The following is a 115,343-nucleotide window of genomic DNA, read 5'->3' as shown; positions in this document are numbered from 1 at the left end:
GTACAGTGATAGTGCTTACCCATGAATGGAGGATCGCGTAAGCATTGAGGCTGGCATCGTCGCAAGTCTGAATTCGGGCCAAGCCGCGCCGATCGATTTTTGATTTCTTGCGTCATCGCACGACATTGCCGCGAAGCCATCCAGAACGGCGATCCGTCGACCTTAAGCGCCCAGGATGTAGGCTTCTGGACGCGACTACCGCAAGTGGAATTTCGGACCTTTGCCAAATCGCCAGACCGTCCAATTGAGCCTGACGATCGATGGCGCAGCTTCGGGGATTTCCCTGGAAGCCCTGCTGCAGCCATCTGCGACCAGGCTAGCGCTCGTCTTTTTCTTGCGCTCGTCCCGCTTGCGCCCTATGCCGATTGCTGGATGTTTCTATGTGCCGATCTGGGACGGAACACGAGATGGCCCAAGAGATAAAATCGCTCGCTATTGCAACGGCTCCTTTCGCCGAGAAACCGCGCCATGCGGGACGGTTTCGGCGCTTGCTGGCGCCACTGTCCTCGCTTCCCTCCGTGGCAATCGACAAGATCGAATGGTTCGGCGTAACCGCGCAGAAGATCGCAAACACATTGCGCTTCGAACATTTTTGGCGCGAGAAGATTGCAAAAGATCATCGCGTGACGATCGTACCGACGTTCAACAAGACGACCGGAAAGCACCCCATCTGGAACGTCGCGCTGAACTGGATCAACACGAACTCCGCGTCAGGGACGATTCTTGAACTCGGCACCAACAATGGTGGGTCGCTGAAGTATTTCGTCGATCACCTGCCACAGGCATTTCGCCTGGCCGGTTTTGATTGCTTCGAGGGCCTGCCGGAATCCTGGGACGGACTGCCGGCCGGATCGATCAAGGGCTTTGGTGGCCCCGTTGAATTGTGGGCTGACGAACCCGACAAGCGCCGCGAGATCGTCGCCAACCTCGAACGCGGGATCACCTTCCCGCCGCCCCCACAACCGAACGTCGAGATCGAGTCCGGCCTGTTCAGCGAGTCGGTGACGCGCTATCTGATGAAGAACGGATGGCCTCGCGATTTGCGGCTCATCCACTTCGATGCGGACCTGTACATCTCCACGCGACCAATCCTGGATACGATCTGCGGAACGCTCAAATACCGATATCTGATCTTGTTCGACGAGTTCTACTCCGTGAACCACGAGTTCAAGGCCTGGTCCGAATTTGTCGATCTCTACAAACTGTCGGACTGGCGCGTGCTCGCGGCCAGCGAGGACGGTTCCCAGTTATTGATCGAAATGAATACGCAAGCCCCTCTCGGATGAGCGCCCCCGATCGAGGAGCACACCCATGAGTTGATCGGCAAATTAAGTTAATCCTTGATTGCGTTTTGCCATTCCGTATACACATGGAAACCTACATTTACGAATCTTTAACCAAACTTTGCTAAATGTTAACGGTTTCGAATCCAGGGGCCGATTGATGCTCGCGGACGTGGTGCAGAATTTCGAGCTATACACACACACCGATTCGGTGAAGTACGTTGTTGCAGCCGTGGGGCTCTGCGGCTTCGTAGGGCTGTACTATATCGGCGAATACCTTTTCAGCGAGCGACGGCCCGAGCCGGATTTGTCGGCCGAATAGGTCGGCTCCAACCCGCGCAGCCGCGAATTTGTCACGGCCGCTCGAAGGCCGCCTCTCTAGTATGAGCCCCAATGGGCCTCCGCCGACATTGACCTGGCCAGAAGCGCCCCACCGTCCACGACTTCACGTTGGCGTAGACCTCCGGCAGCGTCGCGATGCTCTCTCGGCGCGATCCGAAGGCACGAATCATCTACTCTGATACGGTCGTGAACCTTAGGCGGTCCGTCTGCGACAGATGGGCTACGCGCAGCGGATACTCACGAGCCTGAGATTTCCAACGGCCGCGTTCGAGTTGAAGGCAGATCGCACAGCACCGCTGACCAGGCGACCTTTTCAAGAGTGCTAGCCTCCGCGACCTGGTTGCTCGTCGTTTCAGTTTATCGCGCGTGACGTTCGATAGGCTTTGCTTGCGTGTGTATTTTCCATGGACAAGGCGCACGCTTCCAAAGTCATGCAGGGTTGCGACGGTTATCCACAGACGTGCCGTCTCATTGCAGAGGAGAGGCAGTTCAGCGCTCGGAGCAGCCGCTGTCGTGCGGGATCGTGCCGCGCACCACGCTCCTGTGAACATGCGTTCAAATCGAAGGCGCTGCTGTCCGTATCAATTCGCGACGCCCAATCCTAACTTGAAAAATGGGGCCCTCCGGCCCCGGAATGATTCTGCCAGCACATGCGGGCGACAGACCGAAGGCAACGAGGGTGAAACAGCATTTGGATTCGACGGTGGATCTCGGACGCCAGCTCAGCGCTGTGATCACAGCCTTCATGCTCCCCATCACCACCAGCGGGACGGCAATTGCGCTTTCCTTCCTCATCATCTTCACGCTGCTATCGACCTCACGGGCCGATTGGCGGTCCACATTGCAACATCCCTCCGCGACCCTTCCCCTTGCACTGTTCGGAGTCGTCGCCATCAGCATGCTGTGGTCACCAACCCCTTTTGGGCCGGGCGGAGCGTCGCACTACACAAAGCTTCTCCTGATTCCCGTGCTGATGGCAGGCAATTTCAATAGCCGGCAAGCGATGCACATCGCCTGCGGCTTCGCGGTAGCGTGCACACTGCTGCTGGCTTTGTCACTTGCGTCGCTGTCATGGCCGTCAGGTCCGTGGGGATGGTTTAAGGCGACTGGCATTCCAGTGAAGGACAATGCCGTCCAGAGCACCTGCTTCTCTCTGTGCTCGTTTGGGCTGGCAGTTTGCTCGGTCCGGCTTTCTCACGCGAACAAGAAGCCGGAGGGGATCTGCACAAGCCTCCTGGCGATCCTGTTGTTCGCCGACGTTTTCGTCATACCGCTCTCAAAGACCGGCATGCTGATCGCCGGCGCGCTCGCCGTGCGCCTTCTGGCGTTCATTGATGGTTGGCGGCACCGTTTCGCGATTGCCATTCCGCTATGCCTTGTCGCGAGCCTGGCGGTCACGTTTTCCGACCAGGCGCAGCGCCGGGTCGCGGAGATCGAGACGGATCTGCATGCCATGAATGTCAGCCAGGGTAGCACCCAGGCGTCATCGACAACTCCCGAGTCCAAACAGGCAAAGACGGCCCCAGCCGAAAAGCCCACCATGTCGACCGCGAGCCGTCTCGACTTCTGGGAGAAGGCGATTGAATTCGTGAAGCAAGCGCCGATCATCGGCCATGGCGCCGGGAGCACCAAATCGCTATACGCTTCCCTGGAGGCGGACAGACCCTCTCCCTACGGACAGGCCGTTCCTGACCCCCACAATCAGTTTCTCGCGATCGCCATCCAGGCGGGTCTCTTGGGCGGAGCAGTCCTGGTCGTCATGTGGACCGTGCACCTCGGTTTCTTCATGGGCCAATCCATTCCTCATCTTTTCGGACAGGCCATCGTGCTTCAAAACGTTCTGGGATCGCTGTTCAATAGTCAGCTCTCCCAGGTCACGCAGGGCGTATTGTATTGCCTGGCCGTGGGGCTTCTCGGCTCGCTGCTTCGACAGGAGCAGTCGGTGCGGCAAGGACCCGGTCGCAGCATGCCTGCTCCGGCCCTGGAGTGTCTGTCAAATGAATAGACCCGCCGTCTTCTTCGACCGTGATGGCGTCCTCAACGAGGACATCGGCTATCTCTTTGAAACAACGAAGTTCAGATGGCTGCCGGGCGCGCGGGAAGCGGTCAAGACGGTCAACGACGCCGGATATCTGGCGTTCGTTGTCACGAACCAGTCAGGCGTCGCGCGAGGCCTGTACGCGGAAGCTGATGTGCGGGCTCTTCACGCGTGGATGGCAGAGCAGCTGGCCTTGACCGGCGCCCACATCGATGCGTTCGAATATTGTCCGCATCACCCCGAGGCCATCGTCGAGCCCTATCGCACCTCGTGCACCTGCAGAAAGCCAGGGCCCGGAATGATCACGAACATCATGAGACGCTTCGAGGTTGATCCTGTCCGGAGCTTTCTCGTTGGAGACAAGCCCACTGACGTCGAAGCGGCGACCGGAGCCGGGATACGCGGCTACCTGTTCGAAGGTCCGGATCTCCAGCAATTCGTCAAAAGTCTTTTGTCCCGCGACGGATGAGGAAGCGACTGGCGCAGCCTCGTACGGTCAGACCCCGTAATAGCTGCGATACCATTTGACGAACTTGCCGATCCCCTCCTCGGCGCTGGTGGCCGGCCGGAAATCGACGTCTCGCATCAGATCATCGACGTCGGCGTATGTCGCCGGGACGTCGCCGGGCTGCATGGGAAGCATTTCCTTCGCTGCAACACGGCCCAGCTCCTTCTCGAGCAGAGCAACGACGTCCATCAGTTGCTCGGGCCTGTTGTTCCCGATGTTGTAGATCTTCCAGGGCGCAGCGCTGCACGAGGGATCCGGAGCATCCGTCGGAGCCCACTGCCCGGAAACGGGCGGACGGTCAATCAGCCGGACGATGGCTTCCACGACGTCGTCGACGTAGGTGAAGTCACGCGACATCTGCCCGTGATTGAACAGCTTGATGGGCCTGCCCTCCACGATCGCCTTTGCGAAAATGAACATCGCCATGTCGGGCCGTCCCCACGGCCCATACACCGTGAAGAACCGCAGGCCGGTGGTCGGCAGCGAGAACAGATGGCTGTACGAATGTGCCATCAACTCGTTCGCCTTCTTGGACGCGGCGTAGAGGCTGATCGGGTGATCGACATTGTCGTGCACCGAGAACGGCAGCTTCTGGTTCGAGCCGTACACGGAGGACGACGAAGCGTAGAGAAGGTGCCGACATTGCGTATGCCGACAGCCCTCCAGGATGTTCATGAAGCCTTGCAGGTTCGCGTCGACATAGGCATGCGGATTCTCCAGGGAGTATCGCACGCCGGCCTGAGCCGCCAAATGCACGACATGGGAAAAGCGGGATTCGGCAAAGAATGGAGCCATCGCGTTGCGATCGGCGAGATCCATCCTGACGAAGCGGAAGGATGGAAGCTTCTCGAGCACGCGAAGCCGCGCCTCCTTCAGCGTGGGATCATAATAGTCATTGACGATATCGAGACCAACGACCTCCCGACCGGCCGACGCAAGCCGCTGCGCGACATGAAAACCTATGAAGCCGGCGGCGCCGGTCACCAGAATCTTTTGATTAGTCATTGCGCCTGTTACCTGCTCAGGACCTAAAGTCGCCAAAGTTCGATCTCGGCCGGCTTGCTCGCCCGATCCAGCCGGGACTTGACGTCCAGGACGAGGCCCTGCCCTTCCTTCAACAGCGTCTGCAAGAACGGCCAGCCCAGATTGATGAAATTGTCATGCGCGACGGCGAGTACGACGGCGTCGGCCGGCTGCTGCTCGTCGTGGTCTGAGAGCGCAATTCCATACTCGTGGAGGGCCTCGGCGCGATCCGCCCAGGGGTCGCTGACCTGAACCTTGATGCCGAACGATTCCAGCTCGCGGACGATATCGATGACCTTGGAGTTGCGAAGGTCCGGCACGTTCTCCTTGAACGTGACGCCGAGCACCGTGACGACCCCGCCGCGCGATCCTCGCTTCAGAAGGCGCCGGACGCACTCGCGCGCAATCCGTGCGCCCATGTCGTCATTGATTCGCCGTCCTGCAAGGATGACTTGGGGATGGTACTTCGCGATCTCGGCGCGATAGGTCAGATAATAGGGATCGACCCCGATGCAGTGTCCTCCGACCAGTCCAGGCTGAAACGGGAGGAAATTCCACTTGGTACGCGCGGCCGCCAGCACGTCGCCGGTATCAAGATCAAGCGCGTGAAAAATCTGCGAGAGCTCGTTCATGAAGGCGATGTTGAGATCGCGTTGCGTGTTCTCGATCACCTTGGCGGCTTCGGCGACCTTGATCGACGGCGCCTCGTAGATGCCGGCCGTGACGACCGCACCATAGACGTCCGCAACGATCCTGAGCGATCCGGCGTCTTGCGCCGACACCACCTTCTGGATGGTTTCGAAGCGATGCGCCTTGTCTCCGGGATTGATCCGCTCAGGCGAATATCCGACGTGGAAGTCAACGCCCGCCTTGAGTCCGGAGGCACGCTCGAGCACCGGCACGCATTCCTCTTCGGTCGCGCCGGGATACACCGTCGACTCGTATACGACGATGTCTCCCTTCTTCAAGGCGGCACCGACGGACCTCGATGCGCTGAGCAGCGCGCGAAGGTCGGGCTTGTTGGCGTCGTCAATCGGCGTTGGAACCGTGACGATGAAGAAGTCGGCCGCGGCCAGATCTGCCGGCTGGTCCGAGTACGCAATCCGCGCCGCATCCAGATCAGCCGCCTCGATCTCGCGCGTACGGTCCTGGCCTCGACGCAACTCGGCGATCCGCTCCGCGCTGATGTCGAATCCGGTGACCCGATATCCGGCCCGACCAAACGCCACCGCCACTGGAAGCCCGACATAGCCAAGGCCGATGACGCCAATGTTTCGGATAGTTGGCAAACCTGTCCGCTCCCGCCAGAACTGCGCTGCAGCGTCTCGTTAGCTAGGAAGCACCTCTGTTGCAATCCCCTATCTTTCGGCGACGGGACTTGCCCAAGCCGCTAGCGCTTGAGGCCGCCTGCCTTTAGAGCTAGCTATGGTGTCGCAAACCGCGGTCTGGAAGTCAGCTCGTCATGTCCAAAAAAGCCCTCATCTTCGGAATATCCGGACAGGACGGCTCGTTATTGGCCGCGCATCTGCTCAAGCTCGGCTACGCGATCCACGGGACATCCCGCGACAAGGAGCTCGGCATCTTCGCGAACCTGCAGCGGCTGGGGATCCGCGACCGGGTGACGCTGCACTCGGTGGATCCCGCAGACTTCGGCAGCGTCCTGAGCGTCATTTCCGACACGACTCCCGACGAGATCTACAATCTCGCAAGTCAGTCTTCCGTCGGCCTGTCATTTGACCAACCGGTCCAGACGCTCGAATCCACCATCTTCAGTGCTCACAACATCGTCGATTCCGTCCATCGGCTGAAACTGAGCTCTCGCGTCTACAATGCCTGCTCGAGCGAATGCTTCGGCAATACCGACCTGCCCGCCGATGAATCCACCCCGTTCGGTCCACGAAGCCCTTATGGCGTCGGAAAGGCGGCGGCATTTTGGACAGTGGCAAATTACAGAGACGCACACGGGATGTTTGCGTGCTCCGGGCTATTGTTCAACCATGACTCGCCGTTGCGGCCGCAGCGCTTTGTCACCCGAAAGATCGTGGCGGGCGCCGCCGATATCGCCGAAAAGAAGACGGATAGTCTGCGAATTGGGAATTTGCACATCTCTCGGGACTTCGGCTGGGCGCCGGAATATGTCGAAGCCATGGCGATGATGCTCGAGGCCGACGCGCCCGAGGATTTCGTGATCGCGACAGGACAAACCAACACGCTCGAGAGCTACGTTCGCGAGGCGTTCAGCTATTTCGGACTCGATTGGGAAAAGCACATCGACTTCGACCAAAGCCTGCTTCGCCCGATCGACCTCAAGTGCAATTCGGCTAACCCCGCCAAGGCGAAACGGATTCTCGGCTGGGAAGCGAAGATCTTCATGAAGGACGTCGTCAGGCTGCTGGCGGACGGCGAGCTCGAATATCGCCGCGCAGCGAAGGCAAGGGCATAGCGCTCCGCCGCTGCTGGCTTGCCTGCCTTAGCGAGATTGCAGAAACGCCCGTGCGGTGCGCCTCAACTCCTCGTCGACGCCGAAGGGCGGCTGCCAGTCGAGCGTTTTGCGGGCCTTGCGACTGTCGACGCAAAGCGAGAGGCAGAGCCGCTGCGCCAACGCCCGTTGTCCTGCCAATGCGGCCACGCCCTCCAACAGAGCCACGGGAACGGGCAGCAGGCGCGCCTTGGTGTCGAGCGCCGCTGCCAGCCTTCTCAGGAGCTCAGGCGTCGACAAGTCCTCGCCATCGCTGGCCATGAAGACCTCTCCGGCCGCTGCCGGGTGCCGCAGGCAGGTGCAGATCAGATCGACCAGGTTGCCGACGCCGATCAGGCTGCGGCGGTTGTCGATGCCGCCAAGCGGCAGCGGAACTCCGCGCCGCGACCAACGCATCATCGATAGAAAATTCGCACGCACACCCGGCCCATAGACCAGGGGCGGCCGCAGGATGGCGACCTGCATCCCGCTCACGCGACTGAGCTCGAGCAGGCCCTGTTCGGCTTCGAGCTTCGAGACTCCGTACGGGTCTTGCGGACGCGGCGCTGCGGTTTCGACGAAGGGTGCGTCAGCGGCGGTGAATTCGCCGCACACCTTGACCGAACTCAGAAACACGAAGCGGCGAACACCGGCAGCAGCTGCCTTCCGTGCAAGAGACAACGTCCCGTCCACATTGACGCGGCGATAGGCGTCGAGCGCATCTGCGCTGCTCTCGCGCATGACATGCACCCGCGCCCCCAGATGCGCAACGGTGTCACATCCCGCGACCGCAGATGTCCAATCGAAGGGGCCTTCGAGATCGACATTTTCGGCAATTTCGATCCCGGCCGGCAGGTCTGCGCGATTGCGATGGACGGCCGCGCGAAGAGCAATTCCGTCGGCGGCAAGTCGGCGGACCAGATGCCCGCCGACGAACCCCGAAGCGCCGACGACAAGAACCTTCATTGCGCCAGAAGCTCTGAATAGATCGCAAGAGTCTGGGCGACGACGATCTCCTGAGAGAATTCCGCCTGGACCAGCTTTCGGCCCTGCGCGCCCATGAGCTTTCGTTGCTCCGGGTTTGCCAGCAACTGCGCGATCGCGTCGGCGAGCCGGCCGACGTCGCCGGCCGGGACGAGCATGCCGTTGGTGCCATCGGTCACGATCTCCCGGCAGCCCGGCACATCATAGGTGACGATGGGACATTCGCCGGCGGCGGCCTCGATCAGGGTCTTGGGTATTCCCTCCCCGTACGTCGTCGGAAGACAGACGATCGCCGCCTCACGGATGATCTCCGGGATATTGTCGCGATGTCCCCACCACTCGACGAGACCATCCTCGTGGTACTGCCTGAGCACGGCTTCGGGAATGGAGTGCGGATTTTCAGGGTCGGGCGCGCCGGCAAGGACGAACCGTGCAGCGACGTTCTTGTCCCGCAGCCGCGCAGCGGCGCGCACGAAATCCTCGACACCCTTCTCCTTGATCATCCGCGAGGCCAGGAGCACGATAGGCGGAGAGCTTTCTCGGCGCACTTGCGAGAACTGCGCGAGATCGACCCCCGATCCCTTGACGAGGCGTATCTTGACCGGCGCGACGCCGATCTCATCGGCCAAGACGCGCGCATCATCCCGGTTCTGGACGATCGTCAACGCCTGCCGCTGGCTCAGCGCGAACCTTAGCAGCGGCGCGATCACGCGGCGGAGCGTCTGCGCATAGACCGCCTTGGACGCGAATACGAACCCCAGCCCCGCGACGTTGTTGACGATTGCAGCCACGCCCGCGAGCCGTGCCGCGATCGAACCGTACAGGACGGGCTTCATCGCCACGTGATGAACGAGGCTCGGACGATGGCTTCGGTAAAGCTTCACCAGTTCAGCGATGCTCGCCAGCTCATGCAGCGGATTTCGGCCGGAGCGCCGCATGCGCTCCAGGCCGATCGGCGTGAAGCCTTCGCGAGTGATGGCATCGGCCTTTTCGCCGAGCCGCGTCGCCACCAGCACCTCATATCCGGCAGCCAGCGCCGCGCGGGCGATCGGCAGGCGGTGGGAGACGAAGTACCAGTCCTCTGTCACGACGAACAGCAACCGCTTCCGGGCGGGAACGGCGGAGGCCTCCCTCACGCCGGCCTCATGATCACGCGGATCTCGCAAACCATGAAGTCCTCATCCGCGAACGGCCGAAACTGCGGCGCCATCCGACCGCGAGGCAGCGGCAGGTCCGGCCATCGCTGCTCCGAGAGCGCCTCGACGCTGAAGCCGGCTGCCTTCATCAGGTCGATCATTTCCCGCGGGCGGATGCGATTGGTGTAGAAGCCCGAGGTCCGGAAAGCCTGGGTCTCCCAGACCTTATCTCCAAAGCGCAGATTGTTCAGGCCGCCTCCGAGGTGGTCGCGGAAATCGATGCTGTGAACGCCGATCCCGCCCGGAGCCACAATCCGGCGCAATTCCTTCATGAGGGCCGGAAATTCATCGCGGTAGATGTGCTCGAGCACGACCTGCGACCAGATGAAATCGACCGACTGGTCCGGGATGGTCTTGAGCGAGCTCGTGCCTTCCGTCAGGTAGATGACGTCGAACTCCGCCATCGCATCCTGCAGGGTCGCCGACTTCAGCGGCGCAACGGCTCGCCCGCGCGAGGCAAGCAGCGCGAGAAGCTCGCGGCATCCGGAGATGTCGGTTTCTGCAAACGGCCCCGCATCCGCAAGCCAGGCCTTTTCAGCACCGAAGGCGCGCGCGACGAAGCCCGACAGCACGGAATCCCCCGGTCCAAGTTCGAGGGAACGAAACTTCGCAGGAAGTTGCCCGTGCTCCACGGCGGACTGGAAATGGCTCTCGAAGGCGGAGATCGCGCGCTCCGGCACCATCATCTCGCCGTGGCGGAAGAGTCCGAGGCGTTTCCAGAGCGCGTAAGGGACAGGCAGGCGCGCAAGCCCGAGCTTGATGCCCAGCTTGGCCCACCACGGCACGTAGGAACTCAGACCCATCGCCGTGCCCGCTCAAGCCACAGGTCGAACATCAGCACGGTCCAGAGCTGACCGCCGCGATTGACCCGGCCGATCTGATGTTGCTGCCAGTTGTCGCCGATGGCCTTGCGATCGAAGAACTCGTCGCTCCCTGACGACAGCCAATCGGATGTCCAGCCCTTCAGCGGGCCACGCAACCAGCTGTCGATCGGAATGCCAAAGCCCATCTTGGGACGTTCGAACAGCTCACGCGGCACGTAACGCTCCAGCAAGCGCCGCAGGATGTATTTCCCGGAATGGTTCCTGAACTTCAGCGAGATGGGAATCTCCCAGGCGAACTCGACCAGGCGGTGATCCAGCAGCGGCACGCGCGCCTCGAGCCCGACGCGCATGCTTGCCCGATCGACCTTGGTCAGGATGTCGTCCACGAGATACGTCGACATGTCCCAGGCCATTTGCTCCGCGGTGGCGGGAACGTCGGGCGCCAGCGCCAGCGGCGCGGGTCTCGCAAGCGCGACACCGTCAGACGAGAGCAACACGGTTTCCGGGTTGGCCCATTGCGACACCAGCCTGCTCTGCAGCTCGTACAGGGTCGAGGATGCAAGCACGGATGCGACCTTGTGGATCTTCTGCCCCGGCAGCGCGGGCTGCAGGTGGGGCGGCAGGACGTAGCTCAGCGCACGAAACGCGGCATCCCAGCTCGCAGGCGATGCCGAGGACAATCCGGATGCAGCCATGCGGCGCAATGCATGGGGGATTCTGGTCAGACGTTTCCAGTAATCGGAGACGAACAGATAACGGTTGTAGCCGCCGAACAATTCGTCGCCACCATCACCGGACAGCGCAACCGTCACCTGCTGCCGCGCGAGTTTCGAGACGAGATAGGTCGGTATCTGCGAGATATCCGCGAAGGGCTCGTCATAGATGTCGGGGAGCGAGGGAATGACGGCCATCGCATCGGCATCCGAGACGTAGAGCTCGGTGTGGTCGGTCTGAAGGTGCTTTGCGACCTCGGCGGCGTGCTTGGCTTCGTTGTAGCCCGGATCGTCAAAGCCGATCGAGAACGTCTTGGTGGCCGCTCCGCCCACGGCCTGCATGATGGCCGTGACCGAGCTGGAATCGATACCGCCGGACAGGAACGCCCCGAGCGGCACATCGGAGATCATGTGCTCGCCGACGATGCTGCGCAGGCGCTGGTCAAGCTCTTCCAGCACCTCCTCTTCGTTAGCCCGCGGCCTCGACATGCCGCGCGCGACGACCTCCGGGATCGACCAATAGGCTCTCGGCTCGCTCGCATGACCGTCGCGAAACCTGAGGCTGGTCGCGGCGGGCAGCTTGTACACGCCCTCGAAAATGCTGAAAGGCGCCGGAACGTAGCCGAGACGCAGGAATTCGGACAAAGCTGGCAGTGAAATCGGAGGAAGCTCGCCACGCTGCACCACGATCGGGCGCAGCTCCGAGGCGAAGACGAGCGTTCCGTTCACAACGCTATAGTACAGCGGCTTGATGCCGAGCCGATCGCGCGCGAGCACGAGGGTGCGTTCGCGCCCGTCCCAGACGGCCAATGCAAACATGCCGGCACAGCGCGAGATCGTCTCGTCGATACCCCAATGCTCGAAGCCTGCAACGACGACCTCGGTATCGGAGTGACCATTGAAGTGATGGCCCTTGGCCTCGAGCTCGCGGCGCAGGTCGCGGTAATTGTAGATTTCGCCGTTGTAGGTCAGCGCATAGCGGCCGGATGCGGAAATCATCGGCTGCGAGCCGGCGGACGACAGATCGATGATTGAAAGCCGGCGATGCCCAAGCCCGGCGCAGCCGTCCTCGCTGATCCAGTGGCCGTCACCGTCCGGGCCGCGATGCGCAAGCGCATCCGTCATCCGGCCCAGGATCTGGCGATCGATCCGACCTGCCTTGCTGCTCGCAATTCCGATGATGCCACACATTATCGCGCTTCGGGCTTCTGGCGTGGAGTGACCGACGTGAGAATGGACGCGAACTTCGCAGCGATGGCCGACCAGGACAACTCGCTCATGGCGTGGGCCTTCGCAGCCACCCCGCAACGCAGCCGCAAAGCCTCGTCTTCGACGAGCCGGCTGAGTGCGACAGCAAGCGCAGCCGGCGTCGAATCCGCCGCGACCAGACCGGTCTGCTCGTGCAGGACCTGCTCGGCAAGCCCGCCGACCGGGGTCACGACGGCGGGAATTCCGGCCACGCCCGACGTCGCGAGCACGGCGGACTGGCTTGCTCCGCGATATGGCGCAACGACAATATCGACCCCCTCGAAGACCCCGCCGACATCCTCTTCGGGGATCCATCGGTTATCAACGAAGACGTCCTCGAGCCCCGCGATCTGCGCCCGATACGGCTCGATATCTCCCGGGCCGATGATGCGAAGCCCGACGTCCTTGCCCTCGCGCTTCATGATCTTGTAGGCGTCAAGAAGGATATCCAGCCCCTTGTAGGGCAACAGGCGTCCGAAAAAGAGCAATTGGATCCTGCGCCCGGTTCGCGTGGGGGCCTGGTTTCTCGTCTCGGCATAGGGGAAGACCCCCAGCGGGGCGATCCACACCCGTTCGGCAGGGAAGCTGTTGTTCGTCGTAACCGATTTCTGCGTATACTCGGTCAGCGCAACGATGCCGTCGCTTGCGGCGATTTCGGTGTCCAGCATCCATTTGCGGATGGCGATGTCGTCGCCGGCGTGCGGCTTTGGATCATGCAGGACGAACACGTAGGCGACGTCCCGGGGTTTGCGCCACAAGGTCGGAACGTTCCACAGATGGCTCATGGTGCAGACCACCACGGAGATGTCGTGCTCGCGCACATAGCGCCAGAACCGATGTCGAACGATCGGCACACGCAGCAAGGCGAGGATCGCCGACGAAACGTTCGTGTAGGTGTCGACGTGATAACCTGGCAGCCCAAGCGCGTCGAAATCGGCAATGATGTCCCCTTGCCGTGATAGCGACAGATGCAGCTCCAGCTCGGGATGTTTCTTGAGTTCGCGCACCAGTTCGTAGGTGTACCTTACCCCCCCGCCCCGTCGTCCCCAATGCCAGATCAGCACCTTGCGGGATATTGCGGCCGACGACTTCGGTTCCATCAAGCCGGTTTGTGCTGACGATGCCTCAATCACAGTAACATCATACCGCCATACAGCGGGCCCTGAAAGACCGACATTAGCAATATCCCTACAGATGGTTGTGGTGCCAGCCCCTTGACCCGCGGGGCCGGCATCCCCGCGGACCTCAATATTCGACCCTAGGCCTCGTGTCGATGAGGAGATTGAAGCCCAACGGCGAAGGGTAGGTCGACTGGAGCGTCCTCAGAAAACAGTCAGATTAGCCTCTTATTTAGATCTGAGCTTCCACCAAGCTCGGCGAGCCCCCGTCAGGAGGCCAACAAGAATGCTTGGCACATTGTGCTTCCGCAAGACTCGGCCGAATTCCAGCATCGTGACGTCAAGATTCGTTGCCGAAACGCCGGATTGTCGCATCACTGTCATTTCTATCGCGATGTGGTTGGCAGGATAGCGGTCGAGAAGACGCAGAATCAGGTCATGATCAGCTGCAATTCGAAAGCTCGAGTCATAGAGTCCGGCCACCCGGTACTGTTCTGCCGAGACCACCAAGGAGGGGTGCGGAAGGAAGGCCGAGATATACAATGGCCACTTTCGGAACCGATAGCTCTGCCGAACTCGACTTCCATCGGCATTCAATCGGATCAGATCAGCGTAATTGAGCGCATCGGGTGCGAGTAGCGGTACGATCTTCTCCAACACGTTGTTCGACGCGTAGAAGTCGTCGGAATTCAACAAATGTATCCAATGTCCCCGGGACATCGCGATGCCCTTGTTCATCGCATCGTAGATGCCGCGGTCAGGCTCCGAAATCCATCGGATGCTGCTGCCATATTCCTTGAGGATCTCGATCGTGCCATCGGTCGAACCGCCATCGACAATGATATGTTCGAGATCGCGAAAGGTCTGTCGAAGTACGCTCTCCAGCGTGTCCCTCACAGTGGCGGCGCTGTTATAGGTCGCGGTCACAATCGACAGGAACGGAACTTGCGCCTCATCGTGCGAAGCCGCCTCATCCAGCCCGCTTGATATCATGTTCCTGTCAACCCGCACTCAATTGGCCTGTGTCGTTCGCTGACAAGCTGGTTGAGCACACTGCGAATTCTTTTCAAACTCTGGGTGCAAAGTTCCCTTCAGCTTTCGGGATCTTTGCTCGGTTATGGAGTTCGCGGCTGCCGCAGAGGCGAGGATGAGGATGACAGAATAGTACCCCCACCACTGCGGGACATACGTACCGTTTGCGACTGAGGAGGCCCCGTAAGATAGCAAGCAAAGCCAGATCGTGATCGCATGCGGGTCGGACCTAGAAAAGGAGCGCACAAATAGCCGCGCTGCAAGCCACACGAAGAACGTGCAGCAAAGAATGAAGCCTAATATCCCGGTGTCGATCAACAAGTTCAGGATGGTGGTATGAGGCGACGGATATCCGCTTCGGACATATCCTGCGACACCGGAACCATAGCCAAACAGCAAGTTCAGTATAGTCACTATCTTCGCCGGAAGAAGGCTGGCAAGCGGTGCAATATGCAGGGTAGCGTTCTGGTCCGGCGCGTACAATGAGTTCGCCAATGGATTCTGCCCCATTGTCGGCAGAGAAGCGAGAGCAGACTGTATCAAGCCAGTTCGGTCACTAACGTCGAAAAATCTTCCCTTGATGCTCAGCGTGGCGGCGTTCGTATCTCCGAACATCGTGCGGACGGCTGCCGGAAAGGACTCGAAATAAAAGCCCACGTAAAAGGCCGCGGCAGTGGATGGCAAGATCAGAAGCGCGCTCCGCCGCGTCGTAGCCTTAAGGAAAAGAGTTAGGATGATTCCGATCATCACAACTCGGGCTGTTCGGCTGCCAGTAATCACGACCAGCCACGGCGCCATCTGCAGATAGAACCAACCAACCCGTGTTCTGATGATACTGCCTCCCCAACGCATCCACAGCAGCACCAACGGCAAAACCGCGACAAAAAACATCCCGAGATTGACCGGCCCCGGCATCGTCGACTTGTAGCGATCATAATACGCCAGACCAAAGAGGGTGTCGGTGCCCTCCTCGAAAGGGAGACTTAACAGAAGCGGAAGCGCAAACACCGCGATCACACTCTGCCCGATAGCCCCCCACGCGAGCCCCTCAACCAAACTCTCGACCGTCTCCCACCGTGACTTGCTGGCACAACTGACGCTTACAATCATGACCGCGAGGGCCGAGAAGAAGATCAGAAATGATATTCCCACCTTCAATTGCCAGACGATCTGGTAAACGAGGAAATTGACGATTACCGACATCCCGCACACGGCAATGTAACCCGCGAAAATGCGAGCAAAATTCGATGAACGCTCCTTTGGATGGAACGTTGCCCAGTGCAAAACAACGGCAGCTGCGCTCAGGATGACCAGAAAGTGCGCGTTATCCCGCACGAACGGGATCGTAGGAACTTCCGGCAAAATCCCCACGGTCGAGCCCAATCCGAGCAGCCAGAAGCGATCCTTCCGGACCAGGAAAAACGAAAGCGCAGGAATTACGAACGCCGCAAAAAAGGCCAGCCTGATCCAAAGCGGGACCGAATTGTCGAGCACTTCTCCCGACGCCGATTTGACGACGAAAGCGGATCGGATCGCCGCCCAAGCCACGCTGACACAAAACAGCCAAATGGTGAGGGACAACTTCTCGGCGAGACTTGCGGATACGGCGCGCCGCGAGGCGGCGAAGACTGTCGAAGCGAAGGATCCTGGCATCGCAGCGACTACCCATTCCCGGGGCTCGCTTCTAAGATCTCGCCCCGTCATGCTCTCATTCGCCGAATCTCGCATTGCGAAGTGGCCCCACAATTGGCGTTTGCTGCCATTTCAGGTAAACATAGCAAGACCAAAGCAGCGGCGACAGATCCTCGGTTCCAGCCTGATGCCGGTCCGCGAAACGCCTTATCGCGCCGACATCCAAGACATTTTGGGCCGCAGATAGGTCTAATAACTCGTCCCGCATCCGTCCATACCTCATCCACTTGCGGATTGGCAACAAAAAGCCCTGCTTCCGGCGCCCCAGGACTTCATGAGGAAGCAAGTCACCAAAAGCCTCGCGCAGCAGATGCTTGCGGCGCCCATTTGCTATCAGGTAGCTCGCGGGCAAATTTAGGACGAATTCGACCAAGCCAGAATCTAGATATGGGAGGCGCACCTCAAGGCTGTGCTGCATGCTCGCAAGATCGACTTTCTTGAGCATGTCAGCGGGCAGATTGAATTCGATGTCGGTCAGCAGAAGGTCGCGCAGAGACCTGATAGGACGCTCGGGGATCGGGAGGTTCTCACCTCCGCGCTCAGACACGCCAAGTTCGTCGAGTTGCGCTGAACTGGCATAAGAACGCCACGAAAGATACTCTTCAGTGGCGGAACATCGAAGGTGTTTGTGAAACAGCGCAGCACCGCGGAGCAGTGGATTTCCGATTGCAACAGGATTGCTAACCGCGGGGACTCGCGTGAGCACCGTCTTGAGCCAAGACGGCATGCGCGCGCTCCACTGCATGGCGGAGTATGTTCCGTAGCCAGCGAAGATTTCATCCGCGCCGTCGCCGCCGAGAACGACCTTTTCTCGAACGTGCGAACAGACGAAAGCTGTCGGAATCAGCGATGCATCAGCATACGGCTCACCAAGCAACGCAAGGGTCTGGTCCGTAAAATCTGCGAGCGCCTCTTCCGTCACATTGATGATTTGATGGTCAAGGTTTGGATGGCGCTCCGCGACTAGGCGCGCGTAACCAGATTCGTCGAATTCGGGATCGTTTGGAAATGCGACGGAATAGGCCTTCACAGTCTTCGCGCCGGTCTGGCTCGCGAGGCCCGCAACCACCGATGAATCCAGCCCACCGCTCAGAAAAGTTGATACCGGAACGTCAGAGGCCAAGATTCGATCTTCAACAGCCTTAGTCAGCCGCTTCCTTAGCTCGAGCTTTGCACTCTCAAAGGACATCTGTGATTTCGACTGCAGCCTCATCAAGCGCGCCGGAAGATCGTAGTATCGACCCGTCCGAGCCTCCCAACCGTTCGCGTCAAATTCAAGCCAGCAACCTGGCTCAAGTTGGCGCGCGCCCGAGAACGGAGCGATTGGCGCGGGCAAGTATGAAAAGCGGAAGTAAAGCGGCAACGCCGAACCGTCGACCTGGAAGCGCTCAGGGCCAGCGAGCGCTTCCATTGCTCGAAATTCTGACCCGAACGCAAAGAGTGAGGCATCCTGGAAATACTGAAGTGGCTTTTCACCGAACTTGTCGCGCGCCAGAACAAGCTTTCGCGCTTGCGCATCCCAGATGGCAAACGCGAACATCCCCTCAAGGTGCTCGAGGCACGAGATGCCATCCAGAGCGAACGCCTTGAGCACGACTTCGGTGTCGGAGTCTGTGGAGAACGATACGCCTCGCCTCTGCAGTGCGGCCCGAACGTCGCGATAGTTGTAGATCTCTCCATTGTAGATCATGGACAGGGTGCCACTTCGCATCGGCTGGTTCGAGCGTGAATCAAGGTCGATGATGCTCAGCCTGCGATGCCCGAGGAAGACCCCGTCGTGAATTTCTATCCCCTCGGCATCTGGGCCACGATGCGTCAGCCCACGAAGCGCCTCTCGCGCCGTTGCCTCATCAACCTCGGCGCCATCGCGCCATATTCCGCCGAGCAAACCGCACATGCGTCAATTCCCCAACAGTTCACGGTACAGAGCGTGATACCGGGCACGGTTCGCAGCAATCGAATATTCATCCTGTGCGCGCAGCCTTGCCTTCTCTCCCATGACCGACCGAACACTTCGATCATCAATCAGCAATGCCAATTTCCTCGCCATCTCGTCCGCGTCGCGCGCAACGACGAAACCTGTCTCACCATTGCGATGGCATTCGCTGACGCCGGGAGCATCGACGACGACGCTCGGTACCCCAAGAGCCATTGCCTCGAGAACGGAGTTGCTCATACCCTCCATTCTGGAAGCGTGCACGAAGATGTCACTATTGACCATACGACAAATAATATCTGTCACGTGCCCGATTAGGTGCACCTTGCCGGCTACCCCAAGCTGTTCGGCGCGTTCGATCAGATTTTGGCGTTCGGGTCCGTCACCCGCGATCACAAACTCCAGATTTGGCCACCGTTGAAGCAGCTTCTTAAATACATCGAGCAGGAATGCGTGCTCCTTGTCCTTAATAAGCCGGGCAGACGAAATGAGTCTCAGGAGATCGTCAGAACGCCGCCTCTCACATCCCTTTGTCATTTCGCGCAAATGTTCCAAATCGATGCCATTTTCGATAGCGACGACCTTGCGTTTTCCGGCGAGCGGCTTCAGCGAGTCCGCCGACGCGATGGATACACCTGCGATGATTTCGAACGGCCAGTAAAGCCATTTGAAGGCCGGATGCGACCCTGCACGCGATTTCGTTCCCCGATGGATGTATACGAAATGGATGTTGCGCATGAGGCACGCCGATAACCAGCAGGCTACCGCTGCCTGCAATCCATGAACAATACAAATCCGGTGACGTCCGGACACCATCAGGTACAACATGCGCAACTGCAACACCGGCGCGAGCACAGCAAGAAGCAGGAGTTCAACAGCCAGGTTAGGAAACACCGACGCACGCAATCCAAGCACCGTTTTCAGGTGCAGCCCGCTGATGCGCGAGAAGTATGCGGTGCAGGCCGGATTGTCATACAGCGAGTAGAACGTGTTTTTGTAAATCGAACCCGTTTCGGCAGCAAATAGCTGCGCGAGCTGCCGTTCACCGCCGCTCACACCGTAAGTTCGCAACACGTGCGCCACCGAGATTGTCATGTGTTTGACGGTGTCCCTGCAGCCAGTTTCGAAAACGTCTTAACCGCTCCCCGTGCCGTCATCCATCTTGCGCAAAAAGGTTGTTCTCGCACGCAGCGGAGAAGGCCGTTCGTTGGGGTTCGCAAGAGTTGAACTGTCAAGCACGGCTCCCCGCAACCTCGCGAAAAAGCTCGACATAGCGCTCTCCACACTTCAGCAAATCAAAATTCCGTCGAGCGAATGCGCCGGCATTACTCCTCATGTGACCATCCTCGAGCCGATCGAGAATGTAAGCGATTCCACGCGCCAAGCCCCCACTATCACCGGTTGGCGCCAGATATCCGTGGCTCTCATGTTCGACCGCGTCCGGAATGCCGCCTGCCGCAAACCCTGCGACAGGCGTCCCACATGCAATGGCCTCCAGGACAACATTGGGCAGATTGTCTTCGAGAAATGGCGCTACCAGCACGTCGGCAGCTGAATAAACGTTGGCCAAAGTATCCTGATCATCGATCCTCCCCAAATGGCAGACCGGAAATCGTGAGATCTGCGCCGATCGATTTGCCTCGTCGCTGCCGAACGTGACGAGAGTCAATTGATGATCACTCGATGCGGCGAGCTTCTCCAGTGCGATGTGAAGTTGAGCATAGCCCTTTCGAGGGTCCGTGGTTGCGCCAAGTGCACCAAAGACAACGAAATGTCCACCTGCCGGCAGATTGAGCCGAGCCCGCGCCGCCAATCGGTCGCGGGGATAGAACACTGTAAGGTCCGCTCCGGTTGGAATGTGTTCGATGCGCATTCCCCCGAACAGGTGAGAGCGCCGCGCCAAATCGGCGATCCATCGGCTCGGCGCAACGACCGTCAGATCCAGATCGCGATACCCATCCTCTCGCAATCTGATCCCGGAGCGGGACAGATCGCTGTCTGACTTGCCACCAAGTTGCGGACAAGCACCGCATGCCCGTTCAAACCCCGTGCAAGTGCCGGGATAATGGCACCCGCCACTGAACGGCCAGATATCTGAGAGCCGCCAAACCATCGGCTTGTTCACGGCTTGAAGCTGACGTGCGTTCAGAAATCCACCCGCAATCCAATGAAGGCACACCACGTCGGCACGCGACAACAAACGGGAGTCCAGCCGGCCATAACTGAAGCGCATTGGCGAAAACGGCGCACCGATCCGATTTGGGTATTGCCGCAGACTGCTCGCGTTGAAATAGGCCACGACGTCGCTGACAAAATCCCCCGCACCCGGCCAATGTGCCGGCACAATCGAGGGATCATTGAGGTGCTTCCGGCCGCAGTGGAAGATTGATTCAACTCCCGCCTTCCGAAGATTGCTGTGAAGGCGAAACGCGGCCTTGTTCGCTCCGCCTTCGCTGTCGGACTGGGCCAGGTGCACGACGCAGAGCCGATCGACCGCCATGTCAGGCGCGCGCGACCGCGATGAGAGATTGTGCCTTTCGTAGCCGGGTCACAATCCTTGAAGCGAGATAACGCAGGTAAGACACGGTGTTCGGCTTGTCACCGTCGAATGTCCGCGTCTCGGTTCTAACGTCTCTGAATCCATGCGCAGTCAGAGCGGCGGCAAGGGTCGATTCAGACCAGCTCCGCACATGCTGCCACCGATGGAAGATCGTGTTCGAAACCGGACAATAGACCATATTGTCTTCGAGATTTTCTTCGTTGGGCGTTGTAATGATAAGAGCACCCCCCATCTTCAGAAGTGCGTGCACATGATCAAGGGTCTTCGCGAGCCAGTGATCATCGAGATGTTCCACCACTTCTATCAGGAAGATGGCATCAAACCTTCTACCCTCCGCCAAGAGTTCGTCAATCGTGGCAAATCCCAGGAAATTCTTCCGGCCGTTGAGAGCAACCGCAGACCCGATGGTGTCACGCGCGATATCAGCTCCCTGCACCACAAATCCGGCATCGAGCAGATGCGGCAACAAGTGACCCGGACCACAGCCATAGTCGAGCACAGTTGCTCCATCAGGCAGTTGGCGCTTCGCATACGCGATAAGACTCTTGCCCTTCTGATGACTAAAATAGTTCTCGCTGAACTGCGAATGAAACGCCCAGAAACGAGACAGCGTGGTCTCGTCCCAAACCAGAGTTGTCGGTGGAGGTAGAGAGACCATATCGTGCACACTAGCTCCGTGAGGTTAAACGGCGCCGCTCTGAGGGGCTAAATAGTCAATCTCCTCAGATCGCTCAGCCCAGCGCGCGAATTCGTCAAGATCGCGGTTGCGTCGGATATCTGCATCGCTCGTGACGACAGGCACCAGATTCTGAAACAGCGGGTCGCGAATATCCGGCCCGATCTCCGTCTTGAAGCTCTTATAGACCCAAGGACGCCTGACGAACAGCGCGTGAGCGTGGACTCGCGCAAGGTGAACCTTCGCAGGATCGAGCCGCGGCACGCTTTCAAGCCTGCCGAGTGCATCCAGATAGCTCTCGCGAGATGAATGATCCTCAGTGAAACCGAAGCCCGAATAGCGCCCTGTTCCCGCGGTCATGACCGGCACGCCAAAACAAGGCAGCTCGTATCCGATGCTGCCACGGACTGTAATCCCGACATCCGCCATTCGGAACAATGAAAGTGTACTGAAGCGCGTATCGGCCGGAAGCAACTTCACGTGAGACGGCAGCTCGCCAACACTCTCGCGGATGATGCGCAGCTCTCCATATTCACCCGAGGCTCCCGAGAGTTTTCGCTTCCATATGTTGGCAGGGTGCAACTTGATGAGCCAGTTGATCCGAGGATTGGCAGCCGCAGCCTTCACGGTCTGAGCAAACCAGTCGCCATAATTCTCGAAGATGTCTTTGCCGTAGAACAGATTCGCGTCCCACAGCACATGGGAGAACAGCACCGCCACGGGCTTATGATCAAGGCCCAGATCTTGCCGGATTTCGGCACTCGCTACGTCGACCGTACCCGGCTGGTTGCGTGCCTGTACCTTCCACACGCCCCCATAGCGCTTCCTGAATTCGTCGTCGAGTTCCGCCTCCTGCTCAGCGCCCCACGGCTCCTTCAGGAGCCGCTCAAGGGTCTCTCGCGTGACCGAGTTTGGATGGATGCGACGGGTTTCCCGCGTGAGCTTCTTATGAACCAGCGCATCTTCGCGTGAAGGCTGAGTAAAGTGAATCGTCGGAATGCCCCTGTTGATCGCGACGTCAACGAACGGCCCCAGCGTATGGTAATTTGGCTCATTGACGAGGATCAGCGAGGGCTTGAGTTCGGCCAAACATTTCTCGGCAGCGTGCACAAATCCAACGGATTCCTTCAGCTGCTCGATGATGGCGTCGCGAATTTCAGGCTTCCGCGGATCTGGCGCACCATCGAAACCACGCCGCGATACCGACGAGAGCAACTGCGGTCCTATCCATGCGTCCCTGTACCGCCATTCCATGACCGCTTGGAAATCCATCGACTTGTCGCTGCGGCGTTGGGCCTCCGCAATCGCTGCTGCCCGCGCGCCCTTGATGTTGACCAAATTCTCAAACGCAAGAAAATCGACGACACCGAAAGCTTCATACAGGCGTTTCGCATGAGTGTAGATGTTGGACGTGAGAACCTTGACGCGCCAGCCCCTTCTGCGAAGCCCCAGCGCCTGCATGCACTCCAATTTTGCCGTGTAGGTGTTGTTCGTCATGCTTAGGATCAACACCGTTGGCCCGCCGGGCTGAGGTGCTGGCAGTTCACGCGTAAAGGCCATATTGACAAACGTACGTTCGACCTCGCCACGTAGCCGCCGATGGTCCGCAGCGCTCGCCATCCGTTCCCTAAGATCGGCGAGCCCTCCGGCAAATGGACTACGGCGTAGATATCGCACGATTGCATTCATCGAGCGTAGCCCGTCCGCAACAGATGATCAGCGAGCCGAAGCTCTTCTGGCGTGTCGATATCGAGAGAGGACAACTCGTCCATTTCGTAGCCGACGACGGACTCTCCATAGAGCAATCCTGCGTCAAGCACTGAACTACGGACGATCAGCACGGCTGGCCCGTTCCGAGCATAGAGACGCTCCTTCTCTTGCCGCGTAGTCCTTCCGATGCCTCCACCGAAATAGGGGGATAGTAGCCCATCCTTCTCCCGCATCTGTCCTTCGGGAACGAAGCGATGCGGCACGTTCACCACGCTCACCAGCGTATGCGCCTGGGTCTCGCGGAATTTTGCGACGCTCTCGCGCACATGGTGCGCACGGCGAAACGGCGATGTAGGCTGCAACAGCACAATAGCCTCGATCGCCTCTCCCGCCCGACGCATTTCGATAAGACAATGCTGCATAACACCAAGCATCAATGCGGCGTCTCCCGCGAGGTCCGCAGGCCTGAGAAAAGGCACGTCGAGCCCTAGCGCCCGCCCCGCCTCGGCGATCTCGCTGTCATCCGTCGAGAGTACCACGCGATCAATGAGGCCCGAGTGCAGCGCGGCCTCTGCAGTCCAATCCAGCAAGGAGCGCCCCCCGCAGAGCGCAAGATTCTTGCGAGGAATGCCCTTTGAACCACCACGGGCGGGTATGAGGGCCACAAGGCTCATTCGGCATCAGCCTCGCCGTTGCCAAGCCGTTTCACGCTCAATACGTGATGCATTTCTGGATTTCCACCTTCTCGACAGCCAGAACGCTGGCGATCCTGGGGCCAGCCGTTCCATCACCGTAGATAGGATTCATCGCGTACCGGCCGTGCTCAAGCTGCTTCGCGATGGCATTTGAGATCTTCTTCTTGTCATAACCGACTTCGATGACGTTATCGCCTCGGTCACGCATGTTCTGGCGGGAGCCGATGTTCACGACCGGGGTACCGATGTAGGCTCCCTCTCTTATCCCACTGCTCGAATTTCCGATGAGACAGGCTGTCGAGTGCATGAGGTTGACGTAAACGTCGATGGGCAGGTTCTTGAAGAAGTGCATACGATCGTCGAGCTTCCGCTCGCGCCACTTTCGGATGCCGCGCGAGATATCGTCCGAGCCTGCGTCTGCATTTGGCCACAGCACGACCGCCGCGAGGCCCTGCTCGCGTACCGCCTCCAAAGTCATCGTGATCTGCGCCTCGCCGTCACCATATTCCGTCGTGACAGGATGCTGGGAAACGAGTGCAAACGGCTCGTTGATCGAGAAGCGCTGCCCGACACCATCATCAAACAGATGATCGAAAATATTCTCGATCGGATTTTTCAGAATGTCGGCTACCAGGTCGATGCGCGGACAGCCAACCATGTGGACGTGTTCCGGTCGCTCGCCAAGCTTGACAATGCGCTCCCGTGCCCCCTCGCTCGCTGGAAAGTGGATATGCGCGAATTTCGTCACTGCATGACGGATGCTTTCGTCAATGGTGCCACTCACCTCGCCACCCATGGTGTGAGCCACGGGTATGTTCATGTATGCAGCGGCCAGCGTCGTCGCCATCGTCTCGAAGCGGTCCCCGACGGTTAGTACCACATCGGGAGCGAGTTGTTCGAACAAGGTTGGCAGTTCCAGCAGACCGAGCCCCGTAGACTTGGCCATAGTCGAAGGCGTCTCCCCTTCGATCAGCATGGTCACACGGGCATGCGGGGTAAAACCATCCTTCTCGATCAAATTGACGACGGAACCATAGCGATCGAGCACAGCAGATGCAGCCACGATCAATTGCAACTCGAGAGCTGGATGCAGCTTGATGGCACGCATCGCCGATTTGATTGAACTATAGTTCGCGCGGGAGCCGACAACTACGCAGATCTTCTTCTTGCTCACGCAAAATCCTCCTCGCCGAACTTGTGATCCCGCGGCAGGGACCGCGCTAAGCGCCGGCCAATAAACTCCCGGTACCGGGCGGCGGAAATTCCGTCTCCTGGCTTCTTGAACGCGAAGTGCTGTTGCTGAAGTTCGGTCCCCTCGGCGAGGTCCGCGGCGGCGACAATACTCTTCTCGAAGATCCGCTTCATCTCCAGCACAGAAGACAGATCATCCTTCTCCACCGGAGCCACCATCATGCGCCCTGCGAATTTTAGTTCGTCGCAGAGAAGCCCGAACTGATCCGGGTCCATGCTGTGCTTGGCATCGCTTCCATACATCAGCTTCGAGAAGGTGAAGTGCTTCTCGACCACGGTGGCTCCGAGTGCGACGGCGGCGATCGCAGCGGCATAGCCGAGCGTGTGATCCGAAAATCCGACAGGAACGTCATAGCGTTCGCGCATTTTCAGCATGACATTAAGGCCGACCTGCTCTGGTGGACACGGGTAGACCGACGTGCATTGAAGCAAGGTCAGCGCGCAGGACGAACGAAGTGCCGCAACCGCGGCGTCCAATTCGTGCCAGTTGCTCATACCGGATGAGAGCAATACCGGCTTCCTCGTCCGCGCAATATATTCCATCAAAGGCAAATTACTCACTTCACCAGAAGGAATTTTGTACGCACTGACACCGACGCGCTCCAGCAAGTCAACTGCTTCGAGAGAAAACGGTGAAGACAGGAAATCGACTTTTCGTTTCTTGGCCAGCTCCGCAAGACGTCCCCATTGATCAACGGAGAAACCCGTTCGCCTGAAATATTCCGCGCGCGGCTCGGCCGAAAAATACGACGGCGAAGGCGCATCCAGCAGTGTCTCGGCTTCGGCAATGTGGGTCTGAAACTTGACCGCATCCGCGCCGCAGTCGGCCGCCACTTCCAGCAGTCGACACGCATTTCCGAACGATCCATCGTGAACGGATCCGATCTCTGCGATCACATACGGTATTTGACGGCCGGCAGTCATGGCGCGAGCTTTCGAAACAAAAGACGAACACTGAAGCGGCCTCGGCATACCGAACTATTAGGCCACAATCAAGCGAGGCAAGGCGTTGAACCCGATTGAACTGCTCTTCTGGCCGGGGTGGAAGAGACTGTTCCCCGTGGGTTCGGAGATATTGCGGCCACCGGCTTAGCGTCCCAAAAGCCTGTAGGACAAACCGTAAAGCTTAGTCGTCGCGCGGTAGGCTCCAAGCGACCAGAGGGCCCTGACAACTCTTGGCTGATGGAGGCCGAACTCCCCTCGCAGAGCGCCATGAACACGCCGGCGACGTTCCGAATCGAGCGCGAGAACGCCGAGCGAGGACGCCTCCAACGACCGGGCAGCGTTGGCGCGGATTGCCACGCCAACCTCACGTTCGCGCAGCTCGCTCCAGCGAGGTCCGGGCTCAGGAAGTGCGGCTTCGTAGAAAACCTCTGCCCCCCCGAACTGTTCGAAGAACGCCCGCTCTCCGCTCCCGACCGTCAGGTTGTGAATGGCCATCAGGCGAACATTGTCGGCCAGGCCGGCGGCCATCATCGAAATGGCTGGCCACCCTTTGGGACCGTCCACTAGAAAACCAACCCGCGCTCCGCGCAGCCTATCCGACCAACGGCCGAACTCCTCGTAGGCACTGCCTTTGACAAGCTCGATTGGCAAATGCGCGAGACGCTGCCGACACGCCGCCGCGCGCACCGAATCTTGCTCCAGGTCGATCGAGACAAGCCTGCGACCATTTCGCCCGGCCCAGTCACCCAGAATTTCCGTCGAGTAACCATCCTGACGGCCGGATTCCACAACGACCGAAACGTCCTCGGTCATGCAGCGCGCCAGGAAGAATGCCATTTCGCAGGGAAAAATGGCACCTTCGACCCATCGATCTACATATCCTTCGAGCACAAGTGCTGCCGCAACCTCTGCAGCGGCTTGGAGAGCTCCCATATCGTGTTTCGCCATGAGTTTGGCCTCGTTCAAATGTTCTGAATCTTTGCTTGAGATCGGTTCTGCAAAACCCGCAGCAAATCGATGATGCGCTCTCGTTCGACAATAACTGCTGCAACGCAAGCCGCGACGCACAGAGCGATTCTCATCATCAGTGTAGGAGCCATGTATGCATTGAACAGCCAGCTCAGGATGATGGCAGCGCTGCCGCAGACGACCCGACTATCATCAAAGCCTTCAAGTCCCTGGAACGAACTCGATTTCCAGTAGATATAGGCTCGGAACAAAATCGCTTCAGCTAGAAGAACAATGACGACTCCCGCGAGTCCTCCGTTCCAGCCAACCCCTCCCACCTTACCGACGGCAAATGGCAAGGCGGCTAAGCAACAAATCGAAATCAGCGAACTTGCATTGGTGAGGCTTCTCGCCCCACCATTTGCATAGACGGTCGCATTTTGCGTTCTGCCTGAAACGTGAAGCAGCAGAAGCAATGCGAACCAGGGTACGAGTTGCGCTGCAGGGGTCAACCGGTCATGCGTCAGAATGGCAACGAACTCTTCGCCGAAACAGGAGAACGTCACGCCGAAAAGGGCAATCAGAACATGAATTGGCATCCACACCCGTTTGGTCAACGAAAATTGCCGCTGCCGATCCCGCGCCTCAGCCAGCGACGTCGACCAGACATTAACCGCAACGGCATTGGTGCCGGCGAGCAATGTCCCATAGTAGAGCCGAGCATGGCTAAGATAGCCGACCGCAGAGATATTGAGATTTGCAGCCACCACCGAATTCTCTCCGATGCTGCGTAATCCACCGGTGAGGCCCGCGGCAAGCGATGTAGGACTGTGGGATCGAAGAACCGACAACCATCGACGGCTGGGTACGTGCCATGGTTCGCCACCGAGCGCAGCCAGGGCGACCGCAACAGAACACCCTTGCCCAAAAACGGCCCCAACAAATAACGATGAGACCCCTAGGTGAAAGCCAAAGAGCGAGATCAAGGTGCCGGCAAAAGAGCCAACTGCCTGCAGAGCGATCTGGGCTGCAACCGCATTGCCCCGGCCAGCAACGGCAAAAACATTGGTCGAGAGGATCGTCGCAGACTTAAGCGGAACGAGGAGAGCCGTCAGAACAAGAGTTGCGCGCGGGGCCTCTTCGGCAACAGACATAATCTTTTGCAGCCACGGCCAAGCGGCCACGAACAAGACGGCGAGCCCCGAGCTAATCAGGAGAGAGACTAAAAAGAAACTCGAGAGCATCCGTCGGCGTTCGGGTATCGAAGCAACAGAATAGTTTGCCGGAAGGGCAAGAGAACCACCTGCATCGCCAAAAGCGCTAGCTAGTGCGGCCCACGACATCATCAGCGCAAAATAGCCGAAATCAGCCGCAGTCAACACCACGGTGGTTAACGGCAAAATGGCGACAGACACGAGGGCCTGAAAGACCGTCGCGCTTACAAAGAGTAGAACGCGCCCCGCGAAACGGCCGCGAAGCGCTGCCAGCCAACTCACGCGGGCGAACTCCCGTTGCCCTTGACCGACGTGCCGACACAGACAAAGGACATCTGCATCCCCGTCTGGACGAAGGGTTCAAACCGAAGGTGCGGATGAGCTTCGCAGAATTCGCGCCAGGCCAATCGTTCACCACGATCAGGGGCGGCCCAGAAACAATTCCAATCGTCGAACACGATGATCGTGCCAACCTGCAGGAAATCAATGATGAACGAAAGGATGGGGACGGTCGATGCGTAAAGATCGCAATCGATATAGACGACAGCGGCTTTGGCCGGAAGAAGCTCACGAGCCAGATCTGACGTCAGACTGGCGTCGTAGAACCCCTTCACCGTCCGCAATCGATCCGCTGGCATGCCATGACGTCGACATATCCGCTTGAAGTCGTCCTCACCCGTCTTCAACTTGCCCTGTTCCCAAGCGTCCTGACGATCGATTTCCGATATCGCCGGCAATCCTTCGAACGAGTCGAAGGCCACATACCGCCAGTCGAACAGATGATGAAAGCTGTCATACGCCAGCCTCATGGTGTTTGCGCCGAAGCAGCCAAACTCCATGTAGTAACCTTTGATCGGCCGGTTGACGTTCGCGAACCGAGCCATGCAAAGGAACAGATATCTACGCTCGCTGGCGATGTGGCGCAAGTAGTGGAAGCGGACCCATCGCGCGCGACTTGAGAAGAGCGGTCCCTGCAGGACTGCGAATATTCGCCGCGCGAGCCGCTTAGTGCCGTTCGGCAGCCCCTCATAGGTCGGCAGCAAAGAAGCACGTAAGCGATCCTGCCAGTTCATTGTCTCACGTACCCTTGCCAGCGCCTATCTATGACTGAGAATTCGATCCAAATCAGACGTCCATGCATCCAGCAAGGGAAGTTCGGCAGCCCCAACCAGTTCGCATTCGACCAGGGCCTGATAACAACGACGCACATCCTGGCTGATATGATCGGGCCCGCCTTTAATCGGCAGGTCCTCGAGCATCAGTCGAATGCGATGGTTGTTCAGATAGCCCGGAATCTCGTCCTCGAAGTCCTTCATCAGATCATGTTCATTGCGATCCTGCCAAACAGTCGGCCCATGGAAGAGGATGTGCCAACCGCTTGCCCATGCGATGCGCTGAGCAATTAGGCTGCGCCAGATATCCGTCACCCGGAAGTTGCAATAGGATGGAAGATACATGAGTGGAAAGGCACTTGGCCACCAGCTCGTATTTTGGCTGTTGAACGGAACCCACGCGCCGGGCCCGAATGCGACGATCCGATCGGTCCTGAAGTTGTGAGGCAACGGCAGCACCAGCCGGTAAAGCGCGTCGACGTCGGGGTCTCCGTCGGCAAGCCCCTGCTGAATCGGACAATCTACCTCCGCAGACTCTAACGTCGCGAAGTCCGGAATAGGTTTCAGAACGTGATCCAGAGGCAGCCCACGCGGCCAGATATTTCCGTCGGAAAAGAACCGATAGGCATTGACCCATCCATGTCCCGACAGAACCGGAGCGGTCAGTCTGCGGCTCCGGCGCTCGAAGAACTGCGGCCGCGCGAAATTGTCATCATCCGTCTCGATGACGACCTGCGCACCGTTTGCGATCGCAGCCAAGTAGCCAATGTTCTTACGCGCGTAGTTCTTCACCGGCGCAAGATTTGCGTATGCAAAGCCCGAATGCGCCTGATCCGCAATCCCAAGGAAGCGGCATCCTTCAATCGAGAAGTCCGCTGGACTTTTGGTGTCGCCAACGACGAAAAAGTCGAAGCCAGAACGAAGAGCATCCGCCGCAATAGTCTTCATGACATTATTGGGAGGATTGATTGAAGTAATAATAATCGCTTGATTCATTTGGCTCGGACCGCGTAATTTGATACTCCTGCGCCAGCTACCTGGGAGCGCAGTTGGTATTTGGGCCTCCTCGCAAACAATTCCGGCATTATCAAGCAAAAAATGACCTTCGGACGAGGGATTATCGCTGCGACGCCAGCCTTTGCCGGGGAGCTATAACTTGCAGCGACGCAGGCGGATTGTTCTTTGTACCAAAGGGGTTCCGGACGAACGCGAGGGTGCTAGCCTCGTTATCATCTACAACTTCCTAAAGGGACTCCGCGCTCAATCATTCGACATTCTTCATCTCATCCTGCTCGATGAAGGTCAGAAGGATCAGGAGGCTTTCGAGGCATATCGCGAGTCTGCCTCAACAGATCACTTTGAGGTCCTCGCGGCGACCACCCGCCAGCTTGTCGTTCAGGGTCCGAGGGAACATCGGATCGATCTGTCGTCTGTCGCGAAGCTGATCGAACAGGGGCGAGAATTTGCCGCCGACCTGTTCATTGCGTTCGACATCTTGCCCGCGTGGCTTGGAGTCGAGATACCCGCCACACGAAAGCTTGCCTGGCTGGGCGACCTCAATTTCCAGACGACCTATTATCACGGTCTCTACGGCCTCCAGGAACGCCCATGGCGAATTTTCGCCTTTGCGAAATACTGGTTGGCCGCACGGAATTGGAAACACGTCTATGCACGTGTCTTGTTATCATACGATGAAGTCATCGTGTCGGCAGCGTCGTCTGAAGAACAGCTGAGCCGCCTGGGACTCAGCAATCATCAATATTGCCCCTACCCCTGGCCTGTGATCGACACTCCTGTCCCGTACTGCGCAAAGCCGGATACCCCCACTTTCATGTTCTTCGGAAATCTCGTGGGTCTCGGTTCGCGCTCGGCGCTGCATTTTATGGTCACGCAGGTCTATAGCCCGCTGGTCAAGCTCTGGGGACCTGCGGGCTTCAAGATTCTACTGGCCGGGCGGGGAAACCTGCCCGAATGGTTTGCCGAGGCGATCAAGGACAAGCCAGAATTTGTTCGCGTCGGCTTTGTCGAGAACCTTCCATCTACTCTGGCCGAATGTCACGCAGCACTCGTGCCCATCGACGTTCCGGTCGGCAACAGGACGCGCATCCTGTATGCACTCAGCCACTCGACGCTCGTCATCGCCCATGAAAATGTGGCCCTCGGAAATGTGGCGCTTGTTGACGGTCAAACCTGCGCACTTGCCGCTTCCAGCGGGGAGTTCGTGGCGCGGATGAAGCGAGCGGTCGACGACCCCCTTTGGGCGCGGCGAGTCGGGGAAGCCGGCTACCGGGTTTACAAAGATCTCTTTAGCCCCGAGAAAGCGACGGCAAAGTTCATTGCGCGGACCAACACATTGCTCGAGGCCGCGCCACTGGCCTAATTACCGCCTCCCTTTTGGGCAGCAACCTCACGGCCGCCATCGTCAGGGCTAAACCCGCGCGGAACGTGTCCAGCCGCACGGCTGTCCAGAAACCACCGATAGGTAGATTCCAATCCTTGACGTAGCGACATCTTCGATCGCCAGCCGAGCTGTGTAAGCCGCTCGGTGCTCAGCAGCCGTCGGGGCGCCCCTTCCGGCTTCGATGCGTCGAAGGTAATGCGTCCGCTGAACCCGGCAACGGCAGCAACCAGGGTCGCGAGTTCGCGGATCGAAACGTCGAGACCGCTGCCGATATTGATGATGTCGCCTGACGAGTAATTCTTGAGAAGAAAAACGAGCGCGTCGGCACACTCCTCGACATGAACAAATTCACGGCGCGCAGAGCCGCCACCCCAGACTACGACCTCGTCAAGCTTGCTGCTGACCGCATCGTCGAAGCGGCGGATAAACGCCGGAATGACGTGCGAGTTCTCGTTGTCGAAGTAGTCGCCCGGTCCGTAGAGATTTCCTGGGACCGCCGCAATGAAATCGAGGCCATATTGCTCGCGATATGCGGCGCATTGCATCATGCCGGCGATCTTTGCGACCCCGTACCACACGTTGGTCGGCTCTAGAGGCCCAGTCATCAAAGCTTCTTCGCGAATAGGCTGCTCAGCCAAGCGTGGGTACACGCAGGAAGAGCTGACGAACAACAGCTTCTTGACGCCACGAGCCGCGGCCGCCCGAATCACGTTGTCCTGGATAGCCAGGTTGTCGGACAGGAAGCTTGCGGGATACCTGCTGTTCGCCAGCACTCCGCCTACTCGGGCGGCAGCCAGCACAACAACCTCCGGCTGCATCTTGTCGAACCAGCTCTTCACGGCAGCCTGGTCACAGAGGTCCAGTTCTTCGCGCGCGACGGTTAGGATTTCGCAACCTTCGCTCGCGAGTCTACGCACGACCGCCGAGCCCAACATACCGCGATGGCCTGCCACCCAGATGCGGCGTCCCGCTAGATCAAACCTCGAATCCGGCATCGCAGCACTCGTAATCGGCCAAAAACTTGGCGCATGAAGATTGTTCCCCGGACGCTTATAGCCGCGCATCAACCTAGGGGCAACCGCCGCTTTTCCTCGGCTTCTTGCGGCCCTGAATTGGGAAATGCACTTCTCCTCGCAGAGACATTCTGCGAGGACCTCTTAAGAACGATCGTTAGCTCGTGCAGAGTCCAGCGGCCATGCAATGCCTATGCGTGCCGGGACGTTATCGCGGCACGAAACCCGGCAGGCAATCGGTACTCGGCCTGCAGGCTTACGCCTTAGAGCAGTATGAAATCGTGTAAGTGAGCCGCAGGATTGAGATGCTCGTGATCCTGCGGCAAAAGAGAACCATCTGCAGGATCCTGAGACGCGCTACTGCCGCTGCCACCGGCCGCGAGCGACTGATTGCTCGCAGTCGCCGACTGAACCGCGTCGGATGAAGCAGACGGCGAAGCCAACGAGGTAGCAGCTCCCGCAGTGGTACTCGAGATTTCGCTTGTGAGGCCTGTCGCCACGTTCTGCATCAAGATCGTCGGCCCGCTGCCGGCATGCAAGTCCAACAGTCCCGCGACCTTCCAATTGTGATCGGGGGTTCCGAGGTCCTTCCAATCAAACGCAAGCCCCTGATCGTTCACAAACCACTCGACCAGCCGGCCACTGGTCTCGTTCTGCCAAAGCAGGTCGACACGGCCATCGGCATTGAAATCGGCTGTTGCAACAACATCCCAGCCCGCTCCCATTGTCCCAAATTTTTGCCAGCCTACCGCAAAGCCATTCTTACAGAACCATTCAAGACCCTCGCCGGTATTGGTGTTCTGCCAGAGAATATCCGTTGTTCCATCCTGATTGAGGTCGACCGTTGACGCCACCTTCCAATCGGAAGTCATGACGCCGAACTTCATCCAGGACGTTGCGTAGCCGTTCTGAAGGAACCACTCAATTCCCTGGCCCGTAGCCTTGTTTCGCCAGAGCATGTCATCCGTTCGATCGCCATTGAAATCGCCGGAGGATATGAGCTGCCAGTCCGAGCCCATGACGCCGAAGTTGAATGTTGTGGTGATCTGCCCTGCCGAAAGAAGGCTCTCGCTGGCCTGGCCGGTCGATTGATTCTGCCAGAGAATATCGATGTTGCCGTCATGGTTGTAGTCCCCATGACCAATCACAACCCACCCTTGGCCAAGCGTGGTGAACTGGGCCCAGCTCGTCACCGTGCCATTGGACAGATAGGCGATCTTTCCGGTTCCGGTTGATGGCTGGAGCCAGAGAATGTCGTCGTGGCCGTCGCTGTTGAAATCTTGCTCGATGGTGGCAACCCAGCCCGCTCCCGCCGGCTGCAGATTGTCCATCAACGTGGTGCCGTCGACCGTGCCATTTCCGAATTGAAAATTCTCCACGCCAGTCACCGTGTCGGTGCCATCTGGTGAGCCGGAGCGCTGGTCAACAATGGTAAAGGTCTGCGTCGTCGAGTTGTAAGTGATGGCGTAGCTGGCTTCGCTGCCCGAATACACCGCCGTATCCGTCCCCGCGCCGCCAATGATCGTGTCGTTACCGCCGCCGCCGGTGATCGTATCGTTGCCCGAGCCGCCGTTCAGCGTGTTGGCGATCGCGTTGCCGACGATCGTGTCGTTGCCGGAGCCGCCAATGGCATTGTCGATGTAGGAGTGCGCGTCGTTGTTGTAGAGGTATGCGTTGTAGAGATTGCCTGCCGCATAGTGGCCGTTGCCGAGATAGGCAACTTGCGCGGATGAGAACAGCGACGACGCACCGGCATTGAGGTTGATGCTCAGGTTCGTCGTATAGTTCGACAGATCGTAGGTATCTACGCCGCCGCCGTCCCAGACCGTCTCGTAGATGCGGTTGGCCGAACCGCCGGCGCCACCATTGTCCGCCGGCTGGCCGACACCGTTGATGAACTCCTGGCCCGTGGTCGGGCTCCATGTGTAGACGGTGTTGCTGCTCTGCGTCGTGTAGTTCGCGCCGTACATTGTTTGCAGCGCGAGGATATCGTTGGCCATGTAGGTCTGCGGATACCCGTAGGCTTCATTCGTGTAGCCGGTCAGCGGACCGCCGACATAGCTGCGATAGCTCATGACGGTGTATTCGCTGTCGTCATGCGCGGTCGGCACCGCGACGTTGGCGGGGCCGCCCGTTTCCTGGCTGTGCTTGAGGCCGAGAGCGTGGCCGAGCTCGTGCAGCGCGGTCGTGAAGTAGTAGTTGCCGAGCCTTGCCTGCGTGTAGTCGTAGGCGGTCCCGAACCAGATGTCGCCGCCGGACGCGTAGTTGCCCGGGTAATAGGCGTAGGAGGTCGGATTGGCCGCCGGCGACTGCGCGATCATGATGTCGGCACCGTTGGTCCCAGCGTACTGGATGCTGGCGTTGGTGTAGCTGAGGATCAACCCGATCGCGTAGTTGATCGCCGCCTGCATCTGGCTGGGCGCGGAAGCAAAGCCGGAGGTGGTCGGTTCGCTGTCGCCGCCGCTGTAGGGGTTGGCATAGTCGCTGGACGAGTCGGGAAAGCTGTAGGTGATCGTGCCGGACCATTTGTAGCCCGACAGCATGCCGTCGATGTCGGCGTTGTTGGTCGCACTAACGTTAGCAGCGTTGGCCAAGGGCGTCTCCGGAGCAACACGGCGCGCACAATTCGAGGCGCCGGCGGATGATTCTAGCTACAGAGTGATACGTTTGGTTTAAATTTGGCAACACGGCCCGGCCCCCCCTTCCATAAGGCCGTGTTAGGCATCAGATCCCGTAATCCTACGGATGACGGGAGAGATGCCGGTTCCTGGCTTCGAACCAGATCTGCAAGGGAGCCCATGAGACTACGCCGATTTTCAGCCGGTCTGTTCGGCGCAATGGTGGTAGTCGCCGGGGCGCACCATCTGGCTTTCGGAGGACTACTCATCATGGCCGGGAAAGCCAAAGCGGACGACAGCAGTAAGGCGCTCCGCGCGCCAACGGTTCCACCGGCACGCGCCCCTTCCTCCGCCGTCGCCGAGGAATACGAACTCGCCCGCCGCAAGGGTACGCCGGAGGCACTCGAGCTGTTCATCGCCCGCCACGGCGATGATCCGCTGGCCGATAGGGCGCGCGCCGAACTGAACCGCCAACCGCGCTGATCCCCTCACACGTCGCAGCAAAGTCCTCAGTCACCCAATTTTGGTAGGCGGCCTCAGCGTCAGGGGCGGCTTGCAGCATGGGCTTTCGGCACTATGGTAGGCGCGCGATCTTTCCCGGAGCCCCTCAAGATGCCCTTTCCGCACGCCTCGGAAGCCCTATCACGTTTCACCGTGCTCGATCTGACCCGCGTGCGGTCAGGGCCCACCTGTGTGCGGCAGCTGGCCGATTGGGGCGCCAACGTCATCAAGATCGACGCGCTGACCGAGGATGCCAGCGGCGAGCAGCCGGGCGGACCCCGCCGGGGGTCTGACTTCCAAAATTTGCACCGCAACAAGCGGGCCATGACGCTCAACCTGAAGGACGAGCGCGGGCTGACCGTCTTCAAGCGGCTTGCTGCCAACGCCGACGTCGTGGTCGAGAATTTCCGCCCCGATGTGAAGAAGAAGCTCGGCATCGACTATGAGGCGCTGCGCGCAATCAACCCGCGCATCGTCTATGGCAGCATCTCCGGCTTCGGCCAGGACGGCCCCTATCACAAACGGCCGGGCTTCGATCAGATCGCGCAAGGCATGGGCGGGCTGATGTCGATCACCGGCGCGCCGGGCGAAGGCCCGATGCGGGTCGGCATTCCCGTTGCCGATCTCACCGCGGGCCTGTTCTGCGCGATCGGCATCCTCACCGCGCTTCTGGAACGCGACGTCTCGGGCCAAGGCCAGTGGGTGCAAACCTCGCTGCTGCAGGCGCAGATCTTCATGCTCGACTTCCAGGCCGCGCGCTGGCTGATGGAGAAGGAGGTCGCCAAGCAGGCCGGCAACAACCATCCAACCAGCATTCCGACCGGCGTGTTCAAGACCTCGGACGGCTACATCAACATCGCTACGACCGGCGGGCGGATCTGGGAGCGTTGCGCCCAGGCCGTCGGCGCGCCGGAACTCGTCACAAATCCCGATTATGCGACCGCGCCGGCCCGCTCCAGGAACCGCGACGCGCTCAACGCCGAGATCGAGAAGCGCACCGTGACCAAGTCGACCGAGACCTGGGTCAGGGAGCTCAACGAGACCGGCGTGCCCTGCGGACCGATCTACGCCATCGACCAGATGTTCGAGGACGCCCAGGTCCGCCATCTCGGGATCGCCCAGGACGTGCCGAATGACGAGGACCGCCAGATCCGTCTGGTCGGCCAGCCCGTCACGCTGTCGCGCACGCCGAGCCAGATGGTGGCGCGGCCGCCGGAATTCGGCGAGCAGACGGATGAGGTTTTGAAGGAGTTCGGATTTGGCACCGACGAAATCGCCGGGCTCAAGAAGGCCAAGGTCGTATGACCTAAAGCGATGTTGCAGCTTATAGTTAACGCTGAATAAACGGCAACAGAACGTTGATTTTTAAACATATTCGAGCTGCAACCGAGAACGCGCGAGCAATTTCGGATCATGCCTTAGCCGGGGGCTGCAACCGTCCGACGTTGCTGAATAGCTTGTCGATCACCGGCCATAACAGCAGCACGATCGCCAGCGTCGTGATCGAGCCGACCAGCCCGTTCGACCAGAACACCCTGAGGTCCCCCGCGGAGCCGATCATCGAGAGACGGAAGGCATCCTCGGCGCGGTTGCCGAGCACCAGGGCCAAGGTGAACGGCGCCAGCGGAATCCCGATCTTCTTGAAGACATAGCCGACCACGCCGAAGCCCAGCATCAGCCAGACGTCGAACATAGCGTTCTGGATCGCGTAGGCGCCGATCGCGCAAGACACCAGGATCATCGGCGCCACCGCCGCGAACGGCACGCGCAGGATCGACGCGAAGATCGGCACCGTCGTCAGCACCAGCACGAGGCCGACGACATTGCCGAGATACATCGAGGCGATCAGGCCCCAGACGAAATCCTTGTGCTCGACGAACAGCAGCGGGCCCGGATTGAGTCCCCACACCATCAGGCCGCCGAGCAGGATCGCGGCTGTACCGGAGCCGGGAATGCCGAGCGCCAGCATCGGCAGCAGCGCCGAGGTGCCGGAGGCATGCGCCGCCGTCTCCGGCGCGAACACGCCCTCGATGCGGCCCTTGCCGAAGCTCTCGGGCTCCTTGGCGAAGCGTTTTGCCAGATTGTAGCCCATGAACGACGCCGCGATCGCGCCGCCCGGGGTGATGCCGAGCCAGCAGCCGATGAAGGAGGAGCGCAGCAGCGTCACCCAGTATTTCGGCAGGTCCTTCCAGACGCCGAGCACGACCCGCAGCGAGATGCTCGCGGTATGGCCACGCAGCGCGAGGCGCTCCTCCATCGTCAGCAGGATCTCGCTGATGCCGAACAGGCCGATGACGGCGACGAGGAAGTTGATGCCGCGCAGCAGCTCGGACGAGCCGAAGGTCATGCGCAGATTGCCCGACACCGTGTCCATGCCGATGCCGGCGAGCAGGAGGCCCAGCGCCATGGAGATGACAGTCTTGTGCTTGGCTTCACGCCCGAGGCCGACGAAGGAGCAGAAGGTGAGCAGATACACCGCGAAGAACTCGGGCGGGCCGAACCTCAGCGCAAAGGACGAGATCATCGGCGCGAGGAAGGTGATCAGGAGCACCGCGACCAGCGAGCCGACGAAGGAGGACGTGAACGCCGCGGTCAACGCCTCCGCCGCCCTGCCCTGCTGCGCCATCGGATAGCCGTCGAAGGTGGTCGCGACCGACCAGGCCTCGCCGGGGATGTTGAACAGGATCGAGGTGATCGCGCCGCCGAACAGCGCGCCCCAGTAGATGCAGGACAGCATCACGATGGCCGAGGTCGGATCCATCGTGAAGGTCAGCGGCAGCAGGATGGCGACCCCGTTGGGCCCGCCGAGGCCGGGCAGCACGCCGACGAAGATGCCGAGCACGAGCCCGACCATCATCAGGACGAGCGTCTTCCACGTCAGGAGGACGGCGAAGCCGTGAAGCAGGAGACCGAGAGCTTCCATCGCGGGACCGCCTAGTGGCCGAAGGCCGCTTCGAGCGGCCCCTTCGGCATGATGACGTCGAAGGCGATGTCGAAGGTGACGAACATGATCGCCGTGAACAGGAAAGCGGTGAGCAGCGACTTCCACAGCGCGATCTTGCCGACGAGGCGCATGAAGCCCGCGATCAAGAGGAAGCTCGCGACATAGAGGCCGAGGAACTGCGTCACCACGCAGAACAGCAGCGTCGGCACGAACACCGCCATGACGCGGCGGGCCTGCGCGCGCGTCACGAAGGTCTCGGATGCCTTGCGGTGGGCGATCAGTGCCACGACCAGGCCGTAGAGGCTGCCGCCGCCGAGGATGACGGAGAGATAGAACGGAAAATAGCCGGGCTCGGGCCCGGTCGCATCCCAGGACGCGCCGGTGCGCCAATTGTCGTAGCCGAGCGTGACGGCCAGTGCGAGCAGCAGCAGGCAGACGACGATCTCGATCGTGCCGGAGGAGACGACGGAGGGCGAGTCGTCTTCAGGCGCGGTCGGATCGTCGACGACGATTTCAAGTTCGGTTTTGGACATGAGCTGCCAAGTCAAGTTGCGCTGTCATCATCCGCCTAATGCGCAATTGCGCACAGGGCGGATGATCCAGTACGCCGTGCAGAAGCCGTCTTTCGCGATTTCTGTGCAATACTGGATGCCCCGCCTTCGCGGGGCATGACATGGAGTGTGTGACTACTTCGCGACGAAACCGGCCTCCGTCATCAGCGACTTGTTCTGGGCATCGTCCTCTTCGAGGAATTGCACCATGTCCTTGCCGGTGAGGAAGATCGGCTTCAACGCCTGCTTCTCCATATAGTCCTTGTATTCCGCGGTTTGCGTCACCTTGTGGAACAGCTCGACATAGAATGCCTGCTGCTCGGGCGTGACCTTGCCGGGCAGGAACATCGCGCGCAGCATCAGGTACTGCACATCGACGCCCTCCTCCTTGCAGGTCGGGATATCGGCCCAGGACTGCGTGTCCGTCACCTTGCTGGTGTAGGAGATGCGCTCCTTGTCGAACACGCAGAGCGGACGCACCTGGCCCGCGCGCCAGACCTCGAGATTTTCGGAGGGATTGTTCACGTTGGCTTCGGTGTGGTTGCCGACGAGCTGGGTCGCAGCCTCGCCGCCGGACTTGTAGGGTAGATAGGAGAACTTCGCGCCGGTCTTCTGCTCCAGGAACACGGTCAGCACGTGGTCCTCACGCTTGGAGCCGGTGCCGCCCATCTTGAACGGCGAGTTCGTGGCCTTCGCAGCCGCGACGAACTCCTTCACGGTCTTGGGACCGGCGCTGTTGTCCCACAACACGAACTGGTCAAGCGCGATCACCGAGACCGGGGTCAGCTCACGCCAGTTGAACGGGATCTTCGCCGACAGCGGCAGCATGTAGATCAGCGAATAGGCGATCAGCACCTTGTTCGGATCGCCCTCGCTCGACTTCATGTACATCAGCGCTTCCGCGCCCGACGCGCCGCCCTTGAGCGAGACCACCATCGGCTGCTTCATCAGATTGTTCTTCTGGATCGCGGCCTGCATCATCCGCGCCATCTGGTCGGAGGCGCCGCCCGCGCCCGCCGCCACCACGATCTCGACCGGTTTGGTCGGTTCCCAGCCGGCAAAGGCCGGCGTGCCGCAAAGCGCGACCGCCAGCGTGATTGCAGCCTTCATTCCATGTCCCACGCGCGTCTTCCCCAGGTTTTTTGCCTATGTTCTTGTTCGGATTGGCTATTCGCGAAGTATTGCGAATTGCATTGTGCGGGCGAATACCGGCCAGTTCAAGCCGGGCCGGCACCGCACCGCTTATGACTTTGGAATGAGATGAATTGCAAGCACCTGGTCGCAATCGATCTTCCACGAGCGGTCCGCGCCACCACCAATCTGCAGTCGATGATCGCACTACTCACGATCCCATTAGGATCGCCGCTCCTTCGCTTGCTGGGAGATGCCTCGTATCGTTCCTGCCAAGCGGGTTTGGATGGCACGGCGTCGCCTAGGGATGGCAGAACTGCTGTCGATGACGCGCCGCTTCCCAAGCTGCTTGCCACCAATCATCTGCGCTTTGCTCCGGTCGCGACAGATGGCGTCTCGCTGCCGGCGAGATGGACTGCAATGCGGTCCAAGAACCCAGAGTGCCAATAGACGCGATCGGCTGACATCCGGGAACGCACGTGCAGGCGGAACGCTATTCAACGGGTGGACTTGCGGGCTCAACCTTCCGCTGCAGTGAGTACATCTCGCTGCGCTCACCCTGCTTGAACGTCACCTCGCGCGGCTGCACCGAGGTCAGCGACCAGCCGCCCAGCGTGTCGCCCTGCCGCAGGCGCACGATCGACTGGTCGGTGCGGTTGACGAGGATCGCGATCGCATCCCCCTCGCCCACCACGGCTCCGACCAGCAGCAGCGGCGGTGGCGCCTCGGCCGGCTTGGGCGGTGGCGGTGCCTGCACCTCTTCGACCGGAGAGGCGGCAACCGCGCGCGGCGGCGGCCGGCGCGAGGCCGAGAAGATCGGGCGCTCCTGCGTCGCCGTCAGCGCCGAGAACGGCACCGCCCACAGCGGATTGCCGCGGGGAACGGGTTTGCTCACAGGTTGCGCCGGGCCCGCGATCGGCCGCATCGCGCCGACATCGACGCTTTCGGCGGGGCTGCCCGCGGCATCGTCGGACAGGATATCCATGCGCGAAGAGGTCGCGGCCGGAGCCTCGGCAATACCCTGAGCCGCCAATGCGGCCGCCGCGCACAGCGCAGCCAATCCTGTCGATCTCAGCCACCCGGACATCGAAAATTCCCTTGGAAGCTCGCGGCACGCTCGTCGCAGCAAACTAGTTCCGATGCGCGTCGCCATCAACCCGCATTGAACCGGAACCCGGGCGACCGGCCAAAGCCCCCTATTTGCCCGCCTGCCATTGGCCGGAGACACCCAGGATCACCCTGACGCGGCCGGTGCCGGCCTCGTTCAGCGCAGTGGTCTGCGGCACCTGGACATCGAGCTGATCGACGTAGAGGAACGGCATGCCGGCTTCGAGATCGTAGAGCAGCTTCTGAAGCGCCGGCTGGTCCAGCTCGCAGCTCACGACGAGACCGACGAAGCCGTCCTTCACTTGCGCGCCTGTGACGTCGACCTGCGAGGACTGCACCGAGCCGCCGACATTGCCGACTGCGGCCGCAACCCGTTGCAACAGATTGGCGCCCGCGACCGTCACTGTCGGCCCTTCCAGGAACGGCGTGCCCGGATGCTCGGCCAACGCTGCCGCGGCATTCTTGGCGCCGCCCTTGCGGCCGCGCAGCTGGTCGAGCAGGTCCGAGGTTTGCGCCAGCGCCTGGCGGTGAGCGATGACGTCGGCGATCGACAGGCCCGCCATCAGCAGCAGCCCGCCGGCAACCGCCACATAGAGCGTGACCGCGATCAGCGGCGAGCTTGCGAGCGCCCGCGTGAGCGCATTTCCTCCGGCGACCTTGGCGCTGCTCATGGCACGTTCCTCGGCTCGATCTGCGCCTCGATGTGGAAGCGCTCGCCGGGATCGGACGAGCTGCGCGTGGTCGGAGCATAGAAGGTCGCGCGGGTGAAATGCTGGGACTGCTCGATCAGCGGGATCAGCGAGGGCGCATCGCGGGTGATGCCGCCGATCTGGAGCTTGTTGCCGGCCAGATGCAGCTCGGTGACATAGGTATGATCAGGCAATATCCGGCTGAGCGATTCCAGCACGATCACGCTCGCCGGCGTCTCGTATTTGCGGCGTTCCAGCTGGGCGAGCGGCGAGCGCTCGCCGCCGTCGGCGCCGCGGAGCGCGGCGCGGCGCTGCGTGATCTGCCGTTCGAGCTCGCTCTCCTGCGCGCTGAGGCTGTCAGCGAGATAGCCTGCGGCGACCGATCCGATCACCGCGACGACGGCGGCGAAGGCCAGCACCAGTTGCAGCGTCCGGCTCAGCCGGGCCGGGTCGACCGCCCCGCGCGATCTCTGCTCGAACACCTTGATGCGTCCGCCCTTGCCCGTCTGCGTCGCGACCGCGATCGCGGCCGGATGGAAGGGCGCGACTGCCTCGACATAGCTCATCGCCAGCTTGCGCGGTGCCGCGGCGATCTCGGTGGTGATGCTTTCGCTGCCATGCGCCACCGGAGCGCTGCAACCGAACACTGCGTCGCCCGCGCTCCACGGCGTCAGCCGGTCGATCTGCGCCCGCACGATGCCTTCGAGGAAATCGGCCGCGCGCGCCGGCAGCTCCAGCGGACGGAACAGGAAGCGCGCCGGCCGCAGCACGATCTCGACGCGGCTGCCGCGGACGATCTGCGCCAGGTTGGGACTTGCGAACTTGCCGTCCTCGAACGCGATCTCCTTCGAACCGTTCTCCGGCTTCGCCGTCTCCAGCGCGAACGCGCCGGTCTCGGTCTCGACCAGGCGCACCACACGCGGCGACACCATCCGCTCGAGGCCGGCAACCGCCGTGCCGGCCACGGTGCCGGTCCAGGTATCGAGAATGGCGCGGAGGGAATCGAGCGAACTCATCTCACAGAGGCTTTCCGGCAGAGCCGTCATAGGCGTTGTGCCACGACAATACACGATACGGCTCATCGCTGCCTTCGAGAAGCAGGATGACGATCTCGGCCGAGTTGCGCCGGTGCGACGGCGCCTCGGCCACGACTGTCAGCCGGTAGGCCCGCGAGCCGTCGGTCGTCGCGTTGGCGCTCCCGGCGAGGGTGACCAGGGAGCGCGGATCGACCTTGGGGTCAGTGCGGTCGCGCAGCACCTGTTGCAGCGTCTCGGGCGTCATGCCCGGCAGCGCCGCCAGCACCTGCGGCGCGGCGTCGAGCAAATTCACCGTCCGCATGTTGCTGAACACGGTGACGAAGGGCAGCACACGCTCGATGACGGCCGCCGGAATTCCGCGCACCAGCCAGAGCTCGTCACTGTGCGGAAACGGCGCATGGCGCGGCAGATAGGGCGCACCGAGCGTGCGGTAGTAGGAATCCTCCGGATTGTCCTGGCCGGCCTCCGTCGAGGTGCGCCAAGCGAGGATCCGGTCGGCATAGACGGGCGCGTCGCTGGCGGAGACGCCGAGCGCTGTCATCAGGCCCGCCAGCATCGGTTTCGGCGCCATGTTGAGATCGAGGCGCGCGGCCTCCGAGCGGAACGTCACGCTGACCTGGCCAGCGCCGACGCGGGCATTGAAGGTGCCGCTGGTCGGACGCACGGCGACGTTCTGCGTCGAGAGCCGGTAAGCCGTGAGCTCGAGCCCGGCGTTGATCAGCGCCTCGGTCTGCAACCGGTCGGCGTTGACGGCGACGGTGACGGCCGTGTTGGTGACATAGGTGAGATAGATCAGCGCGAGCGTCGCCAGCGCCGCCAGCATCCAGAGCACCGCAACGACGATGAAGCCGCGAGAATCGCGCAGCTCTCCGCAATTCTGCGCCGGACGGCTCACAATTGCTGCTCCTCTTTCTGCGCCTGTTGCGGCCCGCCGCGCGCCGCTACACAGGTCGCCGGATTCTTGGCCCGCGCGCATTCGGCCGGCGCCGTGATGTGCGGAATCACCGCGCCCGAGACCGCGAGCACCTGCCCGGTGGCGCTGTTGCGCACTGTGATGCGGATGCGATCCGGCAGTTGCGGCTGGCCGCGCCAGGTCGGCTGCCACTGGCCGTCGGGCCCTGCATAGGAGAAGCTCACGCGGAACGGCGCGCGGATCAGCACGACCTGGTCGACGAAGCGGATCTGCCCATCGGTCGGCATCGGCTGGAACGGCGCACGCTCGCGCACCAGCGCCAGCCCCTGCGAGTCCGCCTTCTCGATCAGGCGGATGAATTCGAGACCCGGCCGCGTGCTCGGGCCGATCGCGGTGCGCAGGAACGTCACCGACAATTCGGCGCCATCGAACAGCGGCACCTTGGCATCGCCGTTCACGGTGATCTGCTCGGCGACCGAGAGGTCGGCGACGATGCGGTCGAGCCCGGTCGCGAGACGCTCGGCCCGCTGCACGCGGGCGATGCCGCGATTCCAGTTCGGCAGCCATTGCGCCGTCACCGTCGCCAGCGCCGCCAGGATGAGCGTCATCAGCAGCGTCGCAAGCAACACTTCGAGCAGGGTGAAGCCCGCTTCATCGGCCAGCGCGCGGCGCAGGCGCTTCATTGTGCGGCCCTCGGTACCAGCTTCACCGTCGTGATCTGGATCGCCGCTCCGTCGGCGCGCTGGAGCCGCAGATTGACGGCCATCGGCACGAAGCGGTTGGCGGCGGGATCGTCGCCCGCCACGTTCATCGGCGCGATGTCGACGCGCCAGCGGCTACCGGCCAGCTCGCCGCTCTGCCGGCCCGGCTTGAGCAAGGCCCGCGGCGGCAGATCCGCGAGCAGCCGCTCGGCGGTGCCGGCCAGCGCCAGACGCTGGTCGATCGAACGCGTGCCCTTCGCTGTCGTGGCGATGACCGAGCCGATGGTTCCGAGCACGGCCACGATGATCGCAAGCGCCACCAGCGCCTCGATCAGGGTGAAGCCGGCGGCGCCGTCAGAGCAGCTTCTGCGGGACAATCTCGACGCCTCCGGTCAGCCAGTTGACGCGCACCTCATAACCCATGCCGGGCCTCGCCAGCGCGATCGTGCCGCCGCACGACATGCCCGACGGAAAGAAATCGATCGACTGTCCCGCCGTCCGGTTGGCACAGCGCGAGGCCAAGGTCGCCGCCACGACCACGTCGCGGGGCAGACGGATGATTTGCCCGGTGACGCCGGAACGGATCGCACGCGCCTCTGCATCCACCGTGGTCGTCACTCTGGTCTGCCGGCGCAGCGCCGCGTTGCGGTCGGCCTTCAGCAGCGCCGCGGTCTCAACCGCATAGCTCTCCAGCTTGGCGCGCGTCGTCGTGCGCGGGACCGCCGGCAGGATGATTGCCGCGAGCAAGCCGATGATGGCGAGCACGCACAGGATCTCGATCAGCGCAAAGCCGCGCGCCTCAGCGAGGCCCTCAGCGCGCGCCGCTGACAATGTCGGCTGCCGTACCACTGCCGCCTTCCTGGCCGTCCGATCCGAGCGAGATGATCTCGTAAGGCGCGCTCGCGCCCGGCGAGCGATAGACGTAGATGTGGCCCCATGGATCGTTCGGCACCATGCCGCCGCGCAAATAGGGGCCGTTCCAGCCCGCCTGGTTGTTGCTGCGGGTCAGCGCGGTGAGGCCCTCGTTCGACGTCGGATAGCGGCCGAGATCGAGGTAATAGAGATCGAGCGCACTGGAAAAGCTCTCGATCTGGATCTTCGCCGCCTTCGCCTTGGACTCGCTGAGATAGTTCAGCACCCGCGGGCCGACCAGCGCCATGATCATCCCGATGATGGTGATGACGACCAGCATCTCGACGAGCGTGAAGCCGGCTTCGCCTCGGCCTGCGCGCCGCCGGCTGCGCCTTGACGATGGATGTTTGGTCACTTCAAGTCTCTCCCCTTACCTGCCCGTTACTCGCGTAGCCTGGCCTAACCGACAATCTGGCTCACCGACATCAGCGCCGTCATAACCGAGGTGATGAGGCCGCCGACCACCAGCGAGATCGCGATGATCGCCGCCGGCCCCGCGATGCCGACCGCACGGTCGAGCGTTCGCTGCAACTTCGTTTCGTAGAATTCTGCGACGCGCCCCGAGAGCATCGGCAATTGACCGGTCTCGTCGCCGAGCCGGAGCATGCGCACCGCCATCGCTGGCAGCGCCTCGGTCTCGGCCAGCGCGTCGGAGAGCTTGGAGCCATGGCGAACGCGATCGGCGGCATCGCTCCAGACCGTGGACGGTCCGGTCGTCGCCATCATGTCGATCAGGATACGCAGCGTGGTGGTGAGATTGACGCCGCTGCCGAGCAGCAGGCCGAGATTGCGGCAGAACAGCGCCGTCCGGTACGCACTCATCACGTTGCGGATCGCCGGCAGACGAACGATCGCGTTGGTGATGCCGCGGCGGACGCGCTGCTGCCGCAGCAACAGCCATGCCGCTGCGATCGTGGCGGCAAGGCCGGCCAGCATCGTGTCGGAATTGCTGCGCAGGAAGGTCGAGATGTTGAGGAAGACGCCGACCACTGGATCGACCTTGGCACCGAAATCCTGCAAGACGCTGGCGAACTGGGGCAGCACGAAGCTGAGGAAGAACAGCAGCACGCAGCCGGCCGCGCCGAGCACGAATATCGGATAGCGGATCGCATCCGACAGCCGGCGCCTCAAGGCCTCGCCACGCGCGCGCTCGCCGGCCAGCACCTCCAGCACCTGATCGAGGGATCCCGAGGCTTCGCCAACCCGGACCAGCGCGATATACATCGGCGGAAACAGCCCCTCGTGCCGCGCCAGCGCCTCGGCAAAGCTCTCGCCCGAGACGACACGTGAACGGATGTCGGCCACCACCGCGCGCAGCCGGCCGAAATCGGGATCTGCCGCGAGCAGCTCCAATCCGTCATTGATGCGGGCGCCGGCACGCAGCAGCAGCGCAAGGTCGCGGGTGAAGATGGTGACGTCTTCCGGCTTCGGCTTGTTGAACAGGCTGAAGACGCCGGCAGCCGCGCCGCCCTCCTCCGGCGTGACGTTGTCGACCAGCACGAGGCCAAGCCGCTCGATCCGCGGCCCGACGTCGCCCGGCGCGGGCGCGGCAATGGCGCCGGAGATCAGTTCGCCGTTGGCATTGAGCGCGCGGTAGCGATAGTTCGGCATGGGTTCTAGCGCACCGTCGTGACGCGGAAGACCTCGGGTACGGTGGTGAGCCCGGCCCGGCATTTGGCGACCGCATCCTCCAGCATCGTCGTCATGCCGCCGCGCATCGCGGCGGAATCGATGGAGTGGGAGTCGGTCTGCGGCCCGATCAGCCCGCGCACCTCATCGGACATTTCGAGGATCTCGAACACGCCGTTGCGGCCGCGATAGCCGGTGCCGCCGCAGCGTTCGCAGCCGCCGGCCTCGTGCACGACCTCGCCGCACTTGAAACCGATCACCGCAAAGCGCGGGTCCTTGGCAAGATCGGCCTCGGTCAGCGTATGCGGCACCTTGCAGCGGTCGCAGAGCATGCGCACGAGGCGCTGCGCCACAACGGCGCGCAAGGTGGACTTCAGCAAAAATCCCTCGATCCCGAGATCGATCAGGCGTGGCACGGCGGCCGCCGCCGTCTCGGTGTGCAGCGTCGTCAGCACGAGATGGCCGGTCAGCGCGGCATGGATGGCGATATGAGCGGTCTCGGCGTCGCGGACCTCGCCGACCATGATCACGTCGGGGTCCTGGCGCACGAAGGCGCGCATGGCGGATGCGAAGGTCAGCCCGATCGACGGCTTGACCTGCGACTGGTTGATGCCGGGGATCTCGTACTCGACAGGATCCTCGATGGTGAGGATCTTGCGTGTCGGCTCGTTCAGGATCGAGAGCATGGTCGCAAGCGTCGTGGTCTTGCCGCTGCCGGTCGGCCCGGTGATGACGATCATGCCGTGCGGCATCGCCAGCATCCGCGTCATCGCGCCCTCGTCGCGCGCGCCGAGCCCGAGCTTGCTCATTTCGAGGAGGCCGCGGTCGCGCGGCAACAGACGGATGACGGCGCTCTCGCCATGCTGCGTCGGCATGGTGGCGACGCGAACGTCGATCTCGCTGCGCCCCAAGCGCACGCGCGCCGCGCCATCCTGCGGCAGGCGCCGTTCGGCGATGTTGAGGCTGGCGAGAATCTTGATGCGCGAGATCAGCGCCTGCGGCGGGATGGCTTGCGGCGACGGCAGCGCGCGCAACAGGCCGTCGACACGCATGCGCACCGTGAGCCCGGCGCGGAATGGCTCGACGTGAATGTCGCTGGCACGCAAATCCACCGCGCGCTCCAATAGATCGTTGAGCGCGCGCACCACAGGTGCGCCGCTGGCGAGATCGCGCAGGCTCTCGATGTCGTCGTCGGACTGATGCGCAACGCTTCTGCCGCTTCGATCGGCATTCGCATCGTCGGCATCGGCCCGTTGATCGAGGACTGTCGTAATATCCTCATATGACGCTACGACGACATCGACCGCTGTTCCGAACACGATTTCGGCCGCGCGCGTGGCCGCGGTGTCAGAGGGGTCGGCGACAGCCAGCCGAACGCCATCGTCCGGCGCGATAAAGGGAAAGATGGTGGATTCACGCAGGAAACGGCGCGAAAACCCATCGAGCCGAGGCGTCGCGGCGAGCAGTTGCGGAAGGTTCAGCCGCGGCAGATCGAAATAGTTGGAGACTTCATCTGCGAATTCGGACGCGGACAGATCGGTGGCCTCCCACAATTCGCGCAAGGGGCGCGTCAGCGCGGGATTGCCCGACTTGTCCGCATGGGCGTGGGCCCGCAGCGGCAATGAATATTTTTCCAGGAGGTGCTGCCGGAAGCTCTCTGCGGAGCGGTCGCGCATCGCATTCACAGCGTTGACCTTGTTACTTGAATGCAACAACTTCGGCGGGGGCCGAAAGCCCTTTACCCTTGACTTATTTCTTAGCAAAAACATAATCGTGGCGCAAACAGTTGCGCGTCCGAGCCGCGGGGGATCGGATGCAATTTCCCATCACATCTAGCGTTGGCAGGCGTATTTTGTTTGAGGTGGTCCAGCCGCTCTTGCGCCTGCGCTCGGCGTTGCCTGCTGCGCTTGTCTTGTTGTCGTCCGCCTTCCTGCTCGGTGCCTGCATCGTCACCGCCGACCAGTCGATCGAATCCGATCCAAAGGATCCGCGCGCGCAGGACATCGCCGACAAGGTCCGCTCGCTCGACCTGCAGCCACGGCAGCCTGCCGATACCGGTGCAAGCGGCATCGCCCAGTCGAAATCGAACAAGCCCGCGATCTATCTCGGCGACGGTGCGACGGCACAAGGCGGTGCGGTAGCCGAGCGCGATGATGGCGGCGGCAGCGGCTACGATCTCAACTTCGAGAACGCGCCGGTGGCGACCGTCGCAAAGGTCATTCTCGGCGACGTATTGAATGTCGGCTACACGATCGACCCGCGCGTGCAGGGTACCGTGACGCTGGCCTCGGTGCGCCCGGTGCCCAAGGCGGACGCGCTCTACGTGCTGGAGAACGCGTTGCGCATGTCCGGCGTCGCATTGGTGCGCGACCGTACCGGCTATCGGCTGCTGCCGGCGCCGGAGGCAGGTCCCGGCGGCGTCGACCGCGCGAACGTCGCGGCCGGCCAGGGCATCTCGGTGGTGCCGCTGCGCTATGTCTCGGCCCAGAACATCTTCAAGCTGCTCGACGCCTTCGGCGTCAAGGCCTCGACCATGCGTCCCGACAACGCCCGCAACACGCTGATCATCAGCGGCAGCGGCTCCGACCGGGCGACCGCCGTCGACACCATTCTCTCCTTCGATGCCGACTGGATGCGCGGACAATCCGTCGGCATCTTCCCGGTGCAGAATTCCGCGCCGGAGCCCGTCATCAGCGAGATCGAGAAGATCATGGATTCCGGCGAAGGCGGGATGAGCCAGAACGTGATCAAGCTGCAGGCGATCTCGCGGCTCAACTCGATCCTCGTGGTGAGCCAGAAGCCAGAATATCTAAAGCGCGCGCAGACTTGGATCGCGCGGCTCGACCGCTCCGACACCGACGGGGTGAACCTGAAATCCTATCCGCTGCGCTACGGCAATTCCAAGGTGATCGTGGCGATGCTGAACGACATGCTGCTCAACCAGGGCTCGGCGAACAGCTCGACGCTCGACAGCGCGTCGAGCCAGATCTCGCCCGGCTCGGGCATGTCGACGACGTCGTCGTCCTCCACCAATCCGATCGCATCGCTGAGCGCATTGCCGACCGCCGCTGCCGGCGCCACCACGCCGGTCAGCGGCCCTGCCGGCTCGGCGTTCAGCGCCCGTCCCGCTCCGGCCGCCTCCGCGACGCCGGCACAGGACAACGGCCTCGGAGGCGGACTGTCGGGCGGCGGCGGTGCGAAGCCCGGCGCCAACGCCATCCTCCAGAACGTGCGGATCACCGCCGACGTCACCAACAACGCCGTGCTCGTCTACGCCAACCAGGACGCGCAGCGCATCGTCGAGCAGACCATCCGCCAGATCGACCGGCCGCAGCGCCAGATCGCGATCGAGGCGACCATCGCCGAGGTGACGCTGAACAATCAGCTGAACTATGGCGTGCAGTTCTTCTTGGCGAGCCAGAAAGGCTCGATCTCCAACACCATCTCGGGCATCAGCAACAGCGCCACGATCGGCAGCAACACCGAGCCGACGAGCAACGCGGTCAACGCCGCCGCCGGCGCCCTGCTCGGGCGCGCCTTGCCCGGCTTCAATTTCCTGATCGGCTCGGAAAACTCGCCGCGCGTCGTGCTCGACGCGCTGCATAACGTCACCGACGTCAAGGTGCTGTCGAATCCCTCGCTGGTGGTGCTCGACAACCAGGCCGCGACCTTGCAGGTCGGCGACCAGGTGCCGTTCTCGACCGGCACCGCGACCGTGCTGACCGCCAACAACACCGTGGTCAACACCATCGACTACAAGAACACCGGCATCATCCTGCGCGTGCTGCCGCGCGCCAATGCCAACGGCAACGTCGTGCTCGACATCGAGCAGGAGATCTCGAGCGTCGCGGCCGGCAGTGCCAACTCGCTAACGCCGACGATCTCGCAGCGCCGGGTCAAGAGCTCGATCGCGGTGACGAGCGGGCAGACCGTGCTGCTGGCCGGCCTGATCAGCGAGACCGAGAACAGGCAGCGCCAGGGCATTCCGATCCTCGATTCGATTCCCGGCATGGGCGATGCCTTCTCGCATCAGACCAACACGCGTGCCCGCACCGAGCTGATCCTGTTCATCCGGCCGACCGTGATCAAGGACGGCGTCGACGCGCATGTCATCGCCGAGGAGATGCGCACCAAGATGAACAGCCGCATGGTCGGGACCAGCAATCCCGTGGTCACCGTGAACCCGCCCAAGGCGGCACGCTAGAGCATGATCCGGACAAGCGCGCAGCGGCTTTCCCTCGCGACAAACGCGGAACGCGTTTGCGCGGAGATCATGCCCACGCGACAACCGTGACGGATCAGGTGGCGGACGAGGAGACGAGCCCTTCGCTCGCACTCGGCATCGCCCTGCTGCTCGGCGTGTTCGCGAGCCTCGTCACCGCGCCCGGTGCGGAAGGCCTCTACGGCGCGTTCCTGGCCGCGCTGATGCTGGCGATCGCGGCGAACGATGCCCGCCACTACCTCATTCCGAACGAGCTGACGGGCGCAGCTTTCGCCCTCGCCCTGCTCCGCGCCGGCGCCTTCGTTCCCGACCTAGGCATCGAGGCGCTGCTGTGGCCGCTGGCCCGCGCTGTGGCGGTCGCGCTGCCGCTGCTGCTGCTGATGCTGGTCTATCGCTACTGGCGCGGTCGCGACGGGCTCGGGCTCGGCGACGTCAAGCTCGCCGCGGTGTGCGGTGCCTGGCTCGATCTTGCCACCGTGGTTGCGGTGATCGAGCTTGCGGCGCTGCTCGCGATCGGCGCCTATGTCGGCAACGCCGTGCTGCAAAGGAAGCGGCTCCGCGCGACCGCCTTTCTGCCGTTCGGGCTGTTCCTGGCGCCGGCGATCTGGATCGGTTGGCTGGGCGAGACCTGGTACGTGAACTGGCTCGGCGGCTGGCCCGGCTAAGGCCCGATAACCGCCACTGGCCGCCCACCCGTTACAAAAAGCTCGAAAACAACCCTATGCACAGTAGACGGGGCATGGCTTTATCAACGACTTATCGGCCGACACGGGATACTTGCGGATTTTACGAAATCCATTTGACACGTCGGGCAAAACACTGGCACGATGTCACCATGGCCGCGGCACGCAAGCCGGAATATTCGCGATCAGTGCTCGCGGCTCGGGGCCCATTCCAGCGCCCGCAGGCGGGCCTGCGCGATCTCCCCGCGTGTCATCTTGGTGGTCACGGCATCGCGGATCCGGGCCCGCGACTCCCGCACCGGCGGCGGTGCGGCGGCCGTCGACAGGTTGAGCCATTTGGAGGCCTCGACGATGTCCTGCGGCACGCCCTGGCCGCGGTCATAGAGCAGGCCGAGGGAGTATTGGGCGCGACTGTCGCCCTGCTCCGCCGCGCGGCGGTACCACATCGCGGCTTCCGAGTAGTTCATCGGCACGCCGCGGCCGGTCTCGAACAGGAAGCCGAGATAAGTCTGCGCCGGCGCATTGCCACGCTCGGCGAGCGGAATGAAGATGCGGGAAGCCGTCACATAGTCCTGACGCTGGACCGCAGCGACGCCCTGGCGGAACGACTGGGCGTGGGCACCGGGGGCACCCACAAGCATCGAGCCGGCGACGCCGAGCAACATTAGCATGTGTCGCAGCGGCCGCCCCCCGTAGCTTGCAGCCTGATCGGGCCCAATCTTCCTCATCATGCAGCATCCTCGCCTATCATGCGGCAGCAGGCTATTCCGAACAGATGACAGAATCCATACGCCTAGCGATGCAATGCTGCATCTTGCCTGCGATACGGTGATGCTGATCGTCATGACGCCGCACATCGCGCGACGCAAGATAGCGCGGGGCCGCGCGCTATTTGCCCTTCCAGACCGGCGCGCGCTTGTTGAGGAAGGCGTCCATGCCCTCGCGAAAATCCTCGCTCATATAGGCCTTGAGGATCAGGTCTTCGCCCTCTTCGCGCGACAGCGTGCGGCGGATGCGGCGCACCGCTTCCTTGGTGGCTTCGAGCGTCAGCGGCGCGTGGCTGGCGACGAGCTTGGCGGTCTCGTCGGCGCGGCGCTGGAGCGTCTCGACGTCGGGCACGACCTCGTTGAGCAGGCCAAGCGCGAGCGCTTCGGGCGCCTCGACGAGGCGCGCCTTGAAGATCAGATCCTTGGTCCGTGCGGGTCCGACCAGCGCGACGACGCGGCTGATGTTGGACATCGACAGACAGTTGCCGAGCGTGCGCGCGATCGGAAAGCCCATGCGCGTCGTTTCAGTCCCGATGCGGAGGTCGCAACAGGCCGCAATGCCGGCGCCGCCGCCGGTGCAGGCGCCCGCGATCGCCGCGATCACGGGCACGCGGCACTGCTCGAGCGTGCCGAGCACGCGGTCGATCCGGGCCTCGTAGTCGAGCGCGTCCTGCGCGGTCTTGAACGCGCGGAATTGCGAGATGTCGGTGCCGGAAGCGAAGGCCTTGTCGCCGGCGCCGGTGAGGATCAGCGCCTTGATCGAACGGTCGGCGTTGATCTCCTGGCAGATCTCCGCCATGCGGTCATACATGGCGAAGGTCATGGCGTTGCGCGCCTGGGGGCGGTTGAAGGTGATCCGCGCGATGCCGTCCGTGACGGAGTAGAGCAGGTCTTCGTTGGCAGTCGTCGGTGCGTTCATCGCGCGCTCACTTTCTTAGGTTGGTTCAGGCCGCCTGAACCTTAAGCCACCTGAGCCTTGGTCATCGGCACCACGTCGCGTCCCTTCAGGACGTCCATGGCCGCCAACACGCCGCCGCTCCGGTGCGGGATCTTTGCAAGATCGAGGCCCATCTCGACGCCGGCGAGCGTGCCCATCAGCATCAGATCGTTGAAATGGCCGATATGACCGATACGGAACACCTTGCCCTTGACCTTGTTCAGGCCGGTGCCGAGCGACATGTCGAAATTCTCCAGCACCACCTTGCGGAAGGCGTCGGCGTCGAACCCTTCCGGCACGCGCACACCGGTCAGCGCGGGCGAATGCGCGGCGGGATCGGCGCACTGCGTCTCCAGGCCCCAGACCTTGACCGCGGCACGCGTCGCCGCGCTGTGGCGCTTGTGGCGGGCCCAGACGTTCTCGAGGCCCTCCTCCTCCAGCATCTTCACCGCTTCGCGCAGGCCGTAGAGCAGATTGGTGGCGGGCGTGTAGGGGAAGGTGCCGAGCTTGTTGAAGCTGATCACTTCCTGCCAGTCCCAATAGGAGCGCATGCCCGGATTGGCCTTGGCGACGTTGAGCGCCTTTTCCGAGACGGCATTGAAGCCGAGGCCCGGCGGCAGCATCAGGCCCTTCTGCGAGCCCGCAACCGAGACGTCGATGCCCCAGGCGTCGTGCTCGTATTCCATTGAGCCGAGGCCCGAGATGGTGTCGACCATCAGCAGCGCCGGGTGCTTCACGCGGTCGAGGATCTTGCGCACCTCAGCGGGCGGCGTCACGCAGCCGGTCGAGGTCTCGTTGTGGACGACGCAGACCGCCTTGATCTTGTGCTGCTTGTCGGCGGCAAGGCGCTGCTCGATCTCGGCGAGGTCGGCGCCATGGCGCCAGTCGCTCGGGATGAAGTCGACGTCGAGCTTGAACTTGTCGGCGATGCCGCGCCACAGCACGGCGAACTGGCCGGTCTCGCACATCAAGACCTTGTCGCCGGGCGCGAACACGTTGACCATCGCCGCTTCCCAGGCGCCGGTGCCGGAAGAGGGGAAGATGATCACGGGCTGCTTGGTGCGGAACACACGCTGCATCGCGGCGAGGACGGCGAAACCGAGCTCCGCGAACTCCGGACCGCGATGGTCCAGCGTCGGCATGTCCATCGCCCGCAGCACGCGGTCGGGCACATTGGTCGGTCCTGGAATCTGTAAGAAATGCCTTCCAGTATGCACGGTCATCGGCGTCCTTCCCGGTCTAGCCTTGATTTTGGTGGCCGCCGAATAGCACCATTTGACCGGCTTGTCCCCTCTCCTAATGGCGCCTCCCATGCATAACCGGCGGACCTCCGCCGCCCCTATTTCCACACCGTCATGGCCGGGCGTGAATGCCCTATTCCGCGGCCACCACCTTGACGGACGGCAGCCGCCCTTCCGCCTCCGTGAACGGGTGTTCCGGATGCATCAGGAAGGCCGAGACGCCGCCGAGCAGCAAAAGGCCCATCGACATCAGGAACGGCAGGTACCAGTTGCCGGTCATGTCGATCACGAAGCCGGCAACCAGCGGGGAGACGATGGCGGCGAAGGCCGAGCCGGTGTTCATGATTCCCGACGCGGTACCCGAATATTTCGGGGCGATGTCCATCGGGATCGACCACATCGGGCCGATCACGAGCTCGGCGCAGAAGAAGCCCGCCGACAGGCACAACGCGACGATCGTGATGTCGTGGACGAACAGGATCGGAAACAGCGAGAGCAGCGCTCCCGTAAACCCTGCTACGGTGACGCTGAGCCGCGCCAGGCGGACATTGCCGGTGCGGTCGAGGATCTTGTCCGACAGCACGCCGCCGACGCTGTCGCCGACCACGCCGGCGAAGAACACGCCGGAGGCGAACAGCGCCGAGTTCTTGATGTCGAGATTGTAGTTGTTCTTGAAGAACAGCGGCAGCCAGTTCAGGTACAGCCACAGGCACCAGCCGTAGCAGAAATAGGTCAGTGTCACCGGCCACATCCGCCCGAGCAGCGGGCCTCAGGGCACGCGTGGCCGCTCGCCGGTCGGGCGTGGCGGCAGCGCCGCGAGCTCGGCCTCGGTGATCGAGGCGTGGTCCTTCGGCTCGTTGCGGAAGTACCAGACCCAGATCACGCCCCAGATGAGGCTCACGAAGCCGAGTACGACGAAGGCGCCGCGCCAGGTCAGCCACAGGATCAAGAGCGCCACCACCGGCGGCGTCACGGCATTGCCGAGCCGGGCGAAGGAATGGGTCAGGCCTTGCGCGAAACCGCGGCGGTTCGCGGGCGTCCAATATTGCATCGCGCGTGTCGCGGTGGGGAACGTCGCCCCCTCGCCGAAACCGAGCGCAAAGCGCGCGACGAACAGCGCCGCGAGCCCGTTGACGAAGCCGGTCATGATGGTGGCGGCCGCCCAGATCATGCCGCACCAGAACAGCGTCTTGCGCGGCCCGAAATGGTCGCCGACCCAGCCGCCGATCACCTGGAACAAGAGATAGGGATAGGCGAAGGCGGAGAAGACGAGGCCGAGCTGGGTGTTGGAGAGACCCAGCTCCTTCTGGATCTCGCTCGCGGCGGTGCCGATGTTCACCCGGTCGACATAGGTGATGAAATACATCGCGCAGAGCATCGCCAGCACGACATGCGTCGCCTTGAACCGAATTCCCATCTCCACCCCTCCGGCTTGCTGTTGTTATGATTGCCGCTCGCGTGTCCCGCGCGATGTTTAAGTGCCGACCACTTTCAGGTGCGGCGATGCATTGCCCTGCGGGCGCTGCTCCAGCAGCTTCATGGCGACATCGACGCCGCCCGAACGATGCGGCACGCCGGCAGCCGAGAGACCCATCTCGACGCCGGTGAGCGCGCCGAGCAGCGTCAGCGCATTGCATTCACCGAGATGGCCGATGCGGAAGACTTTTCCGGCGACCTTCGACAGGCCTGAGCCGAGCGACATGTTGTAATTCTCGAGCACAACTTTGCGGAACTGATCGGCGTCATGGCCGGGCGGCATCAGCACCGCGGTCAGCACCGGCGAGAATTCCGACGGCTCCTGGCAGAGTACTTCGAGGCCCCAATGATTGACGGCGGCACGCGTTGCGGCCGCGAGCCGCTGATGCCGCGTGAACACGTTGTCGAGCCCCTCCTCGAGCAGCATCGCGATCGCCTCGCGCAGGCCGTAGAGCAGATTGGTCGCGGGCGTGTAGGGGAAGAAGCCCTTGGCATTGGGCTTGAGCATCTCCTCCCAGTCGAAATAGGAGCGCGGCATCTTGTTGGTCTTGGACGCAGCCAGGGCCTTCTCCGAGATCGCGTTGAAGCCGAGGCCGGGCGGCAGCATGAAGCCCTTCTGCGAGCAGCTAACGCTGACGTCGACCTTCCACTCGTCGTGGCGGTAGTCGACCGAGCCGAGCGAGGAGATGGTGTCGACCATCAGCAGCGCGGGATGGCTCGCGCGATCGATCGCGGCGCGGATCTCGGCGATGCGGCTGGTCGCGCCAGTGGAGGTCTCGTTGTGCACGACCATGACGGCTTTGATCGCGCGCGCCTTGTCCTCGGTGAGCTTTGCTTCGATCACGGCGGGATCGGCGCCGCGGCGCCAGTCGCCAGGCACGAAGTCGACCTCGATGCCGAAGCGACCCGCCATCTGCCGCCACAGCGTGGCGAAGTGGCCGGTCTCGACCATCAGCACCCTATCGCCCGGCGACAGCGTGTTGACGATCGCGGCCTCCCAGGCGCCGGTCCCCGACGACGGGAAGATGATGACAGGGCCCTTGGTCTGGAAAATTGTCTGGCTGCCCTCGAGCACGGTGCGCCCGAGCTCGCCGAACTCCGCGCTGCGGTGGTCGATCACAGGCATATCCATCGCGCGCAGGACGCGCTCGGGGACCGGGCTCGGGCCCGGAATCTGAAGGAAATGGCGTCCCTGATGCATGAAAACCTCCCTGTCGGCGGACCTTGGCCGGCTCTGGAGGCTATTTTGCATTCATTTTTTGTCCTTTCAATCGAAATTTGGTATTCGATTGTGGACGTCGACGCGCCCCGGCGGGCAAACTACTGTGCAGCAAATGAAATCCACGATTCCCGACACCGGGGTTCCAATCGCCCCGCCGACCGCAAACGGCGGCGACCGCCAGGAAAACCGTCACGAGGCCTCGCTTCATGGTGAGATCCTGCTGCGGCTGCGCGACTACGTGGTCGAGGGCAACATCCCCGAAGGCGCGCGCGTTCCGGAGCGGCAGCTCTGCGAGATGCTCGGCATCTCCCGCACGCCGCTGCGCGAGGCGCTGAAAGTACTCGCCGCCGAGGGGCTGATCGAGCTGTTGCCCAACCGCGGCGCGCGGGTGCGCCAGCTCAGCCAGCGCGACCTGGAAGAGCTGTTCGACGTCATGGCGGGGCTGGAGAGCCTTGCCGGGCGCCTTGCCTGCGAGGCCATTACGGATGCGGAAATCACCGCGATCGAGCAGCTGCATTACGAGATGTATGGCCACTATCTGCATCGCGACATGCACGGCTACTTCCAGACCAACCAGCGCATCCATGAGAGCATCGTGGCGGCCGCGCGCAACGAGACGCTGAAAACGGCCTACGCCAACTTCGCCGGCCGCATTCGCCGCGTCCGCTACTCCGCGAACTTCGCCCGCAAGCGGCAGCGCTGGGCCGAGGCGATGCGCGAGCACGAGGCCATCCTCGATGCGCTGCGCCGGAGAGCTGCCAGTGAGCTCAGCGACATCCTGTTCCAGCACCTGCGCAACAAGCGAACGGCTGCGATCGAGCATCTGACCGAGCCCCAAGAGGACGCGCCGGTCTCGCCTTGAGCCGGCCGGCTTGCTCATTTTGAATTCATAATATAATCGATCAGGAACCATAATGAATAACTCAGCAAGGCCTGAGCCTCGCTGAGGCAGTCCGGGATCAGGGATGACAAACGCCTCCTCGCTCGAACGGCGCCTGCGGTCGGAAATGACCGGCGACGTCCTGTTCGACCCCTTCAGCCGCGGCCGCTACGCCACTGACGCCTCGTTCTACCAGATCATGCCCGCAGGCGTGGTGGTCCCCAAGACCATGGACGAGGCGCTGCGGGCGCTGGCGATCGCCCGCGACGAGGGCCGCAAGGTCACCCCGCGCGGCGGCGGCACCTCGCAATGCGGCCAGACCGTCAATGACGGCCTCGTGGTCGATCTCTCGAAGCACCTCAACCGCATCCTGTCACTCGACGTCGAGGGCCGCACCTGCGTGGTCGAGCCCGGCATCGTGCTCGACGACCTCAACCGCCAACTCAAGAAGCACGGCCTGTGGTTTCCCGTCGACGTCTCCACGGCCTCCCGCGCCACCATCGGCGGCATGGCCGGCAACAATTCCTGCGGCGGCCGGTCGCTTCGCTACGGCACCATGCGCGACAACACGCTGTCGATGGAGGCATCGCTTGCCGACGGCACGCTGAGCCGTTTCGGCGAGGTCTCGCGCGATCTCTCCGACGTCGAAGCCAGTGACAGCACCCGCGCCCTGTTCCGCGACATGCTCGATCTCGGCACGCGCGAGGCCGACGAGATCGCAGCGCGCTTCCCAAAGGTGCAGCGCCGGGTCGGCGGCTACAATCTCGATGCGCTGGTGCCGCGCAACGCGCCGAACAACATGGCGCATCTGCTCGTGGGCTCGGAAGGCACCCTCGCCTTCACCACCAAGGTCGAGCTGAAGCTCTGGCCCGTGATCCGCAACAAGGCGCTCGGCGTCTGCCATTTCGGCAGTTTTTACGAGGCGATGGATGCGGCCCAGCACCTGGTCAAGCTGAAGCCGATCGCGGTCGAGCTGGTCGACCGCACCATGATCGCGCTTGGCCGCGACATCGCGATGTTCCGCCCGATCATCTCCGCCGCGATCAAGGGCGATCCGGATGCGGTGCTGGTGGTCGAGTTCGCGGAAGAGGACCAGGCGGATAACCTGCAACGCCTCAAACAGCTCACCGAGTTGATGAGCGATCTCGGCTTCGGCTGGAATAACGACACGCGCAAATGGGGCGGCGTGGTCGAGATCACCGAACCAGCGCTGCAGGGCGGGATTGCCGATTTCCGCGCCGCCGGCCTCAACGTCATGATGTCGATGAAGCAGGAGGGCAAGCCCGTCTCCTTCGTCGAGGACTGCGCCGTGCCGCTGCCGCATCTTGCCGATTACACCGCGCGGCTCAACGAGGTGTTCGCGAAGCACGGCACCAGCGGCACGATGTATGCGCACGCCTCGGAGGGCTGCCTGCATGTGCGCCCCGTGCTGAACCTGAAGCTGGAGAAGGACGTCAAGGCGATGCGCGCCATCGCCGAGGAAGCCTTCGCGCTGGTGCGCGAATACAAGGGATCGCATTCCGGCGAGCATGGCGACGGCCTGGTGCGCTCGGAATTCCACGAGACCATGTTCGGCGAGCGCCTGGTTGCCGACTTCCGCGAGGTGAAGCAGCGCTTCGATCCCGATGGCGTCCTCAATCCCGGCAAGATCGTCGACGCGCCCAAGATGGACGATCGCTCGCTGTTCCGCTTCAAGCCGGACTATCGCGTCGGCGAGCTGAAGACCAAGCTCGACTGGTCCGCCTATCCCGGCGCCGGTGGCGGTTTCCAGGGCGCGGTCGAGATGTGCAACAACAACGGCGCCTGCCGCAAGCTCGAGGGCGGCGTGATGTGCCCGTCCTATCGCGCCACGCGCAACGAAAAGGATGTCACGCGAGGCCGTGCCAACACCTTGCGGCTCGCGATATCAGGCCAGCTCGGCCCCGATGCGCTGTCTTCCGACGAGATGATGGAGACGCTCAAACTCTGCGTCTCCTGCAAGGCCTGCCGCCATGAATGTCCGACCGGCGTCGACATGGCCAAGATGAAGATCGAGGTGCTCGCCGCGCGCGCCGCCAGCCACGGCCTCACTCTCCGCGATCGCCTGGTCGGGTACCTGCCGCGCTATGCCGGCCTCGCCGCGCGCTTCGCGCCGCTGGCGAATTTGCGCAACCATAGCCCGCTCTTGCGAAAACTGTTCGAGCGCTTCGCCGGCATCAGCGCGCGCCGGGCGCTACCCGCCTTCCGCAGCGACGTGTTCGTGCCGCCGGCCGACAGCGTCGGGCCGGAGGGCGGCCGCGAGGTCGTGCTGTTCGCCGATACGTTCAATCGCATCTACGAGCGCGAGAATCTCGACGCCGCGCTGCGTGTGCTCGCGGCCGGCGGTTATCGCGTGCACATGCCAAAACCTGCAAGCGGCAGCCGCCCGCTCTGCTGCGGCCGCACCTTCCTCTCGGCAGGTCTCGTCGATGAAGCGAGGTCCGAGCTCGACCGGCTCGTGGCCGCGTTCGCGCCCTTTACCGCGCGCGGCGTGCCGATCGTCGGCCTCGAGCCGAGCTGCCTCCTGACGCTGCGCGACGAGCTCGCCTCGCTGCGCAAGGACAACGACGCCAAGGCCGTCGGCGCCCATGCCCTCACTTTCGAGGAGTTTCTGGTGCGCGAGGCCGAGGCCGGCCGATTGCAACTGCCGCTTGGCAACATCGCGGAAAAAGCAGTCGTACACGGGCATTGCCATCAAAAATCCTTCGGCGCCTTCAAGCCGGTCGAGCAGGTGCTGCGCCTCGTCCCCGGTCTCAAGGTCGAGACCATCGAGTCCAGCTGCTGCGGCATGGCGGGCGCGTTCGGCTATGGCGCCGACACCTATGATGCCTCGATCGAGATGGCCGAGCTGTCGCTGCTGCCGGCGGTACGGCGTGCTGATCAAAATGCGCTGGTCGTCGCCGACGGCACCTCCTGCCGGCACCAGATCCACGACGGCGCCCAGCGCGAGGCTCTTCACGTCGCGCGCGTGCTGGCGATGAGCCTCGATCGTGCCGGAATCAATTCCACGTCAACCGCTGCAAAGGAAACCAGCCATGGCTAACCTCACCCTCGACACCGCCCGAAAAATCCTCGACGGCGCCTTCGCAAAATCCGTCGAGCTGAAGCTCAAGCCGCTGGTCGTCACCATCCTGGATGCGCGCGGCGTGCTCAAGATCGCCGCCGCGCAGGACGGCACCAGCCTGATGCGCGCCGAGATCGCCCACGGCAAGGCCTATGGCGCGCTCGCGATGGGCATGGGCTCACGGGCGCTGTTCCAGCGCGCGCAGGAGCAGGCCTATTTCATCGACGCCGTGAACACCGTCGCCAAGGGCGCGCTGGTGCCGGTCCCCGGCGGCGTGCTGATCATGGACGGCACGACGCTCCTTGGCGCCGTCGGCGTCTCCGGCGATACCTCCGACAATGACGAAGCCTGCGCCGTTGCCGGAATACAAGCAGTAAAGCTGAAGGCCAACGCAGGATGATGCTTGTCCGCGGCAAAACTCAAGATTGCGTTTTGTTGTTAACCTAGCACCGATGCACCAGGTCAATCGCCGCTTGGCGTTCCTTCGACAATGATGCGGCGCGCCGTCTCACCACGGCGCAGCGTGAAGGCGACGCTGGACAATGCTATTTACGGCATCATCGAGACTTACCATAAATACGACATGTCGAAAGAGAGGGGGAGGTCGTGATCATCCTGGCTGAAGAAATTCGCCAGATATCAGGAGCGGTCCAAGCGAGAGCGGTGCAGTGCTTGCGCGGCGTCAGCGAAGTGAATGCTTGGAATCGCTCGCCCCGTTTGATCCGTCTCAGTCTCTCTTATTCGATGATATCCGACGCGCCTGAGGCCACTTGGTTCTAAGAAGACCGCCTAAGCGAACAAGTATCTGCACGGCTTAGCAACGCTCGGGCAATCCTACGAAGTCTTTGCGCTAGACTGTGGCGACGGGGGCGAATAGAGGGCCGAGCTATCGGCCTTGCGGCGTCAGGTGCTCGCCAAATCTGCAAAGTCGAATGCGTCGCCCGCAAGGCGCCAGCTAGATGCGTGCAAACCTGAATTGTTGCGTGCCGCACTCTGTGGCATCCGGGCTTTGCTCAATGATCCGATATCCCGCGTGAGCCTGAATGAATGCTTGCTCGGATATCCAATTGCGCTGGTATCTTACGAGCTTGTCCCTGGAAGCGAGCGGCCCCCCTGCCCCCGGAACATTATGCCCATCACCAACACCGCCACGATTCTTCTTGTTATCTCGCGACCGTAGTTTTCGGCAACTCCAACAGCGCGCCGGCCTTGCCGGGCACGCTGCTCTTCTCGGCCAGATCCGGCAGATGCGCTCCATGCGCGCCGGTTCGTTGATGTCGCTCTGATTTCGCCCCATACCGCGATCAGATTCCGATGATTCAGCGCGGTCAAGCCTCCTGGTCTATTGCCGTTGCGGCCATCACATCGCTCTGAGCGCCGATCGCTGGCCGGACGAGATGCGGCTGTCTGACCTCGAGCCGCGGTTTGTCTGCCAGGGCTGCGAATATCGCGGCGCTGACGTTCGGCCCGACTTTGAGCGGGGTGACGGGCGGCTTGCGATTTTGGGCCACCGTAGCCGCGGGTAGGATTGCTTAGGGCGGCCCCGGCCCAGTAGAGAGGAGTCGTGAGGCCGGGGCCGCTGGAGGTCGCTTGGTCCTCGGACTAGCAAGGCCAAGCGAGTCGAGCCTATCCGAAAGAAGCCGGGTTCCTCGGTTCGCTTCAGCACTGCTCCCAACCTGGTTCGTTTCCGCCCTGCCTGGAGCGGCCGTCCAGCCGTCACACTTCCCAAGTATAAGAAAGGTAGTTTTGGAACCCGCAACCTCCCTACTTTTTCCCGCTGCTGGGATCGATGGGGACAATCGATGATCTCTGATCTGCTTCAGGACGCCGCGGCGTTCATCCAAACCGACTTGGCCAAGTATATCGTGGCCACACTCGGGCTCGCCGCCTTTGTCGGGATCTACTACCTTGGCGATTATCTCTATCGCGACAGGGCCCCCGAAGGAGAGGACGCGGTAGATCAGCGGCGCTATGAGAGGGCTGGCCCGCCAGCGCGAACCGGCGTTTTCCACGCCCACGACGCGCAGTAGCTCGCGCGGTTTGCGCCGCCAGTAATTGACAATTTGCCTCGTGCCCGTGACGCGCTCGCCGGTGCTTTCAGCAAACCATCTAGACATCTGAGCCAGGAAAGCGCTACAGCTCGGACCTGCGATTGGTGGAACGGATCGTTCATGCGCTTGGCGCCACTGCTTTGCTTGCTGCTATCGGCGTGTTCAAGTCGTGTGTGGACGAACACGTCGGTGACTCTGCCGCCTGCTCCACCGCTGGCAGCCGGACCACCGAGCCAAGACGCAATGCAAAAAGGCCTCACAAATGTCGTCGCCGAAGCGAAGCTGACGAAGCCCGTCGAGGTCTCAGCACTTCGCAAGGCGGACCGCGGTCCGGGCGACTACTTTGTTTGCCTCAGAGAAGTACGCCCGCCGCCCGACCAACCACACCGTACTTATTCGGTTTTTTTCGATGCTATCTACGCTGGCTCGAGGCTGTCAGTCATTCTCGAAGAATGTGAGAAGCAGCAGTACACGTTGATGAACTGAGACCGGCAACAATGGGTGGGGCAATGGCGGCGAGGTTACGGTTCTGACGTGTCGGACCGCGGTCAGGCGGTTTTAGAATGCCACTGTGGTGCGTTCTCATTGCCGATCTGGTCGGGGACGAGAGGCGGAGCGTGCCTACCCTTCGCGGATAGCCGAAAGACTTCGCGAATGTCCTCAATCGAGGTCGATGAATAGGACTGGATGCAAAGTGCTGCCTGGTCGGGTGAGGCCGCCCTCATCATCGCTTCGATCGAGGAGCGATCAAGACTGGTATCGTCCCAATGCGAGACGACGATGCTATCCTCGGTGAGATGGTGTGTCGCCAAGTGTGCTGGCGAAGCTGCAACGAAGTGGCCGTATAGCAAATACTCGGAGAATTTCTTCTTCCGGCACATTGCTAGCACCCAGTTCAATCCCGTCGCCGACTGGATGGCTTCGGTCATGGCACTTACGCTGTCTCTGTCCCAGACGAGAGCGTTTCCGACGTAATCATCAGTAGGAAAGGTCCGGTTCTTCATACCGAGCAGTTGGTCGACCGTCCGCATCCATATCCCATGCACGGGCGAGTCCGCACTGACCGCCTTCGGGGCGAAGTACAGCGGTGTCTTTTCGCCGCCGGCGTACTTACCAATGTCGAACTCACGGAAGAACAGATTGTCCGAATCCAAGATGCAGACGCGCTGCTCGGGCGCATGGAGGACACCGGCAATCTTGAGGATCTGCTGGATGTGCCACCCATGAATCGGTGACGAAAGGAGGGACAGCCAAACACGCCGCTTGCCGAACTGGAGAGCCGGTGGCAAGGCCCATAGCCATTTCGGCAGGTAGCGGGAGGCCGGAACGATGACGCGGTTGTCGGACCGAAACCGCTCGAAGAGCGGCACGTCCTCATCGTTAACGAGAACATAATGCCGCGTGTAACCCTTCAGCCAGGTGTCGATGCTTTCGCTGAGCAGCGAAAAGCGTTCGATGTCCCTAGCGTAGCTGGCAGTCAGGAGTGCAACGGAGTGCATTGAACGCGCTCGAATGGAGGTTAGCTGCACTGTATCTGCACTGAGATCCTGGAAAACTCATTTTCCGAATCAAGGTAAAATCAAACGAAACTTAGAGACGAGCGGAGCACATGTCATTTGTAATCTCAAAGACCGTGGGCGTGGTTGCGGTCTTGCCGAATTTACTAGCCGTTATCGGTCTCGTGGGCGTCTCGCTACTGTGGACGCGATTTTCCGCTCTGGGACGGAAGCTCATTATTGGATCGTTCATTGCAGTTGCTGTGTGCGGCTTCCCGCCTCTGGGCAACCTGTTGCTCGAACCGCTCGAAAACCGCTTTCCGACTTGGGTGCCGACGGCCGATCCACCTACCGGAATTGTTATTCTGGGAGGAACAACAAAGCCGGAGATTTCTGCCTTCCGAGGCCTCCCGGTTTCCGATATTGGGGTAGACCGACTGATCACCGGCGCGACGCTCGCCCGCCGCTATCCGAATGCGCGTGTCATCTATTCAGGTGGCAGCCCTGAGCTTTGGCCGAACGATCTGCGAGAGGCCGATTACGCTCTCAAAATCTTGAGCGACTTGGGCGTACCAACTAAGCGCATTGAGGTCGAGGGCAAGTCGCGCAACACATCTGAGAACGCGGCCTTCTCGAGGACCCTCGCCTCTCCGGCTCCTGGGGATCGCTGGCTGCTCGTCACGTCCGCCTATCACATGCCCCGAGCAGTGGGGCTGTTTCGAAAAGCTGGCTTCCCGGTAGAACCCGTGCCGACCGGCTGGCTGACTGCTGCCCACACTGCTTGGCTCGACCTCGGCAACTTTGCCCCCTCGATGCTCCTCGTGCACATCGCCTCACGAGAATGGATCGGCCTCGCCGTGAATCGTGTCCTCGACAAGACAGATGCACTTCTGCCCGGGCCCCGCGCCTCTTAGCCTTCTTGGGATTCTCATCGGCGCCGTCCTGACTGTCTGTTTACATTCGGCCGCATTCTCGCCCTGCGGTTAGTTCGAGATGTTGACGGTCCGAAATCCCGCGCCGCCGCTGTTTGCAGCGCCAGCGGAGATGCCGGTCGGCAGCCAATCAATGACGTTGGCCGTATTCACAAGGGCCGTGCTGTTACTCGCGCCGCCCATGCCACTCAGGCAGACGGTGGCAGGCGTAAAGCTCGCAGCCACATCGATGTCATATCACTGACTTGAGCTCGCATTTTGCTCCGTAGATGATCAGGTTCGTCGTGAATGTGTTCGAAGAGGAGAATGACGATGGAAACGGAAAGGCGTGAAACAGGAACGCTCATCGGCAGCGACAAGGTCGAGGGCACCGCGGTGTACGGCGCCGGCGATCAGAAGATCAGCTCAATCGAACGCGTGATGATCGACAAGCTGAGCGGCAAGGTCTCGTACGCAGTCCTCGGCTTCGGCGGCTTCTTAGGCATCGGCGATGACCACTATCCGCTGCCATGGCAGTCCCTGAAGTACGACACTAACTTCGGCGGATACCGGACCAACCTAAGTGCCGACAGTCTCCAGGGAGCGCCGCACTACGGTAACGATAACGAGTGGAATTGGGAGGACCCGGGAAGGGCGAGAGCGGTGAACGACTACTACGCTGGGGTCTAAAACGGGATGGGGTTAGGTTGGATCGATTTGGGATCCCAAATCAGTGTGTTTCTGATTCACCATGCTGGCTGGATCGGAGGCCAGCATGGATGGGCAAGCCGTATTCTCTGGATCTTCGCAGGCGCGTCGTGCCTGCGATCGAGAGCGGGATGTCCCGCAATCAGGCGGCCAAGCAGTTTGGAGTAGCGATCAGCACGGCTATTGGTTGGATGCAGCGGGTCGTGGAGACCGGCAGCATTGAACCTGGCCAGATGGGCGGTCACAAGCCGAAGGCGGTTTCGGGAGACCAGGCAATCTGGCTGTCGCAGCGGATCAAGGACGGCGATTTCACCATACGTGGTCTCGTTGCCGAGCTTGCCGGTCGCGGCCTGAAGGTCGACTACCACTCGGCGTGGGACTTCGTGCACGCCGCTCAGCTTCAAAAAAAAGCGTGGCGGCTGGGGAGCGCGATCGACCCGAGGTCGCGCGGCGGCGAGCCCAGTGGACAGAGTATCAAGGTCGCGTCGAAGTTGAGCGGCTGGTCTTCATCGACGAGACCTGGACCAGGACCGATATGGCGCCCTTGCGGGGATGGGCGCCGCGCGGGTGCAGACTTCACTCCAAGGTTCCCCACGGCCGCTGGAAGACCATGACCTTCCTGGCGGCCCTGCGCCATGACCGGATCGATGCGCTATGGTTTATCGAGGGGCCGATCGATGGCGTGAGCTTTCGCACCTATGTCGAGAAGGTTCTTCTGCCTGTTCTTCAACCCGGCGATATCGTCGTCTTGGACAACCTCGGCAGCCACAGGAGCAAAGCAGTTCGCCAGCTCATTCGTTCGGTCGGCGCCAAGCTCTTCTTCCTGCCAAAATACTCGCCCGACCTGAACCCGATCGAACAAATCTTTGCCAAGCTCAAGCATCTGCTCCGCAAAGCGGCCGCGCGAACCGTCGACGCAGTCTGTGCCGCAATCGGCCACGCACTTGATGCCTTCACCTCCGAGGAATGTGCCAACTACCTCAAAAATTCAGGCTATCGCACCTAATGCCATCACGCTTTAGGCGCCGCCGCTTCTGGGCGGAACTCCGGTCAGGGGAGAGACTCCGAGACATCATGGTCCGCGGGCGCTTCATCGCACGCTCGGCGGGGAGCCGCATCCAGCTTTTCTCTTTGATGCGCCCGCTCTCCCCAGCAACCCCGTCCTGGCGATGCATGGGGATGACGGATCAGCTCGTCCCATACGAGGGTTCGGCTCCGCTCTCGGCGGCCGCGCGAGGGCTATGTAAATCCACCAGCCTGTTTTTGCTGGCTTGCGCGACGAGGAAGTTTCGTTGCGCTCGATCCTGGCTACGACTTGGCCGTGCCCGGCTCGGCCATCTTGCGATGCTGCTTGGCCAGTATCTCGTTCGGCGTGACGTTCGCGACCGTGGTCTGGATCTTGTTCTTGAGCCCCGTGACGATATCCGCGTCGCCGCGCAGCATTGCATCGAAGCCGGCCTTGGCGACGTCATACGCGCCATCTTTCAGTTCGGTGCCAACCTTGGTGTCCATCATGTCGGCACGGCGGAAGAATTCGGTTTCGGTGGCGCCGGGCATCAGGCAGGTCACGGTGATGCCGCTGTCCCGCAGGTCTTCGCGCAACGCAAACGAGAATGAATCGAGGAACGCCTTGCTGGCATTATAGACCGCCTGGAAGCTGCCCGGCGTGAAGCGGCGATCGATCCCGTGATCAGGATGCGCCCGGAATTGCGCCGCAGCATCTCGTTACCAGCACGATGGATCAGATAAAGCGTGCCGGTGATGTTGGTGTCGACGAGGTGCTTGATCCTGGCGAAATCCTGGTCGAGGAAAGCCTTGCCGAGCCCGATGCCGGCATTGGCCAGCAGCGCGTCGATCGGCCGGCCGGCCACCGCGGCGCAGAGCTTGTCGACGCCTTCGGTGGTGGCAAGATCGGCTTGCACGGGCTCGACACTGCCGCCGAGCCTGCGCAGATCGACGGCCACCCGCTCGATCGCGGGCTCGTCCGCCGCGATGACCAGATTGAAGCCTGCTTGGGCGCAGCACCTGGCGACCTCCAGGCCGATCCCGGTGGAGGCGCCGGTGACGACGGCGAGTTGATTGGCGGGCATGAGCGTATTCCTTCGACGTAATTCTTGGAGATGGGATGATCACGCCCAATCACTGCCCTGCGATCTCGTTCCTATTTGCGCGCGCCAGTGCAGTGCGAACAATTTGCGCGCCGCGTTGCAACCATCGTTCATTGCTGGACTTAGATGCCTCGTGGTTAGCCGCGGAGGACGGGATGAAGGCGCTGGTTTGGCATGGCAAGGAGGACATCAGGTGCGACACCGTCACCGATCCTGAAATCCAGGACCCGCGCGACGCCATCATCAAGGTCACGAGCTGCGCCATCTGCGGCTCCGACCTGCATCTCTTCCACAATTACATTTCGGGCATGCTGCCCGGCGACATCATGGGCCACGAGACCATGGGCGAAGTGGTCGAGGCCGGCTCCGGCGTCGACGGCAAGCTGAAGAAGGGCAACCGCATCGACGTACGGTTCACGATCATTTGCGGCGAATGCGACCAGTGCAAGCGAGGCAATTTCTCGGTCTGCGAGACCACCAATCGCAAGAAGCATCTCGCCGGCAAGGTGTTCGGGCACACCACCGCCGGTCTGTTCGGCTACACGCATCTGACCGGCGGCTATCCCGGCGGCCAGGCCGAATATCTGCGCGTGCCGTTTGCCGATGCTACCCACATCAAGGTGCCCGCAGGCGTTCCGACGAGCAATTGCTGTTTCTCAGCGACATCTTCCCGACCGGCTGGCAAGCCGCCGTGCATGCGACCTCGAGCCGACCGACACTGTCGCGATCTGGGGCTGCGGTCCGGTGGGGCAGATGGCGATCCGCAGCGCCATCCTGCTCGGCGCCAACCAGGTGATCGCGATCGACTGCCTGCCCGAGCGGCTCAGCATGGCGGAAGCCGGCGGCGCTACCACGATCAATTTCGAGACCGAGAGCGTGCTGGAGCGGCTCAAAGAGCTGACCGACGGCAAGGGCCCGGAAAAGTGCATCGATTGTGTCGGCAAGGAATCCCACGTGATGGCCTCCCTGCCCGACACCCTGCTCGACCGCGCCAAGCAGATGGTGATGGCGGAGAGTGACCGGCCGCATGTGCTGCGCGAGATGATCTATGTCTGCCGGCCCGGCGGCGTCATTTCGGTGCCGGGGGCTTGTACAGCGGCTTTTCCGGCATGCTGCCGATGGTCGCCTTCATGAACAAGGGTCTGACGATGCGGACCGGCCAGACCCACGTCAATCGCTGGACCGACGACCTGCTCCGCCGCATCGAGGAAGGCCAGATCGATCCATCCTTCGTCATCACCCACACCGTCCCGCTCGAGCAAGGCCCCGAGATGTACCAGGTGTTTCGCGACAAGCGCGACTCCTGCGTCAAGGTCATGCTGAGGCCCTGAGGAGCAAGCTCATGTTTCATTTCTCCAACATCGTGCGCACCAAAGGTGATCCGAAGATCATCGAGGGCGGGCCGAGTCTGAAGCGGTCGGAAGACTAGTCCGAAGCCGCCTCGGGATCTCGATCGCTGAAGAGATAGTCGCCCAGGTAATAAATCCCGACAAAAGCGACTAGGCCGAGCCCAGCAGCGGCATACTTGCCCAAGTCAGATTGGAAGAACGTGGCGGAGTCCCGTAGCAGATCGGCGAGCATCGATTGTCCCCATCGATCCCCCAGCAGCCCAAGTGATGCTAAGCAGATATCCTCGGCTTCGTAAGTGCACTTTGTGACAATACCGGGAAAAAGCGGCAGCCGAGCTCCTGGAGCGGGATTAACCGCAAGGTGAGAATGCCGCCCAATAGGCGTACACCGTCAGGGCAGCACCGATCAGCATTCCAAACAGGAATTGCTCATTGCTGCCAATCGCGACTCCACAAGAGATGTCAGACGCTGAAGTCGCTAGTCCGGCGCGGCTTCTGCTTCGGGCTCTCTATCTCTGAAAAGATAGTCGCCCAAATAATAGAGCCCAACGAAGGCGCAAAGCCCGCCAACCGCGAGGCCGTACATTGTCGCGTCGTTGTAGATCAATGTTTCAAGGTTCTGAACGAATTCCATGAGCATGAATGTCCTCACGGGCTTCCAAAAAAACGAAGCCAGGACAACACACAACTGATCGCATGAAAAATGAAATACGACCCGCCCCGGCCCGGTAGTGTTGATACTCGATCGAGTCGCCACGCACGATCAACTGTACCTTCGCACAATTGGTAATTAGAATCAGTCGAAATGCGCCCGCACTTTGTTCCCCCGCAAGAAGTTTCTAAGCGAGCACGGGTTCGCGCGTTCCGAAACGTACGGTGGAGCAGCTCACACGGTCGATCAACCTATCCGATATACCCCGCTTGCCAGTCTGCTTAGCGGCCCGGATGGCTCGGCAGATCGCAGCTTGTGTGACTCGCGCGAGGCGGCGGCTCATGGCCGGCAGGGCAGCATGATTGTGCGCTTCTCGGTAGGCGCAGGCCGCCGCAATTCCCGCAATCCACCGGCCACGGGCGCGCGCCGAGGCGCCCCGAAAGGGGATAGACAAAATTCACCAAATCATGGTGGACTGGCAGTTGGGTTTGATCACCCGGACCGAGAATAGAGCCGCATTCCCTGGCAGGAATTTGCCCTGACGCCTGGCAGTGTTGGGCGGCGGCTGACGAGCCCATAAGGCTCTCAACGGACGCGCTTGGCGGCGCGGCTCCGAACCCGACCATATTGGCCGGGGGCGAGCGTGCTGTCCAGAGGGGCAACCCTTAAAAGCGTCTCGACCAGTCTTCTCGGCTGGTGATCAACCCCCGGCTACCGGTCTGTAACCGGCAATGGCTTTGATCAGCCGAACCGAGAAGCACCACCATGAAAACCACCCGAGAACGGCCAGCGGACTCCGCTGGTAAGCTTTACCGTCGAACCGGCATTTCCCCCGAACAGTTCTTCCAGGCGCTGGGGCGGGCGCGCAAGGCAGCCCGGGACGAGATCGAGCGGCTAATCGACTGGCTCGACAGCACTATCGACGTCGACGAGGACTTCGCGGTCGACGATGAGCCCTGTGATGGAGATCCCGATGCGGAGCCTTCCCTAGGGTCGTTCGACAGGATGTCCGACCAGATCAAGGCCTGGGCCAACCGCGGCGGCGACACCGACCTCGAGCAGGATGACGCCGATCGCGAAGACGATGACCCGGACGAGGCTAAGGACCAGCCGGCATTGATGGAAGGTGTCGCATGAACGGGCAGGAGAAGGCCGAGCGTGACAGCCGGGACGCGGGCGCCTACCGCGAGATGGAGAGCGACCTCCGAGATTTGGTAAACATGGGGTGAATTGCTGCAGATCTTGCGCACGATGCAGATGCACGCCCGCCGGCTGAGGCGATAAGGATAGCCCGCCTTCACGCTGGCGGGTTCCCGTGCTTGGGCACACCAGCGATCGGCAACCCCGGTCGTAATCTAAAGTCCAAACTCCCGCCAGCTCGAAAGGCTGGCGGGTTTTTCAATTGGGAATTACGGGTGCCGGCGCCAGCCCGCGGGCCTGTGGCGAATATTAAGCGGTGTCCGCCGCGCGGCGAAGGCTCCTCATCAGCCTTCCTCTCTGCTGATCTTTCTCAGGCCAAAATACATGCCAGCAACGGTCCCCACTCCTACAACGATCAAGAACACTATAGCAGCCTGTTGCAGTCGATGGCGCCGCCAGAAGAACTCGCTCTCCCAACAGGTGGGCTCGTGACTTGAAAATTCGAACCCCGCTGGACAGACAGCAGTCTTTTTGTCGATCCACTGAGGCGGAGCGGCCTTCTGTGCGGACGCGACCGAAGGCAATGCTGCGCTCAAAATGAAGACGGCAAGTGCCACAACTTTCATTGGCTGACTTTCAATCGAAGAAGGACGAGCTCGCCGGTTCACGCTGGCGGGCTTTCTTTTTCAGCTAGCTGTCTCGGCGCCAGCGGTATCGCTGCCCAACATCGCTACACCAAACCACAACGAGGTGCGCCGCCGCTGCGGGCTTCAGACTGCCCTTCGTAAGCCGTCGTGCATGGTTAGCAAACATTTCTGATGCTTGTCGGAACCGTAACACAATGTTACCCAATGTGTCTCCTTAAAGTTGAGACATAGAGCCCAGGTTGCGAAGTTCATACCGCCCAGACGTAGACGGCTTGCGCGCTATTGCTGTTCTGGCGGTAATTGCCTTTCACGCCGCTCCAAGCGCACTGCCGGGCGGATTCATCGGCGTCGATATATTTTTCGTCATCTCTGGGTATCTAATCAGCCGCAATATTCTCCTTGCGATCGGCTCTGACCGGTTCTCCTTCGCTGATTTCTACCTGCGCCGGGCCAGGCGTATCCTACCGGCGCTCTACTTCACGGTCCTAGTCACCTTCGCCGCTGGCGTTGCGCTGCTGACTCCTGAGTGGCTTCGTTCAGTGTCAAAAGAGAGCACTTGGGCAGTCCTCTCGATCTCCAATATCGAATACTGGTGGGAATCGCGCCAATACTTCGCGGCGGCGTCTGAACAGCTCGGCTTGCTCCACGTCTGGTCTCTTTCGGCCGAGGAACAGTTCTATCTTGTCTGGCCGGCGTTCTTGATCCTCACCCAGAGGAAACTTGGCGCGCATCGTGTGCCGGTTATCGTCTCGGCTATCGGCACGCTCTCTCTGATCATTGCGATCATTACCTACGCATACGATCCTTCGGCGGCGTTCTTCCTGCCGCAGTGCCGTATGTTTGAATTCTGCCTTGGCGTGGCTGTCTTGTTCGCGGAACGGGGGCTGGCACCTAGAGTAGCGGACATCTTCTTGGGGGGCGGGGTTCTCGCCGTGCTAATTCCATTCTGGCTTTTCCCTGGCGAGAAGCCAATACAGCCTGCACTCCTGCTGGTGCCGTGCGCCGGTGCTGCGCTGATCATCTTCTCGGGCGATCAAGCGAGGCTCGCTGGTTTCCTGCGCGCTTGGCCGCTTCGGAGCATCGGCCTGATCTCATACTCGCTGTATCTCTGCCATTGGCCGATCCTGTTCTTCTATCGCCTGTTCCAGCCGGGCCCGATTGCGCCAGCGATATTGGCAGCACTGCTTGCATTTATGCTGGCGATGGCTGCCGCGATGTATATCTGCATCGAGCAACCATTCCGCTGTCGCTGGCCGGTGAACCGGCGGTTTGTGACGGCGTGCTGCGTCACCGGTCTCGGGGTTGCCGGGACAGCCCACACGGCGTACTTGCGGGATGGCTGGCGGTGGCGGCTTTCTGAAGATCAGCTTGCACGCAACGAACTTCAGAAGTTTGGCGTGGCACCGTGCCAAACCAGTGGCGTGGGCTGCCTCTACGGCGCGATCAATGAGCCGCGCGCTGTCGTCATTCTGGGTGACAGCTTCGCCCTCCAGTATGTTGCGGGGCCAGATCAAATCCTCAAGCGGCTCAACCTGGCTGGCTATACCGCAGGGGGAATTTGGCTGTCTGATGCTCGATGGCCTCACCAGCGCCGCGGAAAACAAGTTGCTCGACTGCGCGACACGACGCGCTCGCGAGCTCACCCAGTTGGCCGTTGAATCGACGCCCGTCATTATCGGACAAGCATGGACGGGATACGCACCACTGAGGTTGCCAAATGACAGCCTAGTCACTGCCCAGGAAGACGTAAACACGGCGTTCGAGGCCGCGATCGAACGCACCATGGCCCGGCTAGGCGGCGACCGTCGGCGTTTTCTCCTAATCGGCGCGCAGGTGCCGGTACAGTGCCCGATCAACGGCCCCAGCATCGACCGGTCGATGCTGATGATCACGACGCGTCAAGAATGCCCGGAACCATCAATTGCCAAGATCCGGGAGCGCACGGCATCGGTCAACGCAATGTTGCAGCGGGTGCGCGATCGCCACCCTGGCAACGTGACCCTGCTCCGGCCAGAGGACTACCTCTGCGGCGAGACCTGCATCAACCGTGGCAACGGCGCCTCACTCTATTGGGACGACGAGCATTTCTCAGTGGCGGGCAGTCGCTTCATCGGCCACAAGGCAATGCCGCTCTTCCTACATCTCTTGGATCAACAAACGCCTTGAGGCTAGGCGGGTGGCCGCCGAGCGACTGCGGGTCGTGGGTGTGGAAAGACGGTCTATTATTGCATGACGCGTTTCGCGCCGGTCTGCTGACGGGAATCTGCGACGGCAATCTCAAAAGCTCACGCAACGGTAGCAGCTGCTGCACACCAATCGGCCGGTGAAGCGCTCGATGATCTCCTGCATGGACGCGGTGACCTCGCGCTCGGCAGCGGCTGATGACGCTCCGCAAACGGCTGAGGCGGGATCTGCCACTTAGATGGGCTCGCGCGACCGCTCGACCTCGAGTAGATTCCCAATTCGCGGCCGACTAATCCCCGCCCGCAATCTACAGTCCAAATAACCGTCCCGCCGGCTCATAAAGTCGGCGAGTTTTTCTTTTGGGGGAGACAGCACTCATGACATGAACGGGTCTGGAGCCAACTTCTCTGCTTCCTGGGTGATCGATCGGCCAACCGTCAATGCAATGCTCTTCGGCATCGATAATCGGACAGGTCCGGATAGCGTCTTGATCTCGACGAGCATCACGTCCGGTCTGCTGTGCGGAATGACGATCCGCAGGCCAGAGACGCCTCGCCACTCAGGCGGGAGTTCTTCGTCGGTCATTGGTGGGCCCTCATCGTCCGATGCTGTGGTTTTTGGCGTGTAGCCTAGTTCGATCGCCGGTGATCTGCTCGACATAGTCGTCGATGGCCACGATCAGCGGGCGCGTGTAACCGAGCATCCTGCTCTTGATGAGGTAGCGGCGAAGCCGGTCCAGCTCGACGAGTTCGGCTTCGATCTCGGAGGCCCGCCGGTTTGCTGGCGGGCCTCATTCTTTAACCTATGCTCTAATAAACCCTGTCTGTACGGCCAGGCACCACATCGCACCAAATAGGACCACCGCGGTGAACAGCTTCGGCCCGATCCAGTTATCGTCCGGAAGGGATCCCTGGGCCCGAGCTCTCAATCTGAGCGCGATGGTGCTGAAACTGCTGATCAGAGCCATCGCAAGGACGGCGAATGCAATCGTGCCATGACCCGCGGCGTAGCAAAAAACCGCCACCATCCCGAGAACCCAATCCATCGCCCACCCCCCTGAAGCGTCATTGGTGTCGCTTCACGTTTAATCAATTCGCCCGCCGCGCCTCTAGCGCAAGCCTGGCCGTCGAGCAATATTGGAACCATGGAACTTTGGCTCATCCCGCTTATGGTCGCCGGCATTCTAGCCGCTCTGCTGTTTTCTGACCGGCTAGTTTGACACTCTGATGGCACGAATAGGCCCGCCGGTTCACGCTGGCGGGCCATTTCATGAGGCCGAGCGCAAACACGAAATCCACCGCGTGAAGCCTCACGGGTGGTGGGTCAGATCGGCGCCGTGCGGGGCAGGGGCATCTGTCGGCCGTGCCCGGTACCGGGGGCCTCGCCTTCCAAGCCTGGGAGCGTGTCCTCGCGGGGCTCTTTGATCCAGACTTCGTCGACTATGGCGTTCGACCAGCTCGCCCGCGCGCTCGGCTGGTTCAGCATCGGCCTTGGTGTCGTGGAATTCTTCGCGCCGCGACGCGTCACGGAAACGCTGGGCATGGAAGGCCGCGAGACGCTGGTGCGCGCCTTCGGCGTGCGCGAGATCCTGGCCGGGATCATGTCGCTCTCGGTCGACCAAGCGGAGCTTTTCGTCGGCGGCATTGGGATCCCGGTCCCAGACAGTGATCGTCGCAGTGACAAAGGCCGTCCGATCTGATCGGACCCCAGTTTCCTGCAACGCCGCGTCGGCATCAAGCGCCTTGTTGTGAGCGTCGGTATCGAGCAGCGTCGACGCCTCGTTTGTCATGACCTCCTTGAGGATGGCGCCGATGGATTTCCGCTTGGCGAACCACTGCCGCCGAAGCTTGGTCAGCAGCTTGGTGGCATCGGTCTTGTCGAGCATGATGGCACGGGTCGACCATCGATAAGAAAACGGCAGGCGATTGAGGTCATCCAGAATGCCCGGCGTCGTCGCTCCCGGAAAGCCGACGATCGTCAGAACCCTCAAGTTGGCTGAGCCCAACATCGGCTCGAGCCCGCCGGTCAACGGCTGATCGGCCAACAACGCATCGATGTACATGGGAATTTCGGGCACTCGAACCCAAGGCACAAGGCAACTATCCGAGAATTTGGAAAACTCGTCGTTATCTCACGTCCCTTTGCGTCGGCATATCTAGACCGCGCGAGTTATAGGCGGCGCTCACGGTGATTAGGCAGATTGCACGCTAGCGGCTGCCAAAAATGGAAATCAAAATTGAGACCACCTCCTCCCGTAACCACGGGTAGTGCTTCCAAATCACGATTGCATTTTATTGGCAGTGAGCTCGTGTTGGAGGCGATCATGATTCAGTTGATTACGGAACGCTGTTATGGGGAGTTTTTTGAAACTCTCGTTGCAATGCACCAACTCCGCTATCGGGTCTTCAAAGGACGGCTGGACTGGGACGTTCACACCAGCGGAGACATGGAGATCGATGAGTTCGATGCTCTCCACCCTGCATACTTGGTGCAACTTTCGAATGAAGGAAAAGTACAAGGCACCGTTCGCCTTTTGCCCACGTCGGGTCCAACTATGCTTCGCGACACATTTCCCGCGCTCAATCGCGGCCAGAAACCACCATCGGATTCTCGCGTGGGGAACTAACAAGAACCGACCGGTGGGCGTGTCGTATACGTTTTCGGTCACCTGCGCGGTGATTTGCCCTGGAAGATCCGATCTAGTCCCTGTGATTAGAGCTCCCGGAATCACAGTTCCGGCCTGCACAATGTAGGGTGAAGCCGGCCTGGCGATGCGGTCAGCACTGACCGTGCGGCGACCAAAGCGGTCCAACAAGATACCGACGGGGATCTGAGCCGCCGCGAAAACAAGAAAGTAGACTGACGTAAGCAACCCGAGGTCGGCAGTCCCAAGCCCGATTTCCGAGCTGAGATGACTGGCGATCAAAGCGTTGATCGTTCGGAACAGGTATGAAAGATAGTATCCAGCAGCGAATGGAAGAAAGACGCGCGCGATGAGACGCCGCGCCGCTGAAATTTGCATGCTGGCCCCCTGCTCCTCTTCCCATGCGGGCCGATAGCGCGTCCAGCTCTTTGTCGGCTTGGCTAATTTGCTGCGGTAGTAGGCTGGCGTAGAAAAAGAAGGATCGGCGCAATGGCTCCTACGTGGTTCAATCAGTATCGCTGCCCGGCTCCTGACGAACGAAATCTTCAGGGATCTCGCGCAGGAAGCTCTGGCTCTTTTGCAAACGGCGGCCCAGCGCTCCGACAAATCCTTCAAAACGCTCTCGCCCCTTGAGCTGTGCGGCCGCCTGCGCGTCATTGGGCAACGGCGGCGTGATCGTCAGCCAGAAGCGAATGAAGAGGGCCAGGGTTTCGGCCGTCAGGCCGACGTCACGCTCCAGCCTTTGCATCTGACGCGATAGACGATCCAGCCGACGGGTGAACGCCGCCTCCCTTCTGTCTGCTCCGTCTGGTGACAGAAAGGACGCAACTGCCGCTTCCACGATCGCAGACCTGGAAAGATTCTTCCGATCCGCGAGATCCGCGATCTGCTTCAGAAGCTCCGGCGGAAAGTACACGTTCATGCGGTCGCGCATGTTGGCTCACAGCTCCATGCCGTCATCCGGGTCCATCGCGACTTGACGGGCGACGCCACGCATCTGCTGACGGAGCAGCCGAGATTGGCGGACCGCATCCTCGTCGTCGTCAAGAACGCCAGCAAACTCCTCTGCTGGCGTTGAATCGGTTGTCTCCTTGACGATCGCGACGTGATCGGGGAGCTCGGGCTCACGACGAAGTCCACTATTGGCCGTATCCTCCCCCTGCCCTGCACTGTCGGTTGGATCTGTCGCCGGCTTGAGCAGCCCAAGCATCGACCACCCGTCCGTTCTCGATGTCCGGCCGGACGCCGCCGAGTCGGGCGGCGGCAACACCCGCTCAGTGAATCGGCGATCCTCGTAATAGCGCGCCTTCATTGCCCGGATCGGCGGCGTGCCCGCAACCATGACAATTTCGTCTCGCGGCGGAAGCTGCATGACCTCACCTGGGGTCAAGAGTGGCCTCGCCGTCTCCTGTCGGGATACCATGAGGTGGCCCAGCCAAGGGTTCAATCTGTGCCCGGCATAGTTCTTCATCGCTCGCATCTCGGTCGCGGTGCCCAGTGCCTCGGACACGCGCTTGGCAGTCCGCTCGTCATTGGTCGCGAAGCTGACCCGGACGTGGCAGTTGTCGAGAATGGCGTTGTTCGGCCCATAGGCCTTCTCGATCTGATTGAGCGATTGCGCGATCAAAAAGCTCTTGATGCCGTAGCCCGCCATGAAGGCTAGCGCGGACTCGAAGAAATCGAGCCGCCCGAGCGCCGGGAACTCGTCGAGCATCATGAGAACTCGGTGCCGGCGGTTGCTGGCGTGCAAGTCCTCGGTCAGGCGCCGGCCGATCTGGTTCAGCACCAGGCGGATCAGCGGCTTGGTCCGCGAGATGTCGGAAGGCGGCACCACGAGGTAAAGCGACGCTGGCCGGGAATCGGAGATTAGGTCTGCAATTCGCCAGTCGCAGCGGCGGGTCACCTGGGCCACGACGGGATCACGGTAAAGTCCAAGGAACGACATCGCGGTAGAAAGGACCCCGGAACGTTCGTTGTCGGATTTGTTGAGAAGCTCTCTCGCGGTCGAAGCGACCACGGGGTGGGCACCCTGCTCACCAAGGTGCGGAGTCGTCATCATGGCCTTCAGCGTCACCTCGATCGGCCGCTTCGGGTCGGACAGAAAGGCGGCCACGCCGGCCAAGGTCTTGTCAGCCTCGGCATAGAGTACGTGGAGGATGGTTCCGACCAGAAGCGAGTGACTGGTCTTCTCCCAGTGGTTCCGTTTGTCCAATGAGCCTTCGGGGTCGACCAGGACGTCGGCGACGTTCTGGACGTCGCGGACTTCCCACTCCCCGCGTCGAACCTCGAGCAGCGGATTGTAGGCCGATGAATTGGTGTTGGTTGGGTCGAACAACAGGACGCGGCCATGACAGGAGCGGAAACCGGCAGTCAGTTGCCAGTTCTCGCCCTTGATGTCGTGAACGATGGCCGAGCCGGGCCAAGTCAGCAGCGAGGGAATGACGAGACCGACACCTTTGCCGGACCGGGTGGGAGCAAAACACAACACGTGTTCCGGTCCATCGTGGCGAACGTAATCATTGTCTAGCTTGCCCAGCACCACGCCATCTGGACCGAGAAGACCGGCCGCTCTCACCTCTTCCAGACCGGCCCAGCGCGCCGAGCCATAGGTCTCAACATTCTTGGCCTCGCGGGCCCGCCAAACCGACATGCCGATCGCCGCCGCGATCGAAACGACGGTCCCCGACGCTGCGATGAAGGCGCCTTCGACAAAGACTTGAGGCGCATAGGCGTCGTAGACGAACCACCACCAAAAGAGGATCGGCGGATAGTAGATCTTCCAACCCCACAACTCGAACCAGGGGCGTCCAAGCTCCGGCTGGTAGGCGAGCCGCCAGGCTGTCCATTCGGTTGCTCCCCAGATGGCCGTCAAAACGATCAGGCCGACAACGATCACTTGTCCCCAGAGGATCTTGGTTCCTGACATCCCGATGGTCCTTCCGTGCTGAATTGGCGAGACTGCTAGAGGCCGAGTTCTCGCTTCCGACCAAAGCCCCATTCGATGCCACCGCCGTCCTTCACGACGCCGGTCACATGTTGGCCGAACTTCTTCTCGAGCTCGCGCGACCAGGGCACGAGCTGGAAGCCGAGCCCATTGTCGATCATGGCGAAACGTCCCGACGCCAACGTCAGCCGCTGGCGATACGTGCCTGCCACATGCTCCCCGAACGCTGACTTCACATGAGGCAGGCCTGTGCCGGCCGAAACCTTTGCTGCTACCTCGTCCAGTTCGCGTCGGCGCAACGTATTCAGAAGGTCGCGTTGCAGGATGGCGCGCTGCCCCTGCCGCCGTGCCAAACCTTCTTGAATCAGATGCTCGGTCCTGGCTTCCATGGTGTCGCGGATCTCACGCCCAAATCCACCCATGGCGAGCGGCATCGGATCGCGTTCGACCAGCCGGTGGTCGAGCCAGGTCGCGCCTTTCGCGGCGACCTGCTCACCAAGATCGAGATCGGAACGGGTCGCGAGCATCACGGTGGGTTGCGGTTCGCCGCTTTGACCGAAGCGTCGGACTTCGACGATTCCACCCACCGGCGGCGCATGTTCGAAGGCTTCGATCCCGCGGAGGCGGACGTGATGTACACGTCCGTCGGTTCCGTCGATCACGGCGAAGGCCTCGCCGGTCAGTTCGTCATGCAGTCCTCGATCAATCAAGCGTCCGACGATCGGAGATGTTGGCGGTCCACCTTCGATGACGTAGTCGGCAACACCGCGCGCCTCCCCGCGCTCGGTGAAGGCGCGGTGCATGGTCTTGATAATGTCGCCGCGCATGCCGAGGTCGCGCAAGCTGCGCTCGGCCTCGAGCCCGATCATCCACTCCCCAGGCGCCACTGACACCGCAAGGCCCATCTTATCCAGGTGCTGGAGGCGGCCAACCATCAGGCGCCGGATGTCAGGATCGGAGCTACCGGGATTCTCGGGCCGAAGATCAATATAGCCGGTCTCGTCTGCTGCCAGCCGGATCTCCCGATCAAGCCGCGTCCATCGCTCCGCCGTGACTTCCTTCTCCAGCGAGTTACGGATCTCGTGCTCTGGCTTTGGACCCAGTTCGATCGCGACCAATTCCTCAGCGCGTGAGCGCAGGCCTCGGCTGATATAGTCGCGGGAGATCACGAGATCAGTGCCTTCCTCATCGACGCCCCGAACGAGAAGATGGACGTGAGGGTTGTCGGTATTCCAGTGATCAACAGCGACCCAATCGAGCCGCGTGCCGAGGTCGATCTCCATTTGCCGGGCGAGATCGCGGGTGAAAGCCCTGAGATCGGTCATCTCGCCGGCATCCTCGGGCGAGATGATGGACCGGAAATGATGGCGGTCCTCCTGACACCGCTCCGCGAAGGCCACGCTATCGGCGCGGTCGCTGCCGGCGTCAAACATCTGGGCCCTCTCACCGTTCCGGGTGACGCCATCGCGCTTCAGGTACGTAAGGTGGGCAGTCAGCGGCGCCGAGCGGAATGCTCGTCCGTTGTGACGAACAACGCGCGCTTTCACCACGGTGCGCCGCGTCGGGCTGAACAATCGGCCGCGGCTAAACGCGAGCCTACCGCGGCCAAACGTCGAGCGCCCATAGGCTGCGGAACGCTTGCCAGCCGCAGGCTGACCCGAGGTATGGCCAGCTTTCTTCGCGGCACGTAGCACCTGGTTGATGAAGCTCTTCGGCTTGGGCGCGCGTGTACTGCGAATACGCCCGGGTCGAATACGCAGATCGCTGTCGCCAACGGTCATAACCGCGCCTCTAAGAGCGCAAAGGCGCCCACAGTGCCGAAAATGTCCTTGATTGCATTGTGCAAAGTGCAAGGCGTGGCACGCGCCACGAGCGGCTGGCACGCCAGAACCCAAGCCATGCCAATGGCTTGCGGTTCGACCGGCGAGCCCCTTTTATCTCGCCTTCCTAATCGGGCGTTCAAAGTCAACTCATTCCTACGCTTTTCTTCGACTCTTCGCACTTCAGCCATTGCAGACTCCCTGCATCGACAACGCACACACGTCACCACATCGCGCTCGCGATCAGCATTCACCAGGCGGGGTCCATGCGTTCCTTCGCGTTCAGCACTTTGGCCGTCGCATGCTCTTCATCAGGTTCGTAAACAGGGCTGTCCAAGCAGTCTGGCGCTCTCATCACGTAGATGGCAGCAGGCAAGAGATAGCGGACATTCCCCGTTTCGCGGCCCCGCCAGGGGACGCTCACCGCGCGCGCGGATCTCTAGTCGTTACTCCTTCTCTCCATGCTGGCTGCAACACCAGCACCAATCTTTTGCGCCCCTGCTGCAACTACTGCGCAGGCCTCAAACGAAGTCGTTGCGTAACCTTGGCACCGAACCCGACGTGGAAGTCGGTCTGATTGATCCACATCCTGTGCAGGATGCTCGCAAGTTTGCGTGCGACCGCGACGATCGCGCACAGCATGCTCGACCGTTTGGCGATCCGCAGGCCCCAGGCCCGCAAGGCCGACCATTTCCTGACCCGCAACAGAAGGCTTGCGGCCGCCTCGCAGAGCGCTTCGCGAACTGCGACGTCGCCCTGTTTGGTAATTCGGCCTTCGAAGTCGATGGACGTTCCAGACTGGTGTCGCCCTGGCGTCAGGCCAAAATGCGCGCCAACCGTTCGAGATCGCGCAAAACGGAGAGGGTCATCAACACCAACCTTGAACGAAAGGGCGGCAACGGGACCGACGCCGGGTACGGTCATTAGTCGACGACAGATCGCATCATGCTGGACCACCTGCAGGAGCACCTTATGCAATCGTTCGTAGCCCTCGAAGATCGCTCGCCGCACGTCCAACATGGACTCAATCATCATGGAAAATACCGGATCGCTGTGCTCGATGAGCTCGCGGACCCGCGCTTCGTATTCCCCGCGGCCGACCGCTCCAACCATCAGACCGTACGCCCTCAGCGTGCCACGAATGTGGTTCTCAAGGTCGATCAGCTTGCGCTTGAGGAGCTTCCTGTTGGCCAGCAGCGAGCGCATCTTCTGCATCTCGATGTTCTTGACATGGACGGCGCGGTACCAGCCCAGCCGCATCATCTGCGCGATGCCGCGCGCATCGTTGCGGTCGGTCTTGTTGCGCATCGTTGACAGAGAAACGCGCATGTGGCGCGCCTCCACGACAATGACTGGAAGCCCAGCTGGCTGCAATTCGCGATGCAGCCAGATGCCTAGCGATGACGCCTCGACCCCCACTCTATCGAGGCGATCCGCGTAGCCCTCTACAGCGGAGCGGATCGCCTCTGGCTCCGTGCTGACTTTGACTTCGCGAACCGTGAGACCCTCGCCATCGACGATGCAAACGCTGGTTTCTTCCAGGCCGACGTCCAGTCCAACGTACAATTTCATCGGAGCTCTCCCTTGTTGCAACGACGTTCCAAGTCGTTGCACCAGGCTCCGGATTCGGCCACGACCGTCTTATCCCCGTGCACCGGTATCTCGAAGCCCGATTTGAAGAGCCCTCTTAATCGGTCGTGTCGTCTCTCTGATCTCACCCATCTTCGCTTCCTTTCTCGCTTGCGACAAGGCCCTCTGCGCCATGCTTGAATACGCTGCGCCACCACAGCCACGAGTCCCGGTGCGCCGTGCACTCTTCCGCGCTCATCGACAGCATAATCTCGCTGCAGCAGGGCAGCGCGGACGCCGTCGCGGCGCATCTTTCCATCGGCATGACGGAGCCACATCACAGGCAGTCCGGCGTGGTCCACGTTGCACGTCACGTGCGTGGCCACAGGCAAGATAGCGTGCGTTCCGTCGTCGTTGATCTGCACCAGGTCTCTTCCGCTTGTGGCGGAGCTCCGTGTTTAAAGCCTTGCGGTCATCGGGTCATTGATCTGCAATTGGCTCGGCCTGGTCATGCATGGGCTCCGAGCAGCTTGCGGTCCTTCGTGGCGGCACGTGCGCTCACGTCCGCTCTCGATGCGCCCGGATCGCCACAATAAAACGTGCCATCGACCCACATCGCATGCATGATCACCGCAAGCTTGCGTGCCACCGCCACGGTCGCCTTGCGGTGGCTGGTGCGCTTGGCGATCGCAAGCCCCCATGTCTTAATCTTGTCCTTGCGCTTGAAGCGGGTCAGCAACGCACTGGCCGCCTCATAGAGCGCCCGCCGCACGTCGCCATCGCCCGCCTTGCTGATCCGCCCCTGCACGTCGATCGACGTGCCGGACTGCCAGCGCCGCGACGTCAGGCCAAAATAGGCCGCCACATCGCGCGACCTTTTGAAGCGCGAAGGATCATCGACTGCTGTCATGAAGCTCAAGGCGGCCACCGGCCCCACGCCGGGGATCTGCATGAAGCGCCGGCACAGCTCATGTCCGGCGACTAGCTTAACCACAAGATCGTGTAGCCGGCAGTACTCCTTCCACAGCGCCGCGCGCGCGTTCAGCATAGCGTCGATCAGCTCGCTGACCAGCGCATCACCCGCCACCGCCTCGCGCACGGCTTGCGCGAATCCGCCGCGGCCAACATGGCTGAGGCGAATGCCAAACACCTTCAGCGAATGTCGGATCGCGTTCTCCAGATCCAAGAACTTGCGCTTCAGATTGCGCCGGTGCGTCAACAACAGCCGCAGCCGGTAGCACGCCGCGCTCTTGATATACGCCTTGCGGAACCAACCGGTGCGCATCAAATGCGCCAGGCCGAGCGCGTCAGTCCGGTCGGTCTTGTTGCGCTGCGCCTTCAGCGCGGCGCGGACGTGGAAGGTCTCCAGGCAGACAGCCGGCAAGCCGAGCTTCAACAGTTCCGGGTGCAGCCAGGGCGACAGCGACCCCGCCTCGTGGCCGAGCCGCCGCAAGCGGCCACGATACGGCTCGAGCGCCGTCTTGATCGCGTCCGGATCGGTCACCACCGCGACTTCCAGCGCCACCTTGCCGGTGCCGTCCACCACGCAGATTGCCGTCTCGTCCATGCCGACATCCAAACCACAGAAGAATTCCATCACACGCCTCCCGCGTTGCTGAGGCGGCGTAGTGTGCGGGTTATTCATCGCGCAGACCACTTGCTCGGCCGCCGCATGACCCGGCGCAGACCGATTACGGGCGGCCTTCCTAATCGGGCGTTCAAAGTCAACTCATTCCTACGCTTTTCTTCGACTCTTCGCACTTCGGCCATGACAGACTCCCTGCATCGACAACGCACACGCGTCACCGCAACGCTTGCGATCAGCATTCACCAGGCGGGGTCCATGCGTTCCTTCGCGTTCAGCACTTCGGCCGTCGCATGCTCTTCATCAGGTTCGTAAACAGGGCTGTCCAAGCAGTCCGGCGCTCTCGTTCCCGAAGGACGGCAGCAGGCAAGAGATAGCGGACATTCCCCGTTTCGCGGCCCCGCCAGGGGACGCTCACCGCGCGCGCGGATCTCTAAATTCGTTCCCTCCTCAGCATGTTGGGAGCGGTCCCAGCCTCTTCCTATGCTCGTCTACGTAGCTGCTACTGCGCTGGCTTTAGGCGCAGCCGTTGCGTGACCTTGGCGCCGAATCCGACGTGGAAGTCGGTCTCGCTGACCCACATCCGGTGGAGAATACCCGCGAGCTTCCGCGCGACCGCGGCAATCGCACACAGCATGCTCGACCGCTTGGCTATCCGCAGGCCCCACGCCCGCAAGGCCGACCATTTTCTGACCCGTAGCAGCAGACTTGCAGCCGCCTCACACAGCGCCTCCCGCACGGAGATATCGCCCTGTTTGCTGATCCGACCCTCAAAATCGATCGATGTACCGGATTGGTGGCGCTTCGGCGTCAGGCCAAAATGGGCGCCCACGGTGCGGGATCGGGCAAAGCGATGAGGGTCATCAACGCCAACCTTGAATGACAAAGCGACGACCGGACCGACGCCCGGAACCGTCATCAGACGCCGGCAAACAGGATCATGCTGGACCACCTGCAGGAGCACGCGATGCAGCCGATCGTAGCCCTCGAGGAGTGCGCGGCGCACGTCCAGCATGACCTGGATCGACATCACAAAAATCGGGTCGCTGTGCTCGATCAGCTCGCGGACACGGGCCTCAAAGGCACCTCGGGCAACCGCTCCGACGAGCAATCCATAGGCCCGCAGTGCACCCCGAACATGGTTCTCGAGGTCGATCAATTTGCGCTTGAGCAGCTTCCGGTTGGTCAACAACGTACGCATTTTCTGCATGTCGATATTCTTGACATGCACAGCGCGGTACCCGAAGGGCCGAGACACCCGAAGGGTGGCTCGGTGAGGAGCGAAGCGACGAGTAGAGCGCGGGCCGAAGGCATCGCCCATACGCCATCAGCTTGCGAACCCGCACACTTGGTCATTGCGATGCTCCCGAATCCGATCGAGGGACGAACATGCCAATTGGCCGGGGAACCATTTGCGAAACACCGGGCGCCGAGATTACGCTCGTGGCACCGCTCGGCGGCACAAGCGCCAGCAACCGATCGCGTGTCTTCATGAGATCGGATCGCGTGACGAATAGCGTCGCAGTTCCTGATGACTGTCCGCTGGACGGACACCTCGGCGGCAGTTCGATGGCAAGCAGATTTGCAAGCTTCGCGACGTATGCTCGCGTCTCGTCTGGCAGAGAGCCGCCTGCGAGATGCTCTTCATAGCGAGATGGTCCCGCGTTGTAGGCGGCAAACACGCCAGGCGAGCCATACCGGTCGAGCAGTTCGCGCAAGTACGCCGTGCCGGCCAGAATGTTGTCATGCGGGTCGTAGGGGTCGTTCCCGAGATTGTAGCGCTCGCGAAGGTCCGCCCAAGTCGCAGGCATGATTTGCATCAGGCCCATTGCGCCTTTTGGGATCTGGCGTGCACGTCACCAGCACTCTCAATGCTTTGAACTGATCGGATCCAGTTCGGCGCAATCGCAAAGCGTTGAGAGGCTTCATTGATGAAGCCGGCAAGTGAGTGAACGGTCTGACTGATCCCCGGCTGGCCGGCTGATCCGCTCTGGGCCAAAGCAGCACTGTCGAACGCGGTTAGAAGAAGCATCAGGGGCACGACAGCACAAACGCGCGTGCCCAACCGCCCGAAGCACGCAGTCGGGCTCGCGTCGGCCTTGCAGACATCGATCGAGACGGAGGTGCGATCCCGCAATCGATCAAACAAGGGAACGGGGAGGATAACACGTCGAATACACACCATCACTCCTCCCACGACCACACCGGGATCGCACGGCCGATCACGCTAGATGCCGGAAGAAATCCAAAATACCGGCCATCAAGAGAGTCGTCCGACTGCCAGTTCATCAGAAAAAGGTCGCCGCCGCCGACGACGCGGCAGCCCTGCCATTTCGGCAGCGGCCTGCCTCGTCTGTCGTGATCCTTCGCCTCGCCCACCGCGACGTCGTTGACCGAAATCGTGAGGCCGGTTCTGCAAACACTCTGCCCCGAAAGGGCGAGCACGCGCTTCAGCATCGGGACGCCAATGGGCAAATAGCCGTTAAGGTCGAGGAAGGTCGCGAGCGGCTCCGGCGGCTGCACGGCGACCAATTCGGTGACTTGGAATTGGTCCGCCGGTCGGAGGCGGTAGAGACCGATCGGCACGCTCGCGGATGCATTCCAGATGTAAAGCGGAAGTGGCTCCAGGACGATCGTCGCGACGAGCGCAGCAGCGACCCCAATTGCCGCGGCCGGCATCAGTAGGCGGCCCGTCATCGCATCACCTTTTGGCGATGAAGCCAGCCCTGATGGCGCGCTTTCGTATACGGACGCGGGTTTTCGTTCACGGAGAGGCGGTTGTGAGCGTGGTGCCAATGATCAGGCGCAACATCGGCGGGATCGATGCCGAGTGCCTCAACGGCGTCGACCATCTGCAGCACGCGCTCGACCTTCGGCCAACCTGACAGCCGCAGCAAAATCTCTCCGCCGGGTGTCACATACGGGACGGTCGAGCAGCGCTGTCCCGGCGCGACCGCGCGCAAGATGTCGATCCGCGAAATGATCGTCCCAAAGTCATTGGACGTCCAACGGACGAAGGCAAAGATGCTGCCGGGCGCAAATGACAGGACACGCCGATGGCGATCAAGGTTCCGTTCCTTGACAAGGCGACCAAACCGAACGCGGTTTTCGATACGCTTCTCGAGCCACAGCACTTCCACTTCGGTCAAATTGCTCATGCCGCAGCTCCCCGACGCAGGAGCTGCCAGCCGTGAGCATGGGGTTCGGCGAAAAGCGTATGCGACTTGGAGAGCCAAACAGGACTGGCGGCCTGCAGCTGCCGATCGTCTCCAACGCAGTTTTCGGCCTGGTGCGTTAGAAGAAATCCGAAGGATTTTTGGGTAGTAAAGTTAGAGCAGCCGGAAAGCGCGAAGAAACAAGCTCTTAAGCTCGATTTCGGTCCCCAATACCACGAGGATCCGGTCCCCGATAGCACGAGGGTTGCGGTCCCCGATAGCACGAGCTGATTCACAGGTTGTCCTCCGAATTTGGAATGAGACCGCGCCGGCGCAGGCGTGCCGTTAAGGGATCGACAGGCGTAGGCGCGAAGTTCAGCCGCTCGGTGCCACCAGGATTGCGATCGCACCGGCATGAAAATCGATCGGCACGGTTCGCTTGTTTTTGCAAGCGAGAAGAACGGATAAGCCATCAGATCCTGCGCATCGCGAGGCGCGAGATCACCGGGCAGCGCCCGAAAGAGCTCAAGCTGGTCGCGCTCGGAATGGTGTTTGCGCCGCATAGTCACTGCTCTCATGCGGCAATCAGCGACGTTCCTGACCTGCGTAAGGACGCAGGGCCGGATGCTTCTTGGCGGGCAGCACGGTCCCCTTGCCGGGATCGGATGTCGAGGTCTTGGCACCGCGATCGGCCCACGCTTTCAGGTCATCGACGGCGTAAACGACCCGTCCGCCAATCTTCCGATATATTGGTCCCGTGCCGTACGTGCGGTGCTTCTCCAGCGTCCGACCGGACAGGCCAAGGTAACGCGCGGCCTCCGGGGTACGCAGGAAGCGCGGGGGTAGACCGGCCATCGGATCGGGCATTTGAGGACTCCAGGATGACAGCGCACCGCGCATGGCGGCGTCAGCGTGTGTGCGGTCATCATGGAGAAGCGCGACCTCGGAGGGGGATGCCGAATTTTGGGGATACGATTTTCGGCACCCCCTGGGGACTGCGCTACTCGTCCTTACGCCCCGGGCGCAGAAGTTTGCGGTAACCACCGCGCATCAACGCGAGGCCGCCTTGCACCAGGCGGATTGTTCGATTGCGCAGATCATGCGTCTTCCAGGCGCGATCGGGGATGCGCTTTTTGCCGAACAGCGCTTCGGCGATAGCGCGATAACTGCCGCCGGCGCTATGCGCATCGAGCGCGCGGATCGCGGCGCCGAGGCGTTCGCGCCGCTGTTTGGATAGTGTGTGAAATGCAGGACCAGGCGCGCGTCCATTCATGGCGCGCCAGAGCCGCCGGGCTGCATAGGCGCGCTCTTCTAAATCGCCGTCGAATGGCAACTCGGCCGCATATGATGCGCCGAGCACCGGTGGCTCTTTGGACCAGACACGGTGATCTACCGCACCGATGCGAAGCACGGCATGCCAGCCGTCGACAGCGCGGCGCACCTGGCCAGTTGTAAGGTCAAGCAGTGGCTGAGACGCCGGCCCGAGTTCGGCCGTCGCGGCAACCGTCACCGGAACGACCGCCGCTAGAACCTCGGGCGCCCAAAAGATCGTCTGCTCGTCGAACGACCTCTGCGGGTCATGGGCGAAAGCAGATGCCCCACCTCCTCCTGAATTCCTCGGTCACTTCGCCGTTCGGGCTATCGGCAATCATCACCTCGTACTCGCGCCGATAGTCCGCATTGCGGCGAAGACATTCCCAGGCGATGTCGGTGGCTTCCGCTTCTTGTAGGCTCTTGTAGGAATCCGGCGACCGCCAGTCGAATTCAGGCATTGCTTCCGCCCCATTGCACGCTGCTAACAAGGATTGCGGCGCAATAGGTATGAACGAAGCGGTTGTAGGAAGACCCTAGTTTGGCACCACGTGGTGCTTTCGCGTGACCACTTGCTGGCAAGAGAATATCATTTCTAGAGAGGCGCTTTAGTCGATGAAGTTCTTCTAATCAGAGGCCGCGCCGCGTAAGAGACGCCCCTGTTCAGTCATCCACTTGGCGCGCGCGAGATGACTCTGATATGCATTGCGCGCGCGATCTGGCTCAACCTTCGGATCGATATGCAGCACTATTCGTGCGACCTCCTGCCAGTCCGCCCCCTCACCTTCGGCCTGCAGAAGACGAACGTAGGTTATAATGTGCTGCTCGTCGTAAGGTGTCGACGCTGGCCCGGTGGGAGCCAGGTCAGCCACATCGGGATCGAGCGGCGGTGTTTGCATAATCCTTCCAAAAGTTTTCATGGTAGCCCTCAATGCGTTCGGGCCACGCTTCCTTGAAAGCCGCACTTTAGCTGCATTCGACAGACCGATACCAGAGCATCGGGCGCTAACCGTTGGGTTGTGCAACCTCTCCTTTTGTCGAGAATACTCCGTGGTGAAATACTCTTCAAGACGATGCCCTCTCGGGCATGAACATTCGCGAGGTGCTGGCGCTCAATTTGAGAAAACTCCGGCAGGCGAAGAGCCTGTCGCAAGAAGAACTTGCGCACCGCGCAGACATTGACCGAACGTATATCAGCGCCCTCGAACGAAGCGTGTATGCCGCTAGTATCGACGTTGTTGATAACCTGGCCCAAGTGTTAGGCGTCGAGGCAGCGGATCTATTGAGGCGACCTTCGTCGCGAGCCGAAAAGAAAAAAACGTAAAAGTCGGCATGAGCCTGGGAGACGCGGCTCCTTGACCTACGACTAGGGCGTGTACCATAAATGCCGAGGTCCGCTGATTCCTCAACGGGGGCGCAGCAGCAAAGATTGTGCGAGGTCCGAGAAGGGCCAAAAGCGGAAGTAAGGCCTAAACGGAATGTCGCCGCTTCATGAGGTAAGGCCAGTCACTGCTGGTCCGAACCGGCGCCGAATTCGTCAGATGATAACAGAAAATCGACCATCGTCTCCTGAAGCGCTCGGTACATGTCGTGGCCTGTCGAGCAGACGCAGCCGATGGAGCGGGCGGCTCGGATCAAAGCGGTCTCGCCAGTCGCTGTCACGACATCACCGACGATCATAGTGGGGCGCAACCGTTCGAGGTTTATCGGAGAGTCTTGAAGGTTCTCCATGCCCGCCGGAGTTGCATTGGCGACTATATCGAATTCACCAGGATCGCTTTCCACTTCGCAGACCCGATCGTCAAAGCGCTGCCTCAGCTTTTGGACAAGCTCGCGCTTACGCATTTTGTCAATGTCATGGATCGAAAGTCGGTCGACGCCGGCCTCGAGCAGCGCGTAGCCTATTGCAGTCCCGGCTCCGCCAGCACCGAGCAAAAGGGCTCGCTTTCCGGCAAGAACGTCGCCTTTCTGAAGAATGGCGTCGACGAAGCCCTGTCCGTCGCACATGTCTCCCTCCCATGCACCGGAGCGAGAGCGGCGCATGACGTTGACGGCTTGCAGAAACGAGGCCCGTTCGGTCACCTGTTTGCAGTGCTGGAACGCGGCGAATTTGTGCGGAACGGTGATGACGAGGCCGTCCAGATTACGGATGGCCTCCAGCGCGCGCACGACGTCATCGAAGTCGCTCGAGGTCACGTGCAGCGGGACGAGGATCGCATTGCGCGATCTCGCTCGTAGCGAAGCGGTAACCTGAGCCGGCGACTTTACCTGACCTATGGGGTCACCGAGAATGGCGAACACCGTCGACGATCGACTGCAAGAAATTCTCCTGCCGTAGGTGCTCACCGCATTTCAGGCTTCGATTCCGCGTGCGGCGATGATCGTTTTCATTCGCCTCGCCGCAAGGTCGGGATCACGCAAGATTCCAGCCTTGTCGGAGAGCCGGAAGAGTTCGGCCAAATGCAGGGTCGAGCGCGCTTTCCTGGCCTCCGACCATGGTGAAGTGGTCCTGGTGCCCGTTGAGATAGGCGAGGAACACAACGCCGGTCTTGTAGAAACGCGTAGGCGCCTTGAAGATATGACGCGAAAGGGGAACGGTCGGCGCGAGAATCTTGTCGAACGCCTCGCGGTCACCGTCCGCCAGGCTGGTGAGAGCTGATGCCGCTGCAGGCGCGATGGCATCGAATATTCCGAGAAGGGCATGCGAATAGCCCTCACTATCGCCAGCGATCAATTCGGCGTAGTTGAAGTCGTCTCCGGTATACATGCGGACACCTTTTGCAAGGCGCCTGCGCATCGCGACTTCCTTGTCCTTGTCGAGCAGCGAAATCTTGATGCCGTCGACCTTGGAGGCGTGTTCGTCGATGATCGCCAGAACCGTGTTCATGGCGGCGTCCACGTCCGTCGATCCCCAATAGCCGGCGAGGGCTGGGTCGAACATGTCGCCGAGCCAGTGGAGAATCACGGGTTCGCGGACCTGTCGAAGGATCCGGGAGTAGGCCTTGACGTAGTCGTCCGCATTCCTGGCGGCCCGGGTCAGCGCGCGCGAACACATCAGGATGATCCGTCCGCCGAGCTTCTCGATGTCGGAGATCTGGCGCTCGTAGGCCGCAATGACCTCATCGATCGTCGATGGCGCATTATCCGGGAGATGATCGGTACCGGCCCCCGAGAAGACGAGCCCGTTGCTCGCTTTCGCCGCTGCGACTGAGCGGCGAATGAGCTCCAGCGAAGTCGGCCAATCGAGACCCATGCCGCGTTGGGCGGTATCCATCGCCTCGGCAACGCCGAGCCCGAGACGCCAAAGATACTCACGGAAAGCGATCGTACGATCCCAATCGACGGCGCAGGTGAGCCACGGATCGCATTCTGCGAGCGGATCGGCGACCACATGTGCCGCGGAGAAGGCGATCCGGTTCATGCGACCGGTCTGGCGGTCCGGAAATGGCGTCGCTTGGCTGAGCGCGTACGACTCCAGGCTTCCGTTCGCAGCAGGCAGGCGAAGAACTGTCTTGGAAGTCACGACGACATCTCCGGATCAGGACGTTGATGAAACGATAAGGGAGAAAGATGTGATGCTGGGAATTGATTTACGGAGCTTTCGCTCGGCAATTGCGATTGGCGCTACCCTGGGCAGTCTGGCGATCGCGCCGGCGAATGCGCAAACCGGTCAGTTGACGATCAATACCGACCGCAGCGGAGCGGGTCAGAAGGCGGCTATGACGAAGATCGCCAGCGATTTCGAGGCCAAGAACCCGGGTACGAAGGTCACCATCAATTTTAGCGATGTCGAGTCCTACAAGACGTCGATCCGCAACTTCCTCGTCACGACGCCGCCAGACCTTGCGTTCTGGTTCACCGGTGCGCGCATGCGCGCCTTCAGCAAGCGGGGTGCTTTCGAGGACATCAGCAAGTTCTACACTGACCAGAACCTCAAGGACGTCATGGGGCCGTTTCTTCCGGCGGTCACCGACGGCGGCAAGCAATTCATGATGCCGACGAACTTCACGACGTGGGGCTTCTTCTACAACAAGGAGGTTTTCGAGCGGGTCGGCATTGCGCCTCCCAAGACCTGGGACGAGTTAATGGCGGCCGCCGCCAAGCTCAAGGCTGCCAACGTGATCCCCTTTACGATCGGCACCCGCGATCTCTGGGCAAACGATCTCTGGTTCGACTACCTCGATTTGAGACTGAATGGCCTCGATTTCCACATGGCCCTCATGGACGGCAAGGAGTCGTACACGGACGAACGCGTCAAGAAGGTCTTCGCGACCTGGCAGCAGCCGATCGAGAAGGGATATTTTCTGGAAAATGCGTCGTCCTATGGTTGGCAGGAAGCGATTCCACTGCTCGCTCAGGGTAAGGCGGCAATGTACCTGCTCGGACCCTATGTCCTGACCTCGCTGCCGGCCGACGTTCACGGCAAGATCGGCTTTTTTCCGTTCCCGGGAATAGATGCGAAGAACAACAGCTTCGAAGAAGTCTCGATCAACGGCGTCGGCATCCCGTCGGGCGCCAAGAACAAGGAGCTTGCGCTCAAATTCCTGGCGTTCCTTGCGCAGCCGGACAATCTTGCGGCGTTCGCCAAGGCTGGTGCGGTGTTGCCCGCCAGGACGGACGTGGCGCTCGACGACCAGTTCTCGCAGGTCCAGATGAAGCTGGTTCAGACCGCAAAGGGAACGTCGCAGTTCTACGACCGCGACACGGATCCTGAAATGGCGCAGATCGGCATGAGGGGCTTCCAGGAATTCCTGGCGAACCCGCAACGCGGGGAAGCCATTCTTGAGCGCCTTGAGGCGGCCCGCAAGCGCATCTTCAAATGAGCGAGAAGACCGAAATGGCCGACTATGCGGACCTTGCTGTGGTTCCCCGCACGCGCATGCAGCGCGTGTGGGAGACTCGCGCAGTCTGGTTGACCCCGCTCCTATTGTTGGCCGCTCCGGTCTCGATATTCGTTCTGCTGATCGTCATTCCGATCATCCAAAGCATCTGGATCAGTTTCTATGACTGGGACGGGACCGGCCCGGCAAGCTGGGTCGGGCTCGGCAACTATGCCGAACTCTTCGCCGATCCGCAGTTCTACGTGTCGCTGAAAAACAACGTCATCTGGCTTCTGCTGTTTCTCTTGGCTCCGGTCGTCGGCCTGGCGATCGCCGTATTCCTGAACCAGACGCTTCCGGAGATGCGCTTCGTCAAATCAATCTTCTTCATTCCTCTCGTGCTTGCCCATGTGATCATCGGCGTAGTGTTCACCTGGTTCTACGATCCGACTTTCGGTATAATCGCCATTCTCGCGAGAGCGGTGGGAATGACACCGCCGGCGATTTTATCCAATGAGCATCTGGTCACATTCGGCATCATTGCCGCCGCATTGTGGTCGCAGATCGCGTTCTGCCTCGTGCTTTTCCTCGCCGGTCTCTCCCAGCTCGACGACGACCTCATCGCCGCAGGACGCCTTGACGGCGCAAGCGGCTGGCCCTTGTTCTATTACGTGGTGCTGCCTCAGCTCAGGCCCGTTGCCTTCGTAGCCACAATCATCACCGTGATCATGTCGCTGCGAAACTTCGATATGATTGCGATCATGACGCAGGGTGGACCGTACGGAAGTTCGACCGTTCTCGCCTATCAGATGTTCGATGCGACTATCTTCAGCTATCGGGCCGGGTATGGCGCGGCAATCGCCACCGTCCTATTCGCAATCATGAGCGTCTACATCGCCTGGTTCCTTCGGTACACCCTTAAGCAGGAGGCGGCGGAGCGCTGATGTATCCTACGCCAATCCAAGACAGCTCACTTCCCGTGCGCGTCGGATATCGATTCGTACTCTACGTCGCGATCGCGGTTTGGATCGCCCCCCTGATCGCGATCGTCATGACCGCGATCCGCGCGCAGAGCGACCTGCTGGCCGGAAACTATTGGGGGATGCCGCAGCAGTTTGCACTGGTCGAGAATTTCCGGGAGATCTTTGCCAGCTCCCCAATGGGCATGTTCTTCGTAAATAGCATCGTGGTCACCGTGACGACAGTTGTGGGCGTGCTGATCTTAAGCACGCTCGCTGCGGTCGCGCTCGCAAAGTATCCTTTCCCGGGGCGAACGCTCGTCTTCTCCATGTTCATTGCCGGCAACTTCGTTCCGTATCAGATTTTGATGATTCCAGTGCGCGGCATCGTCCTCTCGCTGGGCCTCTACGACTCGATCTGGGCTCTGATCATATTTCACACGGCATTCCAGACTGGTTTTGCAACGTTGTTTCTGCGCAACTTTGTGGTCGCCCTTCCGAATGAACTTTTCGAAGCGGCGAGGCTGGAGGGAGCGAGCGAGTTCACGATCATCTGGCAAATCATCCTGCCTCTTCTGAGGCCAGCTTTGGCGGGCCTTTCCGTGCTGGTATTCACATTTGTCTGGAATGACTATTTCTGGGCTCTCGTGCTGGTCCAGAGCGACGCGGCAAAGCCGCTTACTTTGGGACTTGCGGGCCTCAAGGGAGAATGGCTTACCGCCTGGAATCTGATCTCGGCAGGTTCGTTGGCGGCGGCGCTTCCGCCTGTTGTGCTTTTCTTTCTCACCCAGAAGCACTTCGTCGCAGGCCTTACGGTCGGAGCTGTGAAATCGTAGGGGATGTGGCGTGGGTGGCGACACCTTCTCATCTCGGCGGATAGCGATGGAGATGTCGAGTTGCAGGTCGTGATCTGACAAACATGTCGAAGTCCGCTTTGGGGTCAGAACCAGCAATACTCCGATTGAGCAGAAGATATCTGCTTTAGAGCCCAAAGCCGACCTCAGGCCTTCATGAATACGCGTCCTAGCCGGCGCGAATGCTCCGGTTGCTTGGACATGGTCACTGTCACTCGATCTAATCAAACTGATCGCTGGCGCCACGTTCTGCGTCCGTCCGGCTTGATCTGCTCATCTTTGGACGCACGGCCACGGGCTTGAAGCCCCGCCCGATCTGCTCGGGCGGGACTCAGTGGAGCGCTTTTACTCGCCGCTCTTGCGCGGCCGCGACCACAGGAGGGTGTAGCCTTCGCCGCCTTCATCGTCGAACAGGTTTGCGTAGATCGGCGCGTTGAATGACGGGTCGTCGAGCTTGAGCGAGAGGTAGTCGCGCCCCTCCTCGGAGCGCTTCGACCAGGCGGCCCCGATCTCGGCCCGGCCCACGTAGATGCGGTGGCTGGGAGCGTTGTCGTTGGAGCGGTTGGTCTCGGCGACGATACGGACGCCCTTGGCTTGCAGGCTGAGAGTGACGATCTCGCCCTGGAAATCGTTGCCGACCTTCTTGAAAGAACCGATGTTAGCCATGTGACTTCTCCTGTTGTGTTTCGAGCCCGCGACCACCGCGGCCCCGATGGCGATCTGCAGGCCGAGGACGATCGGCGACGCACCCGCTCGCGGGCCGGAGCGCAGCGGAGGACACCGTTGTGGCGACTTTCTTGTCTCGCGAGGAATGGGCGAAGCCCAGGGGAAGAAAGTCGCAACAACGGTGTTGCGGCTCAGACGATCGAGGCGAAGCCGGTCTTCGGCCAGATCAAGCCATCAACGAGGCCACGTGCGTTGCGTGCGAACCGCAACCTCGGGAGAAGGCGTGGCGTATCTCGGTAGTGCTGAACAAGAGGTGGCAACGATTCGGCGCAGAAAGAGAAGCAATCTGCTGCAAACGGCGGTATCGTCTCCGAAGAGACAATCGAGACATCGCCGCTCCGCCGGGGGCTTGGTGGGCCCGGCCGAAATGGGGCGCTTGGTCAAGGCCCCGAGAGGGACTGCCCCTCCCCGCTCAGGTCCCGATCATCCCTCGTTCAATGCTTCGATCTATGCGAGCCTGCTCGACGAAGAAGGCGATGAAAGGTCATCCCTCGCGCGTAGCGGCTGGAAGAACTGGGTGCGACGGATTCGCCGCGAGCCCAGCCAGTTCGAGCGAGCGCGGCTCTGCAAAAGCAGTCAAGCGTGTCCACGTTGTGCCCCCAATACAGACCGCGCCAAGGCAAGCTAGGATCTCTCGCCAAGCCAGCGAGGGCATACCGATCTGGGACAGAGCGAACGCCACATGATAGCCGGCGACGGCGGCGGGAATAGCGAATGCTGTCGCGATTGCGATGCGCAAGGCCAAGGACCGAGCAACGGCAACCGCGATCTGGCCGAGGACGAGCGTCAGCGCACCGCCCGCCGTTGCGATAAGCAGCGCGCCGACGACGCCGGCGCCGCTCTGCAACGCCGTCAGCCCGATACTCAGTGCGACGAAAAACGGCAAGGCATACACAGCAAGCGCAAAGATCGCCCAGCAGAACAAACCGATGCCGAGTGTGTTGAGAATAAGCCCAATGGCGAGCATGGTGGTGGCTCCATGGGCATAGATTTGAGAGTCGCGCCTTCCACCACCACCACGGCGCGACCTGGACATAAGATCGAAAACGAGGCAGAGTTGCGGCGCATGCAACTACGCGTTCACGCCTGGAGGCGAGAAGGCAGCGCTCACGCGCCGCCGAACCTCCAGACGGGGATGCCGAGCCGCTTTGCCTTGTCGGCGAGGTTGTCCTGGATCCCCGTGCCCGGGAAGTGCATGACGCCAATCGGCAGGAACTCGAGCATGGCGTCGTTGCGCTTGAAGGGTGCCGCTTTGGTGTGCCTCGTCCAGTCGGGCTTGAAGGCGATCTGAGGCACCCTGCGATTGGTCGCCCATTTGGAGGCGATAAGCTCGGCCCCTTTCGGTGAGCCGCCATGGAGCAGGACCATGTCGGGATGCTTGGCGTGGACCTTGTCGAGGCGGTCCCAGATGAGGTGGTGGTCATTGAAGTCGAGCCCACCGGTGAGTGCGATCTTCGGCCCTTGCGGCAACAAGACCTCGGTTTCAGCGCGACGCTTGGCTGCGATGAAGTCGCGGGAGTCGATCATTGCCGCGGTCAGCGTGCGGTGGTTCACGAGCGATCCCGATCGAGGGCGCCAGGACGATCCGGTGTGCGCTTCAAAGCGTTCGATGGCCTGGTCGCGGAAGAGCTCCAGGCAGTTGCGGCGCTCGATCAAGGTGATGCCTTCGGCCGTCAAGCGCTCGAGTTCGACTGATCGTACCTCAGAGCCATTCTGCTCGCGCTGGCTCTTCTGCTGCGCCTGCTCGTTGTCGTCTAGATGGCGCTCGATGCGATCGACGGCACGATGGAACAGGTTGACGGTCGACCAGAGCAGATCGCCTAGGTCCGGCTCGAGCCGCGTGTCGCTCAATGTCGCGACCAGGGCGTCGAACACATCGGCGACGGCGCCGGCGATCATCCTGCCCTCGGGAAGCGGTCGTGGGTCAGGCTGGTCGTCGAAGGGACGGTAGCCGAAGAGCTGTAGTTCAGTGAGGACGTGGTCAGTTGGAGAAGAAGCGTGCGGCGATTCGATGTCGTCGTGGTCGGTCATTGGAGGACCCTTTGCCGGATCGGCCGCGCCCATCGCGGCCTTCGTGGCGATCACTCAGACGGCGGGCGGAGCGGGCCAGAACCCGCAAGGGCCGAAGCGGCAGCGGAGGATGGCGGAGGCCGGCTATTTTGCTTCGCGATGCAAAGCGCGCTGGTTTGACGGCTGATGTGCCGTCTCATCGCTCGCGCGCGGCGGAAAATAGCCGGGCGTAGCCATTGCCGGCCCGGTCCGCTTGCCGTCCGATCGCCCTCTAGAAGGCCGAGGTCGCGTCCTCTTCCGGCAATGGCCTCGTTAATGACCGACCTACAACCGTCGATCGAAGCACCAGCCTATTCTGCGGCTACCGTCGACGAATGCAGGAAGCGGACGACGTCTTCTGGCACGAGTTGAAGCCGCAACGCTGCACGGAGGGGCTCGATACCGAAGATGTGCAGGTCTTCGTTGAAATCGCCCAGCCGGGGCGACAACGCAATCGCTTCAATGCCGGCTTCTTGCGCACGCTGGGTGAGCGTCGCCTGAACGGCATCTCCGGCGGCATCTGCGTCGCGGGCGATATAGAGCCGACGCAGGCCAGACGGCAGCAACATGGCTGAAAGGTGATTGGCCGAGAGCGCCGCGGCCATAGGCAGAGTCGGCAGCACGCAGCGCAATGAAAGCATGGTCTCGATCCCTTCGCCGGCGGCGAGCACGTCGTCCACCACGCCAAAGCGAACGGCGTTGCCGAGCAGGTCGCCCATGGCCCGTCGTGGCGTGTCGATCGGAGCCTTGCCGAGACGAATGCGATCAAAGCCATCTGGATCGAGCCACGTTCGGTGAGCGCCGGTGATCCTCCCCTCAAGGTCCGTGACGCAGGCGATCATCGCCGGCCAGATTTCGGTCGGCGAATGCTCGTCCGATCGATAGTAGCAACGAGGATGGAAGCGGAGGCTGCCACCATGGTTGACAAGGGCTATTCCACGACGCTGCATATACGTTTCGACCACCGTCCCCTCGATCCGGCTGGATATCGCAAAGAGCCGGCGGGCGGCTTCCTGCGATCCGGCCGGCGCCACCGAACGAACGGGTTTCGAGGCCAGCTGCGGCTCAGGACGAGGCAGCTTCAGAAACCGCCTCGCTTCCTCGGTGACCTCGCTGAAGTCGCGCAAACCCCGGCATTCGCGGATGATGTCGAGGAGGTCGCCATGCTCGCCGGTCGCAGCGTCAGTCCATTTGCCGGCTGCGCCCTTCGGCGATTCCTGGAGCCGCACGAACATCGAGCGGCCCGGCGTGTTGTGGACATCGCCGACCACCCAGTACCGCCCCGCCCGTTTGCCATTGGAGAGATAGTATCGGCACACTGCCTCGGCCTCGCGCGCGAGACGACGTGCCAGTTCGGCGGTGTCGGGGAACATCACGCGACTTCCCGCTCACTGACGCGCGCGACTGGATAGGTGTCGAGCACCCTTGTCCCGGGAAGGCGACAGCGTGATCTTTCTTTCGTCATTTTGGCTCTCCACGACGGGCGGCCGTGAGACACTCTCTCTCGGCTTCCAACCCGTCGCGAACAGCCTCCCCTCCTCTCACTCTCGCGCGGCTACACGAGGCCAAGCATCACGCCACCTCGTGATCGGCGACAACCGACCTCAGCGACGCGGGCTCAATGGACCCGGGAACGAAGCCGAGCAAATAGTCCGCGGCCTTGCTCGCCTGTGAGGCGGCACGCACGATGGCCCGATTGTCTTCGCGCAGGACCTGAAGCCAGGAGCCGATATAGTCGGCATGGCGCACGGTCGGCACGATCCCGAGCGACGCGCAGCTGAACGCGGAACTCAACTCGGCAACCAGCTCTTCAAAGGCATATTTCTTCGTACCGTAGGATCCGTTCTGGTCGCGGTTGAGGCGCGAGGGATGCCCAGTCGCATGACCGAGTTCATGCAACGCGGTGCGGTGCCAGTTGATGGGCTCGAAATAGGCCTGCGGCGGCGGGACTTGAACATAGTCTTCGGTTGTTGCATAGAATGCGCGATCCCCACCAATCCGAAATGGAATTCCGCTGGCCTTGATCAGAGCGTCGACCGTGGGTTCGATAAGCCCAGCCGGCGGTGGGGGCGCAGCGATGGCAATGTCATCGGGCAGTTCCTCGCACTGATCGGTATTGAAAACGGTAAATCGTTTGAGGAATGGAATCGCCTGCGCGTCTTCGTCGGTCACGGCGGCGCGTCGCTTTTCGTCATTCGGCACGAAACGATCCGCGTAGACAACAGTGGTGCCGCGCTCTCCCCTGCGAACGTGGCCGCCAAGCGAGAGCGCCTGACGAAAGGTGAGCCAACTTTGACCTGTAAATTCCCGTTCGATCACGGCTCCCCAAAGGATGAGGATGTTCAACCCGCTGTATTGCCGGTTGGTCGACGCGTTTTTCGGCATCGCCAGCGGCGCCTTCGCCGCGGCCGTACTCCAGGGCTGGACCCAGGGAACGCGTCCGGCCTCAAGCTCGGCGATGATCTTGTCGGTGATTTCGTTATAGAGGTTCGCGCGGTCCTAGCCGCCGCGCGCACGAGCAGTAGGGTTTAACATCGCGGGTCTCCGCGACGGGCACCGCGAGCCTCTCTCGCAGCTTGTAACCCGTCACGGAAAAACCCAGCCTGCACTCTTACTCTCGGCCTCTTCGAATTCTGCCAGGCCACAGGCCTGATCAAGCGTGCGCCAACGGCGCATCGCCTTCGAGAAATGGCACCCGCAGGAGCGTGAGCATAGCGACGCCGAAGGCGACACGCGGGACCGAGTGCAGCGACGAGACCGGTTCAATAGCGGCACCCGGGAACGGGGCAGTGATAGCGATCGCCGCAGGCGAGCCCCTTTCCCGAGTGCTCCCGGCGAGGAGCACCAAAGCTCTGGCGCGAGGGATCGAAGCCGTACGGCCGAGACGCTGCGCGGCTCGGTTCACGAGAGCCCGGTGCGGTTCGAGCCGCACGCGCGACGGTCGATCCAGATTGCCCCCGGTGCATTCGTCTGCGCGTCCTAGATTCAGATCTGAAGCATGCGGAAACGGTTCCGAAATCCTCGGTTGCTTCGATGTATAGCTAGAGCTGTCAGTTCACGGCTAACGCACGCAATGAGACGGCAAGGCATGACCGGTGGTCGATGGGAAGCCAGCCGAGCAAATGTCCAAATTTGCGCTGCGTCGACCAGATCCAGCCTGGTACAGCGAACAAGAAAATTCCGACACCCGACAACGATCCGTTGAATTCTGTGCAACTCCGCGGTGAATTTGTTGGAAGGGCCATTGATGATTCATCTAGAGCAGTTGACTGCCTGTTAGCGGCTCCCCCAACGACGACCGGGAACGGAAACACTGAATCATTTCCTCCCGATCAGAATAGTCCTCCTCGATAACCGCACGCCAAGCCTCCTTTTTACTGCGCTAATCTAACCTATCTCCGCCAGACCGCACTGCGCAGTAGAGGGTCAACATATTCGATTGTAAGACTCCCTTTTGTGATCAACTGCAACTCTCGTTGACCGATCACGATTCCTAGAGAGATCAATTCAGACCTTCCCAATTGAATGTCCTGGTTCGCCGAGTTCACCTGCGGGCACCATCAGTGAGATCAGACCGCCCATTCTCGCCGCGTACTCCGCTGCCTGCTCGCTACCCACCTGCTGGAACTTGGCCTGCAATGATGAGGGCAGACCTGGCGGCTGCCTACTTAGACTTTGAAGACACAGCTGAACTGGGGCGCGCAATCCGCCGCGGCGACGCCCCTCCGCCGGTCAGCTGTCGCGGAACAGGAAGGCTACGGCAGCCGGTTTGGTCGAAGGCGATAATGGATCAGTTCGCAGCACCACCTCAAAGAAGGGACACAAAGGAACAGGAGGATCTTTTATGTCTGGTATGATATCGGTTGAACCTAGGCTTCCTCGATATTGTCGGCGAAAGCTACTGGCGAACAATACGCTCGCCTATTATTTCGCACCGCCAAGCTGGGCTCGTCGGCAGGGCTGCGAATTGAGGCCTGAACCTTTAGGGAGCGATTATGCCAATGCCGTCGAGCGGGTCGAGCAGGTCCTCTTGCCCGCATTCGAGAGTTGGCGCTCGCAAGGGCTAAGTGACATAATGCCCGTTTCTCCCGAACCGGGCACGTTCGATTGGCTAATCGGAGTCTTCCAAGCTCATCAGAAGTGGGCAGAACTCGACAGCAACACACAACGCTTGTACAGGAGGAGCCTCGAGCTCTTCGCCAGTCATGAGTTGAAGGACGGAAATCGGGCGGGATCAAAGAAGCTGTCCGATTTCACGAAAGCCTTCGTGGACGCAGTTTATGGGAAGCTGCTAGTTACTTCAAAAGTCAGCAGCGATGGAGACGTGATCGTCCGGGAGCGCCGCCGCTATGCCAATATGGCCATGGCATGCTGCCGGCGCGCCTGGTTCGTTGGCCAACGTGCCCAAGAAAAGATAGTACCTGCCAGCAATCCATTTTCGCGCATGGGACTAAGGTCTCGTGCGCCTGGGCGACCGATACGGCCGACACCCACTGCTACTTGGGATGAACTTGTCGCCTTCCGAGCTGCCGCAAGGAAGCTTGATTACCGGTCGATCGGGACTGCCGCTCTGCTGGCGTGGGAATGGTTACAGCGCGAACAGCACGTGTTCGGCGCCTTCGACATTTCGCACTATCGCCCGAGCGAACGGCCAAACAGCGTCAGGATCGTGCACCCAAAGAATGGAGAGGAAGCCTGGTGGCCGTTGTTCGACGAAGCTGGAGCCCCTCTATTTCCTGAACTGATGACTGAGCTGGACGAAATCTCGAAGGGTTCTACCCCGGGCCTAGTCTTTCGACGTGACCACGCGCATCGCCGGACAGCAACTCCGCTTCCATGGATTACCCCACGCAAGGACCTGCGTTATCTGCGCAGCGTGGTAAAGAAGATAATCGCAGAAGCTGGCCTTCGCCAGGAACTTTCATTTACGTCGTTCCGGCACGGTGGATTCACGGAAGGCGCCGACAGCGATCTCACGGATGCGGAGTTGCGGGCTGCGGGTCGACATCGATCGAGCCGCCAACTGCCAACCTACGCCAAACGTACTGGCAAGCAGTTGATCACAGCCACAAAGAAGCGCCGCCAGGAGCGGACAAGATCACTGCTTGTTCGATTAAATGCCAACTCTCCCTCTGATTAGCGCGCGCCGCCGGACGCAGAATACCCGCTCGCGACGAAATCCTAACCTACTTTCCCGTCCAGACCGGCTTCCGCTTCTCGCCGAACGCCTTCAGCCCCTCCTTGGCGTCCTCGGTCATCGCGAGCAGGGCGATCTGGCTTTCGGTGTAGGCGATGCTCTCGTCGAACGACATCGAGGCGATCGCGCGCATGGCGTATTTGCCGCGGCGGATCGCGGTCGGGGATTTGTCGACGATGCGGCCGATCAGCCAGTCGATCTTGGCGTCGAGCTCGGCCGTCGGTACGACATGGTTCAAAAGGCCCGCGGCTTGCGCGGCCTTGGCATCGAATGGCTCGCCGGTGAGCGCCCATTCATTGACGAGACGCGGCGGCGCGATGGACTGCAGCAGGCTCAGCACCTGCATCGGAAACACGCCGACCTTCACCTCCGGCAGGCCGAAGATAACATGATCGGCCGCAACCGCCATGTCGGTCATGCACAACAGGCCCATGCCGCCGGCCATGCAGACGCCACCGACCCGCGCGATCGCAGGCTTGGTCGCGTTCTGCGACAGGCGCAGCAGATCGGCATAGTCGACATTCGGCCGGGAATGATCCATCGCGAACGCCGCACCGGAATTCTGCAAATCGGCGCCGGCGCAGAACGCCTTGTCGCCCGCGCCCGTCAGCACGATGACGCGGACGTCCTTGTCGTCATGGGCGTCGCGATAGCCTTTGCTGATGCCGGCGATGACCTCGCCATTCAGCGCGTTGCGCTTGTCCGGCCGGTTGATGGTGATCCAGAACGCCTGCCCGCGCTTCTCGGTGATGACGGCTATGCTGTCGGTCATGACGTCGCTTCCTTGCTGTCCGTTTTGCAGCCATTTGCGGCAGGGCGGGCGGCAGGTGCAAGGGCAATCTGCAGCGAGGCGCCGCTTTAGCGCCTCGACACAAATTGCTGGCGACGGAGGCGTTCAGGCCGCGGCGGCTTTCCTGATCCAGACCTTGTTGTCGTGGAACGCGGCGCCGCCGATCGGCGCGACGGCTTCGGCGCCGGTCAGCATGTTGATGCCGCGGCCGCCGATATGGTTCTTGTTGGGATGAACGGATTCCGCGATCAGCACGCCGCGCCGCACGCCGTCGAACAGCGCTGCGATCAGCGTGGTCTCGCCGCGGGTATTGCCAAGCGTCACCGCATCGCCATCGGCAATGTCGAGGGAGGCTGCATCCAGCGGATGGATCATCACGCTCGCCCTGCCCTCGCGCGCCTGCGAGGACGGCGTCTCGTTGAAGGTGGTGTTGAGGAAGCTGCGCGACGGGCTGGTCGCGAGCCGGAACGGATGGGCCTGGTCGACCTGCTCGATCACCGCCCAATGGTCCGGCAGCGATGGCATGCTTTCGATATCGCCCATGGTCTGGCCGAACGGCGGATGCGCCCAATCCGCCCTGAAGTGGAATTTCTTGTCGGGATGGGCAAAGCCGTCGAGGAAATGCGAGGTGCGGAAGTCCGGCTGCAGATCGCGCCAGAGGTCGGCTTCGAGGCCGGCGATGTCGCCGTGGCCGCTCAGCTGCAGCGTCGCATCGATCAATTCGCGCGGCGTTATCTCGAAACCCCGGTGCCTGGCGCCAAGGCGCGGCGCCAGCGCCTGCAACACCTCATGGTTGGAGCGGCATTCGCCGGGCGGGTCGATCAGCTTCGGCCCGACCGAGATGTGCTGATGGCCGCCGCCGTAATAGAGGTCGTCGTGTTCCATGAACATGGTCGCTGGCAGCACGATGTCGGCCATCTGCGCCGTCTCGGTCATGAACTGCTCATGCACCGCGACGAACAGATCCTCGCGCGCAAAGCCCCGGGCTACCAGCGCCTGCTCCGGCGCCACCGTCATCGGATTGGTGTTCTGGATTAGCATCGCCTTGACCGGGCCTTTGCCGCGCAGGGCCTCGGCATCGCCGGTGAGGATGCGGCCGATCTTGGACTGGTCGAGCGCGCGGACGCTCTGGTCGATCGCGTCGTGGCCTTCGATGATGGATTCGTTGAAGCGCCACAGCGCGTAATTGTTGAAGAAGGCCCCGCCGCCTTCATATTGCCAGGCGCCGGTCACCGCGGGAATGCAGGTCGCCGCATGCATCTGCGTCGCGCCGTTGCGCGAGCGGGTGAAACCATAGCCGAGGCGGATGAAAGTCCGCTTGGTCTCGCCGACCGCCTTGGCAAAAGCCTCGATCTCCGCAACCGGCACGCTTGAGATCGCCGACGCCCATTCCGGCGTGCGTGTCTTCAGATGCGCCTCGAGCTCGGCGGGGCAGTCGGTGTATTTGTCCATATAGGCGCGGTCGGCATAGCCGTCGCGGAACAGGACGTGCATCACGCCGCAGGCGAACGCGCCGTCGGTGCCGGGCCGCAGGATGATCTTGATGTCAGCCTGCTTCATGGTCTCGTTGTCGTAGATGTCGACCGCCGCGATCATGGCGCCGCGCTCCTTGCGGGCACGCGCGGCGTGCGTCATCACGTTGACCTGGGTGTTGACGGGGTTGGTGCCCCAGATCACCACGAGATCGGACAGCGCCATCTCGCGCGGATCGACGCCGGCGATCTTGCCGGTGCCGATCGCGTAACCGATGCGCGCGACATTGGCGCAGATGGTCTGATAGAAGCGCGAATATTTCTTCACGTGCGTCAGACGATTCAGCCCGTCGCGCATCACGATGCCCATCGTGCCGGCGTAGTAATAGGGCCAGATCGATTCCGCGCCGAACTCGCGCTCGGCCTGATTGAAGCGCTCCGCGATCTCGTCGAGCGCTTCGTCCCAGGTGATCCGCGCAAATTGGCCCGAGCCCTTCGGCCCGATGCGGCGCATCGGGAATGTCACCCTTTCGGGATGATGGATGCGCTCGGCATAGCGGGCGACCTTGGCGCAGACGACGCCGGCCGTGTAGGTCTGCTTTTTCGAACCGCGCACGCGGCCGATGCTGCGGCCTTCGACGACCTCGATGTCGAGCGCGCAGGCCGACGGACAGTCATGCGGGCAGGTCGAATGGCGGATTTCGATCTTGGCGTGCTGGTTCATGTCCCAGTTCGTAACATCAAAATACTGGCCCGCCGAGCGCATTTTGCCGGCATTGCCCATGCGATTTGCTCAAACCGCGCGCGCCGCCGGTTCCTATCGCGTCTGCGAAATGGAGCGCGGCCACACCGCGAACCGCCCGATATTCCCTGATACGATCGACTTTGTGAGCGTCGACAGCCCGCCTCTGCTGCCGCTAGAGTGCCGGCTAACAAGAACGATATCAGGGAGGTGGGCGTGACGGCCCGACAATTCATGCTGGCGCTGGCCGCGAGCCTGCTCGGCGCATTCGCCGCAGCCCCCTCATTGGCGCAAGATTATCCCAATCACGCGGTCCGCATCGTCGTGCCCTTCGGCGCCGGTGGCCCGGCCGACGTCGCGGCCCGGCTGATTGGCAACGTGCTCCAGGAGAGCTTTGGCCAGCCGTTCGTCATCGAGAACCGCACCGGCGCGGGCGGCGTCATCGGCACGGTCGAAGCGGCGAAGTCGCCGGCCGACGGCTACACGCTCTTGATGATGTCCAACACGCAGACCGCGAACGAATCGCTGCTGACACCCGCGCAGCGCAAATACGAGCTGATGCGCGATCTCGCGCCGATCGCACCGGTGAACTATTCCGATCTCGTCATCGTGGTGAACCCGCAAGTCCCGGCGAAGACGCTTGCCGAGTTCATCGCGCTCGCCAAGGCGCAGCCGGGCAAGCTGAACTACGCCTCCTCCGGCCAGGGCACGCCTTATCACATGGCCGGCGAACTGTTCAAAGCCATGGCCGGCATCGACGTCGTCCACGTGCCCTATCGCAACAGCGGCGAGGCGCGCAGCGGCGTGATCGGGGGCCAGGTGCAGATGATGATCGACGCGGTGCCGGCGATGGCGCCGAACATCGGCGAGAACCAGGTCCGCGCGCTCGCGACCACCGGCAAGCAGCGCTCCGCCGTGCTGCCGAACGTGCCGACCGCCGGCGAAGCCGGCGTCGCGGGCTATGAGGCGACGATCTGGCTTGGCCTGATGGCGCCGGCCGGCACGCCAAAACCTGTCATCGACAAGCTCAACGCCGCTGTCAACGCAATGGTGAAGCGGCCGGACATCGTCAAACTCTGGACCGAGCAGGGCGCCGTACCCATGTCAATGACACCGCAGGAATTCGAAAAATTCCTGCGCGGCGACATCGAGAAATGGGCCGATGTCGTCAAGAAGTTCGACAAGTCCTGAGGCGGTTCTGCTCATGCCCACCGTTCAATACCGGCTCAACGGCGCAGCGATCGCCGTGGACGCCGATCCGGACCAGATGCTGCTCGATGTGCTGCGCAGCCGGCTCGGCATCACCGGGGCGCATTTCGGCTGCGGCGCCGGCGAGTGCGGCGCCTGTTATGTCATGGTCGACGGCCGCGCGATGACCTCGTGCGACATGCCGATGTGGTCGGTTGCGGACAAGGACGTCGTCACGGTGGAAGGCCTCGGGACAGTGGAGCAGCCGCACGCGCTACAGCGCGCCTTCATTTCCGAGCAGGCGATGCAATGCGGCTATTGCGTCTCGGGAATTCTGATCAGTGCGGCGGCGCTGCTCAAGCGCAATCCGTCACCGACGGAGGCGGAGGTCAGGGCGGCACTCGATCGCAACCTGTGCCGATGCGGTTCGCATAACCGCATGGTGCGCGCGGTGTTGCGGGCGGCCTCGGAGATGGCAGTGCCATGACGTCCCCTGCCCCAAAGCTGCCGGTCAGCCTGACAGCCAATCCGAAGCTGTCGTCCTGGGTACGGTTCACCGATGAAGGCCGCGTCGCGATCTCGCCCGGCAAGGTCGAGATCGGCCAGGGCATCGTCACGGCGCTGGCGCAGATCGCGGCTGACGAGCTCGATGTCGATCTTGCGCGGGTCGAGATGATCCGCGCCTCGACCGCGACGAGCCCGAACGAGGGCGTCACCTCGGGCAGCCTGTCGATCCAGCAATCCGGCCGCGCGCTGCGCCACGCCTGTGCCGACGTTCGCCAACGCTTCCTCGCCGCAGCATCTGAGCGTCTCGGCGTCGATGCGTCCTCGCTCGACATCGAGGACGGCACGATCTCGGGTCCCGGCAATGTCAGGACCAGCTATTGGGAGCTGGCCGGCGATGTCTCGCTCGACCACGACGCCACCGCAAGCGCGGCAGCGAAGATCGCGACCAAGCGCGCCGTCGCCGGACATTCCGTCCAGCGCGTGGACATTCCCGACAAGGTGTTCGCCCAGCCGCGCTTCATCCATGACCGGGCATTGCCCGGCTTGCTGCACGGACGCGTGCTGCGGCCGGACGTCTCGGGCGCCAAGTTGATCGCGCTCGACGAAACAGCCGCACGCGTCGTCCCCGGCCTCGTCGCCATCATCCGCGACGGCGGCTTTGCCGGCGTGGTTGCCGACGCCGAGGCCGCGGCGGAAGCGGCGCTGACGGCCTTGCGCAAGGGCGCGACATGGTCGGCCGGCGAGGCGCTGCCGGACGAAGACGATCTGGCGGGCTTCCTGAAGAGCCAGCCGGTCGAGACGACCGTCATCGATACCAGAGCGGCGGCAACGACAGCGAAAGCCGCGCGCACGCTTCGGCGGCAATACACCCGCCCCTACATCGCCCATGGCTCGATCGCGCCGTCCTGCGCCATGGCGCAGTGGGATGGCGACCGTGTCCACGTCTGGACCCACAGCCAGGGCGTTTACCTGCTGCGCGCCGATCTCGCGATCGTGCTCAAGCTGCCCGCCGAGAACATTGTCGTCGAGCACATGGAAGGGGCCGGCTGCTACGGGCACAATGCCGCCGACGACGTCGCGCTCGATGCCGTGCTGCTGGCGAAAGCGGCCGGCGGCCGTCCGGTCCGGGTGCAGTGGTCGCGCCACGACGAGATGAGCCACGCGCCGTTCGGCGCGGCGATGGCCATCGAGATCGAGGCCGATCTCGATGCAGACAATGAGGTCGTCGGCTGGCGCCATACGCTCTGGAGCAACGGCCACGCGGCGCGACCGGGACGCGCGGCGCAGCCGGCGCTGCTCGCCGCCACCGAGATCGCAAATCCCTACCCGCGCATGATCTCGACCAATCCGCCGGCAGCCAATGGCGGCGGCGGCGACCGCAACTCGGTTCCACTCTATGATTTACCGGCGTGGACGATCACGAGCCACCGGCTATTGACGATGCCGGTGCGCACCTCGGCGCTGCGGACGCTTGGCGGGCAAGGCAATGTGTTCGCCATCGAATCCCTGCTCGACGAGATCGCGACCTTGCGCGGCGAGGACCCGATCGCGTTCCGCCTGCGCCACCTGCGCGACGAACGCGCGAAAGGCGTCATCCGCGCCGCGGCGCGACGCGCGCAGTGGAAGCCGCAGAAGCGATCGGGCATCGGCCACGGCGTCGGTTTTGCCCGCTACAAGAACACGGGCGCCTATTGCGCCGCGATTGCCGAGATCGAAGGCGACGACGACATCTGCGTCAAACGCTTGACGCTCGCGGTCGACGTCGGCGAGGCCATCAATCCTGACGGCGTCATCAACCAGATCGAGGGCGGCGCGATCCAGGCGACGAGCTGGGTGCTGAAGGAGCGCGTTCGCTTCGACCGGACCCGCATCACCTCGACCTCCTGGACGGACTATCCGATCCTGACCTTCAGCGAGGTGCCGGCCGTGGATGTCGAGATCGTCCAGCGGCCAGAGATCGAGCCGGTCGGCGCCGGCGAAGCGGCACACGGCCCGGTGACGGCGGCGATCGCAAATGCCGTCTACGATTGCCTCGGCGCGCGCGTCCGCGACCTGCCGATCACGCGCGACAGGATCATCGCAGCCATGGAGCTTGCATCGTGACGACCTTGACCATTTTGAGCGGTGGCGCGGCGCAAGGTCTGGTGCGCGGCCTCAGCGACGCTTTCAAGACAAAGACCAGCCTCAGTATCGACGGCGAGTTCGGCGCGGTCGGCATCATGGCCGACAAACTGCGTACGGGCACGGCAGCCGATCTCGTGATCCTGACGCAGGCGCTGCTCGCAAAGCTTGCCGAGGAGAAGCTTGTCGTCCCCTCCTCGATCGCGGATGTCGGCCGGGTCGAGACCGCGTTGGCGGTCCGCAATCGTGATCCCAAGGTGACGGCGAAGACCGAAGCCGATTTGCGCGAGGTGTTCCGTTCGGCGGACGCGATCTACGTCCCTGATATCAAGGCGTCCACGGCAGGACAGCACGTTGCAAAAGTGCTGGATCAGCTCGGCATCGCCTATGAGGTCGCATCGCGCCTCAAGATATTTCCGAACGGCGCGACCGCGATGCGGGAGCTTGCGACGTCCACCGCAGCGCGTCCGATCGGCTGCACGCAGGCCACCGAGATCATCGCCACCGACGGCATCGCGCTGTCAGGATCACTGCCGCCTGGATGTGAGCTGGTGACCATGTACACGGCTGGCGTGACCGCGCGGGCCGCACATCCGAATGAAGCGGCCGTGCTGATTGCGCTGTTGACCGGCGCAGATCACAAGGAGCTGCGCCAGCGTGTGGGCTTTGCCGGCTAAACCGGATGAGATGAGGCTCGATAGCTGCGGTGGCGGCGGTAGGCTCCCTCTCCCGCCTGCGGGAGAGGGTTGGGGAGAGGGTCTCTCCGCTGGCAAGACTCCCCAAGAGGAGAAAGCCCTCACCCGTATCGCATCTTCGATGCGATACGACCTCTCCCGCAAGCGGGAGAGGTGACCGAGCCCGCGGCAATCGATTCAACCCAAAGCCATTCCGCTCTAGACGGCCGCTCTATTTGTGCAGCTGGGTGAGCCCGGTCGGCGGACCATCGACCGCGGTCCAACCGCCGTCCACGAACAGTGTGCTGCCGCTGACATAGCTTGCGGCATCCGAAGCGAGATAGGCCACGGCGGTCGCGACCTCGTCCGCGCTGCTCCAGCGGTTGAACACGGTGTGGCCGGCATAGAGATTGTAGATGTCGGGCCGCTGCTTGAACGGGCCGGTCAGCGCGGTTTCGGCGATGCTTGGCGCAATCGCGTTGACGCGCACGCCGGCATGGCCGACCTCGGAGGCAAAGCCCTTCACCAGGAGGCCGATCGCCGCCTTGGTCGAGCCGTAGACGCCGAGGCCCGGCTCGATGGTCACCGCGCGGACCGAGGAGCAGGCGATGATGCTGCCGCCCTTCTGCGCGACCATGATGCGGCCGAAGGCCTGGAAGAACCAGACCGTGCCCTTGACGTTGAGGTTGAGGACGCGGTCGAGATCCTCATCGGTGTAGTCGAGGATGGTCTTGCGGATGTTGAGCCCGGGCGTCGTCACGGCGATATCAAGCCGCGGGAATTTCTGCCTGACGGTTTTCGCCAGCGCGTTGACGTCCGCTGCGCTGGCGGCATCGCAGCTGGCAGCCTCGGCCCAGCCGCCCTTGTCGCGAATGCCGGCGGCGGTCGCTTCCGCCGCGTCAAGCGCACGATCGGCGCAGACGACGCGGGCGCCGAGCCCAGCCAGCGCCTCGGCCGACGATTTGCCGATCCCTGAGGCGGCGCCGAGCACCACGGCCGTCTTGCCGGTGAGATCGAAGAGCTTGCGATAGTCGGTCACGGACAGATTCTCCCTGTTGCTGTGACGCAAACTACGCAAGGCGGGTGTGCCGGCCAAGTGCCGGCGCACGCACGGCAGCTATCCCTTGTATCCCATCAGGAGACGCGGCAGCCACAGCGAGAAGGCTGGGACGTAGGTGACGAACATCAGCGCTGCAATCAGCGCCGCGTAGAACGGCAGGATGGTGCGCATCACCGCGCCGACCGAAATGCCACCGATCGCGCAGCCGACGAACTGCGTCGTTCCGACCGGCGGGGGGTTCAGTCCCAGCGCACAGTTGATCAGCATCAGCATGCCGAACTGCACCGGATCCATGCCGGCCTTCATCGCGATCGGCAGGAAGATCGGAGTACAGATCAGGATGGTCGCCGCCATGTCCATGAAGGTGCCGAGCACGAACAGGATGACGTTGATGAGCAGGAAGATCACCCAGGGCTGCGAGGACACCTTGCTCATCAGGTCGCCGGCGAAATCGGCCACCTCGTAGAGACCCATCAGGTACTGGAACATGGTGGAGACGCCGATCAGCAGCAGCACCACGCCCGTCGTCTTCACCGCCTTGGCCGCGGCCCGCAGGAAGTTCTGCAGGGTCATGGTGCGGTAGATGAAGAAGGTCAGCAGGATCGTGTAGGTGACCGCGACGGCGGCGGATTCGGTGGCGGTGAAGACGCCTGAGAGGATGCCAGCCAGAATGATGCCGACGATCAGAAGGCCAGGCAATGCGGCGGCGAGCGAACGGAACACCTCGGCCCAGCCCGGGAACTTGCCGGCGGGATAGCCGCGCTTCACCGCGACCGCGTAGGCGGCGACCAGCATGCAGACCATCAGCACGAGCGCCGGCAACAGGCCGGCGGCGATCAGTGCGCCGATCGAGACCTTGCCGCCGGCGGCCAGCGCATAGATGATCATGTTGTGGCTGGTCGGCATCAAGGCGCCGACCAGCGAGGCATGGGTGGTGACATTGACGGCGTAGTCGGTGTCGAACCCTTCCTTCTTCATCATCGGGATCATCACCGCGCCCATCGCCGACACGTCGGCCACGGGCGAGCCGGAGACGCCGCCGAACAGCGTGCAGGCGACCACGTTCGACATGCCGAGCCCGCCGCGGATGTGCCCGACGAGATTCTTGGCGAGCTTGACGATCTTGTCGGCGACGCCACCATGCAGCATCAGTTCGCCGCTGAAGACGAAGAATGGGATGGCCAGGAACGAGAAGATGTTCATCCCCGACATCATCTGCTGGAAGATGACGGCGACCGGCAGGCCTTCGTAAAGGATGGTGCAGATCGCCGAGAGGCCGATCGCGAAAGCGACGGGAACGCCGAGGATCAGGAAGCCGAAGAACGTGGCGCCGAGGATGATCAGTTCCATGAGGGGACGACCTCTTCGCCGCGCAGGAGAGCAATGATGTGCTCGATGGAAAAGGAAACGATCAGGATGCCGGAGGCGATCAGCGGGACGTAACGGATCACCTCGGGCAGGCCGAGATTGGGAATCTTGACGGTTCCGACCGACGCACCGAGGATCCAGCCGTTATAGGCCATCGCAATGCCGAACACGGCCACGAGAACGTGGATCACGATCTCGATCTTCTCGCGCAGGTGATCCGGAAGCATGACCAGCAGACTGTCCATGCCGATGTGTCCGGCATCGCGCACGCCGACGGCGGCGCCGATCAGCGTGACGTAGAGGATCAGAACCAGCGCGAGGTTCTCCGTCCAGGTCGGGCTGGAATTGAGCACGTAACGCCCGAACACCTGGTAGAACA

At 61.7% G+C, this 115,343-nt stretch carries 97 protein-coding genes and 9 pseudogenes (1 of these 106 running past the window's edge); 32 read left to right on the top strand and 74 right to left on the bottom strand.

The features are described from left to right. Window positions 1-407 precede the first annotated feature (407 nt). From BRAGE_RS0106035 to BRAGE_RS0106020, 4 genes are all read left to right on the top strand, one after another. The gene (locus tag BRAGE_RS0106035; RefSeq protein WP_027564693.1) at window positions 408-1,286 is read left to right on the top strand and encodes a hypothetical protein; all 879 of its coding nucleotides are present in this window, start codon (window positions 408-410) and stop codon (window positions 1,284-1,286) included. A gap of 157 nt (window positions 1,287-1,443) precedes the next feature. Then, window positions 1,444-1,605: a hypothetical protein gene (locus BRAGE_RS54255; protein ID WP_156950838.1), complete on the top strand. Its 162-nt coding sequence runs from the start codon at window positions 1,444-1,446 to the stop codon at window positions 1,603-1,605. A 699-nt stretch (window positions 1,606-2,304) separates the two neighbouring features. Next, entirely contained in the window at window positions 2,305-3,630 is a 1,326-nt protein-coding gene (locus BRAGE_RS0106025) for an O-antigen ligase family protein (protein WP_159073982.1), read from the top strand. Next, window positions 3,623-4,132 carry a D-glycero-alpha-D-manno-heptose-1,7-bisphosphate 7-phosphatase gene (locus BRAGE_RS0106020; protein WP_028146210.1) on the top strand — a complete coding sequence of 170 codons (510 nt, stop codon included), beginning with the start codon at window positions 3,623-3,625 and terminating at the stop codon, window positions 4,130-4,132. Before BRAGE_RS0106025 ends, BRAGE_RS0106020 begins: the two co-directional genes overlap by 8 nt. Before the next feature lie 27 nt (window positions 4,133-4,159). Here BRAGE_RS0106020 and BRAGE_RS0106015 read toward each other — a convergent pair whose 3' ends face one another. Continuing rightward, complete coding sequence (locus tag BRAGE_RS0106015) at window positions 4,160-5,176, bottom strand: NAD-dependent epimerase (protein WP_027564696.1); 1,017 nt, start codon at window positions 5,174-5,176, stop codon at window positions 4,160-4,162. A gap of 23 nt (window positions 5,177-5,199) precedes the next feature. Continuing rightward, complete coding sequence (locus BRAGE_RS0106010; RefSeq protein ID WP_027564697.1) at window positions 5,200-6,474, bottom strand: nucleotide sugar dehydrogenase; 1,275 nt, start codon at window positions 6,472-6,474, stop codon at window positions 5,200-5,202. Window positions 6,475-6,656: 182 nt separating this feature from the next. Between BRAGE_RS0106010 and BRAGE_RS0106005 the strand changes: the two genes are divergently transcribed. Next, window positions 6,657-7,637 carry a GDP-mannose 4,6-dehydratase gene (locus tag BRAGE_RS0106005; RefSeq protein WP_027564698.1) on the top strand — a complete coding sequence of 327 codons (981 nt, stop codon included), beginning with the start codon at window positions 6,657-6,659 and terminating at the stop codon, window positions 7,635-7,637. Between the two features lie 27 nt (window positions 7,638-7,664). Here the strand turns inward: BRAGE_RS0106005 and BRAGE_RS0106000 are convergent, their stop codons facing one another. The 19 genes from BRAGE_RS0106000 to BRAGE_RS0105905 all read right to left on the bottom strand — a co-directional run bounded on the left by BRAGE_RS0106000 (window position 7,665) and on the right by BRAGE_RS0105905 (window position 30,502). Then, window positions 7,665-8,618 (bottom strand): UDP-glucose 4-epimerase family protein, encoded by a 954-nt coding sequence (locus BRAGE_RS0106000; protein WP_027564699.1) that lies wholly within the window; start codon window positions 8,616-8,618, stop codon window positions 7,665-7,667. Further along, entirely contained in the window at window positions 8,615-9,772 is a 1,158-nt protein-coding gene (locus BRAGE_RS0105995) for a glycosyltransferase family 4 protein (RefSeq protein WP_027564700.1), read from the bottom strand. Before BRAGE_RS0105995 ends, BRAGE_RS0106000 begins: the two co-directional genes overlap by 4 nt. Continuing rightward, window positions 9,769-10,635 carry a class I SAM-dependent methyltransferase gene (locus BRAGE_RS0105990; protein WP_027564701.1) on the bottom strand — a complete coding sequence of 289 codons (867 nt, stop codon included), beginning with the start codon at window positions 10,633-10,635 and terminating at the stop codon, window positions 9,769-9,771. Before BRAGE_RS0105990 ends, BRAGE_RS0105995 begins: the two co-directional genes overlap by 4 nt. Continuing rightward, on the bottom strand, window positions 10,626-12,560 hold the full coding sequence (gene asnB / locus BRAGE_RS0105985) for an asparagine synthase (glutamine-hydrolyzing) (RefSeq protein WP_027564702.1): 1,935 nt from the start codon (window positions 12,558-12,560) through the stop codon (window positions 10,626-10,628). Before asnB (BRAGE_RS0105985) ends, BRAGE_RS0105990 begins: the two co-directional genes overlap by 10 nt. Continuing rightward, a complete protein-coding gene (locus tag BRAGE_RS51570) occupies window positions 12,560-13,750 on the bottom strand; it encodes a glycosyltransferase family 4 protein (protein WP_141263412.1) in 1,191 nt (396 codons plus the stop codon). Before BRAGE_RS51570 ends, asnB (BRAGE_RS0105985) begins: the two co-directional genes overlap by 1 nt. Window positions 13,751-13,963: 213 nt before the next feature. Beyond that, window positions 13,964-14,728: a glycosyltransferase family 2 protein gene (locus BRAGE_RS0105975; protein WP_051378419.1), complete on the bottom strand. Its 765-nt coding sequence runs from the start codon at window positions 14,726-14,728 to the stop codon at window positions 13,964-13,966. An 18-nt stretch (window positions 14,729-14,746) separates the two neighbouring features. Further along, complete coding sequence (locus tag BRAGE_RS0105970) at window positions 14,747-16,420, bottom strand: hypothetical protein (RefSeq protein ID WP_027564705.1); 1,674 nt, start codon at window positions 16,418-16,420, stop codon at window positions 14,747-14,749. A 55-nt stretch (window positions 16,421-16,475) separates the two neighbouring features. Beyond that, window positions 16,476-18,356, bottom strand: a complete 1,881-nt coding sequence (asnB, locus tag BRAGE_RS0105965) for an asparagine synthase (glutamine-hydrolyzing) (protein ID WP_027564706.1) — start codon at window positions 18,354-18,356, stop codon at window positions 16,476-16,478. Between the two features lie 3 nt (window positions 18,357-18,359). Continuing rightward, on the bottom strand, window positions 18,360-19,490 hold the full coding sequence (locus tag BRAGE_RS0105960) for a glycosyltransferase family 4 protein (RefSeq protein ID WP_027564707.1): 1,131 nt from the start codon (window positions 19,488-19,490) through the stop codon (window positions 18,360-18,362). Between the two features lie 136 nt (window positions 19,491-19,626). Next, the gene (locus BRAGE_RS47890) at window positions 19,627-20,895 is read right to left on the bottom strand and encodes a glycosyltransferase (protein WP_027564708.1); all 1,269 of its coding nucleotides are present in this window, start codon (window positions 20,893-20,895) and stop codon (window positions 19,627-19,629) included. 1 nt (window position 20,896) lies between these two features. Then, window positions 20,897-21,613 (bottom strand): class I SAM-dependent methyltransferase, encoded by a 717-nt coding sequence (locus BRAGE_RS51565; protein WP_027564709.1) that lies wholly within the window; start codon window positions 21,611-21,613, stop codon window positions 20,897-20,899. Window positions 21,614-21,637: 24 nt separating this feature from the next. Further along, window positions 21,638-23,128 carry a hypothetical protein gene (locus tag BRAGE_RS0105940; RefSeq protein ID WP_141263408.1) on the bottom strand — a complete coding sequence of 497 codons (1,491 nt, stop codon included), beginning with the start codon at window positions 23,126-23,128 and terminating at the stop codon, window positions 21,638-21,640. 188 nt (window positions 23,129-23,316) lie between these two features. After that, on the bottom strand, window positions 23,317-24,015 hold the full coding sequence (locus BRAGE_RS0105935) for a cytidylyltransferase domain-containing protein (protein ID WP_027564711.1): 699 nt from the start codon (window positions 24,013-24,015) through the stop codon (window positions 23,317-23,319). Window positions 24,016-24,052: 37 nt separating this feature from the next. Next, complete coding sequence (gene neuC, locus BRAGE_RS0105930) at window positions 24,053-25,210, bottom strand: UDP-N-acetylglucosamine 2-epimerase (RefSeq protein ID WP_027564712.1); 1,158 nt, start codon at window positions 25,208-25,210, stop codon at window positions 24,053-24,055. Beyond that, complete coding sequence (locus BRAGE_RS0105925; protein WP_027564713.1) at window positions 25,207-26,211, bottom strand: N-acetylneuraminate synthase family protein; 1,005 nt, start codon at window positions 26,209-26,211, stop codon at window positions 25,207-25,209. The genes neuC and BRAGE_RS0105925 overlap by 4 nt, the downstream gene beginning before the upstream one ends. Window positions 26,212-26,376: 165 nt before the next feature. Next, the gene (locus tag BRAGE_RS0105920) at window positions 26,377-27,198 is read right to left on the bottom strand and encodes a hypothetical protein (RefSeq protein WP_027564714.1); all 822 of its coding nucleotides are present in this window, start codon (window positions 27,196-27,198) and stop codon (window positions 26,377-26,379) included. After that, a complete protein-coding gene (locus BRAGE_RS0105915) occupies window positions 27,195-28,676 on the bottom strand; it encodes a lipopolysaccharide biosynthesis protein (protein WP_027564715.1) in 1,482 nt (493 codons plus the stop codon). The genes BRAGE_RS0105920 and BRAGE_RS0105915 overlap by 4 nt, the downstream gene beginning before the upstream one ends. Beyond that, window positions 28,673-29,467 (bottom strand): TylF/MycF/NovP-related O-methyltransferase, encoded by a 795-nt coding sequence (locus BRAGE_RS51560; protein WP_084335073.1) that lies wholly within the window; start codon window positions 29,465-29,467, stop codon window positions 28,673-28,675. Before BRAGE_RS51560 ends, BRAGE_RS0105915 begins: the two co-directional genes overlap by 4 nt. Before the next feature lie 24 nt (window positions 29,468-29,491). Further along, the gene (locus tag BRAGE_RS0105905) at window positions 29,492-30,502 is read right to left on the bottom strand and encodes an STELLO glycosyltransferase family protein (protein WP_027564717.1); all 1,011 of its coding nucleotides are present in this window, start codon (window positions 30,500-30,502) and stop codon (window positions 29,492-29,494) included. 160 nt (window positions 30,503-30,662) lie between these two features. Here BRAGE_RS0105905 and BRAGE_RS0105900 point away from each other — a divergent pair, with 160 nt between their 5' ends. Continuing rightward, window positions 30,663-31,886, top strand: a complete 1,224-nt coding sequence (locus BRAGE_RS0105900; protein ID WP_035729433.1) for a glycosyltransferase — start codon at window positions 30,663-30,665, stop codon at window positions 31,884-31,886. On the opposite strand, the gene BRAGE_RS47875 is transcribed toward BRAGE_RS0105900, so the two are convergent. Together BRAGE_RS47875 and BRAGE_RS54250 are read right to left on the bottom strand one after the other, a co-directional pair. Continuing rightward, window positions 31,883-32,902 carry a GDP-L-fucose synthase family protein gene (locus tag BRAGE_RS47875; RefSeq protein ID WP_027564719.1) on the bottom strand — a complete coding sequence of 340 codons (1,020 nt, stop codon included), beginning with the start codon at window positions 32,900-32,902 and terminating at the stop codon, window positions 31,883-31,885. The genes BRAGE_RS0105900 and BRAGE_RS47875 overlap by 4 nt on opposite strands. A gap of 281 nt (window positions 32,903-33,183) precedes the next feature. Then, the gene (locus tag BRAGE_RS54250) at window positions 33,184-35,463 is read right to left on the bottom strand and encodes an FG-GAP-like repeat-containing protein (protein ID WP_430642272.1); all 2,280 of its coding nucleotides are present in this window, start codon (window positions 35,461-35,463) and stop codon (window positions 33,184-33,186) included. Between the two features lie 345 nt (window positions 35,464-35,808). On the opposite strand from BRAGE_RS54250, the gene BRAGE_RS0105885 reads away from it, so the two are divergent. Together BRAGE_RS0105885 and BRAGE_RS0105880 are read left to right on the top strand one after the other, a co-directional pair. Next, the gene (locus BRAGE_RS0105885) at window positions 35,809-36,021 is read left to right on the top strand and encodes a hypothetical protein (protein ID WP_347336547.1); all 213 of its coding nucleotides are present in this window, start codon (window positions 35,809-35,811) and stop codon (window positions 36,019-36,021) included. 129 nt (window positions 36,022-36,150) lie between these two features. Next, complete coding sequence (locus BRAGE_RS0105880; protein WP_027564721.1) at window positions 36,151-37,344, top strand: CaiB/BaiF CoA transferase family protein; 1,194 nt, start codon at window positions 36,151-36,153, stop codon at window positions 37,342-37,344. 106 nt (window positions 37,345-37,450) lie between these two features. Here BRAGE_RS0105880 and BRAGE_RS0105875 read toward each other — a convergent pair whose 3' ends face one another. The 13 genes from BRAGE_RS0105875 to BRAGE_RS0105815 all read right to left on the bottom strand — a co-directional run bounded on the left by BRAGE_RS0105875 (window position 37,451) and on the right by BRAGE_RS0105815 (window position 49,329). Continuing rightward, window positions 37,451-38,962: a tripartite tricarboxylate transporter permease gene (locus tag BRAGE_RS0105875; RefSeq protein ID WP_027564722.1), complete on the bottom strand. Its 1,512-nt coding sequence runs from the start codon at window positions 38,960-38,962 to the stop codon at window positions 37,451-37,453. An 11-nt stretch (window positions 38,963-38,973) separates the two neighbouring features. Next, window positions 38,974-39,516: a tripartite tricarboxylate transporter TctB family protein gene (locus BRAGE_RS0105870; RefSeq protein ID WP_027564723.1), complete on the bottom strand. Its 543-nt coding sequence runs from the start codon at window positions 39,514-39,516 to the stop codon at window positions 38,974-38,976. A 153-nt stretch (window positions 39,517-39,669) separates the two neighbouring features. Then, a complete protein-coding gene (locus BRAGE_RS0105865) occupies window positions 39,670-40,644 on the bottom strand; it encodes a Bug family tripartite tricarboxylate transporter substrate binding protein (protein WP_035729431.1) in 975 nt (324 codons plus the stop codon). 514 nt (window positions 40,645-41,158) lie between these two features. Continuing rightward, entirely contained in the window at window positions 41,159-41,752 is a 594-nt protein-coding gene (locus BRAGE_RS47865; protein WP_231164086.1) for a hypothetical protein, read from the bottom strand. A gap of 109 nt (window positions 41,753-41,861) precedes the next feature. After that, window positions 41,862-42,443: a type II secretion system protein GspM gene (gene gspM / locus BRAGE_RS0105855; protein WP_027564725.1), complete on the bottom strand. Its 582-nt coding sequence runs from the start codon at window positions 42,441-42,443 to the stop codon at window positions 41,862-41,864. Beyond that, a complete protein-coding gene (locus BRAGE_RS0105850) occupies window positions 42,440-43,477 on the bottom strand; it encodes a PilN domain-containing protein (protein ID WP_027564726.1) in 1,038 nt (345 codons plus the stop codon). The genes gspM and BRAGE_RS0105850 overlap by 4 nt, the downstream gene beginning before the upstream one ends. A gap of 1 nt (window position 43,478) precedes the next feature. After that, window positions 43,479-44,393, bottom strand: a complete 915-nt coding sequence (locus BRAGE_RS0105845) for a general secretion pathway protein GspK (RefSeq protein WP_035729430.1) — start codon at window positions 44,391-44,393, stop codon at window positions 43,479-43,481. Next, a complete protein-coding gene (locus BRAGE_RS0105840; protein ID WP_027564728.1) occupies window positions 44,390-45,094 on the bottom strand; it encodes a hypothetical protein in 705 nt (234 codons plus the stop codon). Before BRAGE_RS0105840 ends, BRAGE_RS0105845 begins: the two co-directional genes overlap by 4 nt. After that, window positions 45,091-45,489, bottom strand: a complete 399-nt coding sequence (locus tag BRAGE_RS0105835; RefSeq protein ID WP_027564729.1) for a type IV pilus modification PilV family protein — start codon at window positions 45,487-45,489, stop codon at window positions 45,091-45,093. Before BRAGE_RS0105835 ends, BRAGE_RS0105840 begins: the two co-directional genes overlap by 4 nt. Beyond that, the gene (locus tag BRAGE_RS0105830) at window positions 45,467-45,961 is read right to left on the bottom strand and encodes a prepilin-type N-terminal cleavage/methylation domain-containing protein (RefSeq protein WP_027564730.1); all 495 of its coding nucleotides are present in this window, start codon (window positions 45,959-45,961) and stop codon (window positions 45,467-45,469) included. Before BRAGE_RS0105830 ends, BRAGE_RS0105835 begins: the two co-directional genes overlap by 23 nt. Further along, window positions 45,924-46,379: a type II secretion system major pseudopilin GspG gene (gene gspG / locus BRAGE_RS0105825; RefSeq protein WP_027564731.1), complete on the bottom strand. Its 456-nt coding sequence runs from the start codon at window positions 46,377-46,379 to the stop codon at window positions 45,924-45,926. Before gspG ends, BRAGE_RS0105830 begins: the two co-directional genes overlap by 38 nt. A 44-nt stretch (window positions 46,380-46,423) precedes the next feature. After that, complete coding sequence (locus BRAGE_RS0105820) at window positions 46,424-47,635, bottom strand: type II secretion system F family protein (protein WP_027564732.1); 1,212 nt, start codon at window positions 47,633-47,635, stop codon at window positions 46,424-46,426. 5 nt (window positions 47,636-47,640) lie between these two features. Next, window positions 47,641-49,329, bottom strand: a complete 1,689-nt coding sequence (locus BRAGE_RS0105815; protein WP_430642176.1) for a GspE/PulE family protein — start codon at window positions 49,327-49,329, stop codon at window positions 47,641-47,643. A 137-nt stretch (window positions 49,330-49,466) separates the two neighbouring features. Here BRAGE_RS0105815 and gspD point away from each other — a divergent pair, with 137 nt between their 5' ends. Together gspD and BRAGE_RS0105805 are read left to right on the top strand one after the other, a co-directional pair. Beyond that, complete coding sequence (gspD, locus tag BRAGE_RS0105810; protein ID WP_027564734.1) at window positions 49,467-51,857, top strand: type II secretion system secretin GspD; 2,391 nt, start codon at window positions 49,467-49,469, stop codon at window positions 51,855-51,857. An 86-nt stretch (window positions 51,858-51,943) separates the two neighbouring features. Beyond that, window positions 51,944-52,540 (top strand): prepilin peptidase, encoded by a 597-nt coding sequence (locus tag BRAGE_RS0105805; protein ID WP_027564735.1) that lies wholly within the window; start codon window positions 51,944-51,946, stop codon window positions 52,538-52,540. A gap of 203 nt (window positions 52,541-52,743) precedes the next feature. Here BRAGE_RS0105805 and BRAGE_RS0105800 read toward each other — a convergent pair whose 3' ends face one another. From BRAGE_RS0105800 to BRAGE_RS0105780, 5 genes and pseudogenes are all read right to left on the bottom strand, one after another. Beyond that, entirely contained in the window at window positions 52,744-53,289 is a 546-nt protein-coding gene (locus tag BRAGE_RS0105800) for a tetratricopeptide repeat protein (RefSeq protein WP_231164087.1), read from the bottom strand. 157 nt (window positions 53,290-53,446) lie between these two features. Next, the gene (locus tag BRAGE_RS0105795; protein ID WP_027564737.1) at window positions 53,447-54,244 is read right to left on the bottom strand and encodes an enoyl-CoA hydratase/isomerase family protein; all 798 of its coding nucleotides are present in this window, start codon (window positions 54,242-54,244) and stop codon (window positions 53,447-53,449) included. A gap of 41 nt (window positions 54,245-54,285) precedes the next feature. Beyond that, window positions 54,286-55,485, bottom strand: a complete 1,200-nt coding sequence (locus tag BRAGE_RS0105790) for a pyridoxal-phosphate-dependent aminotransferase family protein (protein ID WP_027564738.1) — start codon at window positions 55,483-55,485, stop codon at window positions 54,286-54,288. Window positions 55,486-55,636: 151 nt separating this feature from the next. Beyond that, window positions 55,637-56,920 (bottom strand): annotated as a pseudogene (locus BRAGE_RS47860) (MFS transporter). Window positions 56,921-56,977: 57 nt separating this feature from the next. Beyond that, window positions 56,978-58,180 carry an alanine--glyoxylate aminotransferase family protein gene (locus BRAGE_RS0105780; RefSeq protein ID WP_027564739.1) on the bottom strand — a complete coding sequence of 401 codons (1,203 nt, stop codon included), beginning with the start codon at window positions 58,178-58,180 and terminating at the stop codon, window positions 56,978-56,980. A gap of 133 nt (window positions 58,181-58,313) precedes the next feature. Here BRAGE_RS0105780 and BRAGE_RS0105775 point away from each other — a divergent pair, with 133 nt between their 5' ends. From BRAGE_RS0105775 to BRAGE_RS0105755, 4 genes are all read left to right on the top strand, one after another. Further along, window positions 58,314-59,063, top strand: coding sequence for a GntR family transcriptional regulator (locus BRAGE_RS0105775; RefSeq protein WP_028146207.1), 750 nt, complete (start codon window positions 58,314-58,316; stop codon window positions 59,061-59,063). Between the two features lie 103 nt (window positions 59,064-59,166). Then, window positions 59,167-62,142, top strand: coding sequence for an FAD-binding and (Fe-S)-binding domain-containing protein (locus BRAGE_RS0105770; RefSeq protein ID WP_027564741.1), 2,976 nt, complete (start codon window positions 59,167-59,169; stop codon window positions 62,140-62,142). Further along, window positions 62,135-62,563 carry a GlcG/HbpS family heme-binding protein gene (locus BRAGE_RS0105765; protein WP_027564742.1) on the top strand — a complete coding sequence of 143 codons (429 nt, stop codon included), beginning with the start codon at window positions 62,135-62,137 and terminating at the stop codon, window positions 62,561-62,563. The genes BRAGE_RS0105770 and BRAGE_RS0105765 overlap by 8 nt, the downstream gene beginning before the upstream one ends. A gap of 1,402 nt (window positions 62,564-63,965) precedes the next feature. After that, window positions 63,966-64,193 (top strand): hypothetical protein, encoded by a 228-nt coding sequence (locus BRAGE_RS0105755; protein ID WP_027564743.1) that lies wholly within the window; start codon window positions 63,966-63,968, stop codon window positions 64,191-64,193. A gap of 569 nt (window positions 64,194-64,762) precedes the next feature. On the opposite strand, the gene BRAGE_RS0105745 is transcribed toward BRAGE_RS0105755, so the two are convergent. After that, window positions 64,763-65,713: a DUF6492 family protein gene (locus tag BRAGE_RS0105745; RefSeq protein ID WP_027564745.1), complete on the bottom strand. Its 951-nt coding sequence runs from the start codon at window positions 65,711-65,713 to the stop codon at window positions 64,763-64,765. 110 nt (window positions 65,714-65,823) lie between these two features. Here BRAGE_RS0105745 and BRAGE_RS0105740 point away from each other — a divergent pair, with 110 nt between their 5' ends. From BRAGE_RS0105740 to BRAGE_RS52430, 3 genes and pseudogenes are all read left to right on the top strand, one after another. Then, window positions 65,824-66,624 carry a YdcF family protein gene (locus BRAGE_RS0105740; protein ID WP_027564746.1) on the top strand — a complete coding sequence of 267 codons (801 nt, stop codon included), beginning with the start codon at window positions 65,824-65,826 and terminating at the stop codon, window positions 66,622-66,624. Window positions 66,625-66,954: 330 nt separating this feature from the next. Beyond that, entirely contained in the window at window positions 66,955-67,311 is a 357-nt protein-coding gene (locus BRAGE_RS0105730; RefSeq protein ID WP_027564747.1) for a PRC-barrel domain-containing protein, read from the top strand. Between the two features lie 89 nt (window positions 67,312-67,400). Then, a pseudogene (locus tag BRAGE_RS52430) lies at window positions 67,401-68,335 on the top strand (IS630 family transposase). Between the two features lie 302 nt (window positions 68,336-68,637). Here the strand turns inward: BRAGE_RS52430 and BRAGE_RS47845 are convergent. Further along, window positions 68,638-69,419, bottom strand: a pseudogene (locus BRAGE_RS47845) (SDR family NAD(P)-dependent oxidoreductase). A gap of 173 nt (window positions 69,420-69,592) precedes the next feature. Here BRAGE_RS47845 and BRAGE_RS47840 point away from each other — a divergent pair. Beyond that, window positions 69,593-70,768 (top strand): annotated as a pseudogene (locus tag BRAGE_RS47840) (zinc-dependent alcohol dehydrogenase). Window positions 70,769-70,862: 94 nt separating this feature from the next. Here BRAGE_RS47840 and BRAGE_RS54245 read toward each other — a convergent pair. Together BRAGE_RS54245 and BRAGE_RS47835 are read right to left on the bottom strand one after the other, a co-directional pair. After that, window positions 70,863-71,018, bottom strand: coding sequence for a hypothetical protein (locus BRAGE_RS54245; RefSeq protein ID WP_156950837.1), 156 nt, complete (start codon window positions 71,016-71,018; stop codon window positions 70,863-70,865). A gap of 246 nt (window positions 71,019-71,264) precedes the next feature. Then, window positions 71,265-71,420 carry a hypothetical protein gene (locus BRAGE_RS47835; protein ID WP_159073984.1) on the bottom strand — a complete coding sequence of 52 codons (156 nt, stop codon included), beginning with the start codon at window positions 71,418-71,420 and terminating at the stop codon, window positions 71,265-71,267. A 783-nt stretch (window positions 71,421-72,203) separates the two neighbouring features. On the opposite strand from BRAGE_RS47835, the gene BRAGE_RS0105680 reads away from it, so the two are divergent. From BRAGE_RS0105680 to BRAGE_RS51550, 3 genes are all read left to right on the top strand, one after another. Then, on the top strand, window positions 72,204-72,575 hold the full coding sequence (locus BRAGE_RS0105680) for a hypothetical protein (protein WP_027564753.1): 372 nt from the start codon (window positions 72,204-72,206) through the stop codon (window positions 72,573-72,575). Between the two features lie 922 nt (window positions 72,576-73,497). Continuing rightward, complete coding sequence (locus tag BRAGE_RS0105665; protein WP_027564755.1) at window positions 73,498-74,883, top strand: acyltransferase family protein; 1,386 nt, start codon at window positions 73,498-73,500, stop codon at window positions 74,881-74,883. Then, window positions 74,795-75,391 carry an SGNH hydrolase domain-containing protein gene (locus tag BRAGE_RS51550; protein ID WP_141263406.1) on the top strand — a complete coding sequence of 199 codons (597 nt, stop codon included), beginning with the start codon at window positions 74,795-74,797 and terminating at the stop codon, window positions 75,389-75,391. Before BRAGE_RS0105665 ends, BRAGE_RS51550 begins: the two co-directional genes overlap by 89 nt. A 393-nt stretch (window positions 75,392-75,784) precedes the next feature. Here BRAGE_RS51550 and BRAGE_RS0105655 read toward each other — a convergent pair whose 3' ends face one another. Next, window positions 75,785-75,994: a hypothetical protein gene (locus BRAGE_RS0105655; protein ID WP_027564756.1), complete on the bottom strand. Its 210-nt coding sequence runs from the start codon at window positions 75,992-75,994 to the stop codon at window positions 75,785-75,787. An 865-nt stretch (window positions 75,995-76,859) separates the two neighbouring features. On the opposite strand from BRAGE_RS0105655, the pseudogene BRAGE_RS56640 reads away from it, so the two are divergent. Further along, window positions 76,860-77,060 (top strand): annotated as a pseudogene (locus BRAGE_RS56640) (hypothetical protein); the annotation flags it as partial. Here BRAGE_RS56640 and BRAGE_RS52425 read toward each other — a convergent pair. Next, a pseudogene (locus BRAGE_RS52425) lies at window positions 77,019-77,492 on the bottom strand (conjugal transfer protein TrbE); the annotation flags it as partial. The pseudogenes BRAGE_RS56640 and BRAGE_RS52425 sit on opposite strands and share 42 nt — an antisense overlap. Window positions 77,493-77,732: 240 nt before the next feature. On the opposite strand from BRAGE_RS52425, the gene BRAGE_RS52420 reads away from it, so the two are divergent. Then, entirely contained in the window at window positions 77,733-78,035 is a 303-nt protein-coding gene (locus BRAGE_RS52420; RefSeq protein ID WP_084335085.1) for an acyl-homoserine-lactone synthase, read from the top strand. Here the strand turns inward: BRAGE_RS52420 and BRAGE_RS56635 are convergent. The 15 genes and pseudogenes from BRAGE_RS56635 to BRAGE_RS0105560 form a co-directional block, all read right to left on the bottom strand. Beyond that, window positions 78,017-78,431: pseudogene (locus BRAGE_RS56635) on the bottom strand (MFS transporter); the annotation flags it as partial. The gene BRAGE_RS52420 and the pseudogene BRAGE_RS56635 overlap by 19 nt on opposite strands. Window positions 78,432-78,558: 127 nt before the next feature. Further along, complete coding sequence (locus BRAGE_RS0105625) at window positions 78,559-78,987, bottom strand: CopG family transcriptional regulator (RefSeq protein ID WP_027564760.1); 429 nt, start codon at window positions 78,985-78,987, stop codon at window positions 78,559-78,561. A gap of 6 nt (window positions 78,988-78,993) precedes the next feature. Then, complete coding sequence (locus BRAGE_RS0105620) at window positions 78,994-80,979, bottom strand: conjugal transfer protein TraG (protein ID WP_027564761.1); 1,986 nt, start codon at window positions 80,977-80,979, stop codon at window positions 78,994-78,996. Between the two features lie 35 nt (window positions 80,980-81,014). Further along, window positions 81,015-82,778, bottom strand: a complete 1,764-nt coding sequence (locus BRAGE_RS0105615) for a relaxase/mobilization nuclease domain-containing protein (protein WP_027564762.1) — start codon at window positions 82,776-82,778, stop codon at window positions 81,015-81,017. A gap of 546 nt (window positions 82,779-83,324) precedes the next feature. After that, entirely contained in the window at window positions 83,325-84,389 is a 1,065-nt protein-coding gene (locus tag BRAGE_RS0105610; RefSeq protein WP_027562538.1) for an IS110 family transposase, read from the bottom strand. Between the two features lie 505 nt (window positions 84,390-84,894). Beyond that, window positions 84,895-85,983 carry an IS110 family transposase gene (locus BRAGE_RS0105600; protein ID WP_027562537.1) on the bottom strand — a complete coding sequence of 363 codons (1,089 nt, stop codon included), beginning with the start codon at window positions 85,981-85,983 and terminating at the stop codon, window positions 84,895-84,897. Between the two features lie 490 nt (window positions 85,984-86,473). After that, a complete protein-coding gene (locus tag BRAGE_RS52405; RefSeq protein WP_084334719.1) occupies window positions 86,474-87,292 on the bottom strand; it encodes an IS110 family transposase in 819 nt (272 codons plus the stop codon). Between the two features lie 31 nt (window positions 87,293-87,323). After that, a complete protein-coding gene (locus tag BRAGE_RS56630; RefSeq protein WP_231164089.1) occupies window positions 87,324-87,800 on the bottom strand; it encodes a lytic transglycosylase domain-containing protein in 477 nt (158 codons plus the stop codon). A gap of 355 nt (window positions 87,801-88,155) precedes the next feature. Then, window positions 88,156-88,668 (bottom strand): S26 family signal peptidase, encoded by a 513-nt coding sequence (locus BRAGE_RS0105585; protein WP_027562536.1) that lies wholly within the window; start codon window positions 88,666-88,668, stop codon window positions 88,156-88,158. Then, on the bottom strand, window positions 88,665-89,129 hold the full coding sequence (locus BRAGE_RS0105580; protein WP_027562535.1) for a DUF2840 domain-containing protein: 465 nt from the start codon (window positions 89,127-89,129) through the stop codon (window positions 88,665-88,667). Before BRAGE_RS0105580 ends, BRAGE_RS0105585 begins: the two co-directional genes overlap by 4 nt. Window positions 89,130-89,516: 387 nt before the next feature. Continuing rightward, window positions 89,517-89,689: pseudogene (locus BRAGE_RS56625) on the bottom strand (replication initiator protein A); the annotation flags it as partial. A gap of 22 nt (window positions 89,690-89,711) precedes the next feature. Next, window positions 89,712-89,993, bottom strand: coding sequence for a helix-turn-helix transcriptional regulator (locus tag BRAGE_RS0105575; RefSeq protein ID WP_027562534.1), 282 nt, complete (start codon window positions 89,991-89,993; stop codon window positions 89,712-89,714). A gap of 133 nt (window positions 89,994-90,126) precedes the next feature. Beyond that, window positions 90,127-90,636: a DUF2285 domain-containing protein gene (locus tag BRAGE_RS0105570; protein ID WP_231164090.1), complete on the bottom strand. Its 510-nt coding sequence runs from the start codon at window positions 90,634-90,636 to the stop codon at window positions 90,127-90,129. 67 nt (window positions 90,637-90,703) lie between these two features. After that, window positions 90,704-90,898 (bottom strand): transcriptional regulator domain-containing protein, encoded by a 195-nt coding sequence (locus BRAGE_RS0105565; protein ID WP_027562532.1) that lies wholly within the window; start codon window positions 90,896-90,898, stop codon window positions 90,704-90,706. Window positions 90,899-91,063: 165 nt separating this feature from the next. After that, the gene (locus tag BRAGE_RS0105560; RefSeq protein WP_027562531.1) at window positions 91,064-91,336 is read right to left on the bottom strand and encodes a hypothetical protein; all 273 of its coding nucleotides are present in this window, start codon (window positions 91,334-91,336) and stop codon (window positions 91,064-91,066) included. 188 nt (window positions 91,337-91,524) lie between these two features. Between BRAGE_RS0105560 and BRAGE_RS0105555 the strand changes: the two genes are divergently transcribed. Then, window positions 91,525-91,761: a helix-turn-helix domain-containing protein gene (locus BRAGE_RS0105555; protein ID WP_027562530.1), complete on the top strand. Its 237-nt coding sequence runs from the start codon at window positions 91,525-91,527 to the stop codon at window positions 91,759-91,761. 182 nt (window positions 91,762-91,943) lie between these two features. Here the strand turns inward: BRAGE_RS0105555 and BRAGE_RS47805 are convergent, their stop codons facing one another. Beyond that, window positions 91,944-92,783 (bottom strand): shikimate dehydrogenase family protein, encoded by an 840-nt coding sequence (locus tag BRAGE_RS47805; RefSeq protein ID WP_084334717.1) that lies wholly within the window; start codon window positions 92,781-92,783, stop codon window positions 91,944-91,946. Between the two features lie 6 nt (window positions 92,784-92,789). Continuing rightward, window positions 92,790-93,960, bottom strand: a pseudogene (locus tag BRAGE_RS47800) (dihydrodipicolinate synthase family protein). Window positions 93,961-94,156: 196 nt separating this feature from the next. Here BRAGE_RS47800 and BRAGE_RS0105540 point away from each other — a divergent pair. The 3 genes from BRAGE_RS0105540 to BRAGE_RS0105530 are packed head-to-tail and all read left to right on the top strand — an operon-like array spanning window position 94,157 to window position 97,052. After that, window positions 94,157-95,260, top strand: coding sequence for an ABC transporter substrate-binding protein (locus tag BRAGE_RS0105540; RefSeq protein WP_209440378.1), 1,104 nt, complete (start codon window positions 94,157-94,159; stop codon window positions 95,258-95,260). A gap of 56 nt (window positions 95,261-95,316) precedes the next feature. Further along, on the top strand, window positions 95,317-96,201 hold the full coding sequence (locus BRAGE_RS0105535; protein WP_027562528.1) for a carbohydrate ABC transporter permease: 885 nt from the start codon (window positions 95,317-95,319) through the stop codon (window positions 96,199-96,201). Next, a complete protein-coding gene (locus BRAGE_RS0105530) occupies window positions 96,201-97,052 on the top strand; it encodes a carbohydrate ABC transporter permease (RefSeq protein ID WP_027562527.1) in 852 nt (283 codons plus the stop codon). The genes BRAGE_RS0105535 and BRAGE_RS0105530 overlap by 1 nt, the downstream gene beginning before the upstream one ends. Window positions 97,053-97,415: 363 nt before the next feature. On the opposite strand, the gene BRAGE_RS0105525 is transcribed toward BRAGE_RS0105530, so the two are convergent. The 5 genes from BRAGE_RS0105525 to BRAGE_RS47795 form a co-directional block, all read right to left on the bottom strand. Further along, window positions 97,416-97,736 (bottom strand): DUF736 domain-containing protein, encoded by a 321-nt coding sequence (locus BRAGE_RS0105525; RefSeq protein WP_027562526.1) that lies wholly within the window; start codon window positions 97,734-97,736, stop codon window positions 97,416-97,418. Window positions 97,737-98,280: 544 nt separating this feature from the next. Then, window positions 98,281-98,763 carry a hypothetical protein gene (locus BRAGE_RS0105520; RefSeq protein ID WP_027562525.1) on the bottom strand — a complete coding sequence of 161 codons (483 nt, stop codon included), beginning with the start codon at window positions 98,761-98,763 and terminating at the stop codon, window positions 98,281-98,283. A gap of 140 nt (window positions 98,764-98,903) precedes the next feature. Continuing rightward, window positions 98,904-99,827: a DUF2493 domain-containing protein gene (locus BRAGE_RS0105515; RefSeq protein WP_027562524.1), complete on the bottom strand. Its 924-nt coding sequence runs from the start codon at window positions 99,825-99,827 to the stop codon at window positions 98,904-98,906. Window positions 99,828-100,156: 329 nt separating this feature from the next. Continuing rightward, window positions 100,157-101,218, bottom strand: coding sequence for a DUF7146 domain-containing protein (locus BRAGE_RS0105510; protein WP_027562523.1), 1,062 nt, complete (start codon window positions 101,216-101,218; stop codon window positions 100,157-100,159). 199 nt (window positions 101,219-101,417) lie between these two features. Then, window positions 101,418-102,320: an ArdC family protein gene (locus tag BRAGE_RS47795; protein WP_231164407.1), complete on the bottom strand. Its 903-nt coding sequence runs from the start codon at window positions 102,318-102,320 to the stop codon at window positions 101,418-101,420. A 1,369-nt stretch (window positions 102,321-103,689) separates the two neighbouring features. Between BRAGE_RS47795 and BRAGE_RS54225 the strand changes: the two genes are divergently transcribed. After that, window positions 103,690-104,985 (top strand): hypothetical protein, encoded by a 1,296-nt coding sequence (locus tag BRAGE_RS54225; RefSeq protein WP_141263122.1) that lies wholly within the window; start codon window positions 103,690-103,692, stop codon window positions 104,983-104,985. 46 nt (window positions 104,986-105,031) lie between these two features. Here BRAGE_RS54225 and BRAGE_RS0105500 read toward each other — a convergent pair whose 3' ends face one another. Both BRAGE_RS0105500 and BRAGE_RS0105495 read right to left on the bottom strand, forming a co-directional pair. After that, window positions 105,032-105,814 carry an enoyl-CoA hydratase/isomerase family protein gene (locus tag BRAGE_RS0105500; protein ID WP_027562521.1) on the bottom strand — a complete coding sequence of 261 codons (783 nt, stop codon included), beginning with the start codon at window positions 105,812-105,814 and terminating at the stop codon, window positions 105,032-105,034. Between the two features lie 123 nt (window positions 105,815-105,937). After that, entirely contained in the window at window positions 105,938-108,028 is a 2,091-nt protein-coding gene (locus tag BRAGE_RS0105495; protein WP_027562520.1) for a molybdopterin oxidoreductase family protein, read from the bottom strand. 252 nt (window positions 108,029-108,280) lie between these two features. Between BRAGE_RS0105495 and BRAGE_RS0105490 the strand changes: the two genes are divergently transcribed. Genes BRAGE_RS0105490 through BRAGE_RS0105475 form a run of 4 tightly spaced genes read left to right on the top strand, consistent with a single transcriptional unit; the run spans window position 108,281 to window position 112,539 of the window. Next, window positions 108,281-109,237: a tripartite tricarboxylate transporter substrate binding protein gene (locus tag BRAGE_RS0105490; protein WP_181411714.1), complete on the top strand. Its 957-nt coding sequence runs from the start codon at window positions 108,281-108,283 to the stop codon at window positions 109,235-109,237. Between the two features lie 13 nt (window positions 109,238-109,250). Beyond that, the gene (locus BRAGE_RS0105485; protein WP_027562518.1) at window positions 109,251-109,721 is read left to right on the top strand and encodes a (2Fe-2S)-binding protein; all 471 of its coding nucleotides are present in this window, start codon (window positions 109,251-109,253) and stop codon (window positions 109,719-109,721) included. Continuing rightward, window positions 109,718-111,844, top strand: coding sequence for a xanthine dehydrogenase family protein molybdopterin-binding subunit (locus BRAGE_RS0105480; RefSeq protein WP_027562517.1), 2,127 nt, complete (start codon window positions 109,718-109,720; stop codon window positions 111,842-111,844). Before BRAGE_RS0105485 ends, BRAGE_RS0105480 begins: the two co-directional genes overlap by 4 nt. Then, on the top strand, window positions 111,841-112,539 hold the full coding sequence (locus BRAGE_RS0105475) for a molybdate ABC transporter substrate-binding protein (RefSeq protein WP_027562516.1): 699 nt from the start codon (window positions 111,841-111,843) through the stop codon (window positions 112,537-112,539). Before BRAGE_RS0105480 ends, BRAGE_RS0105475 begins: the two co-directional genes overlap by 4 nt. 229 nt (window positions 112,540-112,768) lie before the next feature. Here BRAGE_RS0105475 and BRAGE_RS0105470 read toward each other — a convergent pair whose 3' ends face one another. From BRAGE_RS0105470 to BRAGE_RS0105460, 3 genes are all read right to left on the bottom strand, one after another. After that, window positions 112,769-113,575 (bottom strand): SDR family NAD(P)-dependent oxidoreductase, encoded by an 807-nt coding sequence (locus BRAGE_RS0105470; RefSeq protein ID WP_027562515.1) that lies wholly within the window; start codon window positions 113,573-113,575, stop codon window positions 112,769-112,771. A 78-nt stretch (window positions 113,576-113,653) separates the two neighbouring features. Beyond that, a complete protein-coding gene (locus BRAGE_RS0105465) occupies window positions 113,654-114,946 on the bottom strand; it encodes a TRAP transporter large permease (protein ID WP_028146203.1) in 1,293 nt (430 codons plus the stop codon). Then, on the bottom strand, window positions 114,937-115,343 hold the 3' portion of the coding sequence (locus BRAGE_RS0105460; protein ID WP_027562513.1) for a TRAP transporter small permease. The gene runs 142 nt beyond the window's last position; the window shows 407 of its 549 coding nt (coding positions 143-549); its start codon lies beyond the right edge, outside the window — the gene reads right to left on this strand; the stop codon is at window positions 114,937-114,939. The genes BRAGE_RS0105465 and BRAGE_RS0105460 overlap by 10 nt, the downstream gene beginning before the upstream one ends.

This window comes from Bradyrhizobium genosp. SA-4 str. CB756 (assembly GCF_000473125.1).
Lineage (GTDB): Bacteria > Pseudomonadota > Alphaproteobacteria > Rhizobiales > Xanthobacteraceae > Bradyrhizobium > Bradyrhizobium arachidis.
The sequence above is the reverse complement of the archived record's forward strand: the minus strand, read 5'-3'. Positions and strand labels throughout refer to the sequence as shown.

Coding starts and splice junctions, on each gene's coding strand:
- BRAGE_RS0106035 (WP_027564693.1), top strand. CDS start 408: ATGGCCCAAGAGATAAAATCGCTCGCTATTGCAACGGCTCCTTTCGCC.
- BRAGE_RS54255 (WP_156950838.1), top strand. CDS start 1,444: ATGCTCGCGGACGTGGTGCAGAATTTCGAGCTATACACACACACCGAT.
- BRAGE_RS0106020 (WP_028146210.1), top strand. CDS start 3,623: ATGAATAGACCCGCCGTCTTCTTCGACCGTGATGGCGTCCTCAACGAG.
- BRAGE_RS0106015 (WP_027564696.1), bottom strand. CDS start 5,176: ATGACTAATCAAAAGATTCTGGTGACCGGCGCCGCCGGCTTCATAGGT.
- BRAGE_RS0106005 (WP_027564698.1), top strand. CDS start 6,657: ATGTCCAAAAAAGCCCTCATCTTCGGAATATCCGGACAGGACGGCTCG.
- BRAGE_RS0106000 (WP_027564699.1), bottom strand. CDS start 8,618: ATGAAGGTTCTTGTCGTCGGCGCTTCGGGGTTCGTCGGCGGGCATCTG.
- BRAGE_RS0105990 (WP_027564701.1), bottom strand. CDS start 10,635: ATGGGTCTGAGTTCCTACGTGCCGTGGTGGGCCAAGCTGGGCATCAAG.
- asnB (WP_027564702.1), bottom strand. CDS start 12,560: ATGTGTGGCATCATCGGAATTGCGAGCAGCAAGGCAGGTCGGATCGAT.
- BRAGE_RS0105975 (WP_051378419.1), bottom strand. CDS start 14,728: ATGATATCAAGCGGGCTGGATGAGGCGGCTTCGCACGATGAGGCGCAA.
- BRAGE_RS0105970 (WP_027564705.1), bottom strand. CDS start 16,420: ATGCCAGGATCCTTCGCTTCGACAGTCTTCGCCGCCTCGCGGCGCGCC.
- asnB (WP_027564706.1), bottom strand. CDS start 18,356: ATGTGCGGTTTGCTCGGCGGAATATGGCGCGATGGCGCCGAGGTTGAT.
- BRAGE_RS0105960 (WP_027564707.1), bottom strand. CDS start 19,490: ATGACAATCTCGGTGGCGCACGTGTTGCGAACTTACGGTGTGAGCGGC.
- BRAGE_RS47890 (WP_027564708.1), bottom strand. CDS start 20,895: ATGGCGGTCGATCGGCTCTGCGTCGTGCACCTGGCCCAGTCCGACAGC.
- BRAGE_RS51565 (WP_027564709.1), bottom strand. CDS start 21,613: ATGGTCTCTCTACCTCCACCGACAACTCTGGTTTGGGACGAGACCACG.
- BRAGE_RS0105940 (WP_141263408.1), bottom strand. CDS start 23,128: ATGACGAACAACACCTACACGGCAAAATTGGAGTGCATGCAGGCGCTG.
- BRAGE_RS0105935 (WP_027564711.1), bottom strand. CDS start 24,015: ATGAGCCTTGTGGCCCTCATACCCGCCCGTGGTGGTTCAAAGGGCATT.
- BRAGE_RS0105925 (WP_027564713.1), bottom strand. CDS start 26,211: ATGACTGCCGGCCGTCAAATACCGTATGTGATCGCAGAGATCGGATCC.
- BRAGE_RS51560 (WP_084335073.1), bottom strand. CDS start 29,467: ATGAACTGGCAGGATCGCTTACGTGCTTCTTTGCTGCCGACCTATGAG.
- BRAGE_RS0105905 (WP_027564717.1), bottom strand. CDS start 30,502: ATGAATCAAGCGATTATTATTACTTCAATCAATCCTCCCAATAATGTC.
- BRAGE_RS47875 (WP_027564719.1), bottom strand. CDS start 32,902: ATGCCGGATTCGAGGTTTGATCTAGCGGGACGCCGCATCTGGGTGGCA.
- BRAGE_RS54250 (WP_430642272.1), bottom strand. CDS start 35,463: ATGCTGTCGGGCTACAAATGGTCCGGCACGATCACCTACAGCTTTCCC.
- BRAGE_RS0105885 (WP_347336547.1), top strand. CDS start 35,809: ATGGCCGGGAAAGCCAAAGCGGACGACAGCAGTAAGGCGCTCCGCGCG.
- BRAGE_RS0105880 (WP_027564721.1), top strand. CDS start 36,151: ATGCCCTTTCCGCACGCCTCGGAAGCCCTATCACGTTTCACCGTGCTC.
- BRAGE_RS0105875 (WP_027564722.1), bottom strand. CDS start 38,962: ATGGAAGCTCTCGGTCTCCTGCTTCACGGCTTCGCCGTCCTCCTGACG.
- BRAGE_RS0105870 (WP_027564723.1), bottom strand. CDS start 39,516: ATGTCCAAAACCGAACTTGAAATCGTCGTCGACGATCCGACCGCGCCT.
- BRAGE_RS0105865 (WP_035729431.1), bottom strand. CDS start 40,644: ATGAAGGCTGCAATCACGCTGGCGGTCGCGCTTTGCGGCACGCCGGCC.
- BRAGE_RS47865 (WP_231164086.1), bottom strand. CDS start 41,752: ATGTCCGGGTGGCTGAGATCGACAGGATTGGCTGCGCTGTGCGCGGCG.
- gspM (WP_027564725.1), bottom strand. CDS start 42,443: ATGAGCAGCGCCAAGGTCGCCGGAGGAAATGCGCTCACGCGGGCGCTC.
- BRAGE_RS0105850 (WP_027564726.1), bottom strand. CDS start 43,477: ATGAGTTCGCTCGATTCCCTCCGCGCCATTCTCGATACCTGGACCGGC.
- BRAGE_RS0105840 (WP_027564728.1), bottom strand. CDS start 45,094: ATGAAGCGCCTGCGCCGCGCGCTGGCCGATGAAGCGGGCTTCACCCTG.
- BRAGE_RS0105820 (WP_027564732.1), bottom strand. CDS start 47,635: ATGCCGAACTATCGCTACCGCGCGCTCAATGCCAACGGCGAACTGATC.
- BRAGE_RS0105815 (WP_430642176.1), bottom strand. CDS start 49,329: ATGCGCGACCGCTCCGCAGAGAGCTTCCGGCAGCACCTCCTGGAAAAA.
- gspD (WP_027564734.1), top strand. CDS start 49,467: ATGCAATTTCCCATCACATCTAGCGTTGGCAGGCGTATTTTGTTTGAG.
- BRAGE_RS0105800 (WP_231164087.1), bottom strand. CDS start 53,289: ATGATGAGGAAGATTGGGCCCGATCAGGCTGCAAGCTACGGGGGGCGG.
- BRAGE_RS0105795 (WP_027564737.1), bottom strand. CDS start 54,244: ATGAACGCACCGACGACTGCCAACGAAGACCTGCTCTACTCCGTCACG.
- BRAGE_RS0105790 (WP_027564738.1), bottom strand. CDS start 55,485: ATGACCGTGCATACTGGAAGGCATTTCTTACAGATTCCAGGACCGACC.
- BRAGE_RS0105780 (WP_027564739.1), bottom strand. CDS start 58,180: ATGCATCAGGGACGCCATTTCCTTCAGATTCCGGGCCCGAGCCCGGTC.
- BRAGE_RS0105775 (WP_028146207.1), top strand. CDS start 58,314: ATGAAATCCACGATTCCCGACACCGGGGTTCCAATCGCCCCGCCGACC.
- BRAGE_RS0105770 (WP_027564741.1), top strand. CDS start 59,167: ATGACAAACGCCTCCTCGCTCGAACGGCGCCTGCGGTCGGAAATGACC.
- BRAGE_RS0105765 (WP_027564742.1), top strand. CDS start 62,135: ATGGCTAACCTCACCCTCGACACCGCCCGAAAAATCCTCGACGGCGCC.
- BRAGE_RS0105755 (WP_027564743.1), top strand. CDS start 63,966: ATGATCTCTGATCTGCTTCAGGACGCCGCGGCGTTCATCCAAACCGAC.
- BRAGE_RS0105745 (WP_027564745.1), bottom strand. CDS start 65,713: ATGCACTCCGTTGCACTCCTGACTGCCAGCTACGCTAGGGACATCGAA.
- BRAGE_RS0105740 (WP_027564746.1), top strand. CDS start 65,824: ATGTCATTTGTAATCTCAAAGACCGTGGGCGTGGTTGCGGTCTTGCCG.
- BRAGE_RS0105730 (WP_027564747.1), top strand. CDS start 66,955: ATGGAAACGGAAAGGCGTGAAACAGGAACGCTCATCGGCAGCGACAAG.
- BRAGE_RS54245 (WP_156950837.1), bottom strand. CDS start 71,018: ATGCTCGCCGATCTGCTACGGGACTCCGCCACGTTCTTCCAATCTGAC.
- BRAGE_RS47835 (WP_159073984.1), bottom strand. CDS start 71,420: ATGGAATTCGTTCAGAACCTTGAAACATTGATCTACAACGACGCGACA.
- BRAGE_RS0105680 (WP_027564753.1), top strand. CDS start 72,204: ATGAAAACCACCCGAGAACGGCCAGCGGACTCCGCTGGTAAGCTTTAC.
- BRAGE_RS51550 (WP_141263406.1), top strand. CDS start 74,795: ATGCTCGATGGCCTCACCAGCGCCGCGGAAAACAAGTTGCTCGACTGC.
- BRAGE_RS0105655 (WP_027564756.1), bottom strand. CDS start 75,994: ATGACCGACGAAGAACTCCCGCCTGAGTGGCGAGGCGTCTCTGGCCTG.
- BRAGE_RS52420 (WP_084335085.1), top strand. CDS start 77,733: ATGATTCAGTTGATTACGGAACGCTGTTATGGGGAGTTTTTTGAAACT.
- BRAGE_RS0105625 (WP_027564760.1), bottom strand. CDS start 78,987: ATGCGCGACCGCATGAACGTGTACTTTCCGCCGGAGCTTCTGAAGCAG.
- BRAGE_RS0105620 (WP_027564761.1), bottom strand. CDS start 80,979: ATGTCAGGAACCAAGATCCTCTGGGGACAAGTGATCGTTGTCGGCCTG.
- BRAGE_RS0105615 (WP_027564762.1), bottom strand. CDS start 82,778: ATGACCGTTGGCGACAGCGATCTGCGTATTCGACCCGGGCGTATTCGC.
- BRAGE_RS0105610 (WP_027562538.1), bottom strand. CDS start 84,389: ATGAAATTGTACGTTGGACTGGACGTCGGCCTGGAAGAAACCAGCGTT.
- BRAGE_RS0105600 (WP_027562537.1), bottom strand. CDS start 85,983: ATGGAATTCTTCTGTGGTTTGGATGTCGGCATGGACGAGACGGCAATC.
- BRAGE_RS52405 (WP_084334719.1), bottom strand. CDS start 87,292: ATGGGCGATGCCTTCGGCCCGCGCTCTACTCGTCGCTTCGCTCCTCAC.
- BRAGE_RS56630 (WP_231164089.1), bottom strand. CDS start 87,800: ATGGGCCTGATGCAAATCATGCCTGCGACTTGGGCGGACCTTCGCGAG.
- BRAGE_RS0105585 (WP_027562536.1), bottom strand. CDS start 88,668: ATGACGGGCCGCCTACTGATGCCGGCCGCGGCAATTGGGGTCGCTGCT.
- BRAGE_RS0105580 (WP_027562535.1), bottom strand. CDS start 89,129: ATGAGCAATTTGACCGAAGTGGAAGTGCTGTGGCTCGAGAAGCGTATC.
- BRAGE_RS0105575 (WP_027562534.1), bottom strand. CDS start 89,993: ATGCCCGATCCGATGGCCGGTCTACCCCCGCGCTTCCTGCGTACCCCG.
- BRAGE_RS0105565 (WP_027562532.1), bottom strand. CDS start 90,898: ATGCCTGAATTCGACTGGCGGTCGCCGGATTCCTACAAGAGCCTACAA.
- BRAGE_RS0105560 (WP_027562531.1), bottom strand. CDS start 91,336: ATGCAAACACCGCCGCTCGATCCCGATGTGGCTGACCTGGCTCCCACC.
- BRAGE_RS0105555 (WP_027562530.1), top strand. CDS start 91,525: ATGAACATTCGCGAGGTGCTGGCGCTCAATTTGAGAAAACTCCGGCAG.
- BRAGE_RS0105540 (WP_209440378.1), top strand. CDS start 94,157: ATGACGAAGATCGCCAGCGATTTCGAGGCCAAGAACCCGGGTACGAAG.
- BRAGE_RS0105535 (WP_027562528.1), top strand. CDS start 95,317: ATGCAGCGCGTGTGGGAGACTCGCGCAGTCTGGTTGACCCCGCTCCTA.
- BRAGE_RS0105530 (WP_027562527.1), top strand. CDS start 96,201: ATGTATCCTACGCCAATCCAAGACAGCTCACTTCCCGTGCGCGTCGGA.
- BRAGE_RS0105525 (WP_027562526.1), bottom strand. CDS start 97,736: ATGGCTAACATCGGTTCTTTCAAGAAGGTCGGCAACGATTTCCAGGGC.
- BRAGE_RS0105520 (WP_027562525.1), bottom strand. CDS start 98,763: ATGCTCGCCATTGGGCTTATTCTCAACACACTCGGCATCGGTTTGTTC.
- BRAGE_RS0105515 (WP_027562524.1), bottom strand. CDS start 99,827: ATGACCGACCACGACGACATCGAATCGCCGCACGCTTCTTCTCCAACT.
- BRAGE_RS0105510 (WP_027562523.1), bottom strand. CDS start 101,218: ATGTTCCCCGACACCGCCGAACTGGCACGTCGTCTCGCGCGCGAGGCC.
- BRAGE_RS54225 (WP_141263122.1), top strand. CDS start 103,690: ATGTCTGGTATGATATCGGTTGAACCTAGGCTTCCTCGATATTGTCGG.
- BRAGE_RS0105500 (WP_027562521.1), bottom strand. CDS start 105,814: ATGACCGACAGCATAGCCGTCATCACCGAGAAGCGCGGGCAGGCGTTC.
- BRAGE_RS0105495 (WP_027562520.1), bottom strand. CDS start 108,028: ATGAACCAGCACGCCAAGATCGAAATCCGCCATTCGACCTGCCCGCAT.
- BRAGE_RS0105490 (WP_181411714.1), top strand. CDS start 108,281: ATGCTGGCGCTGGCCGCGAGCCTGCTCGGCGCATTCGCCGCAGCCCCC.
- BRAGE_RS0105485 (WP_027562518.1), top strand. CDS start 109,251: ATGCCCACCGTTCAATACCGGCTCAACGGCGCAGCGATCGCCGTGGAC.
- BRAGE_RS0105480 (WP_027562517.1), top strand. CDS start 109,718: ATGACGTCCCCTGCCCCAAAGCTGCCGGTCAGCCTGACAGCCAATCCG.
- BRAGE_RS0105465 (WP_028146203.1), bottom strand. CDS start 114,946: ATGGAACTGATCATCCTCGGCGCCACGTTCTTCGGCTTCCTGATCCTC.